At 41.5% G+C, this 115343-nt stretch carries 93 protein-coding genes, 1 tRNA gene and 1 pseudogene (1 of these 95 only partly in view); 22 read left to right on the forward strand and 73 right to left on the reverse strand.

What is annotated here, in order from left to right; genetic code table 11:
* Nucleotides 1-1715, reverse strand: the 5' portion of a protein-coding gene (locus BM386_RS12475; protein ID WP_091694663.1) for a GH92 family glycosyl hydrolase. Its footprint begins 436 nt before the window's first position; 1715 of the gene's 2151 nt are visible here — the first part of the coding sequence; the start codon lies at nucleotides 1713-1715; its stop codon lies beyond the left edge, outside the window.
* Between the two features lie 247 nt (nucleotides 1716-1962).
* Here BM386_RS12475 and typA point away from each other — a divergent pair, with 247 nt between their 5' ends.
* Together typA and BM386_RS12485 are read left to right on the forward strand one after the other, a co-directional pair.
* On the forward strand, nucleotides 1963-3768 hold the full coding sequence (typA, locus tag BM386_RS12480; RefSeq protein ID WP_091694665.1) for a translational GTPase TypA: 1806 nt from the start codon (nucleotides 1963-1965) through the stop codon (nucleotides 3766-3768).
* 151 nt (nucleotides 3769-3919) lie between these two features.
* Nucleotides 3920-4816, forward strand: coding sequence for a hypothetical protein (locus BM386_RS12485; protein WP_091694668.1), 897 nt, complete (start codon nucleotides 3920-3922; stop codon nucleotides 4814-4816).
* A gap of 29 nt (nucleotides 4817-4845) precedes the next feature.
* Here BM386_RS12485 and BM386_RS12490 read toward each other — a convergent pair whose 3' ends face one another.
* Entirely contained in the window at nucleotides 4846-5832 is a 987-nt protein-coding gene (locus tag BM386_RS12490) for an aldo/keto reductase (protein ID WP_091694671.1), read from the reverse strand.
* A gap of 167 nt (nucleotides 5833-5999) precedes the next feature.
* Between BM386_RS12490 and BM386_RS12495 the strand changes: the two genes are divergently transcribed.
* Together BM386_RS12495 and BM386_RS12500 are read left to right on the forward strand one after the other, a co-directional pair.
* Entirely contained in the window at nucleotides 6000-6392 is a 393-nt protein-coding gene (locus BM386_RS12495) for a Dabb family protein (RefSeq protein WP_091694674.1), read from the forward strand.
* 54 nt (nucleotides 6393-6446) lie between these two features.
* Entirely contained in the window at nucleotides 6447-7766 is a 1320-nt protein-coding gene (locus BM386_RS12500) for a S41 family peptidase (RefSeq protein WP_091694677.1), read from the forward strand.
* A gap of 27 nt (nucleotides 7767-7793) precedes the next feature.
* Here the strand turns inward: BM386_RS12500 and hisIE are convergent, their stop codons facing one another.
* From hisIE to BM386_RS12525, 5 genes are all read right to left on the reverse strand, one after another.
* Nucleotides 7794-8399 carry a bifunctional phosphoribosyl-AMP cyclohydrolase/phosphoribosyl-ATP diphosphatase HisIE gene (hisIE, locus tag BM386_RS12505; RefSeq protein WP_091694679.1) on the reverse strand — a complete coding sequence of 202 codons (606 nt, stop codon included), beginning with the start codon at nucleotides 8397-8399 and terminating at the stop codon, nucleotides 7794-7796.
* A 181-nt stretch (nucleotides 8400-8580) separates the two neighbouring features.
* Entirely contained in the window at nucleotides 8581-9336 is a 756-nt protein-coding gene (gene hisF, locus BM386_RS12510) for an imidazole glycerol phosphate synthase subunit HisF (RefSeq protein WP_091694682.1), read from the reverse strand.
* Nucleotides 9337-9551: 215 nt separating this feature from the next.
* A complete protein-coding gene (gene hisA, locus BM386_RS12515; protein WP_091694684.1) occupies nucleotides 9552-10268 on the reverse strand; it encodes a 1-(5-phosphoribosyl)-5-[(5-phosphoribosylamino)methylideneamino]imidazole-4-carboxamide isomerase in 717 nt (238 codons plus the stop codon).
* 213 nt (nucleotides 10269-10481) lie between these two features.
* Nucleotides 10482-11078: an imidazole glycerol phosphate synthase subunit HisH gene (hisH, locus tag BM386_RS12520; protein WP_091694687.1), complete on the reverse strand. Its 597-nt coding sequence runs from the start codon at nucleotides 11076-11078 to the stop codon at nucleotides 10482-10484.
* Nucleotides 11079-11197: 119 nt separating this feature from the next.
* Nucleotides 11198-11983: a phenylalanine 4-monooxygenase gene (locus BM386_RS12525; protein ID WP_091694690.1), complete on the reverse strand. Its 786-nt coding sequence runs from the start codon at nucleotides 11981-11983 to the stop codon at nucleotides 11198-11200.
* Between the two features lie 457 nt (nucleotides 11984-12440).
* Here BM386_RS12525 and BM386_RS24045 point away from each other — a divergent pair.
* Nucleotides 12441-13168: pseudogene (locus BM386_RS24045) on the forward strand (lysophospholipid acyltransferase family protein).
* Here BM386_RS24045 and BM386_RS12535 read toward each other — a convergent pair.
* Nucleotides 13155-13811, reverse strand: coding sequence for a hypothetical protein (locus BM386_RS12535; protein ID WP_091694694.1), 657 nt, complete (start codon nucleotides 13809-13811; stop codon nucleotides 13155-13157). The pseudogene BM386_RS24045 and the gene BM386_RS12535 sit on opposite strands and share 14 nt — an antisense overlap.
* Nucleotides 13812-13820: 9 nt before the next feature.
* A complete protein-coding gene (locus BM386_RS12540; RefSeq protein ID WP_091694697.1) occupies nucleotides 13821-15188 on the reverse strand; it encodes a pyridoxal-phosphate dependent enzyme in 1368 nt (455 codons plus the stop codon).
* 239 nt (nucleotides 15189-15427) lie between these two features.
* Between BM386_RS12540 and BM386_RS12545 the strand changes: the two genes are divergently transcribed.
* Nucleotides 15428-16468: a BF3164 family lipoprotein gene (locus tag BM386_RS12545; protein WP_091694700.1), complete on the forward strand. Its 1041-nt coding sequence runs from the start codon at nucleotides 15428-15430 to the stop codon at nucleotides 16466-16468.
* A gap of 67 nt (nucleotides 16469-16535) precedes the next feature.
* Here BM386_RS12545 and BM386_RS12550 read toward each other — a convergent pair whose 3' ends face one another.
* The 6 genes from BM386_RS12550 to BM386_RS12575 form a co-directional block, all read right to left on the reverse strand.
* Complete coding sequence (locus BM386_RS12550) at nucleotides 16536-18176, reverse strand: putative ABC exporter domain-containing protein (protein ID WP_091694704.1); 1641 nt, start codon at nucleotides 18174-18176, stop codon at nucleotides 16536-16538.
* Nucleotides 18169-18885, reverse strand: a complete 717-nt coding sequence (locus tag BM386_RS12555) for an ABC transporter ATP-binding protein (RefSeq protein ID WP_091694707.1) — start codon at nucleotides 18883-18885, stop codon at nucleotides 18169-18171. Before BM386_RS12555 ends, BM386_RS12550 begins: the two co-directional genes overlap by 8 nt.
* Nucleotides 18886-18950: 65 nt before the next feature.
* Nucleotides 18951-19877 carry an aspartate carbamoyltransferase catalytic subunit gene (locus BM386_RS12560; protein WP_091694710.1) on the reverse strand — a complete coding sequence of 309 codons (927 nt, stop codon included), beginning with the start codon at nucleotides 19875-19877 and terminating at the stop codon, nucleotides 18951-18953.
* A gap of 2 nt (nucleotides 19878-19879) precedes the next feature.
* Complete coding sequence (pyrR, locus tag BM386_RS12565) at nucleotides 19880-20428, reverse strand: bifunctional pyr operon transcriptional regulator/uracil phosphoribosyltransferase PyrR (protein ID WP_091694712.1); 549 nt, start codon at nucleotides 20426-20428, stop codon at nucleotides 19880-19882.
* 34 nt (nucleotides 20429-20462) lie between these two features.
* On the reverse strand, nucleotides 20463-22085 hold the full coding sequence (locus BM386_RS12570) for a hypothetical protein (RefSeq protein ID WP_091694715.1): 1623 nt from the start codon (nucleotides 22083-22085) through the stop codon (nucleotides 20463-20465).
* Between the two features lie 2 nt (nucleotides 22086-22087).
* Entirely contained in the window at nucleotides 22088-22486 is a 399-nt protein-coding gene (locus BM386_RS12575) for an EVE domain-containing protein (protein WP_091694718.1), read from the reverse strand.
* A gap of 276 nt (nucleotides 22487-22762) precedes the next feature.
* Here BM386_RS12575 and BM386_RS12580 point away from each other — a divergent pair, with 276 nt between their 5' ends.
* From BM386_RS12580 to BM386_RS12590, 3 genes are all read left to right on the forward strand, one after another.
* Entirely contained in the window at nucleotides 22763-24427 is a 1665-nt protein-coding gene (locus tag BM386_RS12580) for a helix-hairpin-helix domain-containing protein (RefSeq protein ID WP_091695474.1), read from the forward strand.
* 62 nt (nucleotides 24428-24489) lie between these two features.
* Nucleotides 24490-24774, forward strand: a complete 285-nt coding sequence (locus tag BM386_RS12585) for a hypothetical protein (RefSeq protein ID WP_091694721.1) — start codon at nucleotides 24490-24492, stop codon at nucleotides 24772-24774.
* Nucleotides 24775-24838: 64 nt separating this feature from the next.
* Nucleotides 24839-25303: a hypothetical protein gene (locus BM386_RS12590; RefSeq protein ID WP_091694724.1), complete on the forward strand. Its 465-nt coding sequence runs from the start codon at nucleotides 24839-24841 to the stop codon at nucleotides 25301-25303.
* Nucleotides 25304-25318: 15 nt separating this feature from the next.
* Here the strand turns inward: BM386_RS12590 and BM386_RS12595 are convergent, their stop codons facing one another.
* The 6 genes from BM386_RS12595 to BM386_RS12620 form a co-directional block, all read right to left on the reverse strand.
* Entirely contained in the window at nucleotides 25319-25969 is a 651-nt protein-coding gene (locus BM386_RS12595; RefSeq protein ID WP_091694726.1) for a hypothetical protein, read from the reverse strand.
* Between the two features lie 7 nt (nucleotides 25970-25976).
* Complete coding sequence (locus tag BM386_RS12600) at nucleotides 25977-26468, reverse strand: RNA polymerase sigma factor (RefSeq protein ID WP_091694729.1); 492 nt, start codon at nucleotides 26466-26468, stop codon at nucleotides 25977-25979.
* A gap of 272 nt (nucleotides 26469-26740) precedes the next feature.
* Nucleotides 26741-29266 (reverse strand): ATP-dependent Clp protease ATP-binding subunit, encoded by a 2526-nt coding sequence (locus BM386_RS12605; protein ID WP_091694731.1) that lies wholly within the window; start codon nucleotides 29264-29266, stop codon nucleotides 26741-26743.
* A gap of 81 nt (nucleotides 29267-29347) precedes the next feature.
* Nucleotides 29348-29974 (reverse strand): WbqC family protein, encoded by a 627-nt coding sequence (locus tag BM386_RS12610; RefSeq protein WP_091694734.1) that lies wholly within the window; start codon nucleotides 29972-29974, stop codon nucleotides 29348-29350.
* Nucleotide 29975: 1 nt separating this feature from the next.
* Nucleotides 29976-30605, reverse strand: coding sequence for an L-threonylcarbamoyladenylate synthase (locus BM386_RS12615; RefSeq protein WP_091694737.1), 630 nt, complete (start codon nucleotides 30603-30605; stop codon nucleotides 29976-29978).
* Between the two features lie 3 nt (nucleotides 30606-30608).
* Nucleotides 30609-31052, reverse strand: a complete 444-nt coding sequence (locus tag BM386_RS12620; protein WP_342029144.1) for a (deoxy)nucleoside triphosphate pyrophosphohydrolase — start codon at nucleotides 31050-31052, stop codon at nucleotides 30609-30611.
* Between the two features lie 77 nt (nucleotides 31053-31129).
* Here BM386_RS12620 and mltG point away from each other — a divergent pair, with 77 nt between their 5' ends.
* The 6 genes from mltG (at nucleotide 31130) to BM386_RS12650 (ending at nucleotide 36553) form a co-directional block, all read left to right on the forward strand.
* Nucleotides 31130-32173, forward strand: a complete 1044-nt coding sequence (mltG, locus tag BM386_RS12625; protein ID WP_091694743.1) for an endolytic transglycosylase MltG — start codon at nucleotides 31130-31132, stop codon at nucleotides 32171-32173.
* 2 nt (nucleotides 32174-32175) lie between these two features.
* Nucleotides 32176-32592, forward strand: coding sequence for an acyl-CoA thioesterase (locus BM386_RS12630; RefSeq protein WP_091694746.1), 417 nt, complete (start codon nucleotides 32176-32178; stop codon nucleotides 32590-32592).
* Between the two features lie 4 nt (nucleotides 32593-32596).
* Nucleotides 32597-33580 carry a YihY/virulence factor BrkB family protein gene (locus BM386_RS12635; RefSeq protein ID WP_244545532.1) on the forward strand — a complete coding sequence of 328 codons (984 nt, stop codon included), beginning with the start codon at nucleotides 32597-32599 and terminating at the stop codon, nucleotides 33578-33580.
* 266 nt (nucleotides 33581-33846) lie between these two features.
* Nucleotides 33847-33931 (forward strand) — tRNA-Ser (locus tag BM386_RS12640).
* A 367-nt stretch (nucleotides 33932-34298) separates the two neighbouring features.
* Nucleotides 34299-35513, forward strand: a complete 1215-nt coding sequence (locus tag BM386_RS12645) for a site-specific integrase (RefSeq protein WP_091694749.1) — start codon at nucleotides 34299-34301, stop codon at nucleotides 35511-35513.
* A gap of 68 nt (nucleotides 35514-35581) precedes the next feature.
* Entirely contained in the window at nucleotides 35582-36553 is a 972-nt protein-coding gene (locus tag BM386_RS12650) for a virulence RhuM family protein/type II toxin-antitoxin system death-on-curing family toxin (RefSeq protein ID WP_091694751.1), read from the forward strand.
* 34 nt (nucleotides 36554-36587) lie between these two features.
* Here BM386_RS12650 and mobC read toward each other — a convergent pair whose 3' ends face one another.
* From mobC to BM386_RS12665, 3 genes are read right to left on the reverse strand one after another with little or no spacing between them, the layout of a single operon-like run.
* Nucleotides 36588-38579 carry a conjugal transfer protein MobC gene (mobC, locus tag BM386_RS12655; protein ID WP_342029145.1) on the reverse strand — a complete coding sequence of 664 codons (1992 nt, stop codon included), beginning with the start codon at nucleotides 38577-38579 and terminating at the stop codon, nucleotides 36588-36590.
* An 18-nt stretch (nucleotides 38580-38597) separates the two neighbouring features.
* Nucleotides 38598-39881, reverse strand: a complete 1284-nt coding sequence (locus tag BM386_RS12660; RefSeq protein ID WP_091694753.1) for a relaxase/mobilization nuclease domain-containing protein — start codon at nucleotides 39879-39881, stop codon at nucleotides 38598-38600.
* On the reverse strand, nucleotides 39866-40249 hold the full coding sequence (locus BM386_RS12665) for a plasmid mobilization protein (protein ID WP_091694756.1): 384 nt from the start codon (nucleotides 40247-40249) through the stop codon (nucleotides 39866-39868). Before BM386_RS12665 ends, BM386_RS12660 begins: the two co-directional genes overlap by 16 nt.
* 321 nt (nucleotides 40250-40570) lie before the next feature.
* On the opposite strand from BM386_RS12665, the gene BM386_RS12670 reads away from it, so the two are divergent.
* Together BM386_RS12670 and BM386_RS23655 are read left to right on the forward strand one after the other, a co-directional pair.
* Nucleotides 40571-40852, forward strand: a complete 282-nt coding sequence (locus BM386_RS12670; RefSeq protein WP_091694757.1) for a hypothetical protein — start codon at nucleotides 40571-40573, stop codon at nucleotides 40850-40852.
* Nucleotides 40853-40877: 25 nt separating this feature from the next.
* Complete coding sequence (locus BM386_RS23655) at nucleotides 40878-41018, forward strand: hypothetical protein (protein WP_170857092.1); 141 nt, start codon at nucleotides 40878-40880, stop codon at nucleotides 41016-41018.
* Between the two features lie 525 nt (nucleotides 41019-41543).
* On the opposite strand, the gene BM386_RS12675 is transcribed toward BM386_RS23655, so the two are convergent.
* The 9 genes from BM386_RS12675 to BM386_RS12715 all read right to left on the reverse strand — a co-directional run bounded on the left by BM386_RS12675 (nucleotide 41544) and on the right by BM386_RS12715 (nucleotide 53870).
* The gene (locus BM386_RS12675) at nucleotides 41544-42386 is read right to left on the reverse strand and encodes an endonuclease/exonuclease/phosphatase family protein (RefSeq protein WP_091694760.1); all 843 of its coding nucleotides are present in this window, start codon (nucleotides 42384-42386) and stop codon (nucleotides 41544-41546) included.
* Between the two features lie 75 nt (nucleotides 42387-42461).
* Nucleotides 42462-44228 (reverse strand): RagB/SusD family nutrient uptake outer membrane protein, encoded by a 1767-nt coding sequence (locus BM386_RS12680; RefSeq protein ID WP_091694762.1) that lies wholly within the window; start codon nucleotides 44226-44228, stop codon nucleotides 42462-42464.
* Nucleotides 44229-44238: 10 nt separating this feature from the next.
* Nucleotides 44239-47781, reverse strand: a complete 3543-nt coding sequence (locus tag BM386_RS12685; protein WP_244545520.1) for a SusC/RagA family TonB-linked outer membrane protein — start codon at nucleotides 47779-47781, stop codon at nucleotides 44239-44241.
* Nucleotides 47782-47928: 147 nt separating this feature from the next.
* Nucleotides 47929-48942, reverse strand: coding sequence for a FecR family protein (locus BM386_RS12690; RefSeq protein ID WP_091694765.1), 1014 nt, complete (start codon nucleotides 48940-48942; stop codon nucleotides 47929-47931).
* 107 nt (nucleotides 48943-49049) lie between these two features.
* A complete protein-coding gene (locus tag BM386_RS12695; protein ID WP_091694768.1) occupies nucleotides 49050-49667 on the reverse strand; it encodes an RNA polymerase sigma factor in 618 nt (205 codons plus the stop codon).
* Nucleotides 49668-50026: 359 nt separating this feature from the next.
* A complete protein-coding gene (locus tag BM386_RS12700) occupies nucleotides 50027-50431 on the reverse strand; it encodes a hypothetical protein (RefSeq protein WP_091694770.1) in 405 nt (134 codons plus the stop codon).
* Between the two features lie 8 nt (nucleotides 50432-50439).
* Nucleotides 50440-51279 carry an RteC domain-containing protein gene (locus BM386_RS12705; RefSeq protein ID WP_091694773.1) on the reverse strand — a complete coding sequence of 280 codons (840 nt, stop codon included), beginning with the start codon at nucleotides 51277-51279 and terminating at the stop codon, nucleotides 50440-50442.
* Between the two features lie 169 nt (nucleotides 51280-51448).
* Entirely contained in the window at nucleotides 51449-52300 is an 852-nt protein-coding gene (locus BM386_RS12710; RefSeq protein ID WP_091694775.1) for an RteC domain-containing protein, read from the reverse strand.
* Nucleotides 52301-52304: 4 nt separating this feature from the next.
* Nucleotides 52305-53870: a terpene synthase family protein gene (locus tag BM386_RS12715; RefSeq protein ID WP_091694778.1), complete on the reverse strand. Its 1566-nt coding sequence runs from the start codon at nucleotides 53868-53870 to the stop codon at nucleotides 52305-52307.
* Between the two features lie 286 nt (nucleotides 53871-54156).
* On the opposite strand from BM386_RS12715, the gene BM386_RS12720 reads away from it, so the two are divergent.
* Both BM386_RS12720 and BM386_RS12725 read left to right on the forward strand, forming a co-directional pair.
* Complete coding sequence (locus BM386_RS12720; protein WP_091694780.1) at nucleotides 54157-54600, forward strand: MauE/DoxX family redox-associated membrane protein; 444 nt, start codon at nucleotides 54157-54159, stop codon at nucleotides 54598-54600.
* A 533-nt stretch (nucleotides 54601-55133) separates the two neighbouring features.
* The gene (locus BM386_RS12725; protein WP_091694783.1) at nucleotides 55134-55415 is read left to right on the forward strand and encodes a hypothetical protein; all 282 of its coding nucleotides are present in this window, start codon (nucleotides 55134-55136) and stop codon (nucleotides 55413-55415) included.
* A gap of 65 nt (nucleotides 55416-55480) precedes the next feature.
* Here BM386_RS12725 and BM386_RS12730 read toward each other — a convergent pair whose 3' ends face one another.
* The 4 genes from BM386_RS12730 to BM386_RS23475 form a co-directional block, all read right to left on the reverse strand.
* Nucleotides 55481-56860 carry a RagB/SusD family nutrient uptake outer membrane protein gene (locus BM386_RS12730; protein WP_170857093.1) on the reverse strand — a complete coding sequence of 460 codons (1380 nt, stop codon included), beginning with the start codon at nucleotides 56858-56860 and terminating at the stop codon, nucleotides 55481-55483.
* 146 nt (nucleotides 56861-57006) lie between these two features.
* On the reverse strand, nucleotides 57007-60225 hold the full coding sequence (locus BM386_RS12735; protein ID WP_091694788.1) for a SusC/RagA family TonB-linked outer membrane protein: 3219 nt from the start codon (nucleotides 60223-60225) through the stop codon (nucleotides 57007-57009).
* Complete coding sequence (locus BM386_RS12740) at nucleotides 60222-61982, reverse strand: TlpA family protein disulfide reductase (RefSeq protein WP_091694791.1); 1761 nt, start codon at nucleotides 61980-61982, stop codon at nucleotides 60222-60224. Before BM386_RS12740 ends, BM386_RS12735 begins: the two co-directional genes overlap by 4 nt.
* Before the next feature lie 683 nt (nucleotides 61983-62665).
* Nucleotides 62666-62878 (reverse strand): hypothetical protein, encoded by a 213-nt coding sequence (locus BM386_RS23475; RefSeq protein WP_139235905.1) that lies wholly within the window; start codon nucleotides 62876-62878, stop codon nucleotides 62666-62668.
* Between the two features lie 379 nt (nucleotides 62879-63257).
* On the opposite strand from BM386_RS23475, the gene BM386_RS12745 reads away from it, so the two are divergent.
* From BM386_RS12745 to istB, 3 genes are all read left to right on the forward strand, one after another.
* On the forward strand, nucleotides 63258-63599 hold the full coding sequence (locus tag BM386_RS12745; protein WP_091694794.1) for a hypothetical protein: 342 nt from the start codon (nucleotides 63258-63260) through the stop codon (nucleotides 63597-63599).
* 261 nt (nucleotides 63600-63860) lie between these two features.
* Nucleotides 63861-65450, forward strand: a complete 1590-nt coding sequence (istA, locus tag BM386_RS12750; protein ID WP_091694797.1) for an IS21 family transposase — start codon at nucleotides 63861-63863, stop codon at nucleotides 65448-65450.
* Between the two features lie 5 nt (nucleotides 65451-65455).
* Complete coding sequence (gene istB / locus BM386_RS12755) at nucleotides 65456-66178, forward strand: IS21-like element helper ATPase IstB (RefSeq protein WP_091694799.1); 723 nt, start codon at nucleotides 65456-65458, stop codon at nucleotides 66176-66178.
* Between the two features lie 345 nt (nucleotides 66179-66523).
* On the opposite strand, the gene BM386_RS12760 is transcribed toward istB, so the two are convergent.
* From BM386_RS12760 to dinB, 36 genes are all read right to left on the reverse strand, one after another.
* Nucleotides 66524-67684, reverse strand: a complete 1161-nt coding sequence (locus BM386_RS12760) for a hypothetical protein (RefSeq protein WP_139235906.1) — start codon at nucleotides 67682-67684, stop codon at nucleotides 66524-66526.
* 22 nt (nucleotides 67685-67706) lie between these two features.
* Nucleotides 67707-68654, reverse strand: a complete 948-nt coding sequence (locus BM386_RS12765) for a DNA/RNA non-specific endonuclease (RefSeq protein ID WP_091694805.1) — start codon at nucleotides 68652-68654, stop codon at nucleotides 67707-67709.
* On the reverse strand, nucleotides 68647-69678 hold the full coding sequence (locus tag BM386_RS12770) for a trypsin-like peptidase domain-containing protein (RefSeq protein ID WP_091694808.1): 1032 nt from the start codon (nucleotides 69676-69678) through the stop codon (nucleotides 68647-68649). Before BM386_RS12770 ends, BM386_RS12765 begins: the two co-directional genes overlap by 8 nt.
* 29 nt (nucleotides 69679-69707) lie before the next feature.
* Nucleotides 69708-72242 carry a GAP1-N1 domain-containing protein gene (locus BM386_RS12775; RefSeq protein ID WP_091694811.1) on the reverse strand — a complete coding sequence of 845 codons (2535 nt, stop codon included), beginning with the start codon at nucleotides 72240-72242 and terminating at the stop codon, nucleotides 69708-69710.
* 21 nt (nucleotides 72243-72263) lie between these two features.
* On the reverse strand, nucleotides 72264-73091 hold the full coding sequence (locus BM386_RS12780) for a TRAFAC clade GTPase domain-containing protein (RefSeq protein ID WP_091694814.1): 828 nt from the start codon (nucleotides 73089-73091) through the stop codon (nucleotides 72264-72266).
* Nucleotides 73084-74049: a TRAFAC clade GTPase domain-containing protein gene (locus BM386_RS12785; protein WP_091694817.1), complete on the reverse strand. Its 966-nt coding sequence runs from the start codon at nucleotides 74047-74049 to the stop codon at nucleotides 73084-73086. The genes BM386_RS12780 and BM386_RS12785 overlap by 8 nt, the downstream gene beginning before the upstream one ends.
* Nucleotides 74050-74054: 5 nt before the next feature.
* Nucleotides 74055-75263, reverse strand: coding sequence for a GTPase-associated system all-helical protein GASH (locus BM386_RS12790; protein ID WP_091694819.1), 1209 nt, complete (start codon nucleotides 75261-75263; stop codon nucleotides 74055-74057).
* A 1322-nt stretch (nucleotides 75264-76585) separates the two neighbouring features.
* A complete protein-coding gene (locus BM386_RS12800) occupies nucleotides 76586-77305 on the reverse strand; it encodes a M48 family metallopeptidase (RefSeq protein WP_244545521.1) in 720 nt (239 codons plus the stop codon).
* Nucleotides 77292-80324 carry a type I restriction endonuclease subunit R gene (locus BM386_RS12805; protein ID WP_091694825.1) on the reverse strand — a complete coding sequence of 1011 codons (3033 nt, stop codon included), beginning with the start codon at nucleotides 80322-80324 and terminating at the stop codon, nucleotides 77292-77294. Before BM386_RS12805 ends, BM386_RS12800 begins: the two co-directional genes overlap by 14 nt.
* A 174-nt stretch (nucleotides 80325-80498) precedes the next feature.
* Nucleotides 80499-81077 (reverse strand): RloB family protein, encoded by a 579-nt coding sequence (locus BM386_RS12810; RefSeq protein ID WP_091694828.1) that lies wholly within the window; start codon nucleotides 81075-81077, stop codon nucleotides 80499-80501.
* The gene (locus tag BM386_RS12815; protein WP_091694830.1) at nucleotides 81055-82365 is read right to left on the reverse strand and encodes an AAA family ATPase; all 1311 of its coding nucleotides are present in this window, start codon (nucleotides 82363-82365) and stop codon (nucleotides 81055-81057) included. Before BM386_RS12815 ends, BM386_RS12810 begins: the two co-directional genes overlap by 23 nt.
* 105 nt (nucleotides 82366-82470) lie before the next feature.
* Complete coding sequence (locus BM386_RS12820; protein ID WP_091694833.1) at nucleotides 82471-83103, reverse strand: hypothetical protein; 633 nt, start codon at nucleotides 83101-83103, stop codon at nucleotides 82471-82473.
* 4 nt (nucleotides 83104-83107) lie between these two features.
* Entirely contained in the window at nucleotides 83108-83563 is a 456-nt protein-coding gene (locus BM386_RS12825; RefSeq protein ID WP_091694835.1) for a hypothetical protein, read from the reverse strand.
* A gap of 2 nt (nucleotides 83564-83565) precedes the next feature.
* A complete protein-coding gene (locus BM386_RS12830) occupies nucleotides 83566-84855 on the reverse strand; it encodes a restriction endonuclease subunit S (RefSeq protein ID WP_091694838.1) in 1290 nt (429 codons plus the stop codon).
* A 131-nt stretch (nucleotides 84856-84986) separates the two neighbouring features.
* A complete protein-coding gene (locus BM386_RS12835) occupies nucleotides 84987-87410 on the reverse strand; it encodes a type I restriction-modification system subunit M (RefSeq protein WP_091694840.1) in 2424 nt (807 codons plus the stop codon).
* A 1086-nt stretch (nucleotides 87411-88496) separates the two neighbouring features.
* On the reverse strand, nucleotides 88497-89288 hold the full coding sequence (locus BM386_RS12840; protein WP_091694843.1) for an SDR family NAD(P)-dependent oxidoreductase: 792 nt from the start codon (nucleotides 89286-89288) through the stop codon (nucleotides 88497-88499).
* A gap of 60 nt (nucleotides 89289-89348) precedes the next feature.
* Nucleotides 89349-89930, reverse strand: coding sequence for a TetR/AcrR family transcriptional regulator (locus BM386_RS12845; protein ID WP_091694846.1), 582 nt, complete (start codon nucleotides 89928-89930; stop codon nucleotides 89349-89351).
* A 300-nt stretch (nucleotides 89931-90230) separates the two neighbouring features.
* Entirely contained in the window at nucleotides 90231-90470 is a 240-nt protein-coding gene (locus BM386_RS12850; protein WP_091694849.1) for a hypothetical protein, read from the reverse strand.
* Nucleotides 90471-91070: 600 nt separating this feature from the next.
* Nucleotides 91071-91439, reverse strand: a complete 369-nt coding sequence (locus BM386_RS12855) for a hypothetical protein (protein WP_091694852.1) — start codon at nucleotides 91437-91439, stop codon at nucleotides 91071-91073.
* Nucleotides 91440-91932: 493 nt separating this feature from the next.
* On the reverse strand, nucleotides 91933-92772 hold the full coding sequence (locus tag BM386_RS12860) for a pyocin knob domain-containing protein (protein WP_091694854.1): 840 nt from the start codon (nucleotides 92770-92772) through the stop codon (nucleotides 91933-91935).
* A 7-nt stretch (nucleotides 92773-92779) separates the two neighbouring features.
* On the reverse strand, nucleotides 92780-93424 hold the full coding sequence (locus BM386_RS12865) for a hypothetical protein (RefSeq protein ID WP_091694857.1): 645 nt from the start codon (nucleotides 93422-93424) through the stop codon (nucleotides 92780-92782).
* 660 nt (nucleotides 93425-94084) lie between these two features.
* Nucleotides 94085-94681 carry a hypothetical protein gene (locus BM386_RS12870; RefSeq protein WP_091694860.1) on the reverse strand — a complete coding sequence of 199 codons (597 nt, stop codon included), beginning with the start codon at nucleotides 94679-94681 and terminating at the stop codon, nucleotides 94085-94087.
* A 161-nt stretch (nucleotides 94682-94842) separates the two neighbouring features.
* On the reverse strand, nucleotides 94843-96228 hold the full coding sequence (locus BM386_RS12875) for a hypothetical protein (protein ID WP_091694864.1): 1386 nt from the start codon (nucleotides 96226-96228) through the stop codon (nucleotides 94843-94845).
* A complete protein-coding gene (locus BM386_RS12880; protein ID WP_091694867.1) occupies nucleotides 96225-96683 on the reverse strand; it encodes a hypothetical protein in 459 nt (152 codons plus the stop codon). Before BM386_RS12880 ends, BM386_RS12875 begins: the two co-directional genes overlap by 4 nt.
* The gene (locus tag BM386_RS12885) at nucleotides 96673-97635 is read right to left on the reverse strand and encodes a hypothetical protein (protein ID WP_091694869.1); all 963 of its coding nucleotides are present in this window, start codon (nucleotides 97633-97635) and stop codon (nucleotides 96673-96675) included. The genes BM386_RS12880 and BM386_RS12885 overlap by 11 nt, the downstream gene beginning before the upstream one ends.
* A 177-nt stretch (nucleotides 97636-97812) precedes the next feature.
* Nucleotides 97813-98271, reverse strand: a complete 459-nt coding sequence (locus tag BM386_RS12890; protein WP_091694872.1) for a hypothetical protein — start codon at nucleotides 98269-98271, stop codon at nucleotides 97813-97815.
* Nucleotides 98261-99100, reverse strand: a complete 840-nt coding sequence (locus BM386_RS12895; RefSeq protein ID WP_091694875.1) for an RHS repeat-associated core domain-containing protein — start codon at nucleotides 99098-99100, stop codon at nucleotides 98261-98263. The genes BM386_RS12890 and BM386_RS12895 overlap by 11 nt, the downstream gene beginning before the upstream one ends.
* A gap of 17 nt (nucleotides 99101-99117) precedes the next feature.
* Nucleotides 99118-99759 carry an early set domain-containing protein gene (locus BM386_RS12900; protein ID WP_091694877.1) on the reverse strand — a complete coding sequence of 214 codons (642 nt, stop codon included), beginning with the start codon at nucleotides 99757-99759 and terminating at the stop codon, nucleotides 99118-99120.
* A complete protein-coding gene (locus tag BM386_RS12905; protein ID WP_091694879.1) occupies nucleotides 99756-103910 on the reverse strand; it encodes a DUF6443 domain-containing protein in 4155 nt (1384 codons plus the stop codon). Before BM386_RS12905 ends, BM386_RS12900 begins: the two co-directional genes overlap by 4 nt.
* Nucleotides 103911-103918: 8 nt before the next feature.
* Complete coding sequence (locus BM386_RS12910; protein ID WP_091694882.1) at nucleotides 103919-107251, reverse strand: RHS repeat protein; 3333 nt, start codon at nucleotides 107249-107251, stop codon at nucleotides 103919-103921.
* Between the two features lie 390 nt (nucleotides 107252-107641).
* Nucleotides 107642-108508: a hypothetical protein gene (locus BM386_RS12915; RefSeq protein WP_139235908.1), complete on the reverse strand. Its 867-nt coding sequence runs from the start codon at nucleotides 108506-108508 to the stop codon at nucleotides 107642-107644.
* Between the two features lie 1121 nt (nucleotides 108509-109629).
* Nucleotides 109630-109956 carry a hypothetical protein gene (locus tag BM386_RS12925; RefSeq protein ID WP_139235909.1) on the reverse strand — a complete coding sequence of 109 codons (327 nt, stop codon included), beginning with the start codon at nucleotides 109954-109956 and terminating at the stop codon, nucleotides 109630-109632.
* Nucleotides 109957-110295: 339 nt separating this feature from the next.
* The gene (locus BM386_RS12930; protein WP_091694892.1) at nucleotides 110296-110571 is read right to left on the reverse strand and encodes a hypothetical protein; all 276 of its coding nucleotides are present in this window, start codon (nucleotides 110569-110571) and stop codon (nucleotides 110296-110298) included.
* Nucleotides 110572-110678: 107 nt separating this feature from the next.
* Nucleotides 110679-111023 carry a hypothetical protein gene (locus BM386_RS12935; protein WP_091694895.1) on the reverse strand — a complete coding sequence of 115 codons (345 nt, stop codon included), beginning with the start codon at nucleotides 111021-111023 and terminating at the stop codon, nucleotides 110679-110681.
* 196 nt (nucleotides 111024-111219) lie between these two features.
* Nucleotides 111220-114156, reverse strand: a complete 2937-nt coding sequence (locus BM386_RS12940; protein WP_091694898.1) for a DNA polymerase III subunit alpha — start codon at nucleotides 114154-114156, stop codon at nucleotides 111220-111222.
* A 1-nt stretch (nucleotide 114157) separates the two neighbouring features.
* On the reverse strand, nucleotides 114158-115306 hold the full coding sequence (gene dinB, locus BM386_RS12945) for a DNA polymerase IV (RefSeq protein WP_091694901.1): 1149 nt from the start codon (nucleotides 115304-115306) through the stop codon (nucleotides 114158-114160).
* Nucleotides 115307-115343: the final 37 nt, after the last annotated feature.

A 115343-nucleotide genomic window follows, 5' to 3' on the forward strand; every position in this document is an offset into this window, starting at 1 on the left:
TTCCTGGCGATATGATTGGGATTCCAGGGTTTGGTGAAAAATTCATCCAGTTTTGCCTCAAATTGATCTGCTCCTCCATATAGCTGCACCAATCCTGGCATATCGTGGGGAGCATAAAAGGAAACCTGCCAGGCATTTGCCTCCCGGAACATATATTCGTAATAAGGATATTCTGTATCAAAAGGTGAGATCCAATCTCCGTTGGCCAGTCTTCCCCGCATAAAATTGATGGAAGGGTCAAAGACATTTTTATAATTCTGCGACCGCTTCATGAGATCCTCATAGTTCTTCTGATCCCCTAGGGTATCGGCTAAAATCGCCAATGAATAATCATCATAGGCATATTCCAAGGTTTTGGACACCCCTGCTCTTGCTTTCGTCTCTACATGGGGATTGGCCACTTCAGGATCAGAGATAAATCCCTTTTCCATGTATTCATCCAGAAAAGCCCTCGGCCCTTCGCTATTATAAGCATTGTTTAAAAGATAGGTGTATGCTTTCTGCACATTGAAATTACTGACTCCTCTCTTGTACGATCCGGCGATAAATGGCGCTCCGTGATCCCCATGGAAGAAAGTCGGCACAAAACCCGTTATCTCTGCTCTACTGATCAGGGAAGAAATCACATCTCCGGTCACTTCGGGTGATAAAATACTCAAGAGCACCAGCTTGTTTCTATACGTATCCCAAAGCGAGGGAATGGTATAATAGTTGAAATCCTGTTTCTGGACATTTCCAGACTCATCCGAGAATTGTCCATTCACATCACTTCGCAACGCTGGCCAAAGAAAGGTACGGTAGAGTGAGGTATAAAACATTTCCTTGTCCCGCCGGGATTCGCTTTTCACAGAGATCTTCGAAAGCAAAGCCTCCCATTCACTAACCGCAGCTTCTTGCACTTCCTCAAAGGTAGATGCTATGGACTCGGTCTCCAGATTCTCCCGTGCATTGGAGATACTTACATAGGAAACCCCGACTTTCATCGTCACCGTTCCTGCATTTTGATCAGAGATAGAAAGTATTGCATAGCCGTCCTTTTCTCCACTTGCTTCCAACTTCAAGTCCGAAACCTCATGGTTCAAAACGGCATAAAAATGGACTTTATCTCCTCCAACTCTTTGAAATCCCTCAACCGCTTTCGCTCCTGCGATCTTTATTTCCCAATCGGACACTTCATTATTCGCCTTTCCAAGACCGAAGAGAATCCTTCGCCCTTGAGGGTTGTCAAAGCTATACTCATGTATTCCAGTTCGAAGCGTGGAAGTCAACTTCACACCTACCTTGTAATCATCTAGGTAAACATCGTAATACCCTGGACTGGCATTTTCTTTTTCATGGGAAAAACCTGACTTGAAGGGAGCTTTGGCTTCGGAAGAAATAGGAAGCACAGGGAGATTGCAGAGGTTCCAGTGACCTTTATTTGTGTGGGCAAAGCCGAGAATCTCCCTATCTTCGTATTCATAGCCTGCTCCGGATCCCCATTTCGTAATCGGACTGAGCTGCACCATGGCATTGGGTAGGGCACTTCCGGGAAAAGTCAATCCAGCCCAAACTCTCCAGTCTCTAGGCGGGGTATAACCGATGACAGCTGGATCAGTAAGCGGAGCGGTACCTATAAAAGGATTGACCAGATCGCTTGGTTTCTCCTGAGAAAAAGCAAACTGAAACGACAAAGTAAAAATGCACAGGCAAATAAGGTTAGTAGTGATCTTCATAGGTAATGACAAGAGGCTTATTTTAAGTAATTACTGTTCAGAGAATTAGATTTTGGAGGCAATACTTCAGCAAGTGTACCAAATCTACAACGAGGATCAAACCCGAATTTTACATACGGAAATGACTTCAACTGGAAAAAAAGCGTAATTTCTTCCTTCTTCTTACCAGAAAAGAGTCAAACTTCACGAAGTCATAACCTTACTGCAAAATATTATTTGTACTTTTGCGCCTTCAATCAGGCAAACCATGCAGAATATTCGGAATATCGCGATTATCGCACACGTTGACCACGGCAAGACTACACTCGTGGACAAAATCATTCACGCTTCTCAGATTTTTAGAGAAAACCAGCAGTTTCAGGATCTAATCCTGGACAACAATGATCTGGAACGTGAAAGAGGAATTACCATTCTTTCAAAGAACGTATCCGTTCGCTACAAAGACGCTAAAATCAACATTATTGACACCCCTGGTCACGCCGATTTCGGTGGTGAAGTAGAGCGTGTTTTGAAAATGGCTGATGGTGTGATCCTTTTGGTGGATGCTTTCGAAGGCCCTATGCCTCAGACCCGATTCGTATTGGGTAAGGCTCTTGACCTTGGACTGACTCCTATCGTAGTAGTAAACAAAGTAGATAAAGAAAACTGTCGTCCAGACGAAGTACACGAGTCAGTTTTTGAATTGATGTTCAATTTGGACGCTACCGAAGAGCAATTGGAGTTCCAGACGCTTTACGGTTCAGCAAAGCAAAACTGGATGGGTCCTGATTGGAAAAACCCTACAGATACTATTTTCCCTTTGTTGGACGCTATTCTGGAACACATCCCAGCTCCAAAAATCGACGAAGGAACCCTTCAGATGCAAATCACCTCTTTGGATTACTCCAGCTTCGTAGGAAGAATTGCTATTGGCCGTGTGAAAAGAGGCACGATCAAGGAAGGTCAGCAGATCGCTTTGATGAAAGCTGATGGTTCTGTCAAAAAAATGAAAGTAAAAGAGCTTCATACTTTTGAAGGCCTAGGTAAGCTAAGAGTAGAAGAAGTAGGTGCTGGTGATATCTGTGCTGTTACAGGCATAGAAGATTTCGAAATTGGAGACACCATCTCTGATGTGGACAATCAAGAAGCACTTCCTAGAATCTCTATTGATGAGCCTACTATGAATATGCTCTTCACCATCAACAACTCTCCATTCTTCGGTAAAGAAGGAAAATTTGTGACTTCCCGTCACTTGAGAGATCGTTTGATGAAAGAAACTGAGAAAAATTTGGCACTACGAGTAGAGTCAACTGATTCGGAAGACAAATTCTTGGTTTACGGCCGTGGTATCCTTCACTTGTCAGTGTTGATCGAAACGATGAGAAGAGAAGGTTACGAACTTCAGGTCGGTCAGCCTCAGGTAATTTTCAAAGAAATCGACGGTGTGAAATGTGAGCCTATCGAGACTTTGGTGGTAGATGTGCCTCAGGAAACTTCCGGTAAAGTGATCGAACTGGCGACTCAGCGTAAAGGTGAATTGCTTATCATGGAGCCAAAAGGAGACATTCAGCACTTGGAATTCAAGATCCCTTCAAGAGGTTTGATAGGTTTGAGAAACAACATGCTTACCGCCACCCAAGGTGAAGCCATCATGAACCACAGGTTCACATCCTACGAGCCTTTCAAAGGAAATATGCCAGGCCGTACCAACGGTTCCTTGATCTCTATGGAAGGCGGTCAGTGTACTGCTTACGCGATTGATAAACTTCAGGACAGAGGTACTTTCTTCGTAGATCCAGGAGATGAGCTTTACACAGGTCAGGTGATCGGAGAAAACAGCCGTGATAATGATATCGTGGTGAACGTGCAGAAAGGCAAAAAATTGACCAACATGCGTGCTTCAGGCTCTGATGACAACGTAAGAATTGTGCCTGCTAAGAAGTTCTCTTTGGAAGAATCAATGGAATACATCCAAAAGGATGAGTACCTAGAGATCACTCCTAAGTCTATCCGAATGAGAAAAATCTATTTGGACGAAGGCGAAAGAACTAGAATGGCGAAGAAAGACGCTTAATAGATTTGAGAACCAAGATTCTAGAGTTAAATAACCAAATCCCCCAAGCCAAAGTTTGGGGGATTTTTGTTGTAATACCCTTCTTTACCCAGCAAACTTTATTTACTAACTCCACGTAATAAAAACTATCTTCTCATTAATACCCAGCCTAATGAAAAACACTTTAGTAATTACATCACTTCTTATTTCCCTCGCTACTTCTGCATTTGCTCAAACAAAAAATGATGTACTGTACCTTGACGAAGGTACTAAAGAAGTTCAGGTCAAAGAAGTAGGGAGTAACCTGATTAAATACACCTACCCTGAAGAAAACACAATCTATTCGGTCAGTAAATTTCAGGTCAAAAAGATTTTATTTGCAAGCGGACGGGAGGAGATATTTGAAAGCCCCTTTAATCAAGTAAAGGGATTGGAAGATGCCGATAAGGTTTACATAACCTATGTACCTCAGGAGACAGAGGGGCTAGAGTCAAAAGGAGAATTATTCAGTAAAGCAACCGGAGTCACTGTTTTTTCTTCCATGCATAATGTGAAAAATCGATCATTAGACAAAATGAAAGCTGAAGCAGCTATGCTTGGAGCAAACGTACTATTGATTTCAGATGCCCAATCCCGGGGAAATTACTATGGCAACGAATATACACCAAGCCAATCCACCCAAACTGTACTTTTTGGTCAAGCATTCACTTCTAATCCAATCAACATACCCCAAGTCAGAGAAATGTTAGAAGGAGTGAATTATGTATTATACCAAACCTTTACCCTAAACAGAAATGACTTCAGTCCCAAAATGAAAATGTCATTGGAATATAATGAAAACAGATTGCCAAAATTCAGTAAGATTGAACAAATAAGGGAGCGTGATGGAAAACTATTTGTAACCACATCGGGTATCCGGTCTAAAAACAATGAATTGGAAGTAATAAATCTCCAAAACGGAACCATAACACTCATGGAAACACATAAAAACACTGTTTACAATTATATTCTTAAGACTGAAAAAAGTGATTTTATGAAAAGCTATGAATCAATTTTGAGCAAAAATTAACTCAGGTCCCTAGTTACCTCCCTTCGACTCTACCAAAGATGATGCACTTCTTCCCGGATGTGTTGGTCGTAAACCTTCGTTACGGCATCCATTTGGGCTTTGGTAAGAGGTGGTAGCTGTCCCGCATTTACATTTGCTTCTAGCTGGGAAGTTTTGGAAGCCCCGGGAATCACCACACTGACCTGATTATACATCAATATCCAGCGGAGTGCAATCGCGGCCAGAGCCCCATCCCCGCTAAAAATCTCTTTCAATTCCTCAATCGCCGGAAAAGCTTTTTCCAAGGGCACTCCAGAAAAAGTCTCTCCTTTGTCAAAGGCCTTTCCTTCCCGATTGAAATGCCGATGATCATCCTTAGAAAAAGTGGTTTCAGGTGTGATTTTTCCAGAAAGTAAGCCACTCGCCAAAGGTACTCGAACGATTAAGCCAATATTCTTTGCCGCAGCAAGCTGAAATAATTCTTCTGCCGGTTTTTGCCGGAACATATTAAAAATCACCTGTACTGTAGAGACCACATCATATTCCATGGCCATCTTGGCCTCTTCCACTTTCTCCACACTCACTCCCATGGCAGCTATTTTCCCTTCGGCTCTCAACTTCTCAAACAACCCAAACACCTCATCCCGATTATACACTGATGTAGGCGGGCAATGAAGCTGAATTAAATCCAAACGCTTCAATCCAGTATTCCGCAAGCTATCCTCCACATGCCTGCGCAGCTTCTCAGTAGAATAGGTTTCACTGATATGCGGCTGAATCCTTCTTCCGCATTTGGTGGCTACATATATTCGTTCTGACCGTTCTCTTACTGCCTGACCTACTGCCGATTCGCTAAGGCCCGCATCATACACATCGGCCGTATCAACGAAATTGATTCCCTTATCAAATGCAGCATGGAGAATCTCTTCGGCTATTTTAGGATCGAAAGGGCTTCCCCATCCACCTCCAACTTGCCAGGTTCCCAATCCTATTTCAGAAATTTTCCAACCGGTTTTGCCTAAAGTTCTATAATTCATGCTGCTGTCAATTAATAGTAAAAAGAGGTTTATTCTGAATTTCGCAGGGTTAACGCTTAGCTATTATCTAAAAGTAATTTAAATATTTATCTTTAGAATCACGGTTCATATGGATATTTGTCCGTTAGAAAAAACCTAGAACATCTCAAACCTAAAACTATCATAATGTGAAAACAAGACGACAATTCATGAAAACCGTCGGCGTAGCAAGTGCTGCTGCTGTCTTACCTATAACCTCAATCGCTAAAGAAATGGCAAAACAAAAAATGATTCACCAAGTTTACTTTTGGCTTCATGACGAAGCAAATACGCAAGAATTCCTTACTGAAGCAGTGCCAATGCTTGGCCGCTGCAAAACAGTCGGCAAATTCATCGCCGGCACTCCTGCTGCAACAGAAAAGCGCGACGTGGTAGATCATAGTTATCAAGTCGCTTGTACAGCTTTCTTTGACAGCTTAGAGGATCAGTTGGTATATCAGACTGACCCTACCCACTTGGAGTTTATAGAAAAGTATTCGCATATGTGGAAAAAGGTGCAAGTGTACGATATCGCCATCTAATCCTAATCTAAAAGCAGCTCTCACTCGTATCTAGGAGCACTTAAATCTAACACTATGACTAACTCAAAGTGGATGCTAGGGATCGCGGTTTTGTTTCTTTGGTCATGCAATCCAAAAGATGAGATCATTCCAGATCCCCAATCAGAGCAGGTGAGAGCTGCTATTTTAGAATCCATGGAGGAATGGTATTTCTGGAACGAAGAACTTCCTACTACAGTCAATACAGCAAACTACTCTTCCAATGAAGAATTGCTCAATGCTATTACTTTTAAGCCGCTCGACCGTTTCTCCTATTTGACTACTCAAGAGGCATTCAACAATGCCTTTGTTGGCAGGAATGCAGGTCACGGTTTTGGTTTTGCCTTTGATGCCGCCGAGAGATTATACCTGACGTTTGTGTATGAAGAATCCCCATCCGGTATTGACGGTTGGCAACGGGGATGGGAAATAATTGAAATCAATGGAAAAACCATCTCCTCCTACCGAAACGCTTCTGGAGGGTACGATTTTCAGCTAGGCCCTGCAGATCCTGGAATTACAAATTCATTCACGTTCAAGTTGCCTGATGGCACTACTACGACGAGATCGAATGTGAAAGCAGAATACCAATCCAACTCAGTGTTGCATCAGGAAATCATTGACCTTAACGGTAAAAAAGTTGGGTATTGGGTTTATCAAAGTTTCAAAGCCACAGCTGGACAATCTCCTACAAAAAGCCTGGAAGTAGATGAGTCCATGGCCTTTTTTACAGAAGCAGGAATAGACGAGTTGATCATCGACCTGAGATACAATGGCGGGGGTTCGGTAGCTGTAGCGGAGCAAATCAACAACTACTTGATCCAAGCTTCCAATTCCAGTAAATTGATGTACACCAATAAGCTCAATTCGCTGAAAACCGACCTTGAGAAATCTGTCAACTTCAAAAAAGCTGGAAGTTTGAATCTGGAAAAATTAGTTTTTATCACCTCCAGAGGATCAGCTTCAGCCTCCGAACTAGTGATAAACTCCTTGAATCCCTATCTTGACATCACCTTAGTCGGAGACAATACCTTTGGGAAACCAGTGGGTTCTTTCCCACTTTCCAATTATAACAAAACACTAAAAGACAACAATGTAGAGCTAGTTCCTATCACATTTGCTACAGCCAATGCAGATGGAAATGCTGACTATTTCGATGGGTTTCCGGTTGACTTCGCTGTCGGTGATTCTCCTCAATTCAACTGGGGAGATCAAGACGACCTGCGCTTAGCTGCAGCCTTACTTTTCTTGGAAAACGGCTCGGTCAGCGGAAGGCTTACAACTACTTTCTACAGACCTAAGTGGGAAATGATCGATGCTTTTAAAGGACTAAACCAGGAGTTTCCTGCTTACTAAGTAAAGAACCGAGCATTCATCCTTCTTTTATTTCTTATTGTGCCTAGCAATCAGCACCTCCATCACCTCATCCAGCTCATAGCCTTTGGCCTCAAGCAAAACTAAGTAGTGGTAAAGTAAATCCGCTGCTTCTCCCATGAATAATTCTTTATTATCATCTTTGGCTTCGATCACGATTTCTACAGCTTCCTCTCCTACCTTTTGAGCAACTTTATTGATGCCCTTTGCAAAAAGAGAAGCCGTGTATGAAGTATCAGAAGGGTTGTTTTTTCTATCCTTGATGATTGCTCTCAGCTGATCGATAAAGCCGGTCTTGGACGTATTTTCCTCTTCAAAACAAGTATCCGCTCCTGTGTGACAAACCGGTCCACGAGGATTAGCTTTCACTAGAATCGAATCTCCATCACAGTCTCCTGCGAGGGAAACCAACTCCATGTAATTGCCGGAAGTTTCCCCTTTGGTCCAAAGGCGGTTTTTACTTCGGCTAAAAAAAGTCACCATTTTGGTTTCATTTGTTTTCGCCAAAGCTTCCTCATTCATGTAGCCCTGCATCAGTACCTTGCCTGAAAGTGCATCCTGTACGATTGCAGGAACCAAGCCATCCATTTTCTTAAAATCTATATTCATATCCATTCTAACCTTTTGGGCTTTCCAAAACCCCGAAGGTTTTGTTTTTATTTTCTTGTATTTGCTAGACCTCGATCCCGATAGCTATACTGGTCACTCGGTCTGACACTATCTCCATTTTTTGCCTCATGCCTTTAGGGACTCGGTAATAGAGTCTAGCGTCTTGATACTTATGTCTTGTGTCTCTTTAACTTCTAATACTCACTCCTTCATCCACTAAATATCTCTTTAACTCAGGAATCCCAATTTCTTTAAAGTGAAAAATACTCGCTGCCAAAGCAGCATCTGCTTTCCCAAAGGTAAACACATCCTTGAAATGTGCCATCGTTCCCGCACCGCCTGAAGCAATTACTGGAATGGACAGCGCGGAAGATATCTCTGCAAGCAACTCATTGGAAAAGCCAGCCTTTGTACCATCGTGATCCATAGAGGTCAATAAAATCTCTCCGGCACCTCGATCACAAACTTCTTGCGCCCAAGCTTGGGTTTTAAGCAAAGTTGCTTTTCTGCCGCCATGCGTATGTACAAAGTCTATCCCATCCACATTTCTAGTGTCTATCGCCACTACTATGCATTGGGAACCAAATTCTGCTGCCATGTCGTTGATGATCTGCGGATTTTTCACCGCTGAGGAATTAATGGAAATCTTGTCCGCGCCTGCGTTCAGGAGCACTTTTACGTCTTCTATGGTAGAAATTCCTCCTCCCACGGTAAAGGGAATGTTAATGGCTTTGGCAACTTTCGTCACCAATTCAGCCAAGGTTTTACGCTTGTCCACTGTGGCTGTAATATCCAAAAACACAAGTTCATCGGCTCCCTCATCAGAGTAAATTTTCGCCAACTCTACTGGATCACCCGCATCACGAAGCTCCACAAAGTTCACTCCTTTGACTGTTCTGCCTTCTTTGATGTCCAGACAGGGGATTATTCGTTTAGTAAGCATTATATGAATTCAACTTTAGACACTTCATTATTCATTATTCAACATTCATCATTCTAAATTAAGATTTACGAAGTACGATTTACGAGATTTCTGATAGTGTTTAGCGTCATTTTATAACCTTAATCTTTGAACAGTATAAAAGTATAAAGATTGTCGATTGAGGTTCAATTCAATCTCGTAAATCCAAAATCGTAATTCGTAAATGCACTAGTAAATCAAACGAACGCGGCCAATTCCTCCAACGTCACCCTTCCCTCATAATACGCCTTCCCGACTATCGTCCCATACACTCCGATTTTCTCCAAATCTTCCAAATCTGTCACAGAGGATACGCCTCCACTTGCGATGAGCTTAATGCCCGGGATTTCTTCCAAGATTTCTTTATATAAATCTATTGAAGGCCCTTGAAGCAAACCGTCTTTTGCTACGTCTGTGCAAATCACATAGCTAATTCCCAGAGCCACATAATCCTTGATGAAAGGAATCAAATCCACAGCAGTAGTCTCTTCCCAGCCTCCAACAGCAATTTTTTTGTTCTTGGCATCAGCTCCTAGGATAATCTTTTCAGGGCCATAATTCTTAATCCACGATTTAAATAAATCCGCATTTTTCACGGCAATACTACCTCCAGTCACTTGCTTTGCTCCCAATTCAAATGCCTTTTCTATTTCTTCATCAGCTTGGATTCCTCCACCAAAGTCAACCTGCAAACTCGTTCCTGAGCTGATCCGATGAAGCACATCTGCATTAACGATTTTCTTGGCTTTGGCCCCATCAAGATCGACCAGATGCAGTCGCTGGATTCCAGCACCTTCAAATCGCTTGGCCATTTCTAAGGGGTCATCATGGTATTCCTTTTTACTGCTGTAATCGCCCTGACTTAGACGGACACATTTTCCTCCGATGAGGTCGATTGCTGGGATTATTTGCATTTTTAGAATTGGAAGATTGTAAAATTTTAAAATTGGAAAATTAAGGGTAGTTAGTGAGAAATTACGATTTACAATATGGGATTTACGAGACTTATTTTAGTGTTCACCATTCTCCCTTTTTCTAGCCTTTACAGATGTTGAGAATTAAAAAGGGGAGTTTGAAGTTCAAATCAATCTCGTAAATCGTACTTCTTAAATCGCAATTAATTGGTTTTAAATACTGAGGAAATTGCTTAACAACTTCTCCCCTACCAAGCCACTTTTCTCTGGGTGGGCCTGTATGGCATAGTAGTTATCCCGATGGAGAATTCCTGAGAAATCATGGATGTAATGTGTCTGGGCGATGGTAAACTCACTCAGCTCCGCATAAAAGCTATGCACATAATATACAAAGGGATTGGCTGGTAAATCTTTCAAAAGTGGGTTATCAGCTAGATTCTCCAGTTCATTCCAGCCTACATGCGGTACTTTGAATTCCTGAGAATTTTCGGGCACAAAGCGTTTTACTTTCACCGGAAAAATCCCCAAACACTCCGTGTCGTTTTCCTCAGAATGCTCACAAAGCAACTGCAAACCCAGACAAACTCCCAAGAAAGGTTGCTTCAAGTCTTTGATCAGCCCATCAAGCTTTCGCTCTTTTAGGTACCTCATCGCGGTACTGGCTTCACCTTGTCCGGGGAAAATCACTTTATCTGCCGTCCTGATCAGTTCCGGGTCATCTGTGAGTGTGGCATCTGCACCTAGCCTTTCCAAAGCATAGAGCACCGACTGCACATTGCCTGAGTTATATTTTATTACTGCTATTTTCATTTTGTTGTCCGATGTCTGATGCCCGATGCCCGATGAGCTCCTCACCGATCATCGGGCACCCGACTTATTACTTTTCACTTTTCACCTCTTACTACTTACATCCCTTCACCACTCACAACTTACTTCTCACCCTCCACCAACATCTCCCCCAGCACTGCCTCAATCTCCGGAAGTGACTCGTAAAGTTGCTCATAACTCTCAATCACAAAGTATTTATCTTGAAAGCGATCTTTCCAGTATTCCTGATTCAAAATCCTTCTCACATCATATTCCAGATGGGCCGGTTCATTTGAAAGGCTGAATTTAGTCTCTCCAGCCGAACTTAGGATCCCCGCACCGTATATTTTTAACTCACCATCTTCACGGATCAACCCAAACTCTATCGTAAACCAATAAATCCTGCTTAGCAATTGTATCGCCCAAGGATTATCAATATGCTTTAATGCTATTCCAGACAGTTTTTCTAAGAAGTCCACATAAGGCTGATTTGTCAGCAAGGGCATGTGGGCAAAAGCATCGTGAAACATGTCTGGTTCCTCCAAATAATCCAATTGCTCCATCTTGCGAAGCCAAGTTGAAGAAGGAAATCGTCGGTTGTTCAATAGACCAAAAAACAAATCATCATCGATCAGTCCGGGGACAACCTGAACCTCCCAGCCGGTAGTTTTGGCTAAAATCTGGTTCAGTTCTTCGAAATTAGCGATTCGGTCAGCAGAAAACTTCACCATCTCTACTCCTTCCAGATATGCTTTCGAAGCAGCCTTAGGTAGATTCGGCATCTGCCGCTCGAAGAGAATCTTCCATACATTGAAGTCTTCCTCTGTATAAGAATCGTACTCCTGCCTCAGCTTTTGCAATCGTTGGTCACTGAAGACCCATTCTTTCTGTTTTGTGTTTGTGTTCATGGTATTTGGGTATATACTGTTTTGTTTAAATATCCTGCTTTTCCCGTCACTGCGAGCCGAGGAACGAGGCGTGGCAGTCTGTTGTTAAAAACGAGATTGATTCGCTCCTTCGTCACTCTCATGACGCTGGAAACCAAAAAAGGCCCATTCCACTAGGAATAGGCCTCTATTTATTTTTACCAAAAATCCATAGTCATCCTATTCCTTCATTGAAGATGGTAGTAAGAATGATGTACGAAAGTTCTTGGTGTCGGATTCACTTGAAATTATTTGTTTTGAAATGCTTCTTTGGATTTCACCCTGCTAAGATAGGCAATGTATCATCAAAAGCAATTTCCTGAAAAATCTATCTTTATTTTGCAGAGAATCAAAAAAAGTAGAGCCCCCGAACGCTCGGAGGCTCCTGCAAGCAAAGAGTGAAGATTATATTTATACCCAAAATTACCAATTCTGACGAATGATAAAAGTCATCCAAGTAATATTTACCATTTACTCCATCGTACTTTTTTTCACCTTGCTTCTGATCTTAGGGCTTTTTATCGTCATCCCTTTGAGCATTAGTCCAGCTGGAGGCAAGTTTTCTTTTTTCTTTATTCGAGTTTGGGCAAGGGTATGGTCTTTCGGATCAGGTATCAGGTATGAATTCCATGGTCGTGACCTGATCGATCGTACGAAATCTTACATCTACATTTTTAACCATCGCTCGTTTCTTGATGCTGCTATAATCCCCCTGGCGATTCCTCAGCAAGTAAGAGCTTTAGGAAAAAAGAATTATCCAAAATCCCTTTCTTCGGATGGGTGGTGGGGAAAGTAGCCATATGGGTGGACAGAACAGATGCCGAATCAAGAAGAAAAAGTATTGATCGGTTGGTAACTTTTCTCAATCAAGGAATCTCAGCAGTCGTTGCTCCCGAGGGAACTCGAAATGCTAGTGAATCACCTCTGCTCCCATTCAAATCTGGGGCATTTCGAATTTCAATAGAAACGAAAATCCCAATCCTTCCAATAGCCGTGATCGGGGCAAATAAGATCATGAAAAAAGGGTCGCTTTTGATTCGACCGGGAAAGGTAAAGATCTACTTTTCAAAACCGATTCAACCTAGCCTCCCATCTGAATTAGCTGTGAGCGACCTTTCAAAAAAATGTAGCTCTAGATTAGAAGCAATGCTACTTACACATGAATAATGTTACCCTTCGACTCTTCATCAATTGCATCAATCGTAAGCTCCTCAAACAAAATATAAATCGCCAAATAACTTATAGGAATCGTCACAACTATCCCCACAATAAAAAACAGCAACCCTAAAATATTGACTCCCAATAGCGCCAGCAAAAACAAAAAGAATTTCAGCCAGTTGCTGTGCACTAGTTTGCGGCTTAGCTCCATGGAAGTCCAGAAATCAAAGCCTCCAAAAATCACAAATAATAGACTAAACATATAGCCTACCAAAAGGTAAACTCCCGGGACAATAAGTAGTATAATTCCAAAAACAATTAGGATGGAACTGATCAGATTAGTCACTACTAAGTCCCACCAATACTTAAAACCATCAAAGAAATTCTGGAAGTCGATGTTTTCTTTCTGGCTTTGCCTATTGGCTACCAAATAAAAGCCACAAACTAATGCGGGAGCTAAAAAGATGGTGTAGAGGAAGGTGAAATCCTCCAAATAAGCAGAGAAACCATATTGAATCAGTGCCACTATCACTATAAAACCCACATGGAACAAAGCCCGGGATTTAAACATCTCCCAGGCCTTTTCAAGTATATCTTTGATTTCAAAATCTACTCCCGAATCTATGATCCGTTGAATTTTACTTTGGTTCATTTAGTGTGTTTACTTCGTGAAAGCCTCCAAGATATCATGCTTGGTGATGATGTGAATCTGATTTTGTACATCACGAACAAGAACCGCCTTTTCTTTTTCAACCATTGAAGAGAGTACATCCAAAGTACTATCCAGCGCCACAAAGTGCATAGAGTCTTCCATTACATCTGCAACTTTGGCATCTTTCAAAGCAGGATTATCGATGATTCTAGCCAGTAACTTATTATCTGTTAAGCTACCCACCACTTCCCCATTTTCCATAACTGGAATCTGAGACACACTCGTTTTATTCATTAAGCCTATCGCCTCTTTCACAGAGTCAGTTTTCAAGGAAGAAACCAAAGTATAAGCGCCATTTCGCTGCGCAATGATATCCCGGGCAGTAGAGAAGGTTTTGTCTTCCAAGAATCCGTGGTTTCTCATCCACTCGTCGTTATAGACTTTTCCTAAATAGCGGGTGCCGTGATCAGGCAAAATAATAACCATCTGATCACCTTCCTTCAAGTTATCTTTTGCCCACTCCAAAGCTCCGTGAACAGCCGATCCACAGGACCAGCCCACAAATAAACCTTCTTCTCTAGCCAGTCTTCGTGTCATCACTGCGGAATCTTTATCCGTTACTTTGATGAAGTGATCGATCATATCAAAGTTCACATTCTTAGGCAGAATATCTTCTCCAATTCCTTCTGTCAGGTATGGATAAACTTCCTTCTCGTCAAAAATGCCCGTCTCTTTATATTTTTTGAAAACCGAACCATAGGTATCAATTCCCACAGTTACCACATTTGGATTCTGTTCCTTCAAAAACTTCGCTGCACCACACATAGATCCACCTGTCCCTACACCCGCTGCATAGTGAGTGATTTTTCCATCCGTGTCATTCCAGATTTCTGGCCCAGTAGTCTCGTAGTGAGCTGCAGTATTGGATAGGTTATCGTATTGGTTTGGGTAAAAAGAGTTAGGGATATCCTGATTCAATTTCCTCGCAATAGAATAATAGGACCTTGGATCTTCAGGTGACACGTTTGTCGGACAGACGATCACTTCAGCTCCTACAGCCTTAAGAATATCGATTTTCTCCTTAGACTGCTTATCAGCCATAGTGAAAATACACTTATAACCTTTGGCGACAGCGGCAAGAGCCAAGCCCATACCCGTATTACCGGATGTTCCTTCTATGATCGTTCCTCCCGGCTTTAACAAACCTGCTTTTTCAGCGTCTTCCACCATTTTGATAGCCATACGATCTTTCATCGAGTTGCCGGGGTTGAAGTATTCCACCTTTACCAAAACTTCTCCTTTGATATGTTTGGCAAGTTTATTCAGACGGATCATCGGGGTGTTTCCGATGGTATCGATTATTGAGTTGTAAATCATAGTCGGTTATATTTGGTGCTATTTGTAATCAAAAATAAAGGAAATTTTCGGGGGATGCGATTACCGGAAAGTTAAAACAGAATAAAATTCGGTAATTGGCAGAGAGATTATGCCAACATAGACTTTCTTTTCAATTAAAAAACCGATTCAAAATTTTTAAACTAATTAATTTGATTAGTTAGTTTTTTTTTTAAATAAATTGCCATTGTACAAAAAATCAACTATTTATTTAATAATATATGAAAAATAATGTACTGTCATTTTTTTTGACTCTGACATTTTTAACGAGTTGTGAAAATCATGCAGAAAAGAAAATAAAAATTACTGAAAACGAATTAGAGATTAACGACTATAAAATAATCGAGTCACATTCTTTTAAAAAGTACTTTGACTACATAGGCGGTACTCCGTATAATTTTATAGCTACTGACTCTGGTCTATTTATCCATGATATTGATGGTAAAAACAATAAAATTGTTCATTTTTTAAATTTTCAAAAACAAGAATTAACTCAAGGCTTTATTGGAAAAGGAAATGGTCTGTATGAATCATTTTCACCAAAATCATCAAGTCTAAAAAATGGATATTTTATGATTTTTGACTTCACTATGAGAAAAGTCATAGAAAAAAATCTTATCACTGAAGATTTCAATGAGATAAAACTTCCTAACTATTTTGATAAAATAAAGATTCTTAACGAAGAACATTTAATTGGATCTGGATCTAAAGAATCAATAAAGAAATTTCAAGTATTAAATCGGTCAAATGGTGAATTAATTGATGAAATTGGCGATTATATCAAATTCCCTGAAAATTTAAATCCTGAAGAAATTAGAAAGTATTTTCAGTTTTCGATGGATATTAATCCTAATGAATTTCTAGTGGCTTCAGCATATAGATGGCACGATTGTATTGAGATTTTTAACATCAAAACTAGAGAAAGTTTTTCTATTGTAGGGCCATCCAAAATCGATAATTATGAGGCATTAGTAGTTAATCAATCAGGAGAACATATATTTGAAAGGACGCCAGATGTGCAACATTGTTTCCTGGGAATTTCTGTATCAAAGAAATATATATACGGACTTTTTTCTGGAAAAAAAGACAAAGAAGAAAATGCTTTCTTTGGCAAGGAAGTATTCATTTACGATTGGAATGGAAAGCCAGATAGAAAAATAATTCTAGATAGAGAAGTTATGACAATATCAATCTCTCCTGATGACAAAAAACTATATGCATTCGATGTAGATACAAGTGAGGTTTTATATATTGACTTATGAATAGGTTTTCTCTCAGAAACATTTTATAGAATATTTCAAGAGCCTTTTTCAAAAAAAACCGGTAAGCTTAAACCTCCTTAAATTCTAAGCGCTTCAATATATCCAGCGTCACATGCATCAGGATAGCCGCTACAAAAAACATCCCAAAAGTCCCGCCAAATAGCGCCCAAACGAATTGCTTCGAAGCGATAAATGCAACAATACTAAAAGCGAATGCCGGCACAAAGCCGAAGAGCACAATTCCCCCGATCATAAAGGGCTTGATCAACTTCCTATCCCAGCCTTCATCCAAGGCGATTTGGGGAATAATATTAATACCAAAGCCAACTAGATAAACTTCAAGTGTGGCAAATAGGAACAACGGTATGATATACCAGTTCAGCCCGGCAATCAAAACCGATGGAATAATCATGGCTAAGCAAAACAGGGTAATCTGCAGTATATCGAGCTTGATCATATTCCAAAACTTTGAAGCCCAAGAAGCTGGCACGAGTATGAAAAATGGCTTTTTCAGATCTCCCACATTTGCCCTGCCTGTTCCTGCAAAGAAGTAGATAAACAGCAACATCACGAGATAACCATAAAGCACGTAATGAGAAAACCATTCAAAAAGTGACAAACCAGCCAGCACTAATCCTATCCCTACCATAATCAGAGAGTACAGTCCAAAAAGCGGATGAAAATCCTGCCTTGAACTGTGCACATAATTTCTCCAGTAAAATGCCTTAGCCCCGATTCCAAAATCTGGCAAGGCCAGTTTCTTTTTGGTATTTAAGCTGTAGGTACTCTCTCCTACTTCCTTTTTACCTTTTACTTTTTCCAGCTTTTCTTCGTTGGACTTCGTCGCTTCTAATACATCTTCATAATAGTATCCAGCAAAACGAATGACCAGTTTCAAAATCACGAAATAGGAAATCCCATAAAGTAAAACGAAACCAATAGAAATAACCACATTACCATGTGACAGGAAGCTCGCAATACCTCTGCTCCAGCCGACGATAGGAAAGAAATCAAACCATGGTGAGGAAATCCAGGCAAACATTCCCTGCCAGAATTTTTCAGCCATCAGTCCTGGAATGATAATCATCCCAGAAAGTAAAACTGCCAATGCAATTACTCCCGAGCGGATGTATTCCATCACATCGTACTTGGAGTTCAGCGTATAGACCAGAAACTTGATAGGGGAAACAATAAAAAAGAATAAAGCTGCGGCTAGAACCAGAAATATAAAATTCGCAACCGACATCTCGTAGGTATCTATAGCCTGGCTGGATGCGTAACCTACAAATATGATCGCGCCACCCAAAGAAGGTAAAATGGAACGCACCATATAATAGATCAGGATATTCTCAGGCTTTACAGGCGCAGTGAAGAGCAAGTTGACATCAGCCATTTTGAAGAAACTGACATTATTCTTAGTGGCTCTAAAAAGCTGATAGATCAGGATGACCAGAGCCAAAATTGTCACGCCTCCCACGATGTTCTGCAAGGCAAAATTTACTTCGGGAATGCCATTCATGTCCAGTTCGGGCAATTCTTGGCTGGAGGAATCTTTATCTCTGTTTCTCATACGCAGCCAATACATAAAGAAAATGTATCCGGCGATACCTGCGTAAGGAAGCAATCGAAGGGGATTTCTAAGAATCAGTTTGATATTATTGAGCAGAATGAGGATATCCTTTCTGAACAACAGTCGGATTTCATTCATCTTTGGTCATTTCTAAGAACAGATCTTCAAGTGTAGTGCCTTCTCCCTGTAGAGACTGTATCTTCAAGTTTGCTATGGTATCATTCCCGACTATATTTCCATCCTTTAAAATCATCACCCGGTCAGCGATGGACTCCACACTGTCGATCAGGTGAGTACTAACCAAAATAGTCTTTCCCGCTTCTTTGAGTTCTCTAAAAACCTTCTTCGTGTTTTTGATCGCCTTAGGATCCAATCCTATCATGGGTTCATCAAAGAACAGCACTTGCGGATCTGGAAGCAATGCGCAGCAAATGGATACTTTTTGGCGCATACCCTTCGATAGATCGCGACCAAGTTTATCCTTCTTGTCCGCCAACTCAAATAGCTCCAAATATTCATCAGCTTTTCCTCTCCAATCTTTCACCCCGTAGGCTTGAGCTACGAACTGCATATGTTCATGGACAGTAAGCAAATCATAGACATAAGGTGTTTCCGGAATGTAACTGAAAAGACGTTTTGCCTCCACGCTCAAATGATCGTGCCCTCCTAACGTGATTTCTCCGGATGTTTTGCGAAGTAGGCCTACGATACATTTCATGGTTGTACTTTTCCCAGCACCATTCGGCCCCAAAAGCCCAACTACCTCCCCTCCTTGTAGTTCAAAGGAAATATCGTTGACAGCATTCTGCTTGCCATAGGTCTTCACAAGATTAGTTACACTCAGCATAAAAGTAAATTTGAGATTTAAATGTTAACTGATTTCAAATTTGAAATTTCAAATCTCAAATCAACTTATCCTTTTGCTCCAGCTAGTAGGTAGAGCACAGCCATCCGCACAGCAACACCGTTTTGAACCTGCTCCAGGATGATGGAGTGTTCCGAATCGGCCACATCCGAACTCAATTCCACTCCACGGTTGATAGGTCCGGGATGCATGATGACGATCTCTTTATCCAGCTGGCTCAACAACTTTTTATTGATCCCATAATAAAGGGAATATTCACGCAAACTCGGGAAATACTTGATTTGTTGTCTTTCCAGCTGAATTCTCAGAACGTTTGCCACATCACACCATTGCAGGGCTTTTTTCACATCCAACTCTACTTTCACCCCAAGACTGGCTATATATTTTGGCAGCAAGGTAATCGGCCCGCAGACCATCACTTCGGCACCAAGCTTTTGCAAACAGAAGATATTGGAAAGTGCTACTCTAGAATGCAGAATATCTCCGATGATGGCCACTTTTTTCCCAGCTACATCTCCAAGTTTTTCTTTGATCGAAAAAGAATCAAGTAGTGCTTGGGTCGGATGTTCGTGAGTTCCATCACCAGCATTGATGATATTGGCCTTGACATTTCTGGACAGAAAGTGAGGTGCGCCTGGACTGGAATGTCTCATTACCACCATATCCACTTTCATAGAAAGTATATTGTTGACTGTATCGACCAGCGTCTCCCCTTTTTTCACTGAACTGTTTGATGAGGAAAAATTCACCACATCAGCAGAGAGCCTTTTCTCTGCCAATTCAAAAGAAAGTCTTGTCCGTGTAGAATTCTCAAAAAACACATTTGCAATGGTGATATCACGCAAAGAAGGCACTTTTTTGATCGGTCGATTGATCACTTCTTTGAAGTTCGCTGCCGTGTCTAAAATAAGTTGGAGATCATCCTCTGTGAGGTTTTTGATTCCAAGTAGGTGTTTCGTGCTTAGTTGCGACATGGTTAAGGGTTAACTTTCTCTGTGATCCAAATTGCGTCTTTTTCATTGCCCTGCGCAGCCCATTCCACGATGACATACTGGCTTTCCAGGGTATGTACACGTACGCCATAGTAATCTGGCATGATTGGGTAATCGCGGGTGAGTTTGCGATCTACCAGCACCATGAGTTCGACTTTTTGAGGTCTGCCAAATGCAATCATGGCATCCATAGCAGCCCGTACAGATCGGCCTTTGTAGAGCACATCATCTACCAGGATCACTTTTTTCCCTTCGACCAGAAAGTTGATTTTGGTTTCGTTGGCTTTGAGGGGAAAATCTCTCCTACGGAAATCGTCTCTGTGAAAAGTAGCGTCGAGATACCCCGAAGGAACTTTCACGCCCGAAATTTCTTCCAGGAGTTTTACGATCTTATCCAACAATATTGGCCCTCTGGGCTGCAAACCCAAAAGTACGGTATTGTCAAAATCGTCGTGATTTTCGATCAGTTGGTGACAGAATCGTCTGAGTATGATCTCAATCTGTCCTTCGTCTAAGACTAGCCTTTTTTGCATGGGGTAGATTTGCGGGTAAATATAAAAATAAAATCTAGTCTGGGAGTTCTTCGGGCTTATACAAATCCCCATCCACCACTATTTTGGTGATAAAATAAACCTCCCTGGTCTGATCACTTCCAGACTCACTGATGTAACGTATCCCTTGGGTACCTGTAAGTAGAAAATACCTATCGTACCAGTGAATCAGGCGCAAACTCTCCAAATTAGTATCTCGTATCCGCTCTTTTTCATTGATTAGTTTCAGTTCGAATTCCATATTCTCAAACACTTTTTCCCCATTTCTGAAGAAGCTCAACTTGATGATCTGATCTTCGACAAACATGTGGTATAAATCATCTCCCACTACGGCCACTTCACCAAATGCCTCAGGATAGGTAGTCACCATTTCTTGATAGGAAACGGCATTATCCCAAAGCACCTGGCCTGTTTTAGCTACTTTGGCAAAGTGTGCAGAGATGTAGCGATATTCCGGAATAGTCTGATAGCTAGTGGACATCGGAAATCGATTGGCTAAATACGGATCCGAGAAGGTGGTGGCTCCCATTCTGTTCCATCTGTCATACCGGTAGCCTCCTGTAGGGGAAAAAGCGCCATTTTGATAGCCCGACCTACTATTATTTACCGTGTATTGATCAAAATAAACGTAGTAAGCATCGGGAGTCTGCCGCACATCACGGATAGCATAAAGGCTATTTATAGCGGGTATTCTTTCGCGGTCCAGCTCTTTTTCCACAGATTTCACCTGCTTTTCTTTTGACTTGTCATTGAGGTAGTTATAGAAATTAGGAAAGTCTGCCAGGGTATATAGTTTAAAATCAAACTCTCCAAATTCATTGATATCCATGATGTACATGCCTTGATAAGCGTTTCTCCGCTCCAGGCCAAATGCTCCCAGCATTGCCTCCTGATAATTGCCTGTGGATACCAGCAACCCATCTAAAATCTCCTGGCCCTGTTCGCCAAAACGATCCACTTTCACTTCCTGGATCACATTGCCCTCCATGTCATATTTATTGATGAGAATCTCCCGGTCTCGGTACGCACCCTCCCTGCTCAATACCACCTCGAGTGATTTTGTCTCCGGTTTCTTACGTATTTGCAGCACTTGGGTATTATTTCCGTAGATGCCCTGCAAAGTATGGACGCTTTTAGTCTGCAAATCGTGGATCTGAAGTACCGGCCTGTCGTCAGCACGCCCCATAAATATTGCTTTTTGATCCTGAATCAGAAATTCAACCAGCTCCATATCCAACACATTGTCAGCATTGAACTCCAAGCCTTGCCTCGTAGCCAGGTCAATCTGTAAAATATATTTATCCGAAGCAGAGGTATAGCCTTTGGTGAAGAGCACAAAGAGGTGATTTTTATCCGTGTCGTAGCCCAGCATATCAAATCCTTCCTGAACAGGAAACTCTATGATGCCACGCTCAGAGTTCAGGGAAGAGTCCACCAAAAAGTACTGAAACACTTTCCGCAGATTCAGGCCTTTTTCTGGTATAGTTCTGAAAGAAACCAGACCGGATTCTGAATCTATCATCTCAAACAAGGGATCCCTCATCTCGGAAGCTACTTCAAAACGCTCAATGAATCTGACTTGAGCAAAAAGCTGCTGTCCTAGGATTGAAAGAAAAAGCAGTAGAATTATTTTTTTCATTTTTATGAACCCATTTTTAGAAGTAATTCAAACTCATCTTTTGCCACTGGCAAAACTGACAAGCGCGATCGTTTGAGCATAGGCAAATCAGAAAGTCTATCTTCTGCCTTAATTTCAGCCAGAGATATTGCATTTGTAAGGGAGCTTTTCACCTTTAGTTTAACAGCCGTCCAAGCTTTATCCTTGGGGTCAGGAAATTGTTCCTCACTCACCTCAGCAATTCCAACTATGGCCTTTTCCTTGCCGCTATGATAAAAAAACACCTGGTCTCCCAACTGCATTTCTCTAAGATAGTTCCGCGCTTGGTAATTCCTCACACCATCCCATATATCTTCATTTTTCCCTACGAAATCTTCCCAAGAATATGCATTAGGTTCTGATTTGACCATCCAATACTTCATTCTTTTTTTTCGGTTAAATGTTAAAAATCAGTTGTCTCGAATAACGTAAATACACTCATTCTGTTCAAAATCGCTCCTGAAGCAAATGAATCTTCCTACGTTCCAATGTTTTGCAGAGCTGAGCTTAACAGAATATCAATTTTCAATTTTAAGTTAAGCCATAGCCCCTTAAATTGAAACATTATTTAAAGACATTTGTCTCATCACTTTCACACAACCCGAGAAATTTTGGATCACAAGACTCTTCTGAAAAAAATCAAACTCAGCATCCAGCTGATGGAACTTCACGACGAAAACCCATTCAAAATCCGCAGCTATCAAAGTGCATTGATTTCCTTGGAGCGCGGAGATCAGGACATCATGAGTCTTAGTGAAGAAGAACTAGCCAAAATTCAAGGTGTAGGAAAAAGCATGGTGGATGCTATCCTACAGCTGAGAGAGACCGACACCTTCCCCTTTCTAGAAGAACTTTTAGCAAAAACCCCAGAAGGAATTTTGGAGGTTCTTCAGATCAAAGGCTTGGGACCGAAAAAGGTAAAAACCCTCTGGTTGGAATTAGGAATTACCTCCACGCATGAATTGATGGAAGCTTGCCAATCGGGGAAAGTGGCAAAAATCAAGGGTTTTGGAGAGAAAACACAGCATACAATCATCGAAAACCTTGAATTCAAAGCTTCAAATTCCGGCAAATGGCTCTATGCGGATATTGAGGAAATCATCGGGCAATTGAAAGAAACCTTTCAAGCATTAGCTCCAGAGGCAGATTTGGCAGTTGTAGGTGATTTTGCCAGACAAATGGAAATCATCACCGAAGCCGAATTTCTTCTTGCCTCAGATGAATTAGCTTCTGTGAAATCCAACATCAAGGCAATGGACTCCATCGAGTGGATTTTGTTGGAATCTGGGCCTAGAACCTTACGAGGGAAAATGCAAGAAATCGATCTTCGGGTGAGTATTCACTTTTGCTCCAAAGCCGATTTTCTATGGAAAAAGCTCTCTCTTGTAGCAGCTCCGCTTCATTTGGAAGGGCACGTAGATGAAAAGGAAACTATTGCCCAAAAGCTTCAGAAAAAGGACTATTCCAGCGAGGAGGAGTTTTTCAGCATCAATAGCCTTCAATTTATTCCCGCAGAAATGCGCGAAGGGTATGGAGAAATAGAACTGGCCAAGGAAAATAAAATTCCAGAACTGCTTACAGATCGCCACCTAAAAGGCATTTTGCACAACCACTCCACGTACAGCGATGGAAAGCATAGTTTGAGGCAAATGGCTGAATATTGCAGGGAGCTAGGATATGAGTACCTAGGGATCTCAGATCACAGCAAGACGGCTTTTTACGCAGGAGGATTGACTGAGGATCAAATCACAAAACAGCATCAGGAAATCGATGCCTTGAATAAGGAAATGGCGCCATTCAGGATTTTCAAAGGAATAGAGAGCGATATTCTTTCTGACGGAAAACTTGACTATGCAGACGATGTGCTGGCAAGCTTTGACTTTATCGTGGCTTCAGTTCACTCGATTCTGAATATGGACATCAAGCGCGCAACGAATCGATTAATCACGGCGATTGAAAATCCTTACACCACCATACTAGGCCATCCGACGGGAAGACTTTTGCTTCGCCGCCAAGGCTACCCTATTGATCACAAAGCGATCATAGACGCCTGTGCAGCAAACAATGTAGTCATCGAGATCAATGCCAATCCATGGAGACTGGACTTGGATTGGCGATGGGTCCGCTATGCTATGGATCAAGGAGTGATGCTTTCCATCAATCCTGATGCACATGCGATGGAAGGCTATGCTGATATGAAATATGGTGTTTTGGTAGGAAGAAAAGGCGGACTGACGAAAGAAATGACCCTAAATGCGATGAGTGCTGATCAAATAAAAGCCTATTTCTACTCCAGACTGGAAAAGATAAAGGTCAAAAAATAACCCATAAAGAGTCGGTAGAAATAAGTCTTGTATCTTGCGCCCCAATTATAGATTCAGAAAAAATGAAATGGACTGAACAACCTCCAAAAATTTTGCTTCAACGCTCATTTTTGTTTGGAATCACTGGAATAGTGCTCTGCTTTCTTGGGCTTTTGAATTCGTATTTCAGGGTATTGGAGGCACCCATGGGACCCTTAAACGGTGTAGGATTGGCGTTGCAATTGGTTGGGTTGAGTTTGGCTGTATTGGTGATGCGAAAACCGAAACTAACCCCGGAAATCAAAGAAAGAGCACAAAAGATGATTGTAATATTGGCAGTGGGCTTGTTGTTTTTTATTTTAATCTAACTCCCTTCCAAAACAAACTAATTTTATTTCCGTTAGTTTTTGGGCAACTAAGCTTCAAAGACCTATGAAATTCCTGCTTCTCATTTTCCCTTTGCTCTACTCAGCATCAGCCTACGCACAATCACCTACCACAAAGGACACCCAGGAATTCAAAATAGTAACAATAGTAGAGTCTTTAAATTATAGGGGAAATGGAGAATCAAGCATAATTGATTCACAAACAGAAGTAGATGATTCTGAGTATGCAGCTTTTAAAACAGACGGATCCAAAGCTAAAAACAGAGAACTTAAAGGAAAGCATGTCAAAGTTGATAATTTAGAAGAAATTAAACTGCAGAATATATTTGATGGATTAGAAGTCAAACCTAGAAACGTAGCATCCAATGACGCAATGATCTCATCTAAAATCAACAGCATGCTTCAAGATGGTTGGAGACTAACTTACGTAACCTCTGCAGTAGAAAGCGATGGTGGAGACGGAGACTTGAGTAATGCTATACTTATCTCTCGATTATTTTTCTCGCGTTAAAAAAAGAAAATACGGTTAGTTTGCCTCCTCATATTCTTTGATCTGTCCTAGCATTTCCTGCGCTTTCATAATCGGCGTCCATTCGTAGCTTCCAAAGAGGAATTTGAACCAGCGCTTTTCACGATTTTCATAGCGGATATTGATAAACAGCCACACAGCCAGCCCTGCAAACAGTGCAGTCAACGCTCCTTGAATGCTCCAATAGAGAATATTTCCATTAATAACCCAAGCTAAACTCATGAAACCTGTGATCCAAAAGGGAAGCTGTAGCATCAGAATACGTGTGACCCACAGTGTAGAGCTCACAAGTCCGGCTATCTTTTTCTGTGTGCTGATCACGGGAGAATTGATGTTGACCACCGATATGAGAATCAACTGATAGGCATAAATCCCAACAGCTATTTTGTTGACCAAGGAGATAAACCCAAAAGAAATCAGAAAGAAGAAGTTCCCTACAGGGAAAAGGTTAATCAACAAAACATCCAAAAAAAGCACCCAAAGAATCCCAAGTAGAAGCGTGAAAATCTTGATTGGACGCATAGCCGAAAGGGTACTCTTTACCTTCATCTTGGTAATATCTGAAGCATTTTTTCGATTAAAGACCAATTGTTCCTGAAGTCTTTCATCATACGATTTCCAAAGTTGTTGAAGTTCTATGTCTTCCATGATTTTCTTAGTGTGCTGTGAATTTCTTTTTCAATTGTTGTTTGATTCGAGAGAGTTTTGTCGCCACATTACTTTCTGACAATCCAATCATTTCACCGATCTCTGGATATGAATAGCCGTCTAGGTAAAGAAGAATCAGTGCCCTGTCCACCTCTTTGAGTTCTCTTATAAGTGCCTGCAAGAGATCCCGGTTATCCTTGGCTTCACTTTTATCCTCGTCCAAGTAAATAGCAGTTTCCGACAGCGGCCTTATCAGCTGTGTTCGTTTACTTTCTTTTCGATAGGCCGAGATGGCTACGTTCAGAGCGATTCTATACATCCAGGTGCTGAGTTTATACGCTGGATTATAGCTTGGATAAGCCCGCCAAAGCTGGAGGATGATTTCCTGAATTAGATCTTCACGATCATCTACATCATTGCAATAGGAGTTTGCCACTTTGTATATGATCCCTTGATTGGATTCAATACTGGATAGGAAAAATTCTATTTCGTTAGACAAGGACTAGATGGTTGACGGTAAAACTCTTTCAAACTATTATTCGCACATCTTTCAAAAAAATCACAGGCATGAAAACAAAAATTTCAAAAATATAATGATTATCCGCAATGATGGGATTAGACTTCGGCTGCTCCTAATAAAAATAAAATCTCCAATTTCTAAAAAAACAAGACCATCCTGCCGCTCTGAGAAACCTCTGCGCCCACTGCGGTTAAAAACAAAAAAGCCCCGAATTCATCATCCGGGGCTTTCAATATAGTTACAGCTAACTTTTAATCAGCTTTCTCCTTTTTCTTTACAACTATAGTCAATTCTGTACCTTCACCAGGATAATCTGCTGTGATGATATCTCCTTCCGAAAGATCTCCTTTCAAAATTTCTTCGGCAATCGCATCTTCCAGATATTTCTGAATTGCTCTATTCAACGGTCTTGCACCGTATTGCTGATCATATCCTTTCTCGGCCAAGAATTCTTTCGCCTTCTCAGTCAATTCGATCTTGTAGCCAAGGTCAGTAATTCTAGAGAACAACTTGCCTAAACTGATATCGATAATCTTGAAGATATGCTCTTTGCTCAATGAATTGAAGACAACCACATCATCCAATCTATTTAAGAACTCAGGACTAAAAGCCTTTTTCAATGCAGATTGAATGGTGGATTTCATCACTTCATCCATATTATCTGATCTCGCCTGACTGGCGAAGCCAATTCCTGCACCGAAATCTTTCAGGTCACGAACTCCAATATTCGAAGTCATGATGATGATCGTATTTCTAAAATCTACTTTTCTACCTAGACCATCTGTTAAGACTCCATCATCTAATACCTGTAAAAGGATATTAAATACATCAGGGTGGGCTTTTTCTATCTCATCAAGTAAAACCACAGAATATGGCTTTCTTCTGACTTTCTCAGTCAACTGTCCACCTTCTTCATAACCTACATAGCCCGGAGGCGCTCCTACTAATCGGGATACGGAGAATTTCTCCATATACTCTGACATATCAATTCTGACCAAAGAATCCTCTTTATCAAAAAGATAGGTGGCCAGCATCTTGGCCAATTCAGTCTTACCTACGCCTGTTGGTCCTAGGAAAATAAAGGAGCCAATCGGCTTTTTAGGGTCTTTCAGACCTACTCTAGTCCGCTGAATTGCTTTAGTTAATTTCTTAATCGCTTCATCCTGACCTATTACTTTGCCTGACAAATCCACATTCATATTCAAAAGCTTAGCGCCTTCTTTCTGAGCAATTCGCTTAGCCGGAATACCAGTCATCATTGCAATTACCTCAGCTACATTATCCTCTTCTACAGTAAATCGCTTAGACTTACTTTCCTCTTCCCATCTATTCTTTGCAGCTTCCAATTGCTCAAGCAATTTCTTTTCCTTATCTCTGAGCTGGGCAGCTTCCTCATATTTCTGAGATTTTACCACACGGTTTTTCTCAGTTTTGATGTCTTCTACTTCAGCTTCAAGTTTCAGGATATCTTCCGGCACATGGATATTATTGATATGGACTCTGGCTCCAGCCTCATCCAAAATATCAATAGCCTTATCCGGTAAGAATCTATCAGAAATGTATCTGTCGGAAAGTTTCACACAGGCAACTATAGCCTCATCTGTATAATTCACATTGTGATGATCCTCGTATTTATCCTTGATGTTGTTTAAGATTTGCACAGTTTCCTCAGGTGTGGTAGCATCTACCATTACCATCTGGAATCTACGGGCCAAAGCTCCATCCTTCTCAATGTACTGACGATACTCGTCTAGCGTAGTAGCTCCGATACATTGGATTTCTCCACGTGCCAAAGCTGGCTTGAACATGTTGGAAGCATCCAGGGATCCTGAAGCTCCACCTGCTCCTACGATGGTATGCAGCTCATCAATAAATAGAATGACATTTGGAGATTTTTCCAGCTCATTCATCACGGCTTTCATTCTCTCTTCAAACTGTCCTCTATATTTAGTGCCTGCTACTAATGAAGCCAGATCCAAGGTCACTACACGCTTATTGAAAAGCACACGGGACACTTTCTTCTGAATAATTCTTAGTGCTAAACCTTCTGCAATGGCTGTCTTACCTACACCCGGCTCACCGATCAATATCGGGTTATTTTTCTTTCTTCTGGAAAGAATCTGAGCGACACGTTCGATTTCTTTCTCGCGTCCGATAATCGGATCAAGCTTATCGTCCTCAGCCATTTTGGTGAGATCCCTACCGAAATTATCCAAAACAGGCGTTCTAGACTTTTCTGCGCCAGGCTTCGCTGCGCCAGATCCACTTCCGGTAGAACCGAATAATTTAGATCCGTCATCATCCCCATCTTCTGCCTCAGCTCTTGAGCGAGGTGCAGAGTCGGAAGACATTTCCAGCATCTCTTTTACCGAATCGTAATTGATTTCAAATTTGTTAAGTATCTGTGTGGCGATATTGTCCTCATCCCTCAAGATAGACAAGAGCAAATGCTCCGTGCCAATCAATTGACTCTTGAAGATTTTTGCCTCCAAATATGTTATTTTCAATACCTTCTCCGACTGCCTGGTCAGAGGGATATTTGCCATATTTTTTACGTTGTGATTTGCGGTGCCTTTTACAGCGCGTTCGATTGCATTCCGCAATTCATCCATTGGCACTCCCAATTTCTTAAGAATGGAAACAGCAACACCTTCACCTTCGCGAATCATCCCCAGTAAGAGGTGCTCTGTGCCAATGTAATCATGTCCCAGGCGAAGAGCTTCTTCGCGGCTAAGAGAGATCACCTCTTTGACTCTGTTCGAAAATTTTGCTTCCATTAAATTCCTATCTGATTGTTTAATAAACCTGTACGTATGTTACCGAATTTGTTTTAAAAACACAATCGTTTTGCAGATTGTTCAATGTTTTTTTATAGACTTTAAGATTATGCTTTTAGATGCAGGCCCCTCGCAGAACAACAAATCCATGATGCTGAGGTTAGGATCAAAGTCTAAGCCAAAAAGCTGGAAATAGGACTCGGGATGGTAGTAATCACGCTCCGAAAACGGCACTGAAGGCATTAGCTGCCCTCTTATGTCTTCTGCCCATGTTTGTTCCTGACCTTGCTCATGTACCCGCATCTTGACAGGCATCCGTAGCAACTTGAGACAGATTGTCAGCATTTGCCAGTTTAAGTCCCAAAGACTCTCCAACTTTTGCTCAAAAACCGTTTCAAAATAGGGGAAATAATATTCATAAAACGGTGCCTTTCCATAGGCACTTTGAATTCCACGAAGATGGATATTCACCCAGTTTTGATCATTGCTAATCTTAATTCTATTCAGCGCAATTTTTGGTCTTCGCCCTTGAATCGGAACACTAAGCGTTCCTACTTTATTGGCTAGGCGAATTTCCGTCCGATTGAAATAGGATTGTCTTTGATAAATGTCTTCGGGAAAAAAGATCAATTCATCAGCATCAGCAATAGCGGCGAAAAACTCAAGGTTTGGAAAATAGTGCAGATCTACTGCAATTCTCTTTGCCATTTTATTCTAACTCCTCCACTTTTCCTAAACCTTCTCTGAGCACTTCCACTTCGTATCCAGTGCAATCCAAAACTGTAGAACCCACGTTTTGCCCATATCCACCATCAATTACTACATCGACCAGGTGCTGATATTTCTCAAAAATCAGCTCTGGATCGGTACTGTATTCGATCACTTCATCCTCGTCATTGATGGATGTAGTTAGAATAGGGTGCCCCAATTCAGTCACTAACAAGCGTGGCACATTGTGATCTGGAACTCTGATCCCTATCGTCTTTTTCTTGCTGTGCAAAATCTTAGGCACCTGATTGCTTGCTTCCAAAATAAAGGTAAACGGTCCAGGAAGCCCTTTTTTCATCATTTTAAAAACCGGCTTATCAATCATTTTGGTGAATTGAGAAATGTTACTCAGATCAGCGCAAATAATCGAAAAGTTATGTTTCTTGGGATTGATTCCCTTGATTTTACAAATACGCTCCACGGCACGAATATTCATAATGTCACAGCCCATTCCATAGACGGTATCCGTTGGGTAAATCACCACTCCGCCATCGCGAAGAACTTCAACGATTTGCCTGATCTTATCCGGATCAGGATTTTCTTTATATAAACGTATTAATTCAGCGGGCATATTTTAACTTTCTGTAGTATAATCAACTAGTTGCTTCTGAATAATGTTCCAATTCTCACTGAGATCATTCACTATGGGAATATCAGCTGGAGCCCAATTAAGTGAATTTAAGTTTCCTTTCTCCACCCATTTTATCTGTTGGTGTTCGAGCAGCTTAACCTCTCCGCACTGCCAAATACAAACATAAGGCAGCAGACGAATCACTATCCCTTTGGAATAAGCATGATCATTGGGCTTCAAAGCGCCTAATACCTTAATTGTTATTGCTAATTCCTCCTTGATCTCTCTCACCAGACATTCTTCAGGACTTTCTCCTTTTTCAATCTTTCCGCCAGGGAATTCCCATAATCCAGGAAGATTCATTGTAGAAGATCTTTGCGCGCAAAGCACTTTATCATTTAAAAAAATTAGCGCACATGTGACCAAAACCACTCCCATGAAAAACATTTTTGCCTAGAAAGATATCATTACCTAGCCTCAAGCACAAACTCCTACTTATATTTTTCCCTATTTTTGGCATCAGTATGCTAAGCGAAAAAAGAAAAAACGTCTATCTCGTCCTAGTCATTGCATTTTCGGTGATGGCTATCTCCCTGAGTTTCTATTTCTACCAGATTTTTTTCAGCCCAAATGTGCTGATAGAATCTGACCAGAACTACATGTTGAAAATCGGGAGCAACGATACCTTCAAAACAGTTTCAAATAAACTTTATGACAACAATGTGGTCAATGACTTGGTGAGTTTCGGCTTTCTAGCTAAAGTTATGGACTATCAGGAAAATGTGAAGCCGGGCCTTTACACCATCGAACCAAAAATGACTAACCTGGAATTGGTCAGGTTGCTTCGGTCTGGCAAACAAACTCCCATCCGGGTCACCTTTAACAATGTAAGGACTAAGGAGGATTTGGCTGAAAAAATCACTGCCAACATGGAGATTTCCGAGGATCAATTTCTAGACTTGATCCAAGACTCCGTGTATATCCGAAAGTTTGATTTTGACGAAGAAACTATCATGTCCATGTTCATTCCAAATACCTACGAACTTTGGTGGAACACGAGTGCGGAGGCACTTTTTGATAGAATGCACCGGGAATATCAAAGTTTTTGGACGGATGAGCGAAAGCAAAAAGCAAGTTCACTTGGCCTAAGCCAAAAAGAGGTGAGTACGCTGGCAAGTATTGTACAGGCAGAAAGTCAAAAATCAGATGAGCGACCTAGAATTGCCGGAGTTTATCTAAACAGATTGAGATTAAACATGCCGCTTCAGGCTGATCCTACGCTGGTTTTCGCTTTAGGAGATTTTGAATTAAAACGCGTGCTGAACGTACATAAGGAAACTGATAGTCCTTATAATACTTATATGTATGCCGGTCTTCCTCCTGGACCAATCAACCTGCCTGACATCAACTCCCTGAATGCCGTTCTGAATGCAGAAGACCATAAGTTCTTATACTTTTGTGCAAAAGAAGATTTTTCAGGCTATCATTCTTTCGCTACCACTTTGGCGCAACATAATGCAAATGCCAGAAGGTACCAGGCGGCACTGAATGCTGCCAAGATTTATTGAGTATGTACCAAGCAGAAACCCAGCTTCGAGTTCGCTACGCTGAGACTGACCAGATGAGTTATGTCTATTATGGCAATTACGCCATGTATTTTGAAGTGGCCAGAGTGGAAGCGATGCGGAGTATTGGGTTTTCGTACAAGGAAATGGAAGATGAAGGTGTGATGATGCCTGTATTAGAGAGTCATTTCCGATACCTCAAACCGGGTAAATACGATGAACTGCTTACGATCAAAACTACAATCCCATCGCTACCAGGCGTCCGTATTAGATTTGAATATCAGGTATTTAATTCGCAGGAGGAATTAATCACTGAAGGATGGACCATTCTAACATTCCTCAAAAAAGACAGCCATCGTCCGACTAGACCTCCACATAATTTGTTAGCTTTATTGAAAGCGTATTTTCAAGAAGTAGGTTAAAGTGATCAAAACAAAAATCCTTAGGTTAGAAGTCAAGTTGCTTTGGCAAGCTCGCAAGCTTAAGAAAATCCATTTCGGAGATCCCGACAAAAACCTCTTTGATGTGGGTAGAATTTTTCTGGTTCAGATGCAGAAAGATGACATCATCGAGCGTGCAGGTTCTATGGCATTCAGCTTTACTATAGCTCTGTTCCCTTTAATTCTTTTCCTACTCAATCTAATCCCCTACCTACAGGATATTTTCCCCTACATCACTACTCAGAATATCTTGACATTTATCCAGGAAATCCTGCCCATAGAAGTCTATAACCAATCGGAAAACACCATTATGGATATTGTCTCCAAGCCGAGGCAAAGCATGCTTTCGTTGGGATTTTTCTTCGCCTTATTCGCCTCCACTCAAGGTGTCATGTCGATGATGAACTCCTTTAATTCGGTGTACCAGACAAAGGACAACCGGGGTTTTCTTCAAAGTCGTGGAATCGCAGTTAGTATTGTAATCGTACTTGCTTTTACTGTGATTACTGCTAGCATAGTCATGATTTTGGGTGGAGTATTGATTAGGAGACTTGATGAGCTACAGGTATTCAATTCGGGATTTATGATTTTCTTATTCTCAAGTTTGAAATTCCTGATTTTACTCTTGATGTTCTACATCACAACAGCCTTCATTTTCCGATTTGCCCCGGCTGTCCATGACAAGTGGAATTTCTTTTCCACAGGAGCCAAATTAGCCGGTCTCCTGATCACTTTTGGCTTTTATGGCTTTTCATTTTACCTGAATAATTTTGCCAGCTACAATAAGCTGTATGGCTCTATTGGGACATTGATTGCACTGATGCTTTGGTTGTTGATCACCTCAATCATCGTGATTGTATGTTTTGAGGTAAATGTGAGTTTGGACTTACTTGAAGAAACAAAAAAGAGGAAGAAAAGTAAAGAGACTGAAAACGCGGCAATAGAAGAGCAAAAAATAACTGCAGGATAAAGCAAAGTCCCATTAGCGATTTTAAGATATCAAATTGACTTGTTCAAATACGGTCAAAGGAAACTCTCATTTTTTCAATTGAATGATAAAAAACTCATCTGTCTACTCTAACAATAAATTCAAGAAGTAGCTAAAAAGCATAATTTTAAAAATTAATCACAAAACAATCAGAAGGTTAGAAGAAAAAGGCAAACGGGGCTTTGCAAAAGTTATCTTTTAATATACCTTTGCAGACCAAATCAGAGAAATATCTCTGAGGACGACCTAGAGGAATGGCAGAGCGGTCGAATGCGGCGGTCTTGAAAACCGTTGTACCGTGAGGTACCGGGGGTTCGAATCCCTCTTCCTCTGCTGAGCACCTTGTTGAACAAGTCAACAAGCTTCTTGAAAAAAGATTTGTGAAGTCACTTCAAGAAAGAATAAAAGTACAAAACACTGAAAATCAGTAGATTAAAAATCAGTTTTTTACTTTATTCAACTCAACAGATTCAAAAAAAGCCTGTAAAGAAATTCTTTACAGGCTTTTTTTATGGTCAAAAACCCATAAAATCTTCACAATTGCCTGTAATTCAAGTGCGTCATTCGTGTAGTCCTCTACCTGAAAAAAAAGACGCACTGGGAACATCATATTATTTTGATTATCAACATGTTCAATAAGTGAACATCTTGTGATTTTGAGCTTGTATTCCGAATTTTATTCAACCTAACTAATCAAATCATGTTAGAAAAAAGCTTCGGATTGCTCTTCTTTTTGAAACAGTCCAAAAAATCCACAAAAAAAGAGAGGTATGTATACCTCAGAATCACCGTCGATGGGATTTCTAAAGAAATTTCTACCAAGAGATTTTGGAACCCTTCAAGATGGAATGCTTCAGCCGGAAGAGCCGAAGGAAACAAAGAGGATAGCAAAACATTAAATGCATTCCTGGATACACTTTCCTATAAAGCACTTCAAGCCAAAAAGCAACTGATTGAATCAGATAGAGAAGTCACCTCAGAAGCTTTGAAGAATGTCCTTCTTGGAATCGGTGAGAAGAAAAAAATGATACTGGAGATTTTCAAAGAGCACAATGAACAGGTGGAAGCGTTGCTGGGAAAAGAATTTGCTCCTGGCACTTTGCAGCGATACAGAACCTCATTGGATCATACCCGCTCATTTATCCAATGGAAATATGGGTCAGTTGACATGGACATCCAACTTCTGGATTATGAATTTATTTCAGGATATTCTTTTTGGCTAAGGTCAGTACAGAACTGCAGTCACAATACCACAGTGAAATACCTCTCCAATTTCAAAAAGATTGTACTGATCTGTATAAAAAACGGATGGTTGATCAGAAATCCATTTGTCCAGTTCAAGATGGTCAAAAAGGAAGTCAATCGGGACTTTCTATCATGGATTGAAATCCAAAAGATATCTGAAAAACAATTCGCAACGGAACGCCTAAACCATGTCAGGGATATTTTTCTGTTCAGTTGCTATACTGGCCTTGCCTACATTGATGTGAAAAACCTTAGAAAAAATCAAATATCAACAGGTATTGACGGAGAACAATGGATCTATACTCAGAGGCAAAAAACAGATTCTACTACCCGTTTACCCTTATTGCCAAAAGCATTGCAGTTGATTGAAAAGTACAGAGACCATCCACAATGTCAGGATGGTACCCATTTGCTTCCTGTATTGAGCAACCAAAAGATGAATTCCTATCTGAAAGAGATTGCGGATGTATGTGAGATAAATAAACCACTCACCTTTCATATAGCACGGCACACCTTTGCTACAACCATAACCTTGGCCAATGGAGTCCCTATTGAAACCGTATCAAAGATGCTTGGACATAAATCCCTTAAGCAGACGCAGCATTATGCCAAAATCCTGGATACGAAGATAAGTTTTGACATGAAGGCTCTCAGGGAAAAGCTACAATGAACCAAGACTGCCTCTTTTTTAATGAAGAGCCAGAAACTTAAAAATGAATCTTAAATTGAATAGTAACAATGGAAAATAAAATCGAAATATACCAAGGTGAAAATGGACAGACTCAGATTGAGGTAAGATTTGAGAATGAAACTATCTGGTTGACAAACAGCCAGCTAGTAGAGCTTTTTAAATCCAGTAAAGCAAACATCAGTGAACATATCAAACACATTTTCGAATCTGAGGAACTGGACAAAGACTCAACTGTTCGGGATTTCCGAACAGTTCAAATGGAAGGTAAAAGAGCTGTGGAAAGAGATAGAGTGCATTATAACCTCGATGTAATAATCGCTGTCGGTTATCGGGTTAATTCCAAAAGAGGCACACAATTCCGTCAATGGGCTACCCAACGACTCAAAGATTTCCTTATTCAAGGCTATGCTATTAATGAGACGAGGCTTTCTCAGAAACAACAAGAAGTCCAGACCCTTAAAGACGGAATCCGGATCTTAAGTCGGGCAATTGAACAAAAAGCAATAGATCAAAACTTGGATTGGCTCAATCATTTTGCCAAAGGTCTTGAGTTGCTTGATGATTATGATCATGAGAACCTTGATAAAAAAGGGTTAACTAAAAGACAGGCAAATTATCCAGAGTTGGCTGATTATAAAGAAGTAATTCAGTCGATGAAATTAGATTTTGAATCCGGTGTATTTGGAAAAGAAAAAGATGGAAGCTTTGAAAGTGCAATTGCACAAATCAGTAAAGGTTTTGGTGACGAGGATTTCTACCCAACCCTTGAAGAAAAAGCCGCTACGCTTCTGTACCTGATAGTTAAAAATCACGGCTTCGTGGATGGCAACAAGCGGATAGCCGCCGCTTGCTTCCTTCTTTTTTTGCAGTCAAACGATCTATTGAATAATGCCGAAGGGAGTTCTATAATCAGCAACGATGCACTGGCAAGCCTCACCTTGTTCATTGCCTCCAGCAAACCGGAAGAAATGGATACAGTTAAGAAATTGGTGATCAGTGTGCTGAATAGGAATTATTAATTAAACAAATAATCATTTGAGGGATATCATTTTGTTATCCCTCTTTTTTTATCACCAAATGCTTCTTTCCCGGATCATTCATCAGCCTATCCATTTCAGAAAGGATAATATCCCTAATATCCTGCTTGATCTGCAGGTAGTTTCTCTGCACTATATTGCTGTTTATCTTTCGAATTTCTGGAATAGGCTTATAGTTTTCCTCCTCTTTTTTAAGGGCATTATGGTCGTTGATAATCTCCGCATGATAAGCTTTCAGAGTCATTTTACAGTCTGGGTTATCTGCTACCATCCCGACAAATTCACCGGAAGAAAGCGAAGAAATAGTTGAAGGCGGCACAGCAGATTCCAACTGTTTTGATTTACTGATGGAGGTGTCGGCACTGTTGATCGAAAGACTCTGTCTGTCCTGCATGATCTTCCCTATTCGATCCGATAATTGCTTTGCAGAGTCTCCAGTCACCTGCCCCGAAACAATGTTACCAACGATACCCATAATCACATCGGCTAGCTCCCTTCCATAGTCTTTCCGTAGCTGGCTGAGATCCTGAACACCTAATGTAGTGGCAACTTTATTACTCCGGGCGGTAGCAATCAAACTGTCCATACCATTTAAATAGATGGTCGGAAACTCATCGAATATCAGGCTGCTTTTTAGCTTTCCTTTCTGGTTCACCAGCTTCACGAGACGGTTTACATAAAGAGAAAGTACGGCTCCATAAATCTGTATTTTCTGGGGATTGTTCCCCATGCATACCAGCTTTGGTTCATCGGGATTATTGATATCCAGTGTAAAATCATTGCCGGAAAGCACATAGTACAACTGTGCTGAGGAAAGTCTTGCCATGGATATTTTCGCTGAAGCAATCTGTCCTTCCAGTTGTTCCATCACATCATTTAGGTAAGCATTCACAAAGGGATTGATCAGCACATCAATATCCTTTTCAGTCCTCAAAACCGTAAACAATTCATCGTAATCAGCCTGCATCAACTCAATTACATGAGGCAATGTGCAGAATTCTCCACAGTTATATTTTCTCAAAAACCAGATGATGGCAGTCAGAAAATTGATCGGTGATTCCACAAAAAAGTCTCCCTGTTTCTTTATCCATTCCCTATTCAAGCTCATCAAAATAGTCCTTGCCGATTCTGCTGCATCGGTAATATCCAGCATGGTTTCCGGGGCCAACGGGTTGCAACGGTGACTCCGGGTGAGGTCATCAAAATTGATCACATAGAACTCAGGCACGACTTTATACCTAGTCTTATTTTCTAACCAGGTATTATAAACGATAGCCGATAGATCATCAAATTTGAAGTCATACACAAACATAGAAAATCCTTTTTTGATGTGTTGGGTAATCACATGACGGATGACAAAATAGCTCTTTCCCGATCCCGGAGTTCCCAATACCATCAACCCTCGAAAGGGATTGATGATATTGATCCAGCTGTCCCTGAGCCTTCCTTTAAGGTTATATTTTGCTGGTAGATTCACCGAGAATTCATTTTCAATCAGCCGTTCTTCCTGAGGAAAAGTCTCATTTTCTGAATTGAATACATCGCTATTGAGGTTGGCATGGATAATTCTTGAGAGCTTTGTTCCGCCTGAAAGGATAAGCAAAAAACCCAAGGTAGTTACCGTCATATAGGCAATTGAAATCCATTCTGAACTAGCTTGAAACTGTAGTATAAAATAGCTCGCGAAGTAAATCCCGAACCCTATTCCGCCATATAAAAAAGCATGCTTAACACTCATTTTCTCACTTTTTCTACCCTTTATTCCCAATAGGGAAATCCCCAACATCGCCAATGCGATAAACTTCGAAGTATGGAAATCCCGAAACAGACCCGTCCCAAAAATGTTCCTCAGTACACCATCAGTCAGTTCCGATACCAACCCCCAATCGTTGAAGGTAGTATAGCAGAAGAAATAAAAATGCAGCCCCAAAACCCCGATCCCAATCAGTCTGGTCATATCCAAAATCCTGCGTAATCCCTGTTCATTTTCGCCTGTCTGCATTCCCATCTTCCCGTGATTTAATTATTACTTTGATACTTTCTTTTTCTTCTTCCGCTTCTTTTTCCGCCACTCAAAGGGCAGGTAGCTATAGGTTGGTTCAGGCGATACCACTGTTTCCAACAGACCCCTCGAATCGTTTAATGCTTGTTGTATTGGTCCTATCTCAACTATCGTTATTTCTGGCAGACCTTCTTGATTTTTCCCCATTTGACTGCCTGTCTTTGTCAGTGATTCTGGTCTAACACTCTCTTCTGATTGAATACCTATCCTATCCATCAACCCTTTTGCACTATAGTTTTTACCCAGTGCACTTCCGTTGAATACACATTTTGTCCGGTGATCAACAAAAGTGATCCCATACAATCTCCCCTCTTGGTTCTCCCTTTTTATGGTGGATATACCCTGCTTTTCGAGACTTCTTATCACCTCATCAAGACTCTTTCCAGACAACTTCATCAGCGTTAAATCAATGGCTGAGCGGGTGGATTTAAGTTGCTTTTTACGCTCCAATTCATTAAATACAAACTGGGATTCTATGGACTTCAGCGTCGCTTTAAAATAAAAACTACTTGCTTTGATCGGCACCCCAACCTTGTTCCCCTGATCATCCAACACCCGGTAAACCAATCCCTTGTTTTTGAAAATCCGTGACTCTTCTCTTCCACTATCGGCAACTATCCGGTATTGGTTCAATACTGCATTCAGCTCAGGGAGAGAAGTGAATTTGTAGTTTTTGAGCACATGCTGCAGCACATTTCCTATTGCCCGTTTGGTTTCAGATTTACCATAGTCCAGTCTGGAAATGGCAACTGGTTTGGGGGTAAAAAGTCCTTGTTTTTGGGATTCGGCAGGTACCAAACCAAACTCTATCTCGATGGCTTTTCGGGTCGGTTCAGACTTGAGTTTACCAATATTATGCAAAGGAATCCGCTTGCCGTCAAGCTCAATATTTGTCGTCACAATATGTAGATGGGGATGGCCTGCATCGGTATGTTTATAGACCAAGTAAGGCTGGTTTTCAAAGCCGATCCCGAGCATGTATTTATTGGCAATTTTTTGTAATTTCTCTTTTTCAAAGTCCTCTCCGGGAGCAAAATTCAATGAGATATGGACTGCATTTACCGACGTTCTGGAGTTTAGACTTGCCAATTTGAGCAAGTATTTCAACCGCAAATCAGCAGTCTTTTCCGCATTTATTATAGGGTAATTCTGGGCCAACAGCAATTCAGCCACGCCCTGTCCTACCTTATTTTCATTGTAGTGAAAAGGTCTTCTAAGGGATGTGCTGGTCTTTATGATCGCAACCATTTCTCTGCCGTCTGATCAATAAAACGATTCACCGATTCCAGTGAAATCTCAATCTCCTGCTGCAATTTTTTCCCTTGAGAAAGGTGAATACCTACTTCATTTCCAGCTGATGAATTTATCTTTTTTGCCAACTGATTGTAGTTGGTGGCTATTCCATGCAAGTCTCTTCTCAAAGCTGTCAACTGAGCCAAAAGCTCCTGCATTCCGGTATCCTTATACCTGCCGATTACAGGCTTTTTCAGCAGTAATTTCCTTGCATAATCACTCAGACTATCCTGAACTGTTTGCCCAAATGCATTTTGGATTAGTTCATATTCCTTAGAAGTCAGCCTGACATGAAGCCATTTGTTTCTCTTGTTTTCTTCCATCTTCGCAGTTCATTTTCATAGTTCAAAAGCATTACAAATCCAAACCCCACGACTTCGGAGTAAGGGGTTTCAAGATCCGGTTGTGATACAACCGTACATCTTGCCGATTTCGGAAGACACAGGAAATCCCGTTAGCTTTTAGAATGATTCTGATACATTGAGGGAATCATCTTTGGCATTACAATTCTTCCCATCGGGTGATACAAGTATATAAAGTGATGGAATCATTTACCTATCCTAATCAATTTCTAAATAGGCCCATTCCAATCGTTCAAAGTAGATTTAGCCTTGAAATATTTCTAATCTAAAACCATTGAAGCTATGGCAAACTCATCACTTGAAACCATCTATGAAACTCTACTTGCAGTTCCCGGTATGCATGATACAGTAAAGATCGATCTGAAAATTCCCCGCAAAACCGTATTGCTCTTAACTGAAGTAATTACAAGAGGTATGGAACAAAAACCTGAATCAGGAAATCCTGCAATCCGGATTTCCAAAGAGTCAGAAGAGGAACTGAATACCATTATCGCGGAGAGTCTGGAAAAAGCGGGATTGACTATCCTAAGTTCCAAACTCAAGGGATTAACAAATCACGGATGATATTAACACCGAAACCAATCCCCTAATGGAAACTGAAAAACCAAATCGGAAGGAAAGTTCTGACCCCGAAGCAAATCCATTAACCTCCTTCGGCCGGGACGATGTATTTATAGATGAGCTCATCAAAGGTATTTGTGAAAAACGAGACAGTATCTCCCGCAACTAAGAAAAGTACAAGCAATTCAAACCTCTAAAAAAACGGATGGAAAAGCAACTATCAGAAAGAAGCGGAATAACAGTAAAAAAGAGGTGTTTGGTGAAACTGTAATAGCAATTATCAGAAATTGAAACTGCCGAAATATTTGTTTATCAGAGCCATTTAACTTTTTCTAGAGATTGGAGAAGATTGAACAAGTGTTAACAAGCTAAGGGCCAGCCTTTTGATCATTGGTGGATGTATGGCTACGGTTGCCTCCAATTTGTTTTCAATTGGCTGTTTTCAGGTTGCAAGGGAAAGGTTTTGATTGAAAACATAGATGAAAGTCTAAAGAATTTCAGTGTTTTGTTTCGCTCGGTGATAAAACCAGAATAAAACCTATTTAGTGACACGAATAGCGGTGGAGTTAGAAAAAATACTAGTAGAGTTACAGAATTGTAGCTCCTTACAACGAAAAGTCAGGGCTTTCAAAACTAGAGAAAAAAGCCATCAAGGTATTCCTCAATGGCTTTAAACTTCTTCGAAATAGTTTGACTAGTTTGCGAAGTGCACGGTGGCTACTACCGGCAGATGATCTGAAGGATATCTCTGATCCCTAGCGTCTGTTAATACTGCGTATTTGGAAACAAGAAAGTCTTCACTTACAAAAACATAATCAATTCGATTTTTCATGGGTGCAGTAAATCGAAAACCATTGGAAGTTCCAACTGGTCCATAAGGAGGCATCTTAGTAACGGTATAAGAATCCTTGAGAAATGTGGACAATCCTATGATTTGCTCAGTATCAGGTGTGGAATTGAAGTCACCTGTACAGATAACCGGCTTGTTTTGGGCTATTTCCTTCATTTTCTCAATCATAAGCTTTCCTGATTCCCTTCTGGCCACTACGCCTTGATGGTCAAAATGCGCATTGAACATATAGAATTCCTTTTTGGAATTCTTATCCTTAAACAAAGCCCAGGAAGCAATCCTGTTGCAGCAAGTCGCATCCCAACCCAAACCAGGTTTATCCGGCGTCTCGCTCAACCAGAAATCCCCTGAATCCATTACTTCAAACCGGTCAGTTTTGTAAAATATCGCAGAATGCTCTCCGGCAGTCTTACCATCATCTCTTCCTGCTCCCACAAAAGCAAATCCTGGCATTTCGAGCAAGTTATTAAGTTGATGGACAAATCCTTCCTGGGTACCTATGATATCAAGATCATGGTATTGGATTAAGGCTTTCACGTTTTCTTTCCGAAGCGGCCAAGCATTCATACTATCCCGTGGAGTATCCATCCTGATATTGTAACTAGCTACCTTTATTTCACCCTCTTGCTGAGAAAAGGCCGATAGAGATACTAGTAGGGCAAAAATAAGTACTAAATAATTTTTCATTTTATCTGGGTTAAAACGTCCCAAAAGCCACCAATATAAAGGCTTAAGGGACGTATATGAATTAAAAACTTTTGTTTAATCCCAACCAGGGTTTTGTCCCAAAGCAGGATTTCGGATTAGATCAGACTCCGGGATCGGATAAAGATATTTTTTATCCATCCATTCTCTGACACCCGGATTAAATAGTACTTCGCCAGAAGTGCCGTTAGAAAGCTGAAGCCTGCCTGCTCCTGAAGAAGGACTTACATCCACAAAGGCAATGGCTGGATTAGAGGATTGGGGCTTAGTTCCTTGGTAGAAATACACATCCATTATTCCATCACTGTTAAGGTCATATTCTCCCAACCCAGGAACATACATGCCGTTCATCTGAGATTCAGCAAACAGTTCTCCGATATGCCATCTTCGCAAATCATCTGGCCTGAGGCCTTCAAAGACCATCTCTACTGCCCGTTCCCTGATTACTTCCAATAAAACGGGATCTGTAAATTTACCTTTATAATAATTAACCAAATAGGGATCTGCCTGCGTAGGCAGACTCGTCAAGGTGCTTCCAGTGATCCCAGCACGGGCACGAAGGGCTCCAATGGTTTCAGTCCATTCACCGGGAGTCATAGTGCCCAGCTCCGCGAGTGCCTCAGCTTTGTTCAATAAAACTTCAGCATATCTCATAATAATATGGGCGTTGTCATTCCGACTTTCATCATCGTAAGGAAAACGCTCATCATAACACCATTTGATCGGCTGATATCCGGTAAAAGTCTGATTGAAGTTTGGGGGAGCTACTACAGGAACACCATTCTCTGTACGATGGTAGTCTCCTAGACGCACCGTTTGTTTCAGGCGTAGATCACGGTTCTTTACTTCTTCAACAAATGGAGTAGTTTTATAATCAGGATTATCGGTAAAGGATGTTCCGTCCAAATTCAGGTATGTATTAACGAAATTACGGGTCAGACTAGGTCTGTTTCCATAAGTAGGGCTGATAAACCGTCTGTTAGCCGAACTGAAAACCTGGAGACTAGCATCCAAAGCTACTGCCAGAATAGTCTCGTCCGCAAATGGTGATTTTGTAATGAAAAGCTCTCTATAGGATCGATCCATCTGCGCTGCCTGATGAAGGCTAAAGCCAGTGATTTCATTTGCTGTAGTTACTACTTCTTGAAACCATTCATTGGCAGTACCTTGCATCCCATATTCAACATGGTATTTTCTAAAAGATGCTTCAAATAAGGCAATTCTGGTTTTATAAGCCCTAGCTACGTTTTTGGTGATCCTGGTGGATGAAGCATCGGAGGTCAATGTGATGTTTTCTATAGCAAAATCCAAATCCTCCAAGACTTTATCCATGACCATAAACCTGTCATCTCTTGGTCCATAAAGCGTCAAACTGTCTGTAATCTCAATTGTCTTGTCTATCCATGGTACATCGCCAAAGCGAGTAACCTTATCGAAATAAAACAAAGCTCTGAAGAACCTTGCAACCCCTATATAATTGTTCTTTTCGGCAACCGTGCTGTTTTGGGCATTTTCGATGAAGTAGTTGATGTTTCGCAAGGCGCCCCAAGACCAACCTGAGCTAGTGGCTGCGCTCAAAGCATTCACAGACAAGTAGGTATCCACGCCGTTTCTGGCGACAAGATCCGAAGCATCATCACCTTGAAAAACCCCTACATCGGTACCCGGCAGGATATTATAAAATGAATTGCTATAAAGTTCCAGCCCTGTGGCAGAACCGAATATGGCTTGGTTGCTGGCAGTATCCACTGGATATTCATCCAAGTTACAGGAAGTGGCCGCAGCTAGTAAAAGGAAAGGAATTATATAATTGTAAATCTTCATGATTTTTAAATTAGAAGTTAACTGTTAGTCCTGCTGAAATTGCCTTTAGCATGGGATAATTGTACCCGTCTCCACTGGTTCCTCCGCTAAGGTCACGGTCAGATCCATAGATACTGGTGACATCTGTATCTTTGGTCCGTTTGTAGAGTGAAGACCAAGTCCATAGGTTTTCAGCTGAAAGATAAACCTTCACATCATTTGCTTTGATTTTCGATGTCAAATGCTGTGGTAGCGTGTATCCTAACTGTATGTTTCGTAGACGGATGTAAGCTACATTCTGTATGAAACGATCATTTGGAGTACTTAAAGCCCTGTCGTTGCCTAGAGCTACATATCCTACCAATCGCGGCAAGTAAGCATCAAAGTTCCCAAGTTCTTCCCTGAACATATTATCTTCATGCCAGCTAGGATATTGATTGTATGGTCTGTTATACTGTCCCCAGAAACGGGATTCACCGGATGGATACCAGTCCTGCTTCAGAACACCCTGGAAAAAAGCACCAATGAAGAATCCATTCCATTCGGCATTCAAATTAACGCCATAGGAATAGCGGGGCTCGGAGTTGCCTATAATGGATTTGTCACCAGAATCCCCTACCCGATTCGATCCATGATAGATGACTTCATCCCCATCCAGGTTTTTGAATTTCAAATCCCCCACATAGTTTTTACGGGTATTGGTATTGCGGATATTTGATTGAGAAGGTGAATTGAGAATTTCCTCATCAGATCGGAACAATCCTTCCACCTGATATCCCCAGATTTCACCGATTCGTTGACCTTCATAGTAATCCGTCAAGTTCTTATCCGGATTGTTGTACTTGGTGATGTACGCCTTGTAATCCGACACAGCCACTCTGACACTGTAATTGAAGGGCTTCTCAGCTAAGGAAAAATTGTCATTCCATGTCACTGTAGCCTCCCAACCTGTAGTCTCGAGATCCGCATAGTTACCTTTTGGAACAGTAGTACCATAGATTGCAGGCAAAGTCGGCCCTACGGTAAACATATCTGTGGTCCAGCGACGATACCAGTCAGCTGTGAATTGAAGTTTGTTGTTTACGCTGGCAAAATCCAGCCCTATATCACCTGTGGTTGAGGTTTCCCAGGTAAGGCCCTCAGGTACAACCCCAGGCATACTGGTAGCTTGTGGCCGTTGCCCATTTATAATTCTACCCAATTGGGAAATAGAAAAATTCTCTGTGAAGGAATAAGGGCTAATATTACCGTTACCCAAAGAACCATAGGAAGCCCGGATCTTCAGATTGGTCAGGAGACTAGGCTTCACATTCCAAAACTTCTCTTCTGACAACGCCCAGCCTACAGATGCAGAAGGGAAGAATGCCCATTGCTGATCAGTGGGGAATTTGGAAGAACCGTCGTAGCGCCCGTTTATTTCCAGCAGATATCTACCCATGTAATCGTAATTCACACGGAAGAATGAACCTGCAATCGCCCACTTTTGGTGTCCTCCATTGGTAACTATACTTTGACCAAGAGCTAGGTTGATATCTTCAGCGTCTGGGAATACGATACCATTCCGCCTGGCAGTCAGGTTTTCATATACAGAAGTTTCATAATTGAAACCTACCAACAATCCCAGGTTATGGGCATCCTTAAATGTATTCAGGTAATTGGCATAAAGGTTAGTAGCATAATACTGTGTGGTATTTCTACGATCCTGAAGATCATTTGTATTGGTACCGGTATATCCAATCACGCCTTCATATCTGCTATAAGGCACCTGAACCCTTTTTTGAAAATAGTTATTGTCGTTGGACTGGAAGGTAAAGTTTCCGTTCAGAGTCAACTTCTTATCAAATAGCTCAGCCTTGGCTGCAAATCGGTTTTTCAGAAACCTTTGTACCTGATCCACAGCATTTCTTCCTATGTAATAATCCCCCACTGTATATGCTGCAGGAAAAGACAGGGATCCATCAGGATTCAATAAAGGAGCCAGGGGGTGGCCTTCGTCAGCCATATTTCTCCATATCCCACTTCCTTCACCCACATTTAAGGGTTGATGATAAGACATCCGGGAATAGTCTGTATTGTTTTCCACCTGTAGCCAAGGAGTGACCTGAATAGTCCCTTTGGCACGGAAGTTATACATCGCGTAGTTGTCTGTATTGTAGCGGAACAAGCCGTCTTGTCCATTGTATCTACCACTGACGTAATAACTTGCCTTTTTATCACCTCCGGTCAAAGCCAGGTTATGGTCTTGGGCAAAAAAACTCTCCTTGTATAGTTCCCTGTACCAGTCAGTGCTATAATAATATTGATACTCTCCAGTAGAGGGGTCGACTTCCACTCTTGGTAAAGAGGGATCTTCCCATCTCCTTTTTATCTCCGCAAGGTAAGCGGGAGAGAATGGTAAGGTCTTATTGACTGCTGTGGGATTATTTCCGTTGTCATTCCACTTAGACCAGGCATCGCTAAAGCCTTTTGCCCAAGGGTATGATTCAGTAATATTGTCCGGGATAGTAGTCGGGGATTTAGATGAAAAATTGGATGAATAGGTAACGGATATTTTCCCTTCAGTAGCCGATTTGGTGGTGATCAAGACTACTCCAAATGCCGCTCTGGCGCCATAAATAGAAGCTGAAGCAGCGTCTTTCAGTACTGTGACACTGGCTATATCATTAGGATTTAGCATTTTTGGATCGCCTTCTACCCCGTCTATCAACACTAATGCACTCCCCTGCTGACCGATAGAAGTAGTACCTCGTACGTTGAATGAGGGAGATTGCGTAGGTTTACCATCCAGCATTCTGATGTTAAGGTTTGGAATAGCTCCTACCAAACCCTGAGCGATATTAGAAATAGGCCTATTTTCGAATACTTCAGATTCCACTTGGTCCACAGCCCCTGTCAAGTTGGCTCTGCGTTGCTGTCCATAGCCCACTACTACAAATTCCTCCAAACTATTTTCGGCTTGGGTCATGACTACATTGAGCATTGTAGCTGAACCCACGGTCAGTTCTTGCTGCTCATAACCTATAAAGGAAAATAGTAAAGTTTGTCCTGGAGTTACATCCAGCGTATAAGATCCATCTATGTCAGTTACAGTACCTGAAGTGGTGCCTTTCACCAAAATGGATACACCTGGCATAGGTTCACCTGATTGATCCCTTACTACCCCAGAAATCTTCTCAAAGGCAAGCTCCTTCGTTATCAGTTGATCTGTTAGGTTCTTTTTAATAATAACACTGATGGTGTTATTCACCTGCTTAAACCGTAGGTCAGTCTGCTTCGCAACTTTATAAAGATGTTGCTCCACAGTGCTTTCAGACTGGAGATATTTTATATTTCCGGCATTTTTTAAGGCCTCCTCCGTGTAGAAAAATTTGAATTCAGAATTTTTCTCAATTGCTTTAAAAAACTGAAACAAATTTTTTGGCTGCGATTCCAATACAACTGACACCTCATCTATTCTCTTAATCTGGGCTGTGGAAGTATTTGCTAATATGGGGCTTACGGTGATGCATAGCATTGCAATTCCCCTTGCCAATAGTTTGATAGACATTGCTATAAACGGTAATATTTTTTGCATAATTTTGAATTGAAAGATTGAAACATAGTTTCCCCTGATTTCAGAATGCGAAACTGATTGATTCAGGGGGTATATTTTGTTTTGATTTGGCAGGAGCGTATTGGTAGTACGTTCCTGTTTTTTTTACTTTCTGGTATTACATAGGCATTAGTTAAAATTTAGAGTTATCTTCTGACCATCCATTACAAATTCAAATTCCAGTGTTTTGCCCATCACGTTCAACACATTTCTGAGAGACTCCTGATTATCAAAAACCCCGGAGGCATTTAATGCCTGTGGCTGTCCGTTTATTTTAATAGTAACCCCGTACCAGCGCTGCAGTATCTCCACCATTTCATCAAGTGTAGCTTCGTCAAAGCTTAGGATTCCCTGAGTCCATAGAATCTTATCTGCTGATTTCACTTTATATTTCTCCATCTCAGGCAAGTCAGGAGAAAGCAGGGACTCTTCACCGGGATTAAGCTCGATATAAGCTTCCTTTCCTGACTGATTTAGCTTTACTTTCCCAGTGAGTAGGGTTACTGCTACCTTTTGATCTTTTTTAAAAGTTGAAATATTAAAGGAGGTACCTAGTGCTGTGGTTACAATTCCTTTGGCATCTACCACAAAGGGGTGATCTGGGTCTTTAACTACCTCAAAAAATGCCTCTCCCTCTAGTTGAATAGATCGGTTTGCCTTAAAGTTTTTAGAATAGGTAATGCTGCTTTGGGAATTGAGGTAAACCACCGAGCCGTCTTCCAGGGTTACTTTGGTTTTCTCACCTTTTTTATTGGTATTGGTTATCATGGTATCCTCAATTGCAAGCTCAAGGCTGTGGTTTTTTACTTGCCTGTCTTGGATATAAAAGAGTGTAGCCAGCCCAAGTACAACAAAAACCACTGCCGCCCTTAGCCAAGTGAGATTGGAAGCTTTCTTTAACTTTGGCTCTTTCTGCTGAGAAGGCAGGGTGTAGACATTCCTTTTTTGATTGATCTTTTTCCAGAGTTCATTGGTGTCTATGGACAAATCCCCAGCTTTGATCGTATCAGACCAAAGCTGGATAATCTCTGCGGAAAGGAGGACTTCAGCTTCCTTGCTTTCCAGAAATTCTAAAAATTCCTTTGCTTCTGATTGGGAGAGTTTTCCTTCACTAAATTCCCTATACTTATTTTTAAAATCCATTCTTGGCTAGTTACAATGATAAATAGCCACAAGGCGAAAAAACTACTCATCTGAACTAGTAAAAAATTTGGAAAATAATTGTTAAGGGAATAGATAATTCTTAACAATCAGTTAATAATAGTGTCGAAAAGAATTTTAACCTGTATAAGCCAACTACTCACAGATACTATTTCAAGTATGGAAAGCCGTTTCTTGACCCATTTTGTGGCCCGGAAAGCCTGATTTTCAACAGTTCGCTGGGAGACATTTAATTTCTCTGCTATCTCTTCAAAGGAATTATCCTCCAAATGCCTCATTTTAAAAACCTGTTTCTGTGCAGGAGGCAATTTTTCTATGATTTCCATGGATATACCGTGGAATTCAAAATAAATCAAATCATCCTGAGGAGTATCTGCAGAGTTCTGGGTGATCAATGGAATCTGGTATTGCTGAAAGGCAAAAAAACGCGCGTCTTTTCTTTTTTTCTTGATCACAAGAGACCTAATAATGGCGATCATATAGGCATTGATGGAAAGTTCAGGATCAAGACTTGCCCTGTTTTTCCAGATACTTAAAAAGACATCCTGCACAACTTCCTCTGCCTCTTCATGGCTCAGTCGCATTTTCCTTGAGACATTGTAAATCTTTTTGGAAAATAGTCTGAATAATTCCTCGTAGGAAGTCTCATCCCCTTGAGAAATTTTTCTTACGATATGTTGTAAAGAAATAGGATTTGATTTTTCCAAGGTTGCAGCGTATTAAAGCGAATCAAAGTAAACCGATTGGATACCCGCTTCAAAGCTGCACAGCGAACTGTAATGAAATGATAATATGAATTTAAAGATAAATTTCTCAGAGTGGACTTGGATTTTATCGGAAAAATACTTTCAATAGTTTTAGACAGGAAGAATTGAAGGTGGCTAGGCTATATAAATCTCCTTATTACCCATCTGTAAGCAGAAAACTGTCTTCGGTATTCCTAGAGGAGTACCGCCTTAGCGAAAGTAGCCGTTGATAATCGTTTTCAGCAAGGGAAAACTTTTAGGCAATTAGACATCTATATCTATCAACCAGCTTAACTATCATTCCTCTCATTAAATCTGCCTTATCCCACGCAACTCATGGACGCAAGGGAATGATTGCTTGGGATGGGGTAGATCTTCTTTGTGCCAAAGCCCTGTTCCGCAGGAACAAGGAAGTGGGCTGAAGGTTCTGACTCAATTCTTTCAGTCTGTTTATCCCTGTTATTCTTCTCTTTACCAATATCCTTGACCAACACATACCAAAAAATTAAAATCAACATTCCCAGTATCATCATTGGAATACTCAAAAGCATAAGGAATCCCTCAAAAGTAGATATCAAGACTGCTTTGCTATACTTGGAAAAATGCTGCAACCCACCGGGACCGCGCCTGTAAAATCTCCTACGCTTAACCCATACCCGCAGCGCAAAAACTCCTCCCAACAGACAAATACCTACCGCTACTATAAATACATCTTCCCAAAACATAATTTTTCCTATTGATAACCCATATCCGTATCATCCATGCGCTTTACCAGGCTTTCTTTCAGACTGTCCAGAAAAATAGTCCTGTTCTTCTTTCTACCCCGCATGCTCTGAAAGGTCCGGTAGAAGTTTCCTACCTGCACGTTGAACAGTGATTCCATCAGAGTAATTATTGCCTTCACATCACTCTTCCCATGATTTACTGCTCCCCTGGAATGTAAAGCATAAGCCAACTCGATCAAGCTGGATTTTGAATCCGTCCATTCATGCACGGAAACCTCACCCCCTACAGCATCACTACCCATTTCCAGCCTATGGATAATTTTGCGGATATGATCGGTCAGGCTTTCATAGGCCATAATCTTAGCCAGCTTGCTGCTGTTGACAGTGGAAAATGAAGGGTCAAAATCAAAGGAATAGTCACGGATCAGTGACACAGGCATGGAATTCCTCATAAACAGTTTCTCATCCTGATCACTCTTCCCCAGTTGATAATAAATGTATAGCTGGTGATTCCTGACAAAGAACTCCTGGATCTGATCCAACACATGGGGGAAATAGCTTTTGATCTGCTCTTTTTTGCCAATTGGCTTTTTCGCCTCTATGTAGGTAAGCTCGGAATAGAAAATCAGTTCCTTAAAGAGCAGGGGCTTATATTCCTTAAAAAACAGGATCTCTTCTTCCCCATCACGGAATGTATAGCCTGCCATAAATTCCTTCAACCGGATCAATATCGCATTGATCACCTGACAACATCGCTCAGCTTTTTGTATCTCGTTTGAAGTCTCCTTCGCCACCTCTTTCAGCGATAACTCCATCTCCCCAAAAAGCCTTTCTACAAATGCTTTCATCTGTTTATAATTTATTTTTAGAGGTCAGATGGAATCTCGCACTTGGAATAATTATGCCATTGTGTGTTGCCTGCAATATGCTCGATTTCATATCCTCCTTGGTTTAGTTTTCGGGACACCTCCTGCTCTCAATCAAGAAGCGTCCTAATCATTGGTTCATATCATTCGCTCATTCATTATCTTCATATTCTGCTATAAAAGAATCCAGGCTACGCTTACACCTGTCCAAAAAGAAAGTTTTACTGTTCCGTCTGCCCCGGATTTCCTCAAATGTTTTGTAATATCCCTTCAACTCTTTTCCTAAAAAACCTCCTAAACCTGCCGCAAGGTCAGCTACAGTTACACTTCCATGATTGACAACGGCAGTGGTTTTCAGCGCATATATCAGTTCTACCAAGTCCACTTTTGAGCCTGTCCAAAGAAGGCTTGTTTCCTGATCATAACCCACCGATTTTTCAAACTCGGTTTTGCCTTCTCTAACTTTAGCAGATAAAAAATTCATCAATTTTCCCATTGCTTTTAACCGTGCAAAATGCAGCGTATACACAGTACAAAAAGTGGAATCAATCGTATGGCGGAATAAGTCAGGATATATCAGAGGCGCTTCCGATCCGCGAAGAAAATAAACTCTATCCAGATAGGATTTCCCCATCATCAGGTAATTATTCAGGGCGGCATAGCGCTGAAAATACTTTTTAACCTCGGCCATCTTGTCTGAGTAAAAAAAGTCATCCGATTGGTTCACCATCCCTGACCTTTCTGATTCGATATGGAAAAGCTCAGAGAAAAAATGGGACCTGGACAAAAACTCTGTCATGTAAACCTTGAAGAACTCGATTTCCTCTTCCTCATCCAAAAATTCCAGTTCTTTTATGTCTTCCTTAAGTTCCTGGATAGTTTTGTCCACCAGATAAAAAGAAGACTCTATCATCACCAGCGGATTTGTATCTGAGATGGGGAATTTTGCCAACTCAATATCCAGCTTATTCAAATACCGCCTTGCAAGTTCAATACTCTCCATCCTTTTACTCTTCTTCGTTAAACAATTTGTGATAGCGTGAAGTATCGTATAATGACCAGCTCGCCGCACCGGAAATTTTATATTCTATCTGCTTCAGTAATTCCTGCTCAGTAGGACTTTTACTTTTTCTAAAGACCTCCGCTTGGGTAGTGAATTCCAAAAGCGTTTGTCGGTGATATTTCATAATTTCCTCCCGGGCTCTATCTTCCTTTATCTGTTCATGATGGATTTTCAAAATCATCAGATTATGAAAATCCCCAACTCCTTTTTCTTTTTCATAAGAGAAGAGGTCATTTGTAATGAAAATCAATTTGGCAGCCAAGCTCCTGATCGCTTTTGATTTGGTAAAAGCATCCTTGATCTCACTATACTCACAATCCATTGCCAAAGGTGTCAAGGATATGGAGAGCTGCCCTCCTGAGAAAAATGGCCGTTGGACAAGATAATCTTCCATTGTGGGAATAACTTTACGATCTCTGTTTTCTGCTTCCCAGGTATTTGATTTTAGATACAATTGGATCTCATCCCTCAGGTAGTCCAAATAGCTTGGGTCATGATTGACCAGCCTGGGCAGTTTCATCCAAAGTTCATAAAAAGCATTCCGGTAGGCCATGATGGATTTTGGTAAAATCATGCAGTTATCTCCCTCAAGTACTCCATAGAACCCACAGGAAATTTCTCCCCATACTTCGGCCTTGATCCCTTCCGGCAACTGATCAGTAAAATCATCCATGGCAAACAGCAGCGCATATAAGCGGGCTATCCAAGTCAACTTCTCCCAACTGGCATCCGGATATAGCCTGGCTGACAGCCAAGTCAACCTTAATTTCTTATACTTACTCTCATCTCTTGTTCCTGAGAAAAGCCTGTGGATAATGCCACCCCAAACCAATGTCTGGGCATCCAGTTTATCCACCTCATTATGAACCCTTGACTCAAAGGGATACTTCAGATTGCTTTTATAGTACCGGATAATTCTTTTCAGCTTGGCTTCTGCGTATTCTTTGTGATTGTGTCGTGTTATCGTCTTGCGGTCAACCCCCAGTAGATCAGCCAGCTGTTTCTGGGTGAGTATAGATTCAAATCCCGGATAATGTTTGTTCAATGCTGTTCTGGCCTGCTCAAAAGGAAACATGGATACTGCCTTCCATTCTTCCTCCCTATAACGAAAAAGGCGGTACAATTCTTCAGACAAATCCTCAAACTGATGGTATTTTTCCAGTATTAAATTAGCATTCTTATAGGGTAAGCGGGTAAATCTTGCCTGTTGCAACACTTTGAGTTCAAATCTGCTGGGAAGCTGGTTGGAGTACGACTCCATTTCTACACAAACATCCCCTTGCACATACAACCTTTCCAGTTTTCCCAAATAAAATTTACCTACCATTCCTTGGAGGATAAATCTTGATTCGATTTCAGTGGCTCCTGATTTGAGCAAAACCTCCCCTGGCTTAGAAGTTTCTATCTCAATATAGGGAGACAGCAATGCGTACTCCTCCTCCGATACCTTCTTTATGTAATCCAAAAGAGGTTTGAGATGAACAGGAGACCAATCCATATCAATTTTCATTACCAAATTCAGTTTAGTTAAAAAAAATGGCGGCTAACTAGCTACTGGATGTACAGCATGAAGCCACGCCATAAATGCTTCCCCGTAAGCACTCCCTGCAAAAGAGAAACTTACCAAGGACTATAAGATAAGTTTCTGTTTTCCATAAAACCTAAAAAATCAACGAATTATTCAACTCCCAGACTAAAATTGGGACAATGTCCCATAAAATATTTATTTCTCACAGCTGTGAAATCCCTTCCGGATGAAGTGACGAATTTTATAAAACCCAAGAAAGAAACCGATTATGAATGGGAAACTGAGTGGTACTTTATCTATTCTGCTGATCCTAGTATGGACCTATACAGGCCTGGACAAATTGATCCGCTGGGAGGCGAGTCGGAAGGCGTTTCATAACCAGACCTTTCCTTCAGAGCTGGCAGAAATATTGGCCTACGCAGTACCAATCACTGAGTTGCTGATTGCCTCGCTCCTGCTCTTTTCGGTCAGCAGATGGTGGGGATACCTCTCAAGTATCCTCCTCCTCACCGTCTTTACCACCTATGTGGGACTGATCTGGGTAGGAGCTTTTCCCCGAGTCCCCTGCAACTGTGCAGGGATTTTGGAAAGCATGGGATGGGAATCACATTTCTGGATGAATCTGGGATTTATTGGAGTGGCGGTGTGGGGATTGGTGGTAAATGATCACAGAGGAGCACAGAGAAATGGGAGGAGCACGGAGATCGTATAGGTTAAAAAGGTTAAGGGTTAAAAGGTTAAACGTTAGATGTTTCGTGGTCACCACAGTCCTACGGCTTAACGGTTAACAGAATAACTTTTAACAAAATAAAAAAGTGGAAAGGTTATCTGCTTGATAGTTTGACTGAAGTCGAGCCCCCTAATGAAAAAGCCTAAGACGGATGCCTCAGGCTTTCAGGGTGTTAAGTTTTAATTACTATAGCTGCGTATCGCTTCTACGCTACAAATTTAGATTATTAACCTAATAAACACTACATAAAAACCCAAAACATAAACTAAAAAAAGAGGGCAGGGACTTTGGTAAGATCCCCACCCAAAAAAATAGCATAAAACAACCGGGACACTCATTTCTCTTAATGGCTTGGGCAAAGAGACAAGCCAATGCCGATGAACGTCCCAAGGGAGATGCCGAAAACCCTTGAACAGAGTAGGCATTTTAACCACTTCCGGTAAACAGCATGTAGCTCAATCCGGAAACCCTAAACGTTTTCCCTGTTTTTGATCTGTTAAAAAACAGGACATTATATGAAGAAGCTCGAGGGCAAGTTGCCCCTATTAGCGTTTGTTGTAGCTGCCTTCGCGGCAGTTGCGTTTACCAGTCCCAAAGACTTGGATCCCGAATATGCCCAGGACCCAACAAATCCTGCAATTTGGTATGATCTGAGTAATGAGACTCCAGGTGATGATACATACAGATGTAACCTTCAGGTCACTGATGTATGTACCCGCTCCTTACCGGATGACATGGCTCCGGCTAAGAAAAACGGAGAATTCGTTATCAATGGTGAACTGGAGGAAGTGGAATAGTTAGACTTCCAACTATAAGGGGCATTCCTAAAGGGATGCCCCTTTTTCATTTTTATACAGATCTGTTACCTTGGATTCTGAACCATAGGATTGTATTGGATTTCCAAAGGTGGGATAGGCAGAGCATACTTCGGAGAATCCGGTGGCAACATTACGGTCTCTTCCTTTTCTGGATTAAACTTACGGCTCAGTGTCACCGCCAATTCAGGATAAGAGTTGTAGCGTCTAAGATCCGACCACCTCACGCCTCTGCAAAACAGTTCCTTTCTCCGCTCCTCAACAACTTTTTCCATCAATTCACTTTCCTCCATTTCTTCCAATGGAATGAAACTGCCCGTTTTATACCTGTTTTCATTCAACCTGTTCAGCAGCTCTACTGCCTCCCCTGTGTTTCCCAATCTCGCCGCAGCTTCTGCCATATCCAACATCACCTCATCCACGGCCAGTCCTGAGAAATAATAAAAGTCCCCCGTGTACCTTCCGCGAACAGTAAACATTCCCTCCGTCCTAGCTGGTTTGAAAAAGTACTCCAATCGGAGATCAGCACTGTCATAAAGCGTAAGCAGATCAGGATTTACAAAGGTGTTCGCATTGCTTTCCACCCTACTGCTGGATATCTGCCGGTAAAAGATAACTTCAGGGTTAAACAATTCAAAAGAGTAGTTTAAAGAAGGATCCAAGGAGTTATAATCCATTAGTGTATCATCAATCATCAACGCATTTTTGGCATGCAGATACGTATTCTCGTAATCCTTCATCGTCAGATATACCTTGCTTAACAGCGCCTCACTTGCCCAGACCGAAGGCCTGACCGGCCTGTCTTCCTTCACCGGAAGGATCTCCAGTCCGGATTTTAAATCTTCGATGATTTGTTCATAGACTTCTCTTTGGGTCGCCCTTCCTGTTTTCACATTGATATCCGAGGTCAACCTAATAGGGATACCTAGCTGATCCGGGTTTCCCTCTTCATATGGCTGGGAATACATTCCAAGCACCTCGAAATGCCCCATTGCCCGAAAGAATTTTGCCGATGCTTCCAACACTTCCATTCGGCTTTCTTCCTCTGCCGAGGCAGGTGTGTAGCCTGCCAGTCCATCCAGTACCACATTGGCATAAAAGATCTTGGTGTAGGGAGCAGACCAACTTACATGTGAGGTACCGTCCAAGAATACCTCATCTTCCCAGAAATAGGCAGCCCGTTGGGCGAAGGATACCTGCTGAAGAAGCGCATCCCCCAATACCAGGTCATCGGCACTCAATAATCCCAAAGCCTGCGATCTGTACATCCCACTGGGCTCCGCATCCAATAGCGCCTGGAAATCATCCAGGGTTTGGGGAATTGCCAAACTAATGGATGGCTTTTCATCCAGAAAGCCATCGCAGCCCCAAAGGCAAACCAGGCAAATGAATCCGAGAATGCTGTTTATATTTTTTTTCTTAATCATTGTTTTTATCGTTGGACAATCCATCCGGTGGCAGTAACCAGCTGCCGTCCCCTCCTCCACGTCAGTCACCTGACCCTTATGAAGAAAGTTATAAAATTCTGCAGAAGAGGTTTCTTTTACCGGATGGACTGTGGTTAGTACTAATGTTAAAGGCCCATTCTCAATCCTATGGAGAATGAAGTCAAGGCTGGGTTGAAAATATAATCCGGGTCTTCTATCCGGTCACTGGCTTTCCAGAGTATGCCCAGATTATTGGCATAGCCATAGACTTCCAGGGATTTACCCGCTGCGGAAAAAAGGGTTGGAAAACTATAGGCCAGCCTGACATCCTGAAGACGGACATGATCCCCCTTTTCTATAACTGAGGCGCTGCTTAAGTGGAACCGGGTCCGAAGATTGTTTACACTCTCAGGATCTGAAGGAATAGCTGTTGTCAATTCATCACCGGGGTTTTGCCATCTCAACCCATAATCCGAATGGCTGATATCCCCCCTGTTCAGGTCATCATAGTTGACAGTAGGCCTGACAATGCTATACCCCAGGCGGTAACTGATGTTTAGTGAGAGCGACCATCCCTTATAGTTTAGCGTATTTCTTAATGCCCCAAATACAGTAGGCCTGGAACTTCCGTGGTAAACCAGATCATCTATTTCCGCCTCATTGATGATACTGGCATACTCCGTACTCGGCTCACCGTCCACAAATCCCATGGGATCCCCTGTAGCCGGATCCAGACCTGCCCAGGCATAGCTGAATACATGATAGAGTGGCTTGCCCAGTACAGGCACAGGTACAACAGAACGCGAAGTCACGATCTGCACCGGAGTAGGCTGGGACTCAAAATCCACCACTTTCTCGTTTACCGTGCTTAAGAAGAAATTGGTCAGCCAGACAAGTTTACCCTGGGTATTCCTTGAATTCAGTACCAGATCCAATCCCCTTGTTTCTGTGGAAGCGTAATTTCGAGTTGCTGACAACACCCCCGAGGAGGGAAACATGGCCTGTTCGCCCAACAGGTCAAGACCTGCCTTGGTGTAATACTCAAATGACCCGTTAAGTCTGCCGTTAAAGAGATCAAACTCAGTACCCACATTGATAATCTTTATCCGCTCCCAGCGAAGTTCAGGATTTGGCGGACTGATGATGTTCAGGTAGGGATGGCCTATAAGGGTATTCGAACCTGCACCAAAGTAATTAGCGGTGGTAAAAGCAGTGGCATTCGGATTGGTATTCCCGTTGTAACCGAACGAGGCTTTTAGCTTCAGGTAGTCCACCGCATCAACATTCCAGAAATTCTCTTCCGAAAGTATCCATCCTGCTCCTGCGGACCAGAGTGGAACGCCCCGCTGATTGGTATTCACCCCAAAAATATTCGAGGCATCTTTTCGGGCACTGCCCGTGATCAGGTACCTGTCCCGGAAAGAGTATCCCATATTCACAAATCCGGAAAGGTAGCGGTTGGTATTTCCGGAAAAAGACTCCGAAAACGGAATAGAAGCCGGGAAGCCGATGGAATACCGGGTATAAAATTCGTTATAGTTTACAGGAGCAGAGGTTCCGTTACCAGGGTTATACCCATAAGCCCGATTTGCACTTCCCGAGGAATTGAAATCCTTGGCTTCAAATCCTGCCAATACATTCAGTTCATGCTCTTGGCCAAACTGCTTTGTATAGGTCAGCTGGGTTCTGAAATTATGGCTTTGGGAACGGGTTCTATCCTGGTCTAATATACCTCCCATAGGTACCTGATACGTAAGCCCTCCCTCTTCATCCACCTGCGTAAAATCATTGATCAGATCCCTGGCCAGGTAGGATTCCACAGGATTCAGTGTTTCTCCAAATCTGACATTGTGCCAGTATTGGTAATAGGCCATAGCTTTCAGCCCCGGAAGAATTTCATAATCTACCTGTGCATTCAGCCGAAGTTCATTGGTACGGATCAGGGTAGGACTCATTCCCAGCTCCTCCAGCGGATAATACTCCCAGTCCAGCAGTCCAGCCCCTTCGAGGCCTTGTTTGAACCTGTTATTATAGTCTCTGTAAACAGGCAGTGGATTTCCCGCATCATCGGCCAATACATCGTAGGGATAGAGGTTGGCAATGGAAGGTACTGCGCTTGAGCGGTTTCCTATAATGGCATTTGCCCCCACGCTGACCTGTAACCTGTCCTTTGCCAGCTTCCAGTTCTGACGGGTGAGCAGGGTAAATCTTGAATCCGACACTGTCCGGCTGGATCCCCTGTTATCATCCCAGCCTGTACTGATCAGGTAATTGTGTTTTTTTGACCCTCCGGAAACATTCACGGCATACTGCTGCTGAACCGCAGGCTGGTAAATAAAGCGCTCCAGTTCATTCCTCACATCCCGGGAACGGTAGGCATCCAACGATTCGGAAAGTTCACTGTCCGAGATCATCCCTTCCCGGTGTGAAAGCAACGTCTCCACCACCGGGGAAAGCCGGGTCTTCCGAAAGGAATTTACCTGACCGTCATAATAGCCACGGTCAAAAAGAACCTGCTCCTTGTCCACAAAATCAGAAATGGACATCTGGGGCTGATAGAAAGGATCAGGCTTCTCTATCACCGTGGTATTTGCTGTAAAGTCCACCCGGAGCGGAGATTCAAAGGAACCTTTTTTGGTAGTGATCACAATCACGCCATTTCCTGCCCTGGCTCCCCAGATCGACGCAGCGGCTGCATCTTTCAATACTGTTATACTTTCCACATCATTGGGATTGATTGAAGAGAGGTTCCCGTCATAGGCCAGATTGTCTATCACGATCAGAGGCTGATTTTCTCCCCGGATCGTGCTGACTCCCCGTATGGAGATACTTTCTCCATAGCCTAAGTCTGTTCTGTCCCGGTTGAAAATCAGACCGGGTGTCACATCTTCCAGTCTGTCCACCAGATTGGTGCTCACTCTTCTGGTTACCAGCTCTCTGTCCAAAAAGGCAAAGGAACCTGTGGAACGCTCTGCAGGAAGCTCTTCAAAACCGGTAGATAAAACCTCCACTCCTTCCAGCTCATATTCGTCCTCCAGCACGATCAGCAGTTCCTCCGACAGGGGTACTTCCACCTGGATTTCCTTGGTCACGAAACCTATGAAACTCACTGTCAGGGTAGTATTTCCAGCAGGAAGACTCAGCATAAATCCCCCTTGCCCATCAGTGGCAGTTCCTTGTGAGGTACCCGATACGACTACATTGGCTCCGGGAAGGGCAAGGCTATCGGTGCGCTGCAGCACCTTTCCCCTGACTTCGTATCTGGTTGTCGGTTGTTGCGCCTGAATGCAGGCAATCAGCACAAACAACCCTATGCATGTTAGCACTACCGTTTTTAAATAAGATAAGTTGATTTTCAAGTTCATCTGGATGCAGTTTTAGGTGAAGGAAAAGAAACAGTGCCCAGCAGCTCTAAAAAATTCTCTTTCAGCTGTGGGTAATCAGAACCACCGATCTTAAAAGCCCTGATGGTTCCATCGCTATCAAGCAAAAAGGCACGGGGAAAGCCGACTATCTCATAGGTAGCTATCCAAGAGTCAAGGGCATCTTCGGTCATCCTGAGATTGGTCAGCTCCGGACTGGAATAATCCGCCAGCGCAGCCTGCCAAAGTTCCCGGTCGGAATCCGCAGATATGCCGATCAGCTGAAAATCTTCCTTATCCGCCAACTCCTGATAAAGCGGCCACAGGTAGCGTTTGAAATAATTGGCGCTGTGCGTACAGGTAGAGAAATAGAAGTAAAGCAGGGTCGGCTGATCCACCACATCGGCTAGCATTACCGTGTCCCCAGCTAAGGTTTCCAATTCCATCGGAATCAACGGAGCACCGGGAACCATGGATTCCTTCAGCTGAACCAGCCGGTCTCTCCAGGGTTGAGATGCTACTTCAGACAGGTAGGGCTCCAGCACTTTTGCAGGATCTCCGTATCTTCTCAGATTCTGCGTAAGAAATCCCGCTCCAATACGGTCCCGCAGTTCACCTGTATACTGTCGGTTCAGCACCTTATGAAATTGCTCTCCATTGATCAATGCTTCTACCAACACCCGTTCAAGCTGTAGCTCCAGAAAGGCAGCTGAGATTAGGCGGGATTCATCCGAATAATCCCCGGACTGCAACGCTGCAAGGTATCCGCTCCATCTTTTCAGTTCTTCCCTCCTACCTTCTTCCCCCAGTATCGTAGTGAGTTTTCCATAATAAGACTTATGGAATACACTGAGGAGGCGATAATAATACCTACTGTAGATCTCCAACTCCAGCAATTCACGCTGCCCATCTGAGAGTCTGGAAGCATAAAACTGAAGGACATCCAATTGTCCTTGTAAGTTGTTTTCACTCCCTTCCCATTGCTGATGCAATTGTTCCAGTCCAGCTCTTCCGAAGTTCCTAATTTCCAGCTGGCTTCCGAATTGCTTTTGGAAAGCCATCCATTCCTCCCTTCTTCCTTCTTCTTCCAGCATGGGATTGTTGTCTGCCAGATACAGTCTGCGGGGCTGATCAAATTCTTCTGATGCCTGCTGTGATTGAAGAGCAGCCTGTGCCTGATAGAAAGAGGCTGCCGGTCCTCCGAACACCACAGAAAGGTCCAATAAGTCCAGCTCAATTTTCAGGCTGTCCCCTGGACTCAGCAGGTATTGGGATAGTATTTTCCTGTTTCCCAGACTTAGATCCAAATACCCCGCACGGTCCAAATCTGGGATAGCCACCCTAAACTTTTCCTTTCGTGCGTCTAGTACGCCGTCAAAGAAAGCTCCCGGCTCTACTTCGGGAGCATAAACCTGCTGCCTGAAAGTTGACTTTCCTCCCAGGTAATACGGTGTAAATGTGATCTGCAAGGGACTCAAAGAATCCGGATTGATGAGTTCACCATAGATAAGAGCCCCCACCGAGGCAGAAGAGCTTTCGCCCTCCTGCCCTTGACCAGCCTGAGAAACCAAATCTATTCCCTCCGGCATAGTATCGGAGCGGGTCTCCCCGCCCCGATGGGTGTCCCGCAATTCATGCGGGACGATGGGACTAGACCTATGAAGAAAATCCGCCCCGGGTGAATCAGCAACTTGTGCTGTGGATGTACTTCCGTATAGGCATAGCGATGCCAGGAAGCATGTGAATAGATGTTTTTTCATGCTTTTAATGTTTGTATTGCTGGTTGTCGGTTGTCGGTTGTCGGTTGTCCGATGTCCGATGTCCGGTGTGAGTACCGTCACTGCGAGGCGAGGTACGAGCCGCGGCAGTCTCAGTCGTAGTTGACAGTCGTCAATGTTACCGTCATTACGATCCCGAGAATCGGGAGAAGCAATCTCAGTCGCACTTTCGGTTCATTTCGACGACGAGGAACGAGGAGGAGAAATCTCTAACTTCTTGTCTCTAGCTTCTTGACTCTCGACTCTAGCTTCTTGACTCTTGGCTCTAGCTTCTTGACTCTTGCTTCTAGTTTCTTGGCTCTAAACCAGACATAGTAATCCCACCTCGCCCCAACCGAGCAACCACTTGTGGTGAGCCCGTCGAACCAGCAATAATGAATACTAAGAAATGTGTCAGCTCTACCGGCTACTGTGAGCTTGCTGACGTGCGTGTGTGGTAACCGATCTGCTCAGGGATGTGCACCTCCCCTTAATCGGTCAGAACCTGAAATATGCATTAGCTTATCTACTGCGGGCTAAAGTTGCTTTATAATCAGTCGCTTCGCTGCTGTTTTCGAATTCACCATAGCGGTGCTATGCCTCATTCTCCAAACAGCCTGATTCTTTTGCAACTTGACCCCTCGCTACGAAACCTAATGCAGAATCCAGGTTAAAAAACGAACCCTTTATATAGGATTCTTGGGCTTCAGGGGATATAGGCGATCTACCGCGGCGATGCCGTGAACCACTGGAAGTAAATAATAGGTATTCTCTCCAATACTGAGCTGGGGAGAACTAACTGACCCGCATACCAACTGAGCATACTCTCCCAGCCTGTGGATCCTACAGGCTACTCTCTGCAACAGAAAAGGAAGTAAATCAATTATGCTCGTTTTCATAAGAAATGAAAAATGGTAAAACGAGTCTTATAGAAAAGGAGAGCAACACTTACTAAAAGTAAGGGTGAGCTAAACTCCAAATCCTAATGTAACAAGGCTCTGACAAAGCCACCCTTGCTTTCGCAAAGGCCTGAACAATAGAAATAAGGAGAGAGCCCACCCTATGTACAAATATAAGGCTGAGGCTCGTCTCACTTACCCCCGTTCAGAAAATTGTCAGATTTTGTTACGAGGCTCGTGAAACGCTATAATAGAACGTTAGGGATAATTTATTCTAAGGAACTCCTTATCATGTTCTAACGCATCAGAAATATAAGTAAAATATTCCAATTACGATATATCGTAACTGGAAAAAAATCTGATTTTATTCCTTGCCGTCATGAAAAATCACGACGAAAAAATTATCAAGGGAAAATTATCACTCTTTCTTACTAAGATAATCGAGAAAGATGCCACCGTTAAAACGGAGCTTGAAAGTCAAAAAAAAGCAGTCCCTCCTGGATTAAATTTTCAAGACCAAGAACTTGCCTTTAATTCTCATTTAAGAAAAGCCACGATCTCAGAAATTATTCAATGCAAAAGATTAGCAAAGTTGACAACGATTATAAAATTCCTGAAGGCAATAAAAATGACCTTTCCTGAATTTGCAGAAGAATTTGAAAAAATTACAATTGAAGAAGCACAAGAGCAATATCAGAAGAAAAGGGGGAAAGTGGACTAACAGTCAACTACTACTGTAGAGGTGGATATTCCGGAGCATGCTGACCCCTCCAATCCGGAATGTTTTTGAGTAGTGAAAGTGCCTTTACAGGCTGGATTCGACTGACATTCCGGCACATGTTGACCCCTTTAAGATAGATTTACGGTGATATTCCGGAGCATGTTGACCCCCTAAGGTTGAGATTCCGGAGGATGTTGACCCCTCTGATCGATGGTTTTGGTTTTTTAGCGGACATTTTCGATAACCGCTAACTATAATCCAATGGCTGGAAAACCTAAACCTATGAGTCAGATAAAACAGATGATCATACTTAACAGGCAGGGAACGGGAGTCAAGACAATCGCCCGTATGCTGGATATCAGTAAGAATACCGTCAAGACATATCTCTTTAAGCTCGACAAACTGCTGACAGCCAACGGACAGGAGAAGCTTACCGTTGAGACACTCCTTGGCCTTGACGAGCCTGAGTTATATACGCTTTTTCATCCCGGCAACCCTTCTTATAAAGATTCCAGGTATGAGTACTTTAAAGCCAACCTTGGGTACTATCTAAAAGAGCTGGATAAGACTGGAGTGACCAGAGCAGTGCTCTGGGAAGAATACAGACAGGCCATCCCGCACGGATACAGCTACTCCCAATTCTGTTTCCATCTTGACCAGCAGCAGGCTGCAAAAGGGAAGCCGTCGATGGTTCTCGCCCACAAACCCGCAGAAAAGCTCTACATAGATTTTGCGGGAAAGACCATTTCCTATGTGGACAGGGAGACAGGAGAAGTCATCGCCTGCCAGCTTTTTGTTGCCTGCCTACCCTTCTCGGATTATGCGTTTGCCTTGGCTGTGCCATCCCAAAGCACAGCTGACTTCCTTTATGCGCTCAGTAGATGCATGGAAGACCTGGGCGGTGTTCCACAGCTTCTGGTTCCCGACAACCTGAAGTCAGCTGTGGTTAAAGCCGACCGGTACGAGCCTGATATCAACCAAGCCCTTGAGGATTTTGCCAACCACTACGGAACAGCCGTACTCCCAGCACGGGTAAGAAAGCCACAGGATAAAGCGTTGGTGGAAAACCAGGTTAAGATCCTGTATTCACGGGTATATGCCAAGCTCAGGAACATGCAGTTCTTTGATCTTGCCTCTCTCAACGGAGCCATCAGGGTGAGGGTAAAGTCCCACAACCAGACACGGATGCAGAAGAAGCCATACTGCCGGGAAGAGAAGTTTCTTGCAGATGAAAAGGCCCTATTGGGAGATCTTCCTACTGAGCGTTTTGAGCTCAGGAGCTATTCAGTGCTTACAGTCGCCAAAAACAACCACGTCTATCTGTCTGCGGACAAACACTACTACAGCGTCCCCCACACCCTGATGGGCAGCAAAGTAAAAGTGGCCTATACCAGATCCATGGTTTTCATATACCATGAGGGTAAAAAAGTGGCAATCCATTCCAGAAGCTTCAAGATTGGTGCTTACTCCACGGTCAAAGAACACCTCTGTTCCCATCACCAACACTACCGGGACAGGAGCCCGGAGTATTACAGAAACCTGTCAGCGAAGATCTCAAAGATCCTGTATGAGTATGTATGCCTGCTTTTTGAGCAGAACAGATATCCCGAGCAACTCTACCGGTCCTGTGACGGACTGCTTGCCCTGGCAAAAAAATCCGATACCGGGGCTTTGGAGAAAGCTTGTAAAACGGCCATGGAAAACGGGATATTCTCCTACAGATTCATCAAAAACATCATCGAAAACCATATGGAAGACGAATCTGTCCACAATAACAATACAGCCCTGCCTAAACACCAGAACTTAAGGGGAAAAGCATATTACAGTAACCAACAGACAATTAAATTTTAACAACTATGACAAACCAGATTCAAACGCAGCTTGCCAGACTAAAGCTGCACGGCATGTCCAAAACATGGACGGCCATCATGGAAACCAGAAAAAACCAAAGCCTCTCACTCACTGAGGGTCTTGAACTATTGCTGCAGGCCGAAGAGCTTGAAAGGGACAACAGAAGATTCAAAAGACTTGAAACCAATGCTGCGTTCAGGTATAAAGCTTCCATAGAGGAGCTCAAGCTGGACAAAGTAAGAGGTCTTGATGATGTGCTTCTCACCACCCTTGCAACCGGAGAGTACATCAGCAAGGGAGAAGCTGTTCTGATTACCGGGGCAACAGGGTGCGGGAAAAGCTATATGGCTTCTGCGCTGGGCCACCAGGCATGTATCCTGGGATTTAAAGCCGCCTACTTCAATACACAGAAACTGATGCTCAAAACCAAAATGGCCAGACTGGAAGGGACAGTGATGAAGTTCTTTGACAAACTTGCAAAGACAGACTTACTGATCATCGACGACTTTGGACTGACACACCTGGAACAACAGCAGAGAATAGATTTTATGGAAATGATAGAGGACAGGCACGGAAAGAAATCAACGATAATCGTCAGTCAGCTGCCCGTTTCGAGTTGGTACGATATCATCGGGGAAGAGACCATTGCCGATGCTATTCTGGACAGGTTGGTCCACTCATCTTACAGGATCGAGCTAAAGGGGGAAAGTCTCAGAAAAAAAATGTAAAATTGTCAGCCTAACAGATTATAGTACCAAACCCATTTTTAGAGGGGTCAATATGACCGGAACAGGGGTCAGTATTGTCCGGAATATCCAAGAGGTACATGATTACTGAGAAGGGAAAGAGGTGGTTTAATAATTAACCGTTCTCAGCGACACTATCCCGATGCAAGAATTTTAACAACTGAATTTCCTAATGAGCATATGACAAACAAAATTACACCCCCATGTTTAACAAAATGTCTTTCAATTATTTATAACCACTGGAAAAAATTAGTGATTTATTGTAACTGTTTTTTATTAATTACGAAATAACGGCTATTTAGAATATTTTTCTAAATTTCATGCATGTCACTTAAGATTCAGGTTAAAAATTCTTGGATAGTCTACAACAAGCCGATCAATAAGCTCTTCGATCTTGTTTCGCTTAATACATAAACTGATTAGCTGATTTCCCATGACTGTCCCACTATCTTCCATTAACAGCGATGGACTTATCCCAATATTATCCGCCAATTTTTTCAGAGCAATTGCACTATTGTAATACTTTGGCAAAATCTCCAAAAGCTCATCGATTGTGACATTATTGAACTGGATACCCCTTATCCGTTCGTAAATTAGGTTGACATTAGCCTGCTCACTTGGTGAAACCATATCTATCGGATGACTGTATTTAGCATCTAAACATGGATTTACCAGATCTGGGTTTATTAAATAAGTTCCAAACCGATTGTTTTTAGTCCTATAGTACTCAAAAAAATCTTCGATCTGATTTCTTTCATCCTGATCATTAATTACGGTCATAAAGACAAAATCATAAAGTAGGGAATCATTAGATTCGTATTGCAAAATTGAATAGGGGTGATAATAAATTTGAAACCGTGATTTACCCAACTTAACAATTTTGCTGTCAGAGTCTACAACCAAATATCCTCTAGGAACCTCTTTGACAGTAGCAAAACGCTTGGCCCAATCAGCACTCATCCCTCTCCATTTAGCATTAGAAACACTCAATTCGTCTCCCTGCTCTAATTTTAGCTTTTCAAATATTTCGGCATTAATTAATACCGGTATGCCGCTTGAAGTGTTGCCCTGTGTACTAATTGTAATAATTCTATTTCCTACTTCATCTGGGGGTATCTTTATACATCCAACCCCTCCCAATACTTTTTTGGATTTATCGTTTGGATTTAGTTCATTAAAAAATTTGCTATCGAGAATAAAGTTGCTATCGGCATTTTCCCTCAATATGTGTGCGGCTGGTGTCCAATATAGACCGGGGATACGGGCTACCCAATTTGAAACTCCGACCAAACCAAATGAAAATGTTCTAGTAAAAATCTCATCTCCAAGGGAAAAAACCATAGACCAGAATTCACTATCTGTTCGACAAAATTCTTCGGTTTCAACTGGTTCTTCTTCTGTAACTAATTCTCTCTTGTCAGCCAAAACCCTATAATTCTCTATGGCTTCAATTATTTTTGCACCTTTAAATGCACCTGTTAGTTGCATAGTTTTTTGCTTTTGAAATTTATCAGAGTACAATATTTTCAATTTGGTAACCCATCTCTTGATCAATTGAAAAACTTTCCAGATCGGGATCGATATCAACTACTTGCAGAACCAATTCTCTTGGTCTGTTATCAACATAACTGTCAGCGGCGTGCGGGATCGAGATGCCAGTGATTTCTTCTATTAGCGAAATATTCACCTGATAGGTTGCCGCCTTTGAAAACGCCTGAAATAACCTATCTTCCTCAGTAAAATGCTCAAGCTCTTCAACAGTGCCATCTTCTACAAGCAATTTCTTTTGGCACATTAAAAAACCAGCGCGATAGAGCTTCCCATCATCTTTCAGGAAAACAACAACCTTCCAAAAATAAAGCGGGATCTGGATATCCACGTTTTTTACCTGGGTAACAAAAAAGGGATCGCTTTTCATCAAAACCGGCCCTGTGAAAACGTTGATTTTCAAACCCTTTTTCGCAGTTTCCTTATGCAAAATATAATCTTCCAAACTTCTCCAAACATCTCTATTCAAATCTTTGTGCTGAGGGACAGCATTCGGAAAATAAAACGTGGAATTTGCAGCATTATATGCTATTGCCGAACTTTCTCCCCACTGAACATCTTCTCTCTTTGTAAGGTGTCCTCGATCAAAATATCCCTTTGGAGCCGAGTATAGTTCCCTACCTAGTTGAAATTCTCCAACACGTGAATCTTTCTTCCAAGAATCTCTCCTCGGCACTTTTTTAAATAAACTTCCATCAATATTGCAGGCTGAAAAAAAAGCTAACTTTCTTGAAGTTGAAATCTGAACAGAATAGTTCAAATAATGAAAAATTCCTGTTTGCGTATTAGTGTTTTTCAAAATATCTTCTTGATCATCATTTCCAACGATTGGTAGATGAACTATATTTTGGGCTGCCTCGGTAGATAAAAACGCTGAATTATACCCCTCAAAAAGGTTAATGTTATCCATAGTAAGGAAATTGAGCCTTGAAAAATTCTATTATCTTATTGATTCTAATTCCTTCATTCCTAGATTTAAACCCTACTGGAAGTAGATTTTCATTTCCTTTCTTGTTGCCTCCACTGTGATGAATGGCTACAACCTCCCAAGAAGAATTGAATACAGGTGCACCAGAAGATCCCTTAAGCGTATCGGTAAGGTATTGAACAACCCGATCGGTAGAAGTTGTTACGACATTATGGTAAAGAGAAATCTGTTTCCACATACCTCCAGGATGTTGGATAATATTAACAAATTCAAATTCTGGAATATCAACAGGGATCAAATCTAAATATCCGTATTTTTCTATCCTGGCAGATTTATCCAATTGGAAAACTGTCACATCCAGTTCATTGGTTGGAGATGTGAACCAAACGCCTTCTACATCAACGCTGAACGACTCTGATGCCTTTGTATTTCCGTTTTCATCCAGTTCAAAATTGAAAATAACCTTAGTGTTTTTTATCTCGTTTTTATCCGAAATAACATGATGGTTTGTCATAAAAAAAGTTCCATCTATTTCCTGAACTTGGAACAAAAACCCTGTGCCAGAGGACACGAAATCTCTGGTTGTTATTTCTACTTTAGCTACGGCTGAACTTCTTCTTATACCCGTCTCGAGAAAACTTATAGGTAGAAGCGTGCTTTTTCCAGTTGTCAGAACCTCTAAATTGGCTTCATCAAATTCCTTCCAGCCATTTTTATCGTTTAGGTCGGGCTGAGTGGTATAATCTACATCCGCATTTAGTTTTGCTGCCAGTAGGTATGGGTCATCAGGAAACTGCCTGAGAGCTGCTTCAATAAGATCAGTCAGCTTACCTCGCCTTAAGGCTTGGATGATTGTGTCGTGCCAAATTTCATCAGCGTTACCAGAAAAATTGATCTTTGATGGAGAAATCCCAGATTGTTGAGCAATCATTGCGATACCTTCCTGTCGGTAAACTAGAGTTGCAAGCACATCGTTTAGCTGAGTTTCCCTTTTAGTCCAAATCATGGTTAGTCTACTGTCTTGAATTAATTTATTTAAATATGGCTCTTTCTAATATTGAAGAGCAATTTAAACCCATCGACTTCCCCATATTCCTTGTTGATCTCTTTCAGCAGGCTATTCATTGTAATGGATTTAAACTCGCCCCTTTTAAGTTGAGCAAGTGCTTTTTCCCATGTTTCTTTTGCCGAAACAGTTAATACAAGGTCGCTTTCATGGCCACCTGCTCGTGTCCATATCCTTACCAAAGAGACGGGGTTAGAATAATAGTTGCTTATAATATCATGTGCATTATCCCACCATTGATTTGTTGAAATTTTTACGTTCGGAATCAAATTTAACAAGAAAATTTTTGCCTTATCTCCAAATGATAAAAGTGAGTAGCACTCTTTTAGTGCAATGCTCCAGGAATTATTTTTCTCTGATAGGTGATATATTATGGATGCTGAATTGAAAGCATTTCTTTCATTAACAAGCTTACCTAGTGACTTCGCCTCGGCACCATCTATTCGTTCACGAAAGTTTCGCAAATAGGTATCCAAATAATCATTGGGAATATTCCTATATTTTCTTAAGATAGGTATGATCGATTTTAGGTTCTTGCTATTGAAATAGAAGAAGTCATTTATAGCGTTTTCAAAAATATACTTTGAAAGCACAGGATCTTCAGGTAAGCTCACGGTCTTACCTTTGCTGAGTTCTTCCAACAATGCCGCGGAAGTTGATTTTAAAAAACGTGTACGAGATGCCGAAGGAAGCTTATCCCATAACTGCGCCCGATTTTTATAGGAACTTATGTTTGCGTATTTCGAATTACCGATCTTCTCAATGATATCTGGTAGTACTGCATTTCCAGTAATTAACATATCAAATAATTTATGCGTAACCGCTTTAAATTTAAGAAATCCGGTATCCAACCCATTGCCTAGCCAAATAGCCTCCATCCATACTTGTTGAGAAAATGGCAGGGCCAGGTCGATTGAATTAAGAATAGCTGGATCGCTTTTGCAATGAGTTGCTGCTAAACTTAGCAACCTAGTGTCCTTGTTTAATAATGCCAATCGAACAATCTCTTTTCCTGAGCAATCTTTCAATATTTCTGTAATTCCTTTAAGCGAAGACGTATTTTTATCGATCTTTAACTGTTCCACTAAAGCTTCGGACACAGAAAATTCTAACAATAGAATTTTTGCATATAAAACATACCAATTGTTTTCTTTCGCATAGGTTTTCAATAGCTGGATAGTGCTAGGCTTTAGTTTGTTATGCAATACATTTCCAAATGCTGATTCATTTTCCTTTTTTATAAATTGCTTAATCAAAGTAAAAATTTTAGGCTCTGCTTCAATCCAGTCATAAACTATTGAAGCATCAAAATCATCTAATGAAAAAAAACCTTCCACCTTATTTTGGAGTGTTTCATGCCACCAACCTTTTGCGTTTGGTTTTTCCAAAGCTGAAAGTATTCTTATATTTTCATTTGACACTTTGCCAGTGATAAAAATATTCACCTCCAGCCAGGTGCTGAAACTTTCCTTCCAGCTTGCTTTGGCGCTTGAAAATGGCTTAGTGTCAATTTGGTTAAATAAAGCAACTTCATCAGCTGGCGCATCCTTGAGCACCAAGGCCAGCCGATCAACTATTTGCCTCTTAAAAGAGGCTCCATTTTTTGGGGATGGAGAAAATTTAGAAACAATGTGAGCGAAAGTTTTCAGTTTCTTAAAATCAAACACATTCTGAAAATTTTCAAATGTCTTTAACCCAATGCTCATTGTATTCCAGTCTTGTCGCTCGAAATCCCTAACTCCAATTGCTTTGGCAAATTCTTCAACTCCAGCATTAAGGTTTTTCTCACCCATCAGAAGTCGTTCCGCTATCCCTGTGAGTTCGATTTTATCACCTACATCTACGAGTAAAAAGCCACTGTTTAAAAACCTGGATGTGTTTTTTGATGCGATTGTAATAAGATTCAGTTTGTTCTTTGGTATCGCTACTGGATTGAAATAGATACCAAATTCAAATTTTGAACGCTCCTCATCAGTAAGGCGTTTCCAAAGTTCAGCAACAGCTAACTCGTAATCTGTATCACCTACCCATAACAAGGTGTTTTTGTATTCTAAAAGCTGGATATATCCATAGATTAGCTTGCTAAATCTATTTCTGAACGGCTCGGTATAGGATTCACTGTCAATCTCTGCAAGCAAAAACGATTCATCCAAAACTATCGGTTGCAAATCAGCATCTTTGGAAATTTGGTTTGGGATAAGGTCGAATAAACCTAATAGATTAGAAATTTTAAGCATGTCCTTAAACGCCAGAATCAAAACATGGGAAAAGGCTCGGCCAGGTCGTACATCCCCTACATCTAAAAAAGATCTCATCACTAAAAAATACTCACCGTAACCGAAGCCACGAATTGTCGGTAACCATTTTTGGCCACCGGCTGTATCTTGGATGTCGGTTTTTAAAGCAATGTTTTTACTCTGGTTTGAATCTTCAAGAGTTGTTTTTAATAAATCCCAAGACTTATTTTTCTCGCCACATATTGCTTGATGAATTGTAATTCTCACGGTAAGACTTATTTGGCGACACTAAACTGCTTCGGAAATTAATTCTGTAATATCTTTAGAATCCGTCCCGTCGGGATTGATGATAAATCCGTAACTCTCTGGTCCGTTTATCTGAAACCCCTCCTGGTCTTTTAACTCTTTAAGAGAACATTCTAAAGCGGCCAGTCCGAAAACAGACCACATTGCGGACGACCAGTTTGATTCGACAAATTCTGTGAATAAAGGCATGTGCTTTTTAAGATGTTCAACCGGTATATCTTTGGTTTCGAGTTCATCCCAGCATGTTAAAGCTATTGTTAATCTGATTTTCTTCTGTGAATCGTGATAATTATGTTGGCGATGGAATAGAAGAATCTGAAGCAATTCGATAAAGGAAACTTGATCCGAGACTTCATATTCTGGATGTTCGTGATCTATACTGTGAGAGCTAGTTTGTTCGCTAACAGTAAGATCGCTAAGATCTTTAGCCTTACTAACTCCATTAAGGCGGATAAACATTAGCCAGTTATCGCAATTTTTAACTGCATCTAACCATTCTTTGTCAAGCGAGCGCGTACGAATAATTGTGTTAACCTGTTCGCCTCCATATTCTGGGCATAGCAAATCGAACCTCTCTTCTCTTTTTTTTACAGGTAACAAAAATTTTTTATTAGCCTCCGTATTGGTCGGTTCTGGAGTCTGGCCGTTAGCAAGAGCTTCCAATGCAGGAGATAAAACCGTTATATTTTTTACAACATCTGCAAGTGCAAGTTTGCTTTTTCTTTTCTGAAGTCTAAGATAGAATTGGGCAAGGTAAACAGTTTTTGAGGAACCTGGCTTCCCTATCAAGAGAATCGATCTATTAGTCATGGTACCTAAAATTTAAGAAAATATCATTTTGCGTAGGATTTAGATCCTTAATTTGGAATCCTGCGGGAGAATTTAATTTTTCCAGCAGCCAATCGACTACATAAATATTATTTTTGTGAACCAAATCATCGGGGTCACTTGAAGACAAATTACTTATTTGTATTTCTTCCATGCCTGGAAACATTGTCTCCAATTCACCTGACAATGAAGAAACAATATTTGTATGGATTTCACTTTTCCTGTCTGCTTTAGACCATACGACGATCAATGGTCTATTCCGTAGGTCGTGCCTAAGCATTTCAGCGATAGCAATGATTTCGGCCTTCGCTAAGCCCTTTCGATGAACGAGGTCATCACAATCTATAAACAATGCAAATGCATTCGCTCGTTTATAGATTAGCCTAGCATTTTTGGCATTTTCATCATCAAAATTTTTTGACCAGTGATAAAATGTTTCTCCAGATGCCTCATAGATCAGTAAATCGTGGAGATGGTTCCTAGTATCCTTAAGTGATAAATGGTAAAGTCTTAATAGTTCTGTTGGAGTTGGATCTGGAAATTGTATATTTCCTTGGTGGACTTTAAAGTGATGATACAATAAATCCCACCCCAATAAAGTCCTTGAGCCAGCAAAATTGTAATCCTTAAACTTTTTACCTTTTTGAAGTAATGTAAAGAGCATTGCAAGGAAAGTTGTTTTTCCAGAGTTAGCTTTTCCAACAATACCTACTGAAAAAGGAGAATTTCGTATCGTGATCTGACCGAGATCATCAGTTGTCAAAGAACTTCCGCCCCAATCGACAACGCCCTTCTTCCCTGTTTTAGTCGCCTTGGTGTCAGCAATTGCTTTAATTTTCTCTCCAACCGCTTTCCAATGTGGACATTTCTTTAGTTCGCCGTAATTTTCATGGCATGGGGCGTCCGGAGCTGCGCATTCCTCGTTGGTACAGTTCGCCATGGCTATTATTTATTAATGATCAATTCACATTGCATGTCTTCAAAAAGCCAAACACAAAGATCGCCATAGCTCATTGTATCATTACTCGACATTCCTACTATTGATTCAAAATCATCAAGGCTTAATGATCCATTCACTACCCGCCTAATGAAATCATAAAAAGTTGTACGTCCCGGAGATTCTTCACAATCTCCAATTTTATCAGAAATATCTGACTTATAAGATACCAAAAGCTTGGCAAAATCTAAAACACTTATTTGATCCTCAGGATTGGAGCATAATTCGCGATGTGTATCTAAGAGGAAATATCTCACCGCTATTGGGAAAATCGAAGGAATATTGCTGCCATAATCTAATGCCAAAGCAAATTCTAAAATCCCTTTTGGCATCTCTCTATATCTTTTTTCGAACGACGTTGAATATCCAGCAAATTTCCACCATAATAATTCGGTCTTTAGCTGAATTACATCAATATTTATAAAAGGATTAGAAGTCTGTTTCAAGCCTTGGATAGTCTGCTCAAAATCCCCCACCTGAGCTTCAATTAATTTGTTTACGGCATCGCCAATAGCCTTTGCTGCTTTGGGTGCAAATCCTTGCGACCATCCTTCTTCATCTGGAGTTTTCGGGTTCGCGTTTGGAATAGCAGTCCCAGCCGAATCTTTTGGACCAGAAGCAGCCTCAAGAGACTTTCCTAGCGGTTTTTCTTCAATTTTAAAGCGCTTTAACGGTGCGACCACAGCTGATGGAGGCAACTGATGGCCTACATAGTTCGCAGCAAAATTCATATTGGCAAGACCATTGACCTGATCTGACAATTTCTGAATAAAACCCCCAACTACTTTTTCGTCTCCAGAAGTCAACTTAAGATGCGAGATGATGTTCTTCGAAGCCAAAACACAAAGATTGGCTATTTCTTGATCACTTGCTAATGAGTCAATTGCATGGATTATTGCAGCCCTGATGTAGGTAACCGGAGAATCTTTTGCTACACCCGAAAATGTAGTCCATTTTTTTGCTATAATTTCCTTCGCTTCGGTTATCTCTGGATTATCAATTGGAACTTGCGGATCCATGCCTGCCAGTAGAAAAGGTACAATCTTACGCTTATCTCTTGCTAGCTTTTTCTCAATTTCGGCTGCGGCCTTTTTAAGTTTATCTAAATGATCAGTCTCTGTAAGGTTTAGAATCTCATCCTGAAATTTCTGAAGCATATTTCCACGATTATGGGTTTTTATAAAATATTACAGTAACCCAACCAACGTGATGAAACCATATATTTAAAAGTATTCATATATGATGGGGCAATATTGCTAAATTCGCTATTTGTCTGGACAATCCCTAACTATTAATTAAAATAAAAACTTCAATCATGTCGTCTTTAAATTTTTAACAACATCCTTTAAAATAGATGTAATAATTTGAATTGATTTAAAATTCGTGCCGCAATGAAAACATCTTTGGCACTTGTTCGAAAATCTTAGTCAACTTATACTGTGAAGCATAAGATGCGAATTTTTCATTATCGAGAGCTGGATCGGCACTGGCGGATTATCCCCCGCTCAGCGTAGTCAAATCGCTCGTGTCGACTAGGTGGGATTTGTAATTCCACCCTGATATTCTTGCCAATTTGCAATTGGCTTTTACTACCTCCTCCCATCCTCCTCCCTTCCTCCTCCTTAAAGAGGAGGCGATTGTCTCTGTTATCATCAGGATATCAGTACCAAAGGTATTTGATGGTTTCCGGATTTAAGCCCGGATGGGTGTTTTACCTCACCCCGCCCCTCTCCTGAAGAGAGAGGGAGCATGGCTCTGCTCCAGATGGGCTAAAGTATAGGAAGTTGGTTGGTCGTTTTCAATAACTAAAAGGCTATACGCAAGAAAAGGAATAAAATGATACCAGCACATACCCTGTACAGGGTATTTTTTGGAGAAATAGGAGGAAATGTGAAGTAAATGCGGCATTTTTTGGTCGATCAGCAAAATTATCTGAATTCCACGGCATCCTTTTTCAGACAAAAATAGAAGGTGAGGTTCATGATCTGTTGTGGGGTGATTGGATTAACTCCTCTAGGTGTAGTCAAAATGCTCGTTCTGACTTGGTGGGATTTGTAAATCCACCTAGCTAAAATTCTTTCATCTCTACTCTAAGACGATACTATTGACGTAAAAAGGTGACTTCTCTGCCAATTAATGTCAAAATGAATCAAACCACATCACGTAAACCACACACTTTAAGCAATTTACCCTAAGTTTATACTTCACTAACACCAAAATAAAATGCCAAATTTTGTAGTAAACAATGTCGCCCAAGCCAATGGCGACCATGAAGTTCATCAAACAGGATGCAACTATTTCCCAAGTAATTACCGGGATCTTGGATGGCATCCAATATGCAGAACAGCAGTCGCCGAAGCAAAAAAAATCTATAGCAAAAGCAATGGATGCTACCATTGCAGTAATGAGTGTCACACCACCTAAAAGAAAGGACTGGCTAATCGTAGTTATCAGTCAGCCAGTTTTTTTTTCAAAACTCTCAAATCTCCCCCACTGGAAGCCGATTCAGTTCCTCTCGGATTTGTTTCCAGTTCGGGATATACTTATCTAAGTGAGCTCTGAAGTTTTGGTTATGGGTGCGCTCAATCAAGTGAACGAGCTCATGGGCGACTACATACTCTATGCAATCCAATGGCTTTTTTGCCATCTCCAGATTGATCAGAATATTGCCGGAATCAGGATTGCAGGATCCCCACTTCGTCCGCATGCTTTTTACGGTTACTTCATTGGATTTTACATCCAATAGCTTCTCCCACTTGGGTACGAGCTCGGCTAAGACCTTTTTCAGTTCGGTTCTATACCATGCTTTCACCACTTCACCTTTGGTATAGACAGATGCTCCTCTGCGAACGTATAGCTCCATATAGGTCTTGGTCTTAATCACCAGTGTGGCCGCTCTGTATTTGGGATTATCTTCATGAACCCTAAGCAGGTATTTCTTTCCTAAGAAATAATGCGTTTCCCGGTTGATGTATTGTCTGGGAGATTGTCTGTTTTGAGCTGCAAACTTTCGCTGCTGTTTTCGGATCCAGTGAATCTTCGCTATCACAAAAAGCTCCAGTGTCTGCTCATTTACATCCCTGGGAGCAGCAAGGCGTACCCTTCCATCCGGTGGATACACTGCGAGATGCAGATTTGCTATATCCTTTCTCACCAACTCCACCGGGATATCTGCAATAATCAGTTTACTTGTACTCACGTTGCTTTTTGACTATATCTAAGATCTGCTCTACCTTTTCTTTTCCCGACACATACCGCTTGATAATATTTTTTACCTCACGCTCTTTGATTACATCCCCTATCCAGTCCACTTTCTTACCATAGATAATGTCGTGATCCATCACCATGGCCAACTCTTCATTTGCCTCCAGATTGTCATACAATGCTTGCTTGGCAGGGGTATTGATTTTTGCAGGATAGCTTGATTTAATCGAATCCGGATTGATATTCGCTGCAAGTTTAGCCATTCTTTTCAGGAACTCTTCATAGCGGATAGCAGCACTTTTCCGCTGCTGGATCAACTCGTGAAGTAGCACGCTCATCTTCTCATAATAGGCAGGATTAACGGGCATTTCCTGAATGATCACCTTTCGCATATTCGCTTCCAATGTTTCGGCAACAGCAGTTTCACTTTTGCGGATTGCTTTTGGAAGTTGATTGGTGGCTTCCTGAATTCCTTTCTCTACGATCAACTGCAGTAAGGTAGCATCTCCAAAGTCGGAGATCACCCGACTGGGCTCTGCACTCAGGTACATATCCAAGAGCTGCCGCATATCAGGCTCAAAGCGCTTCAAATCTATGTAGTCTCCACTGGCATGCTTAATAGAATCCCTAAGTTTGGTATAGTCGATCACATGGCCCTGGATACGATCTGCTTCTATCTGAGTATATCCTATATCCAGCATTTCCGGAGCAGCATTGTTATAAGCCCTGATAAGGGAGACCACCGCTTTGTAAAAAGTAAGCCGCTTCTCTTCCGTTTCTTTCAGTGCATTATCATCTTCTGTATTTCCGCAGAAAAACCGTATCCACTGTTCGATCTCTCTGGGAGGTACTACGCCAATGCATAATTTATCCAGGGTTTCCAGCGCATCATCCAGTCGCTCCTTTGACTTCTGCAAGCGATCTGTCAGCAAACCTTTCACATCCTCCGCCTCAAAATCATCAAATGCATCTGAGGTATAATCTGCTATTGCCCTATCCAGACTTTTGAACAAATCCTTGTAATCGACGATGTAGCCAAATTCCTTATCTTCTTTCTCAGTCCTGTTGACCCGGCAGATTGCCTGAAACAAACCATGGTCACGCATTTCCTTGTCTATGTACAAATAGGTGCATGCAGGTGCATCGAAGCCTGTCAGTAGCTTATCCACCACGATCAACAGCTGCATATTTGCAGGCTCCTCGATAAATTGCTTTTTTACCCGCTTTTCGAATTTCTCCCTATCCTCCTTGCCAAGCATGGAGACGTATGTTTCAAATTGCTCCAGTTTCTCTGTGTTACCGTCACCCGTGGACTCTCCTTTGATGCTGGATACTGTGGGTTCGAAGGAAGTAATGATGGCGCATTTCTTAAAATCAAAATCCTGAAAGATCTTGTAATACCTGCATGCTTCATAAATACTCCCCGTCACCAAAATGGCATTTCCATGTCCATCCCGCAGCCTGGGTTTCATCTTGAAGTCCTTCACGATATCCATGGCTATCTTCTGCAATCTATCCTTGGTACTGAGTATCTTCTGCATACTTCCCCACATCACCTTCAGCTCCGCCTTAGGCAGATCTTTCATTCCCTTGGTGACCATCTCAAACCATTCATCCACGCCTTTCTGATCAGTGACTTTCTGATCCACATCCCGGGCTTCGTACAACAAATCCAGCACAACACCGTCTGCGACAGCTTCATCAAACTTGTAGGTATGGATGTAGCTTCCAAAAATCTCTATGCTCTTTTTCTTATCCTTTTTCAATAAGGGAGTTCCGGTAAATCCGATGAACAACGCATCGGGAAGCAACTCTTTCATCGCATCATGCAAATCACCACTCTGGGTCCGGTGACACTCATCTATGAAAATGAATAAATTGCCTTTGGGGATAAAGTCATCCGAGGTGGTCAGGCTTGCGATCAAGTCTTCCATTCCTTCCTCCTTTTCCCCTCTTCCAAACTTATGGATCAGGGAACAGATCAGCCAAGGTTCTGCTTCATTCAATTTTTCAATCAGATCCTTACCGCTTTTGGTACGGTAGATCTGCTCATCCACCCCTTTAAATACGGTTTCAATCTGTTGATCCAATTCAGTGCGATCAGTGATGATCAGCAGGCGGGCATCATTCTGATGTTCACGGATCCACTTGGCCAGCCATACCATGGTCAAGCTTTTACCTGATCCTTGGGTATGCCATATAATTCCTCCTTCCCTACGGTCTATGTATTTGCGGGCTTCCCGTACCCCAAAAAACTGATTGGGCCTACAGAGCTTCTTGGTACCCGCATCAAATACTACAAAGTCATGGATAAACTCCAGAAACCTTCCCTTTTCACAAAACTGAAGCAAGTGCTGGTCAAGCAGATTCTTATCAGGGTCATAGGTATAGTTTTCCTCTTTCCACTTTAGATAATACTTCTCCGCAGTCTTGGTGGTACCGTAGTACAATCCCTGGGAGTCATTTCCTGCCATGATCAACTGAATGGTACCAAAAAAAGGCCTGATAAAGCGATGGTGCTGGTTGTCCAGGTTTTGCCGAATCCCTTCCGAAACTCCCACGGATGCACTTTTCAGTTCTAAAACTCCCAAGGCAATCCCATTGACGTAAATTACTATATCCGGCCGTTTGGCATTGGTTCCCCTGACGCTGACTTCCTCAGCTATCGCAAAGTCATTGGCTTCAGGAGTTGCCCAATCAATCAGCCAAACCGTCTGCACGGGACTACCCACTTCCTCCGCTACCTTCACACCATAGCGTAACTTACTGTATCCTTGTTTGTTAATGGGATAAAGATCATCTGTAGGACTTACATTGATCGCTTTACGGAATTCGAAAAGTGCTTTGTTGATCACCTGCTCAGAATAGAGTCCCCGCCTTTCAAACCAGGATCTGAGATCCTGCTCGCGGATAGGTGAATTCTCTTCATCTTCCAGGCTTCCTAAGTCCCGATAGCCCAGTGTCATGGCAAACAGTTGCATGACCCTGTTTTGGGTGATCCGCTCTTTTCTCATTTCAATTCAAAAAATAGGTGATTATTCAATTTCTATTAGGTTTAATTAACTATGCCCGTGATTTTTTCAAAATGGCAATTCCTATCACTTTTTCCCAAAATCTCACAGAATTACCTTCGACTTTAAATTAATCAATTAAGTGAGATAATGGACAATTTTGCCCAGGTATCCGGCCTATAGTGATTGAAAAAAGGAAATCAAATCCGGAATAGTACAATAAGGATTCCTCTCTGTGACGGTATTTTCCTCTTGCCTGCCATTCATCCGAGAGGCACGCTCCATGGCCAACGGCAGCTTGGTTTTCAATTCAGCAAAGTGGTTCAGTTTGGTTTTATGGTATTGAGGCCATACCCTTCTAAGATGACTAAGCGCATCTTCACCCCGCTGAAACGCCCTTCCGCACTCTTCAAAATGAAGGATAAACCAATGCTCTAAGCAAAGCGCGGTAAAAGAAAATTTGAACCCCTCCGTCTCTATCAACCGGAACGCATCTCTCAACTGCGGCCAGTTGTCATGGTCAAAAAATATCCAGATGTCATCGTATGGATTCTTTTCCTTTCTGGCTTTTTTCTTTTTTGTGATAGCCTCCCTCACCAGGTCTAAAGGATTCTGTTGATCTCCCTGGGTTACCTCCACAGCTATACTTCTCTGTAGGTTTCTACCCAGCTCTGCCCGAAGTGAGGTAGCATACAGTTTCTCTGTCACTCCCTCACATAAAATCAAAATCCGCTTATTCGGTCTCCTCAAGGACATCTTCCTGCATTTTAATCAAAAAATCCACGTCATTGATAATAGGAGTCGCACCCAATTTCCCTGAAGCATACCATTTATCCAAGGGATTTTCAGTCCGAATCCCCTTAATATCAGAACATGCGTATAATTCTGTAGCTCCAAATTGATTCTTTTCCGTAAACCAAATCTGATCCCGTCTAAAAGCCCCATTTGCAAGTTGGGTAATGTCATGTGTCGCAAAGATCAATTGCGCATTCTTTGGATTAGTCAGGGGATTATGGAAAAGACTGATGAGGTAACTGGTAATAGAAGGATGCAGGTTTTTCTCAAACTCATCCACAACCAACACTCTGCCGGTCTCCAATGAATCCAAAATAATCCCACCGATCACCAAAAGGCTTTTAGTCCCCGTAGATTCCTCATCTACATCAAAAAGCTCCTGTCCTACCAGCTTCCCTCCATCGTACAAGGGGTGGGAAGTCTTGATATCGTATTTATAGTCCTCTTGTATTTTCCGTTTGATGTCCTCTGGTAAATTGTCAGGAAACTTATAGTTATTCCATTCTACTTCCTTGGCAGAAACAGATGAAATACCAGTATCCAAGGCACAGATCAAAGCATTTAGCCTATTTGTAAAATGCGAATATTTCTCCTCTGCGAGACGACTGGCATAAAGTCGCTTCAAATCGGATTCGTGATTTTCATTCAAGAAAGGAAAAATCATCATTCCTTTCCCGAAAAATTGAAAAGGAATTAAAAGCGACTCCACATTATTTTCTGCAGCTTTGGAAAGAAAGAGCTGATTTGGTAAAAGAAGTTTTTCAATTGCTTTTTTTGCGCCTTTGTATGCATCTCCAAATTTAATTTCCTTCTCGGCTCTTCGCTGATAGAGTAAGGATTGCACTCCATTTGGATAAAAATACAGTTCCTCGGTTTCGACCATTTTTTTTCCGAAGGAAACTACGAACTCATATTTTATCCGGTCACTGCCAAAGAACACAATGTGAAATTTCACTGCCTTATTCTTTGTAGCCAGATCAAGTAAATGAGGCTCATAAGGCGAAATAGGCTGATCTGGCTTGAATCCAGTTGAATTAACTACCAAAAACTCTAAGGCATGAAATGCCTGGAGTACGGTACTTTTCCCTGATGCATTTGGCCCGTAAAGAACCGCAGTCTTTAACAGCTGGGTTTTGGCAGGTGCCGCAAAATAGTTTGAAGGCAGTCCTTTTAACCCTGTCTTCTCAAAACTGATATCTACCCGATTCTTGATAGACCGGAAATTCTGAACTGAAAAATGAACGATCATGGCTTTACGATTTGAATACAATGCTACGTGAAAAAAGTTTATTTACACGATTTTAGAGTATAAATTTACGTTTTTTATGCAAATTTTGTTTAAAATACACATTTTTTATGTACCCCAAGTATTCTTCCACTGCTGATAAATGAAATTTCTGAGCGGGGTTTTATCCAGAGGGTTGTCTGACTTATAGGTTCCCATTTGAAATCTGGCACTGGCAGATGGTGTAAGTAACCGCTTTACAGTAAGTCCGTTTTCCTGACCATAATTTTCTATTTCGATCCATTGTTGATTGAACACTTCGATGGTAGCCTGGGTAGTGAGATAGACCTGTTTGATAGTGGGAAAACGATGAAGAATTCCCAGGATATCCGTAAAAGTAATTGCCGAAAAGTACCTGCAAATGGAGGCATCGCTGTAGGATTTTAACGCTTCCCGATGAGCAGGATTCTGGCTATCTGCATCCTCTATGCAGTAAATCAAATCTGTCAGGGCAAACTTGTTTTGCTTGCAAAAAAGTTTCCACTCTTTGGTATGAATTCCTTTCCGTCTTAAACTCAGTTCAGGATCAATCATTCTGGGCAATACATCCCAGAAATAGTTATTCCTGATTCTCCCATAAAACCATTCCGCATAATTCCCTTCAGGCCAAGCGGGATTAAAAGTGCCCACAATTACTATTTCCGGGAGGAAATCGAGTTTCTCCAGATTAAGGTATTCTTGGAATTTGTGTGGGCAGGGCATAAGACTACTTTCTACTAAAAAAATCTTTTTCTTCTCTGTCCAAATAATAGGACAGTCTACCATTTCCTTTTATTTCCTCCTCCCAAACTACTCTTAGAATTGGTAAATTCTCATACCAGTAATCCATTCCTGCCTTCCAGCTTTTCCAGACTTTCTTCCTAATTCGCTCTTCTCTGAACCAATAGTACTCTTCAGCACAGAGATTAAAATAATCGATTAAATCATTGTATAGCTTGGTTTTCTTCCTGAAGTCATCAACACTGATTCTAGGATCAAGCATACTTATCTTGATTAAAGAATTGTTCAGCTTGTCATATCTTGCATTGAAATCCTGAAAGAGTTCTTTCATAAACCGGTCTTCCTCCATTTTTTTTCCTTTAAGGGAAAAATGAATTGCTATCCCAGAAGCAACTATTCCTAGAATCACCGACGATATTAACTCTGCAGTTGAACTTTCCATAGCTAAATCAGCCTCGTCCTCCCAGTCAATAACTCCTGCATCATGCCTTGTTTTAAAAGAAGAGCTTTTGACAACTTATTATTAATATTATGGATTTCATTGTCCATTGAACTTAATATTTTCCCAATTTCTATTTGCTCTTCCATTTTGGGAAAATAGAGATCGATTTGCTTTACGCTTGATTTACTGACTCCGCTCACTTTAGTACCAACGGCAAAATACTGGAACTGCTCTTTTATATACTTTGCCTGAAAGCAGTATTTCTTGTAGTTTAAGTCAAGAAATTCCGTTTTAGATTTAGCCACTATTGTATGCAATCCTGAAATGAAGGGTATTTCAGGATGGTTTTCTACAACTATAAACTTACTCACACCATCCATATCTTCTGAAGCGTCTACAAAAACTATATCCCCATTTTTCAAAAGTGATTTAGATGAGATTTTTGCTAAACCAATATTCAATTTAGGAATGTTCCCATATTCATTTTCAACATTCACATAGGATTTATTTGAACCGTGAATATCTCCATAATGAAGATAACAATAACCTTCATTAGATAGCTGATCCCTAGAAGCTGAATAGCCGCCACTTATATTAAATACCTCCCCAAACTTCCTCATTTCCCAATCCTCTTTAGGAGTCAGTAACTCTTGCATGGCCCCCTGCTTGATCAGGCGCTTCTTTGCGATCAGTGCTTCCAGACTGCTGATATATCTGTCCATATCGCTGAGAGCTGTGGCGATGGCGGTTTGTTCGTGGAGAGGGGGAAGTGGGATAAATACTTTTTTAAGATTGTTTTTCGAAACCCCAAAGACTTTCATTCCAGTTGCTAATTCATAAAACTGTTTTTTAACAAATGGATTTGCATGCAAATATCCCTTAAATCCACTAGCAGTTCTCTTATGATAATCCCGCAACAAAAAGGTATGGAGACCAGAAATCACCTTTCTATTCCCAACATTATTAATTTCAATGCTTTTTCCTACTCCATCATAGTCTTCTGAAGCATCAGCCATAACTAAGTCTCCTTCTTGCAAAAGGCTATAAGCTTTTAATTTATTATTTGAGATGGAAGGAAGATTGGAATTTAAAATATCTAAATGAAAATCGTATTTAGTATGAATATCTCCATAATGTATATATCTAATTTCTTGATCATCCTGCAAATCTGCCCTTGAGTAAGTTGCCGTGCTTAAAAAAGAAAACAAATCACAATATGACCTTAAATCCCAATCCTCAGGAATCCATCCCAATTCAGTGTGTTTGTAGCCGGGTTTAGTTACTGTTTCCATTATAGCTTGGCGATTGGTTCTCAAAATTATTTTAGATAACTGACGCTCTTATTATTAGGAGCTTTTTTAGAGGGATTTAGGAGTCCATTTTGTCGCAAATTCAGTAGATAATTACGACAAAATAAACTAGATCAAATGCCCGAATACCCCATCTTCGCCAGGTGCTCACTGACCTTAGCTTCCCAGTTAGTCACTTGCTTGGATAGTTCCGGCAAGGGTGTATCGTAGCGCTCTCCCAATTCCTTGATCCGCTGAGTCAACCGTTGAGAGATCCGCTGCATTTCGTTATGAATGGTTGATTCCAGATGAGCCATCCATTTATGCTCTACAATCAGTGTTTGGATCTCTTCCTCGGTCAGCTTCGCATATTGTCCAAGTAGCTTTTTATCCAGCTCCCCCTGTTTTTCTTTGATTTTCTTGTTCAGCGCAGTCTGTTCTTCACTGAGCTCCAGGTAGCGTTCCAGTACTCCGATTTCCCCATATCCAGGGGACGGCTCGGCAGCCATCAATTCCTTTTCGGAAAGTTTAATTGTAGGTTTCAGTTCCTTTAGTCTTGCAGTCACTGCCGCTTTGTTGACTTTATCAAAATCAGCAAAATAACCATCTTCCCCACTGTGCTCTTCCTCCAGTTCTTCCTGCTGAGCGGCCAGAGACTCCCTGTCTGCTTCCAGATGATTGAGTTTATCCTGCTCTTCCTGAAAATACTGCGCTACAAGTAAGGCTTTTGGAATCAACCGGCCCTCAAATACTTTTTTCGTATATTCAATCTGCTTTCCTGCCTTCCATCCTTCTGCCACCAGCAAATACACGTCATCCTGCATGGTCTCCATCCAGTAATCCATCAGCTGCTGATACACATCGTACTGATCGATCAGGTTTAGGTTGGTAAAAGCCAATAATAGCTTCTCGCTGAGCTGATGAATAAATTCTTTGGGCTTTACTTCCGAATCTATACACAGGCAAACAGGTTTGTTTTCCCCTTTCCATTTCCCAAATACCTGATTGACTTTTTCAGCATAAGCTGTGAATGAGCTATGCCCAAAAATCTCCTGCTTCACTTCTTCCTTAGCCACTTTTAGCCTGCTAAACCCTTCCCGATCAATAGCCTCAAAAAGATGGGTTTTTAATCCCTTATATACATCCCAGTAGTTTTGCAAAGCATTAATATCTGCATCAGGAATTCCTCCAAGTAAATGAGCTTCTATGTTTTGAATGTCTTCGGACTCGGTACCGTCTATGTAGCGTGGAATATTGAGGTTGTACTCCTTCTCCGCAATTTCTGTGATAGACACCTTCCTACTGTATTTGGGTATCTCTATCTCCTTGGTGAAGACATCCACAATCTTATGCAGATCCTGGTCGCGAAGCCGGTTCTTGTTTCCGTCCTTTATATATCCCTTGCTTGCATCCACAAAGAAAACCCCTTGTCGGGAAGCTGCATTTTCTTTGTCTATCACTATGATACAGGCAGGAATACCCGTCCCGTAAAACAAGTTAGACGGCAAACCGATAATCCCTTTGATCAGACCGCGTTTGATCAGATTTTGACGGATTTCCGATTCTGCATTTCCCCTGAACAGTACGCCATGAGGCAAAATCACAGCTCCCTTTCCATTGCTCTTGAGTGAATGGATGATATGAAGCAGGAATGCATAATCTCCGTTTTTCTCCGGAGGAACCCCAAAACCCGTGAAGCGATTGAATTCATCTTCCCATGGATTAAAGCCCTGCATCCAGTTTTTAAGCGAAAAGGGTGGATTAGCAACTGCGTAATCGAAGGTCTTCAGCTCTCCCCTGTCATCCAGAAAAAGTGGGTTGGACAAGGTGGATTGCCCCTTCTCAATTCTGGCTGTAGGATTGTCATGGAGGATCATATTCATCTTCGCTAAGGCAGCTGTCGATACATCCTTCTCCTGACCAAACAGTGAGGTAGAAGCATTGCATTCATCGGCAATTTTCAGAAGCAAAGATCCGGATCCACAGGTAGGATCATAGAATGACTGGCTCACCTGATCCTTTCGAATCCCCAAGACTTTTGCCATGATCCGGCTTACTTCCGAAGGGGTATAAAATTGGCCTTTTGCTTTGCCGGATTCCGTAGCAAAATGTCGCATCAGGTATTCATAGGCATCACCCAGAATGTCATCACCCCCGGCATTGTTTTTACTGAAATTCAGCTCCGGCTTTTCAAAAATAGCAACCAACTTACTCACGGTATCAATCAGCTCCTTGCCTTTCCCCAGCTTCTCCTCATCGTTGAAGCTGATCATATCGATCACATTTTGCAGTGCATTTTCCTCGGCAAGTTTACCGATGGCAATGTCTATCTTTTCACCGATATCCTTTTGCCCTTTCAATGCAGCAATATCCCTGAAGTTGCAACCTTCCGGCACTTCAATCAAGGCATTTGGATCAGCATCAGCCTTGTCTGATACATACTTCAGGAAAAGCATCACCAATACGTAATCCTTGTATTGTGAGGCATCCATTCCGCCTCTTAACGCATCGCAACTTGCCCATAGGGAGCTATATAATTCTGATTTTTTGAGAGCCATTTTCTGTTAACCTACGCATCGCACTGCTGACTTCGGGAAAGAAAAATCCGTTTAATCAAAAATTCCAGTGCTGAGATAATTTCCAGATAAGGATAGCCCAAAAATGCATGGGAAACAAGGTGGATTTTGTGAGCATCTGAAAGTGAGAAGTATAAAATACTTAACCTGCAATTTGCCAACTTATAAGTTCCCCATGACTAAAATCTATCCGCTGGAAGATTTCTAATGTTCTGTCTTACCCTGATATTCTTGGTGTTGGGCCTTTGGCTGCATTTTCTAACTCACTCTTCTATGAGGAGGATAATTCAATAGGGTGATTTTCTAATTGGTTCGTCAATGACGAACTAGTTTCATTTAAACCTTCGTCATCATCTAGTCTAGCTCGGTTTGGTCTGCTTTTCTTCGCCAGGGCAGTGATGAAAATTAGAACCATGGTCGACCCAACGTCGACGCAAAGTCGAAGGACTAGAACCTTTGGTTATGCATCCTTTGCAGGTAAGTAATGGAGAGATAGCTATCTGTCCTATTGCCCTCCTTTTTCAATTGACATGCATCCCACCCTAACTTCCTTTTTTAACCTTTCCTCCCTTGCACATAATCCGTGATTTATCCATTACAAGCCTAATGAATCAACGATGCTCCTACGATGCCTGATCGTACCAGCATCGAAGCAGCATCGTAGAAGCATCGTATCAACCTCTAGGCGAAGTGCATAGAACTCCCGAGTAAACCCCTTCCTGTTCCCTTGTATCTCCCTTACGCACACGGACAATCAAGGGAACGGCAAGGGAGAAGTAAGGGAGCATCAAGGGAAAAACCGAAAGTAGAAATCAGTATATCTGTTAAAGGAATCCTCGCCGGTCTACCCTAGCATCCAAGTAGTCACATGAGCGACATTAGCAAGGGAGCTTAATTGTGTGGTATACAAAGTAAGCAGTATTTAAACAAAGCCTGGCCTCTCGCTATTTACGGTAAGTTAGGCTTTTCAATCTTCCATGATGCCGCTGATGGGATTTTTCACAACAAGTCTATAGTATACTAATGAACAGGTAATTGCTTGCAGCATGTTATTATCGCTTACTTATTTTAAATCTGCCTTAGAACCCCTCCATCAGCACGCAAGGAAGCCCCATTTGTGGCTATGGAAAGCGGACTTGCCAAATACGCTGCTAAAGATGCGATTTCAGACGGATCAATAAAGCGCTGCAACAGTGAATCCGGGTTGGTTTGTTGAATGATCCCCGCTTTCATCTGCTCCACCGACAAATTCTGTGTGCCTGCAATCTGTTCCACCGCAGCGGCTACACCATCAGAATAGGTAGGTCCGCCCAAAATGCTGTTAACCGTGATGTTTTTTCCTTTTGTCAATTTAGACAACCCATTACTGATTGCCAGCATAGCTGCCTTGCTCATACCATAATGGATCATATTGGCAGGGACATTCACTCCTGATTCACTTGCTATAAAAACAATCCGTCCAAAATTTCGCTCAAGCATGCCTGGCAAAAGATGCCTGCATAAACGGACACTGCTCATCACGTTGATATTGAACATGTTCATCCAGTCGGAATCAGCTATTTCACCAAAGGCTTTCAATTCAAAAACACCGACATTATTGACAAGAATATCAATGTCTCCCAATTCACTCAGAAGCGCATTTACCTCTTCCCCATCAGAAAAATCAGCTGCAATTCCGGTAACTGTGCTTTGGGGATATTCCTGCGTCAATTTTTCTACTGCTCTTTTGAGTTTCTTTTCTTCCCGGCCGTTGAGAACCACCTCTGCCCCCTCATCCAAAAGTTGTCGGGCAATTGCGAAACCTATCCCCTGTGTGGAGCCACTGATAAACGCTTTTTTTGATTCTACTTTTAAGTCCATAAATCTTTTCTTTTAGGTTTTAATTTTTGTATTGATCATTCCATAAATAGTTAAAAAAAATCAGCTGATGGCAGCTAATTGCATTTCTATTTGTTGCTGAAGTATATCAGGATCCGGGTACATTCTTCGAAGTGTATTCAAGCCACACCAGAATGTGATCAAATACCTTCCTAGAATCTTCGCATCTGTTCGGTTTTGGATCTTACCTGAGTCTTGGGCTTTTTGAATGGTATCTGAAAACATTTGCTCCACCTCTTTGAGAATAGTTATAGCCTCCATTTCCAGATCTTGGTCCACGAAGGTCATTTCTACTACTGAATTGGCTATGATGCAACCTTTTAAATGGGTCTCATTTTCGGCATCTGCTATGTTTCTAAAGAAATCCTTAATCAAATCCAGCGGAGCTTCACTTTCATTAAGGCCCTTCTGAAATAGATGAAAGGCTTCCCTGCGTTGGAGAATTGCTTTTCGAAACACTTCTTTTTTCCCTCCTTTAAAAGTATTGTAAAAGCTCCCGCTTCCTGTACCGGTAGCTTCAAGCAAATCCCCCATGGAAGTAGCGGTATAACCTTTCTTCCAAAAGATATCCTGTGCTTTTTCAATCAGGTGTTTGTTGTTATGCTGTGTTGGTCTTCCCCTCATTTTATTTTTGTATTGATCGTTACAAAAATACAAAAGCTTATAACATTATCAACTCCATCCTTCCATTTTATGATAAGGTTTGCCTTAAACGATTTTCCAAAAACTCCCCCAGACTAGGCGTAGTCACATCGCCATGTTGACTGGGTGGGATTTGTATACCCTACTACTCGGCCCAAGACCAAAATGATTTATGAATTATATCCTGACTCCTTGCCCTACTCTATTATCCATACCAAGCCCTTCCAGTAGCCGGTAGAAAATGATTCCACAACCTCACCCTTTCCCCTCATCCTTGTTTATTCATTTCCGTCTAGGGCGCATCACTACTTTCTTGACAGGGTCTGGCTCAATTGGTTTATCATGGGTCAGCGTGAATTCCTTCACTCGGGCTGAATTATGATAAACCACCATCCCATTTTCCATCACTTCTTTTTTGATATTGCCTTTTTCGAGATGGTAGGTCAGCACAGCATATGCCCGATCCCAGTCATGGCCGTTTAATTTGATGATTTCTTCAAACGTGATAATGGGTACATCCATAAGTGATAAGTAAGCGGGTTGGACAATATCGTAATTATCAGGAAAAAACCAGTGGATAGTTAGTTTAAGAATCAATATGAATCAAAACCATAAAAACCTAAAAGTAACATGCGCTCCTGTTCTCACATATCCTGTCTTTTAGTAAAGGTTGCTTGGTAAATGAGTCATAGCTAAGCAAATTTCAAGAGGAAACTATATCACTAAGTTGCTTCAGACACTACAGTATTCCTACTTACTTTCCCCATTGCATGTCCGATGCATCTTCGATGGCTGATCGTACCAGCATCGTAGGAGCATCGTAGGAGCATCATAAAAACATAATATTTACTTGGCAGAAAAGTAGTTTTAACACTCATATTTCCCTCGCCTAGCTCCCTCGCTGCTCTATTGAATCCTGATTATGTATCGGGAAGGTCATGGGAATAAAAAGTGGCAATTAAGGGAAGCCCATTGAGGCTAAGGACAATTTATTCCCCATTCCCCAAGCACTTAACCTAAGTTCAAATCAGGATCTTGAATCAATACCCGGAATAAGGAATTCTTTCCAAGGGTTTTCAGCAATTAAGTAGGCTTCTAACAGGTAAAATCACCTGTCCTGACTTATGCCCATTCTAAAACCCCTGAGGATTGGACTATTTTCTTTGCCCACTTTACAATCATGGCAATCGAAAAAACAAGGTTCAACCCTAACCATACAGCTCCGAGACTCAAAAGTAACTTAGCATCAAAATCGATAACCAAAAATTGATAAAACTCAGAAAGTAATGCCAAAACCATGTATAGGCTAAGAATTAAAAAACAACTAGCCATTACCATTCCGGAAATGATATTCTTCCAAAAAATCGTGATTGCCAAACCAGTAACTAAAGCCAATGCGAAGGGATTAAGAAGAGTCCCCGTAAAAATCCAATAAAATATAGTAGAAGTTACTAAGTATAGTTCAGGTATCCATTGACGTATTTCTTTCATTTCCCCCAGGTAAATAGTGTGACAATTTTTATTTCAATAATTAGTTAGACTTTCATAGCAGCGTTATTCTCACCACATGAGTGATATAAACAATTACTACACACTGTAATATCAAAACTTAGATAATCTATTCCAACTAATAGCCATGTATATAAATCCCAAATCCGTTGAAATCCGAGCGATGTCGAAAGAGTTAAGTACCTTGGTTTTAGAATCCTTCTAGTTAACATTAACTTTATACCCCTTGTGAGTAAGCATTGTATAGAGCTAATTCCAGACATAGCCGTTTAATTTGATTATTTTTCCAAATGTGATAATAGTAAAATCCATAGGAGATTAATCTGTGAGTTTGATTATACATAAGGGATTATCAGTAAAAAACGAGTGGATGCCAGGCATTCATGACAAATGATAAATACTTATAAACACCTACAACCCTACCATAAAATTTAGGACTTAGGTTTATTATTTTATTAAAAAGGATTCATAAAATTTAATTTTTAAGAGTTTGATCCTTCTTGATCTGATCGATCTCCTTTTTTAATTCAATTATATAAAGGGTAAGTTCTTCGACTTTTTCGAGAAGTTTATTATTCATTTCTCCTACTTTCCACCCGTCGTCCAACAGCGTTTGAGCAGAAGGAACATTAGGCAGATGTTTATTTGATTTAATATAATTCTCGACCTCCCGTAGAGACATCAGTTGATAACCTTCCTCAAAAACATAATCAGCAGGGACGCTAACCTGAACCTTGATTTCTTTTGCAATTACTTCTCCATCAACAGATAGACGGGAAGAATACGCGGAACCATTCCAAAATCTTCTTAGAGACATGGCTTGCTGGTAGGTTTGACCAGTCTGAGAATACCCGACTGCAGTCAAAAAATTCATTCCCAACAGGTTTGCTTGCTCAGGAGCAGAAAAGCCAACAATTTTCCCTGCGTCATTCCCTGAGAAATAAATTTCGCTTGAAGTCGATTTTACTCTGCCCGTACTGGTAATATTGTTGGCTGCAAAATCAATATCCAGCTTATTTAAATTTCCTGAATGGTAAATCTTAAACCAAGGACTCCATCCAAACGTATGCCTACGCAAATAAAAATTATCTGTCTGGTGCGCATTAACCATTTGCCAACGATAGTTCAAATCAAATTCAGACTGGAATCCCAACGTAACTGTATTCGACTCTGGGATATTAACAGCCCCAGGCCCAACTACAATATTGAAACCACTCCCCGATATAGAATTAAGGTTTTGCGCATTTACAAAACTTGTAAAAACAGACAAATAAATAGTTAAAACACACAACAAACCCCTGATATTTTTTTTCATAATTATATTACAATTTTGAATGCATTTGATTTTTATAAATGTTTAGCGAATCTATATTTTTCCTTAATTTTTGATAATCTAAATTCATTCTATCCATGTCCTTTCTCAAATCAATAATATATAGCGTCAACTCTTCTATTTTCCGCAATAATTTTGAGTCCATTTCTCCAAGATAAATTCCATTTTCAGCAACCTCCTTAGCACTAGGAATATCTTTCAAGTGCCCTTTTTCTTTGATATGATTCTCAACCTCATTCAGGGTCGGTAATTTATAATCATCATAAAAAACAAAATCAGACCAACTTGTTTCAACTTTTATTTCTTTAGCTCTTATCTGCCCATTGACAGCCAATTTCCAAGAACCTGGATTTGTTGTTCCTATTCCAATATTGCCAATATCGGAAATTGTCATTCTAGGGGTCGAATTTGTAAAAAATTTAATTCCTCCAAATCCTGACAACCTAGTTTCTGCACTACTTTGATATGAAAACCAGCCTAAAGAATAGTTACCTAAAAAAGCTCCGTCATAAATAAATTTATCGATATCCGTATAAACTCCAAAATAACTGTTTAGCGCAATACTCTGATTTTGTCCTTTAGAGTAAACGGACAAAAATATAAGAAATAGAAATGGTAGAATTGATTTTTTCATAAGATTTTCTTAAGCAATTTATTAGATATTTATATCGGCCAATCGGCCAGAAAACTTTCATTCTTAAATTTATATATGCTTTTAAAATATTTAAATATAAAACTTTAATTCTATAACGTAGTAATACCTTGTGTTTTGATACAAAAAAAATGCCTAGTTCAGACGATCTGTTTTATAACTATATCTGCTTTCACACAATTTTGTAATTTAGCAAACAATCTAGCGTTATAAAAATCATTAGTATTAACAACCCACATGAATCAAATTAGAAAAGGAATAATATTTTTTTTTAAGTTAACGATTCAGGCTTAAGAATATTTCAAGACAAAATTCATAGACCCATAGATCCCACTAGTTTATTTACTTTTCCTTAATAAAAATGTAGAAGGTCTGCTCTTATATTTTCGGAAAGAGTTTTAACTATTTTTTCCAACTAAATCCCAGTTGCTAATTCTCTGACTTCGTTTGGAATTTCAAAAAACTCTTATATTAAAATCCAATTCATCCACAATCCGTAATATATATATATATATATATATATATATAAGATTTTCTTTTCAAATACATATCTTGTTTGGAATGTCTATTAATTTATATTGAAAGTTAAGTTGAATTTCCATAGGAAAAAGTTTAAAGTTAATATTTTGAAGGTTATTTATTTCACTTATCCTGGCTGGATTTTATTTGCTCAATTTCCTTCTTAAGCTCAATCACATATAAAGTTAGTTCCTCAATTTTTTGAAGAAGCTTTGAATTAAGAGCACCTAGTTCCACTCCTTCAGCCTCCATATCTGAAGCTTTTTCTATTTGTGGTAAGTGTTTGTTCATTTTCACGAAAGCTTCCAATTCGGAAAGAGGCATCAATCCGTAATTTTCAGCAAACACAAAGTCTGCTCCTTGCATTTCTACTTTTATTTCTCGAGAACGGATTGTCCCTATCACATCAAGTTTATATCCTGGATTAAGAGTACCAACACCAATGTTACCATTTGAGCCTTTTACAGTTAGAAAATTATGCCCTCCACCCCTGCTATCTATCTTAAAATCAATTGGGATTCCAGAAATATTATCTATACTCTTCGCTAAGTCGATTATAAATCCATTTGTAGAATTATAAATAGCGGTCTTATTGAATGTACCCGAACCGGTGTAAGTAAGTTGCAAAGGAATTTCACCTGACAGTGTAATTGTTTGTTGTGAGAACGAAGTACTAGTTATAAGCCAGCACCATAGAATAAATAATAACCTGTAGTTCATATTTTGAATTTAATTATTCTTACATTATTGTTTTTCTGATTCAATTAGAGCAACATATACGTACTTACAAAGTACACTTTTTAATCTTCTTTGTAAGCATGTTCTACATTCTTATTATAATCTAATAACATACTTAACACACTATTATATCAATTAAAATCTTACAATTCAAAATTCCCAATATCCTTCAAATAATACTCCACCTGCTCATCGCCTTTTTCCTTCAACTCATCCATTGGAATCATCTCCTTGAACTCCTGCTTGATTTTCTTGAAGGAACCGATCTCAAAGCCGATCTTCAGCTGGACTCTGCTCTTGTATAAGCTGGATTTCTTGTCAAAAAACGGATCAACGGAGCCTATCACCACTGATCGGATGGTACTGCCTATAGGAATGGTCCTTCCCAACGCAAAACTGGAGGCCCAGGCTTTTCCATCAAAATCCATTGACTCGTATCCTGGTGGGTTGGTGATGGTAACCTGATTCCGGTTTAATGTGCCCTGTGCAAACCAGTTCCCCTTACTGAAACGTACTCCCGTAAACATTCCCAGACCTTCTCTCCTCAATTGCTCTTTGTCGTCAAACTGCTTTTTCCAGGTCACACCTCCCATCAAGGCAAACTGCTGTGAAAAGGAATAAGTCAATCCATAATCCAGCAGCAACCCATCCCCAAAGGAAGTCAATGGATCATACCAGAGCATCGTGCCGATCCGGTGGACAACGGGGACTTCTTTTAACCGGTTTGGCTCAAAAAATTCTTTATTTTTGTTTTTCAACTCGGATGGAATGGTCTTAATATTCCCAAGTGAATCAATTTTCAGTTTAGAAAAATCCTTTCCTGCTTTTTGAATATATTCTTCGCTGATATGCCCCGCTTTCTCGGTTGCAAGTGCTTTTGCCTGATCAAAAGGCACTTCTGAAGGCAATCCATTTTTTGTCAATTCTGCCAGCGCATCCTTCCCATAGAAATCCGGGAGTTCGGCGCTTCTTGGATCAAACCCATCCTTCACTACTCCTGTGAGCTGTTCCTCCAATTTGGGCATGATCCATTCATTGGTAAGTGCCTTAAGATTTTCATTGTTTTGATCCACCAGTGATTCCAGATCATCCACTTGCCTGATATCCTTTAACCTAGCCTTGGAATCATTAACCCTCTCCAGTATGTTTTTTGAGGCATTTTTAATTTCCTGCCCTGGAATATCATCGCTTTGGATCAGACTTTCCAGTGTTTTGCTTTCCTCTTCCAGCACTTCGCTGCTCCGCTCTTTGGCCAGCGTAAATAGACTGTCCCTTTGTGTACTGTCAGCTGTTATTTCCCTGAGATCTTTGAGTTCTCTACGCAGGGAATCGTAGGACTTCTTCAGTGACTGGATCTGTTTGAGCTCTTCCAGATAAGGGATTTCTGGTTTGGTGGGAAGTTTGGGGATACCGGTACTCAGTCCGTTTTTGGGAAGCCGGAGGGGAATAGTTGCAGGCATTTTTTGTGCTTGAACTTCACCCAAGAATAGGCCTATGAACAATACCAAAACAAAACCTTTACCTTTCATGGGGTGCCCTTTTTAGGTCCGGCACCTACATACCTGCCATCCTGGATAACAATTCTTTTTTGCTGAACAGTATCTGCCTCAGGGCTGGGAGCCAGTTTTTTCTTAGCTACTGTAGCTTGGGTTTTTCGCTGTTCAAAACTCTTTGCCCTTTCAGACCTATAGCCTGCCCCCACTCCAATATCCGACCCATCATCCAAAACAAACCGCTTTGTTTTTGCCGAATCCAATGCCGGGTTATTGGTTTTCATGTTCCTGATTACCTTTTGGGCAGATGGTTGTTTTTTATTTTTGTCTATATGGACACCGACGTACAGTCCGTCTTCGATTTTAAACCGGTGGGTACTGTCAAATTTATGTTCAGTATCCTTGGATGGCCTGTTATCCACTTGTGCCGTAGCAGCAGAGCCAGCTACTATAAACAGCATCAAAAAGAGAATTCTTAGGCTATTTCCCATCTTTCATTCTTTTAAGTTCCTGTCTCAGCTGCTGGTTTTCCATTTCAAGGATTTCCAGTTTTTTCCCTTGCTCAATCAGATACAGTGTGATTTCTTCAACTTTCTTCAGCAGTGTAGCATCCATCTGACCCAGGTTGATCCCTTTATGGGCAACCTTTTCTGCAGACGGGACTTCAGGCAAAGTACCGTTCTCCTGTATATACTGATCCAGTTCCTGTAAGGAAAGCCTTTTATATCCTTCTTCAAAAACATAATCAGGCCATTCTGTCTGCAGTTTTACTTCCACCGATTCTGCCATTACCCCTCCGGCTACTGCTAGTTGATGTCCGGTGGCCTCAGTACCAATGCCTACCTTCCCATGGAACACGGCTGTAGTATCAGGGGCCAAGGACATCACCTTATAGAGTTCATCCCCGTCGCTGTATTCAAAATGGAACTTCTTGTAATTTCCCGTACCTCTTTTTTGTAGGCGTATGCCAAAGCTGCTGTTGCTGGGGTAGTTCATGTTGTAGAGGTCGAGAAACTCCTCCTCATTGTCCCCATTGACCAGGGCAAGTGTGGATTCGTAGGCCTGTCTGGAAGCAGTCGGGCTCCAGATCTTGAATATCGTGAAGTCGGATCCATATCTCCTGATGTAAGGGATTCCTGAAGGGGGATAAACCATGATCAGAGAAGAGCCGTCCTCCTCGAAGATATCATAGGAGCGGTCAAAGCGGATGGCTCCGTCGGAAAGCACAGCGGCAGAGCCATCCAGGTTGCCGAATACTCGCAAAGGATCCCGATAGCCCATAGATTCTCCGTAAATGGAAAAATCCCAGTTTTCCACATAGGCACCATCCTCTAGGCCCAGCCTGTTGGTAGTAATCCTTCCGTTATCGGTCACCGTCTGAAGGGTCTCCTGAGCATAGGCACCTCCAGATAGCAATAACAGAAAGTAAATAAGTTTTTTCATGTTGATCAATTAAATAATCTATAGAATAATTTTATTTAGTTATAGGCAATTTGACTCCCGTGGTTTGGCTTTATCACTCATTTCAAAATCATATTGAATTGAAAATCAACTATATAGTAAGATTTAGCTTGAAACTACACCTGATATAACGTACGTCCTACTCCCAGAAGGGAGCTTTTAATAGTTCTCACTTATTTGTATATCAAAGCTGGCTGGAAAATCTAGATGTGAGCGATCATAAAAATTTATTCGCACAAAGAATTTACTTGCAGCTTCAAGGAAGAAAAACGTATGATTATAATCTTCTCGTGCAATTCTAAATGATTTTTCAATAGCTTCTTTAGTTTTGACCAAATAGACACCACAGTATTCAAAATCATCGGTAAAAGCATAAGAGATCGACCCTTCATCAACTTGTTTATAGAGCTTTCGAAGCAATTCGGACTCAATAAAATTGTTCTCCGAATCAATAATTTCCTCTGAGGAATGAGAGAAGTTAAGTGACTGCAACAAGTTTTCACTACTCTCTAGGTCAATATGTTTAGAACTACTAAAGTCTCTAAAATGATTCTGATAAGCATTAAATTTAGACTTGCCAATTGCTTTTTTCTTAAGTATCTCCAATCTATTGTTCATAATAAACTTTTGATTTAGGTTTACCCAATTGAGGCTTATTATTTTTTCCACTTCTATTCAAACCATCAGGGCGACTTGGATCTTGTTTTGTTGGTCCCGCTTCCCAATGTGGCTGTCCTGGATGACTTACATCATTAGTTGAATTTTGGACAGTACTTTTGCCGTCTCTGGTTAGAAAAACGTCATCTTCAGATTTAGTAGCCCTATCTTTCATAAGAGGTTGACTCGTAGGAATTCCTGAATCTCTCATAACTTGTCGTCTGGCCGCTCGGGAAGTGCCTGCTATTTTGTCTCCAGCATCAAACCCTGCCATTATTTTATCGATTCCTTTAGAGATTTTCGGTATTTTGGCGGCATCTCCTGCCAAGGGTAAAAACCCTGCAATACTGGCTGCTCCGCCCCAGTAATCTCCCTGTTGAAAGGATAAAGTTGCGGCTAGACCATCAGCAACGCCAGTGGGATCAAAAACACCAACAATATCAAGGCCAGTAATCACTGCATCAGTTCCGCTAGCCGAATAATTTCCGCCAAAATCAATCCCCAAAAAGCTTGCATCGACTTCTACGTCAATCCGGTCAGTTTCAATATTGATACTGGATCCATTGTCACCGTGTACCAAAATATCAAAAGCCCCATACGGGTCAATTCTCGATAATGGGTTGTTCTGCACAAAGTTGTATGGCGAAACCCATTCCCGTTTGCTTGCCAAGGGATCCGCAACTCCCCATCTCCCTATCGTAGCATCATACATTTTGGCCCCATAGTCATAGTAATGAAGACCGTTGTCCTCAATCAGCTCCTTGCCGTTGTAGAGGTATTTATTAGACATGGCTTAAACGAATGAGTCTATTTCTTAACTGAATATATGGGAACTTCAATCAAATAACCTACTGTAACAGTATCTCCATTTTTCAAGGGTGGAGTGAATTTGGGTAACCCATTAATGACTGACTTTAGATATTCGATTTCAACTTCTTCATCTGTATACGCACTTTCAAACTGGATATCACCTTTACCATTTATCAAAGTATTGACCCCTACTAATTTAACTTCATTTTGACTATGTCCCCCCTCCCTTAGCAACTTTTCTATCAAAGAATCATTTTCATACTCATCTGATGCCCCTAATATTACTGGCTTTTTATCCACCGAGTAATAATCATAAACCTTCCCTCTCTTTCGTTGCTTTAATGGGATAGACGACATCTCCCTATCCCATTTGGCTTTTATAACAGAGAGGATTTCAACTTTTTCGGGATTGTCCTTTTTAACTTTGATTCTTAACCTATCTGACGAATTAAAATCTTCGGTAACAGAGTCCAAAGGGATTTTTTTAAAGTATGTCTCCTCTAAGTATTCAAACGAGATATATACTCCGCTTGTATCAATTTTATTTATGTCAGCATCTTTAATTTCATAACTATCTCTACAGCTAGCAGCCATGATCATAAACAATGCCGCACAGATCTGTTTTACATATCTTTTCATTTCTTATAATAATTTGATTTATAATAATCCGCTGCAGCTCTTCTCTGCCATCCTTTGCCCGAATAATTCCCGGTATTCGCCTTTAAAAATTGATTCCAAGATGTTTGATTTGTCAGGGAAGCAACTCCTTTATTTCCCTTGAGCCCTGTACTAATGTACCCAGCCTCTCGGATCGTTGTTCCAAATTTTGTAGCCTTAGGTAATGAATGAAATGAAGGCATCGCATCGAAGCTTTGATCAATAGATGAGATCATCATCTTCAGTCTCATTGATGTATAGCCATAGCGTGATTCTTCAGCTGAATATGTTAGGGGACCCGCCTTACCTCCTTTTTCAGATGATGTTAAATAACGACTGATTACATCATCGGATTTTAATAAATCACTTCTTAAACTAAATTCATCAAAGCTATACTCATAATTACTGTTGGCGTTATATGTCTGGTCGTCAAAAGCAGCATCAAAATTAGTTAACACAACACTTTCTTTTAGCCTATAGGCATATACTTCGGATCCTGAGACGCTTCCTTGTCCCAGTTTACCCCCTTCACTATTTACAATATTAACATACTGGGTTTCATCCCCTCCTTTATCACTAATCCATTCAAACTCCCCATTATCAACATTAAAGTTGTATTCATCCAGCATCCCATCCGGATCCACTCTCAACATCGGATTGTTCTGTACATAATTATAGGGAGAGAGCCATTCCCTTTCACTGGCCATCGGATCTGGGCCGGTCCAGCGTCCTATGGCAGGGTCGTAATAACGTGCCCCGTAGTCGTATAGATTGAGGTTCTGGTCGTCCAGGAGCTCCTTGCTGTTGTAGAGATATTTATTTGCCTTAATTAACCCATGCTGAAAGCCCAGCCCTTTCAGCTCCAATCCCCAAGGATCATAATGGGTTTCCTGCACTATGGCCGAACTCACACTCATCACCATCATATTGTCAAACCAGACATCCTCTGAAGTTTCGTTTACCACAAAGGTTTCCATATATCCGTCTCTAGAAATATACATATTCTCCTCCAACACCTCATGCTGGTTTGCCGCATTTTTGGAAAGGACTTTCTTGCCTACTTCGTATCTGTTGCTATCCTGATCGTAGAGGGCATACATCATGTAGGCCTCCGGAGCTTCTTTCTTCTGCAGATCCTTAGCCAGGATATCCGCCAGATTCAGTAAGGCTATAGGATTTGCCCCGCCTGCACGCTGGGTGCTCAGTGCCAGTTCGTTCAGGTCAGCTACCAGTCTTTCCTTGCCTCCCGCTGCCATAAAGCTCGCAGCATTCGCCTTCTGCTTTTTGTCTTCCAGGTATTTGCCGTACACCTGCAGTTTAAGACTGTCTCCCGCATAGATCTCCTGGGTACGTCCCGGACCTACCATTCTGCCCCTATTGGCGTTCAGCCAAGCCACTTTGTTTCCTCCTTGGGTGACGTTATGCTCCGGTTCGGTCTGTCTGGATTCAGATACCATGGAAAACTCCATCTCCTCTGATGCAGCACGGCCGGATTCCATTGTAGCTATATAAACCTGGCTAGTGGGGCTACGCAGCACCTGACGCACATTCCCCAAGTGGTCCTTTACATAGAATTCGCTCCAAAGTTTATCGTCTTCGGCAACTATCCTTCCCTCCTCATGTACCAGGTAATCCAGCCCTCCGTTCAAAAGCACTACTTCACCGATGTAATCCTGGGTCTTGGTCAGGGTCCCACTGCCGTTGTAAACCTTTTGGGTAAGTTTGTTCCCTTCCGCATCATAAACGAACCTCAGCTTACCCCCAGTGGAGAAGCTGATCTCCTCCGGCAGGTTTAGGTGGTTGAATTTGGTCTCCGAAATTCTCTTGTCTTTGTTGACCCGCTGGTTCCCGTTGGCATCGTAGAGGTAATTCCCCGTTGCCCCTCCATTTGGCTTGAAGTCTTTGGAGGTATAGGTATTGGAAGCCTCTCTGTCTTTTACATTTAGTAATCTATTGGAATAGACATCTCCAAAGGTCGTTGTGCTGTCGTATTTATAGGTTAGGGCATCGACGAGGTTATAGTTCCCGGCAGCCCTCTCCCCCCGGCGGGTCATAGTCTTGATATTACCGTTGGCATCATAGGAAATCCCGCTCAGGTTGTAGCGGCTGTTTTCCCCGCTGCCTGTTGAAGTGAATGTGGCTCCAGTGATCCTGTTTGCATTGTCATAGGCGTAATTGTAGGTACGCGTTACCGGGGTGGTCTCCTGCCCCCCTGTCCAGGAAACCCTGGCGATGTTCCCGTTGAACCTGTTGGCAGTCGCCCCTGTATTATAATACAGGGTCTGCTTGAAGATTCCCGTAAACCCTGACCCCTGTCCTGTCAGCCAGCCCCGGATATTATATGTACTGGTCTGGTTGGCATTGGAGGCAACCGTCGGGAAGGTCTTGCCTGTCTGGCGTCCCAGGTCATCGTAGGTGTATTGTGCAAGGATCTTAGGTGATCCACTTCCTACTTTATGGGTAACGGTAGCCAGCTGGCCGATCACATTATAGAGATAAGTACGGAGAACCGTATAATTGGAGGACAGGGAATTGGTTGTCAGACTGTGGGTAGGCTGGTCTTCGAAGTTATAGGCCGTGGAAGCACGGACCGTTCCGCCAACCTGATGCTGTCCCAGCGTCTGGATCACTCTGCCCTTGTTGTCATAATAGAACGCAGTGGTATAAAATTCACCGGTCTCAAGATTCTTTACCTTCTTGCCTGTCTGCAGGCCATGAACCCTTGTACTGGCGGCAGACAGAAAGGGTGTACCCGGATTGGCATACGAAAAGCCGGTCAGGTACTGGTAGGAGTCGTAATAATTTACCGTCAGGATCTCCCCCTCATTTGTAGGCCATGCACCGGCTGCTCCCGAAGCGGGTGGTGTACCAATCCTGGCCGTGAAGCTCTGGTTTCCGGTTGCCTTCATGGCAAATCCGTTCTGAAGGGTGATCGAGCTGGAAGCAACATACTCCTGATAGCCGTCGTACTTGGCAGAAGTAATGGTTGTCCCTGTTTTTATCTTTGCCGTGTTCGCTTTCACTGTGGCGTTGTTGGCACCGGACGTATTCAATGTGGTCTGCAGGGACTCCCTCAAGGTGTTGGTGGTGACGATCCCTGTCATGACCACTCTTCCCAACGCATCATATTTGGTATAAAGCCATTCTTTAGGGGAAGCTGCAAACATATTCGCATCCTGAAACCCCACCATGCGGTCCTGATTGTCGTACAGCATCGATTCCAGTCCTTTGCCCGGTACCCTCTTCTCAATCATCCGTCCCCTTCCGTCATAGGTATACCGGAAATACTGGGCATCGGCCAACGTTGCATTCGTTGAAAGGTTCCACCCCTTTGTCAACATGATCTGTGTTGCCTGCGGGGGAATGACCACACGCAATTGGCCCAGGTCATCGTACACATAATACGTACAAAGCCAGCCTGAATGTCCGTTTCCCGTGGGGGTGGCTGTATTCTGCACCTTTTTCAGGATTACCCTGCCCAGTTTATCAGTGTACTGAACGGTTGTTTTATCATCCTCATCCTGGGTGATTTCCACCCAAAGCAGGTTGTTCCCATAGGCAGCTGAAGTGACGGGAAGTCCGGTGCTGTTTACAGTAAAGATCCTTACACCCTCCCCCGAAGTGTTGGTTCTCCTGCTGAACTTCACTTCTTTGGTCGATCCCATTCTCCAGGCATTGCCCGGAGCAGCCTGCTTATCCACCCGGTTTAGAGGGGAAGCTTCAAAAAGGGTTTGGGAATAGCCATAGGTATCCCCGTAAATAGGAGCGGTTCTGCTGGCATGCGCATCCAGTGCATCAGATCGGAAACTACCGTCCTGACCAACCGTTGTATTTTCAAAATATGGCAGGTATTCTTTTTCCTGACGGCCAAAATCATCGTAGTCTATGGGTATGATCAGGTCCTTCCCGTTAATGGTGGACTGCTTGCCTATGGTCTGTTTGGGCCTACCAAGACCGTCCAAATAAGTAAAGCTTTTATAGGACTGGTTGGGTGTACCTGTAGTGACCGTAGTGACCGAGCTGGTCCCCGTACGGGCTTTATAAGTCTTGACAAAGTTTTCTGTCGTCTGGCCAATTGAGGCCGACACGGTAACCAGAAAAAGAGAAAGAGTAGTAAACAGATAGTGTCTCATCTTAAAAATCAGTTACCGGTGGCGTAGTTGTATTCGTAGTGCTCCAATATATTTCCGTCTTCGTCCTTGACGGTCTGAAGACGGTTCGCAGTATCGTAAACATAGGTAACCGTATAGCCCCGGGGGTCGGTCCGGCTGGTCATCCCCACCAACGGCTTGTACGTATAGCTGGTCATCATGGCATCTTCGGGGTGAAGCCTCAGCTCATCTATAATAATATTGCTTCCCGATATGGTCAGGCTGGTAGTGGTAATGTTTTTTTCCACCCATTTCCAGACTGTTGTAAGGGATTCGCTCTGGCCCCCCACATTCACCGAACCGGTGCCTGACACTGTCTTTGCCCAAAAGCCAACACGGTAGGGGCTGGAGGAGGAGGCGGAAATCCCCGTCTTGGTAACCGACCCCGAACTTAAATTATACCCCTTCTTGCCGGTCTTATAGGTTGTAATTGGCGCACCACTATACGACCAACCTCCTTTGTCGGTAGTCTCGAAACTGCTATAGGAAACTTGATTTATTTCCGCATTTGATATTTCAGCAATTGGATATTGCCCAACATAGCCCCAAATAATTGATTTCAAAATTCCTTCTGTTCCAATTATCTGCTCAGGATTAATATTTTCGTCATAGGAAATAAACACTTTTTGTTCCTGAAAATTGGAATTGCGTTCTACCTGCCCTGTGTTGTTTACAAAGGGTATCGCCACATTCCCCACCGAAGGCACCTCCAAACTAAAAACAGTATCAGCAACTACGATACCATTTGGCAAAAGCTTATAAGAGCTATAATTGCCTCCTGTAAGAATAGTCCCTTTTTTAAAAGATGTTTGCAATGGAGTCCCTATCATATTAAGCTCCTTCATTGCTTTTATTGACAGCGCCTGATCAGACAAACCTGATTGAGTCTCAAAAAGGACATCATTTACATAATTATAATGAGTTGAAAAAGGGACACCTTCGCTACCACTTATTGAACTCGATTTTAGCAAATTAAGTGGATTATAGGTAAAAGCATTTTCTTTTATCAGTGTACCTGTCGGGTGGTAGTCGGTAATAGTTTTCTTAAGCAGTCGCACAGTACCAAAACTAACCTTCGTTTTACTTATCAGATACCTGTTTACCTCGAAAGAAGGATTAGGATTGGCACTGTAATCGTTGTCATCAAATTTCTTAACGAGCAATCCGTAAATGGTTGACTCTAAACCATCAGCAGGCGTATACTCGTTCAATATTTCCCTGACAACATTACCATTTGAGTTCAGAGTTACTTCTTTCAATATCCTACCTGCTCTAAGTTCCGATAAATAAAATCTCCCTAAAGGATATGCTAAATAAGTGAAATATTGATCGGAAAGGCCTGCAACTAATGGATCCAAATACTGGTATCCATCTTCTTTTCCATACTTCGTATTAGGCAAACTTATCAGACGATTATCTTTAGTAAAGTAACTTCCGTCCCTTGAATAATTCAGGTAAACGTAATTCTCAGCAGGTATAGAATACATTTTTTCAAAGAAATAAATATTTTTACCGTTTGTTAATCCAAGTCCTGTCCTATAAACCTCTTCAACTTCTGAATAATAAACAGCTGATCCCATTTGACCATTTTGGGGCTCATTCGTGGCGTGTCTCGAAGCATGTAATCTAGCAGTGCTTAATTCGGATGTAGGTTTGTACATGGTGGTGGAAAGTACAGCTGGATTGACCAGCACACCGCTTGAAATTGCTTTGGTCCCCTCACGGACTAATCCATAATTGTTATCATGAAGAAAATATTGATACTCTACAATTTGGACATTACCAGTATTATCAACTATTATTTTATTCTGTAACCTTTTTCCACGAATTGAGCTATTTTGAGAAAAATATTCATTAGGACTAATGGTGTCTGTAGAATTGGGATAAAAACTATAGTCATGTCTGCTATATGAATAAGTCTCATATCCTCCAGTAGGAAAAACAACTTTAGTTAAACATAGAAAGTCAGAAAGTGTAGAGCCAGCACTAGGATCCTGAAAGGTCTCAAAACCAATTATACTTGGTATACATACTTGAGGATAACCTGGAGGACTAATGCAAGTTATTTGAATTCTAGGACTAACATTACCATTTAAATCCCTGTCGACAACAGCCAAACTACCAGGGTTAGTGGCCCAAGAGGTCTTTGGCAAAGGAAAATTATTGATTTGGGCAGTAGAGGTCTTTGCAAGTCCAAAATAACTATCGTAAGTAAACACATATGGCGGCTTAAAAAACCCGTTTGGTCCATATTCCTTTACACTATCCAACTTTAGCCTTAGGTTATGGAAATTGGAGCCAGTTGGATCAGCATTTGAAAAATAACTAGTATTTCCAAATTCAAAACCCTTGATCAATAACCCTTCGTTATTGAACATTTCTACATTAACAATCCTTTTTGCATCTGAACTTCCTCCATTAAAATACATATCATTTCTAATCGAAGAACTCAAGACCACATATCCGTAATCATAATCAATCCTGCTTAATCTCTTAGATATATAATGAGAATAACTGGAGGCGGAAATTTTATCTGATAAATTATAGGAGTATTCATCTACATAATGAAATATGACGTTACCGCCCTGTAAAGTTCTTATTTCCTTTAAAAACCAACTGGTAGAAATCTGTCCAGAACCGGAGACCAAAACTTCTTTAGCTGTAAACAGATATTCTACTGCATCATTTGTTACTATTTTGAAACCCTCTTGCAGTTTTTCGATTTTAAATGATTTATCAGGATATAAAGTACCTGAAACATCGCCGCTACTATTCTTCAAATACTTGATGTTTCCTGAATACCCCTGAAATGAATATTTAAAAATATCAGGCTCACCATCGAATCCTATTACTTGTGACATTGCTTGATCAAATAAATTATTTGTATAAATATTCATTTCTTGCTCTTGCCACTTCGCTTGCAGATAATTTTGTTGATTTTGCCAAGGTATGTTATTAGAAGTAGTAGTGTTTTCGTCGTTCTTATCCCTTATTACTTGTGTTATCACCCCACCAGCCATAAGAGACCAACCTAATCCAATATGGGAAGCCTCAGATTCATTAGACACACTACCGCCGTTAAACGATAATAAAACAGGCACATCAACCCCTTGGCTTTCAAGATTAAAAAGCGGAATATTGAAAGAAAATTGACCTGTTTGAAGACTGTTTTCACTAGAATGTGGGGACAGAAATTGCTGGGCATTGACACTTGGTTCAACCTCAACAAAGGAAGTTTGCCCCACCACGATCTCCGTCTCAAATAATAAAAAAAGCAGCAAAGAAAGACTGAATTTTAAAAACAAAATACTATTCAATTTCATAACATATTATTTTCTGATACACAAATTTTACTTTCAATCAACTTTAAATATTTAAAAATAATACTAAAAAATTCATAACACATATTAATTAAAATAAATTTACCTAAACAACACAATAACCAACTCCTTATTAATTCTATAATTTAAATACAATATATTAAGATTAACAATTTAGGCACAACAATTAATTACATCCTCTGTTAATAAAACAAAAGTAGCAGTATCTAGATAAGGAGTGGTCACATTTAGAAAATGTACTTGATCAAACATAGACTTGGCTATCATACCACCTAAAATAATTAACATAATTTTTAATTCCATAATCCTAAAGACACAACCATAAGCAGTATTTATAATACTATATAAAACTTTGATATAGAACCAAAAAAACTATTCTAATTTCCTCTTCAACACTGAGATATCCTGCTTCTGTGATTTGAGGCTCTTCTCCAGTCGGATAATATACAGCGTCAACTCTTCCACCTTCTCCAATAGCTTCACATTCATTTCAGCCAGATTGACTCCATTTTCTATTACTTCCCTCTCAGTTGGAACATTAGGCAGGTGTCCATTCTTCTCAATAAAAGATTCCAGTTCTGAAAGAGGCATCAAGTGATACTCAGGCTTGAATACATAGTCTGCCCAGCCTGTGGTAGTGACATTTACTTCCTGTGCCCCAATTATCCCGTTAACAGATAAAGTATAAGCTGGATTTTTTGTATTGATCCCAACGTTTCCATTTGGAAGAATTCGCATTCGCTCCAAATAACTGCCATTATTTGTTATAAATCGTAGGTTATTTCCCTGCCCAGTCATTATCAGACCGTCTTGTCCCGACATAAAAACCCCAGCAGAGTTGCCATAATCATTGGTGCTTGGTGCATAGCTCACCAAATCAATTGTATTGGTTATAAATTCAAACCTAGCTCTATTTGCGGATGCAAATTTAAAGTGAAATGGATAGGTAGAAGGATTTAAACCGAATCCCACATAGCCTTGTGAATTTATTACTATAGCATCTTTCCAAGTTGCTGAATTATGCCTTGCCTGTAAGTTTAAAGTTGTAGCCCCCCCAGGATCAATACTTATCAATCTATGTCCAAATCCAGATCCATATATTGAGGTATTCCAAGAAATAGTTTTCTGTGACCCAACATTGGAATTCATATAATCAAAGGTGGTTGTCTGACCCATCAAATGGAATGAGAGTGCACTAAAATTGAAGGCGATTGCTAAGAGAGTAATTCTTTTCTTCATATATATTAATTGAGAATATGAGATCTAGTTTTATTTCTTCCTTGAAACTTGCAATTGAGCTTCTAAGGCCATTATTCGTTTATTTTGTTCAACCAAATAAATAGTCAATTCCTCAATTTTATCCAGAAGTTTGACAGTCAGTTCAGAAAATTTCACCCCACTTTCCAACACACCCTTTTCGATAGGGATATTTTTCAGATGGCTATTAACTTTTGCAAAAAGCTTACAATTCAAATTAAAATACTTGAAATAAAAAAATACCCTATATAGGGTATTGTAAGTAAACTATTTCTTACAATAAACTATGTAATAAGAATACATGCATTTGTAATACAAATAACAGACTACATCAGTTAAATTTCGGAATACAAACCAAATACACAAACCACTGATAATCAACCCAATTATTTTTGATATTGTTTCATCTAAAAATATATTTCACATTAAATTTCTCTAATCATAAAAGATTTAACTTCTAAATCTCGATCTATTAAAAACTTAGAGTGATCTAAACAACCTAGGCAAACGCTCCAAATACTCAAAAGAGTTCGACTTCTGTATCGCCAGTTCCAGCTGATGAGACATCAAATAAAACCGAAACCGCAAGCTTAATAAGGAAACGAAATACAACTGAATGAGAGGAATGGAAAGCTATTTAACTGAAATCTGTTCTTTTATAGAATTTGCATAGCAAAGTCAGATTTCAACTGTTTTAATGCTTTTCCTTAAAAACACACAAAATACAGTCAACTTACTGAAAATTAAACAATTAAACCATGTAATAAAAATACCTCATTTGGTGACTGAAGAAAAAATCACCATTTAAAGTATTGTATATCAGAATTTTACAAGTAAAGATTCGAATCCTGCCACATCTACTGTTCTGTCGTCTCACTACAGTTACAAAAAGTCCGTTACTTCTACATGGTAATCCCAATCAATCTCCGAATCTTCTTCGATATCAGATCAGAGGTGCGTCGTAAAAGCATCGAAGGAGTATCGTATTTAACGCCCCATAACAGCCTAATAGCAAATGGTATAGATTTCCCCAACTCCAATCCTGTCCCCTTGAATCTCCGGTAAGACTACTTCGAATAAAGGAAGTGTCAAAGGAGATCCACTTAAACGATCTTCCCAAAACTCTCCATTTCATACCCCTCCAGCACTGCATCAAGTTTTCTCTTTCTGTTCTTGTTGGCCTCCGTTTCTTCCAGGATCAGGATCAGCTTCAGCAGCTGCATCCGCAGCTCCTTATCCCGTAGATCCAAGCCATTCTGGCTCAGGGATTCTTCAATAAATGCCTTGGCGTTGTAAGGATGGACGGCCTCCCCTCTGAAGGCTGCATCAGCAGGATGCACTACCTCATTATACATATTCAGCAATACGATTCCATTGTCAGCTTTCTCCAGCATATCAAGCGCATTTTCTATTACTTTCTTTAGTTTCATCTGTTTATAATTGTTTTTTTTTGGGACCATATTACCTGTTCCGAACCTGCCTGACTGTCAAGCAGACCTGATTCGGGAGAATCTAGTACAGTGGGTCTCTACTGAAACAAGTTGTGTGTCGTTTTTAGTCATGCCTTTCTGCTCAGACAGACTGGATTTCATAAAATCAGGGTGATTAATTATAAGGGCGATTATCCAAGGATAACTGGTACTAAAAAATTATGAAAAGGCTCAAATTCTAATTCAAACATGCAACTGTATTACCCCATAAGTTCAATACTTATATTCTGCCAGAATGAAAGAAGCAGTGGTGAGAATTCTATTTATTCAAATGCTATTTTATTTTTCTGGATTCCCTTCCCTTAGATAGACATCATTACCTTCAATTCTGTCGATTACCATCACATCATTCTCCAAAGTGCTAAGAGCTATCTCCCATTCATCCGGGTCCGTGATAAAATTTTCATATATCAGATCCAGTACCTGCCCTACTTCAGGCAGTTTGAACATTAAGGGACATTCAAAAGACACCTCTGGCTCTGTAGGCATATGGATAATTACTTTTGCAACTACATCATCTTCCATGGAAGTCATTTTATCAGAGTCTTCATTCATAATCTGGGGGATTTAACCGGTATTGAACTATACTTTTTTGCTTTGTTGAATTAGGAGCTATCCGTAAGATTGAAATTAAGCTAATCTAGCCAGTAATTACAGTTCAATCAAACAGGATCTGTTTTCGGGAATTCTTCCTCTTCAATGGGAGGAAGGTCATCCCCTTTACCAGGAAAAGAAGGATCTTCAATTTCTTTTTGTGGTTCTTCAACAGGCACTTCTTCTTCATCGGGTAGATACTCTTCCTCTTGAGGAATCTCCGGGTTAGGGTTTACTTCCTCCTTATCCGGCAAGGGAAAATCTTTGGAAGGAAATCCTGCCCCATCTTCTTCGGCGAGAACAGAACCCATCATACTTTTGTATCTGGTATTCAGAAAGCCTGACGGACCGGTAATTAATCGCACAAATTTTCCAAGAGACTGGATTCCAAGAATTGAATTGGCATAGGTCATAATTTCGATGGATTAGTTTCTGCCTATCAGGATACAATACCCGTGCAAATACCGACAAGAGTCCTCTAGCCACCTAGAATCAATTTCTTGGATGAAAAGTTGTGAGACGCTTTTCTGCAAACTGTTTCCTAGAGGGAATTTAATGCCACAGATCGAGAAAGTCAGCATTAACTAATTCTATACTTCTTTCCTTCTTTCAAAGCAGCGCCTTCTTATCCTTCAGCCCTATCTTTTTCATGAAATTCACTTCCAAAGCATACACCCCGAATTCCTGCACCACTCTACCTTTTAGCCTGTAAAATCCCTTCCCCTGAAAAGGAAAACGCTTCATCGTAGTTGGAAAATGCACCGTGTCCAGCCAATCCCCCTTGGGATCCAGAAATGTCCCAAAGGCCATGTGTTCCCTGTTTACTGTCCTGACATCTTTGGTTGTTACCAATTGCCCCAGGATCTCTACTGTCTTGCCGAGAAGACCGCCGATCTCACCTGCCATCACCGTACCCCTGCCATCATCTGCACACAGCCTGAACATATCCGTCAAGGCAAACCCCAGCACGTTGATCTCATCTATGGCATCTTCCAGAGGATAATCCGGGAAATCCGGAAGTACAAATTCCATTGGCGCTTCCCTAAACAGGGCGGGAGCATCCATTGGCTCAGTCTGTCTTTTCTGCAGAAAATTGGCCTGCCACAGCAGTTTCTTTTTACCCAGTCCAGTAAACCCAAATGCACCCACACTGATCAGGATATTAAGCATTTCAGGACCGGCATGCGTACGCTCGATAAAATCATGCAACCCCAGATACGGACCTGATCGTTCCCTTTCCATCAATATCCGCTCACAGAGTGATTTCTCCAGCTGCTCTATGTGGATCATTCCTACATATACCTCATCGCCTGAAATATTGGTCAGGTAATCACTGCTGTTCACACAGGGCGGATGGACCTTCGCACCAGTCCGTTTCAGCTCATGGAAATAAAACTCCGTGCTGTAAAAGCCCCCGAAATTATTGATGACCGCAACCATAAACTCCTGTGGATAATAAGTTTTCAGATACAGGCTCTGATAGCTTTCCACCGCGAAAGAAGCGGAATGCGCCTTGGAAAATGAGTAGCCACCAAAGGATTCGATCTGCCTCCACACCTCAGCCGTTACCGCTTCCTCATAACCCAGTTCCCTGCAGTTGGCAAAGAACTTTTCCCTGATCTGTATAAACTTATCATGTCCCCGGTATTTCCCGGACATGGCGCGCCGGAGTATATCCGCCTCTCCCATATCCATTCCCCCAAAATGGTGGGCTACCTTGATCACATCCTCCTGATACACCATCACCCCGTAGGTTTCCTCCAGCAGCTCCTTCATCTTGGGATGCAGGTAAACAATCTTATTGGGATCATGGAAGCGCTCGATGTATTGCTTCATCATACCCGACTGAGCCACACCGGGACGGATAATAGAACTGGCAGCCACCAGGGTAAGGTAATCCTCACACTTAAGCTTGGTAAGAAGCTGGCGCATAGCCGGACTTTCTATGTAAAAGCATCCGATGGTATCTGCCTGTTTGATCTGATTGGCCACCTTGGGATCTACCATAAACTGTTCCACCCGGTGGATATCGATATCAATCCCCCTGTTTTTCTTCACCAGCCTGATTGCTTCCTTGATATGTCCCAATCCGCGCTGGCTGAGGATATCCAGTTTGAACAGTCCGATCTTTTCTGCCAGGAACATATCCACCTGTGCGGTACAAAACCCTTTGGGAGGCATTTCATTGACTGTGTATTGATAGATCGGTTTTTCAGAAATCAGCATGCCCCCAGGGTGGATGCTGTGGTGGTTGGGAAAATTCTCCAACAGCTTTCCGTATTTGAGAATAGTCCGCTGGATTTTATCCTCATTCATAGGCTGGTCCTTGCCCCTGACCAATTGGTCAATTTCTTCCTTGGGCAGACCAAACACCTTTCCCAGTTCCCGGATCACGGCTCTGCGCTGGAAGGTGCTGTACATCCCCAACAGCGAAACATGGTCTTTGCCGTAGCGCTTGAATATATAGTCGATGACCTCATCCCGGTCTTTCCATGAAAAATCAATGTCAAAGTCCGGTGGGGAAGTCCGGTGCGGGTTCAAAAAGCGCTCAAAATAGAGATCCAGTTTGATCGGGTCCACATCAGTGATTTTCAGGCAATACGCCACAATGGAATTGGCACCGCTTCCCCTGCCCACATGATAAAAACCCCTGTTCTGGGCATAGCGGATCACATCCCATACGATAAGGAAATAGGCATTGAAGTTCAGCTCGTTGATGATTTTCAGTTCCTTGACCACCCGTTGCCGAGCAACCGGATTGTTTCCATACCGATAGTCCAGCCCTTCCATGGCCAGCTTTTCCAACAAAATCCTGTCATCCTCAGGAGAGGCTGAAAAACACCGTTTGTTCTTGTCTGTATGCAACTCCGTTTGGATGCTACAGGCATCAATCAACTGAAGGGTATTGGTAATTATGACCGGAAAATTCCGAAATGCAGCCATCAGCTCTGCCTCAGGAACAAACATTTCATCCGGGGATGCAAAGTCAGTTGCATCCAGCTTGGTGATCAGGGTGTTTTTGCCGATTGCCCTTAACAGGCGGTGTACATTGAAGTAGGTTTTATCCTGAACCGTCACCGGGTGGCGGATCAGCCATTTTTTGGGAAATGCCTGCAGCTCCTGCTTTTTAAGACGGTTCAGCTCTCCTGCTAGCACCCCGATAAATTCATGGGCCTTCAGTTCTTCCGCTGCGTATTTTCCCACAGGATAAATGACAAATACCTCTGAAAAGCAGTCCGGTCTTTCGGGAAATGGAAGTTCCTCCTGCAGGTGTGCAGAAAGAAAGCGGTTGATTTCAAGCAGTCCTCCATCGTTTTTTGCCAGGAGCAGGTAACAGAATTCATCCCCGTTTCTGATCTCCGCACCCGCAATGGGCTTAATGTTCTTATTCCTGCAGAAATCCACGAAATCCCAGAGATCCGCTGTGCTGTTGATATTGGTCAATGCCAGAGCGGACAGTCCGGTATCCGCAGCTGTATCCACCAACTCTTGGGTGGAAAATGTACCGTAACGGTAACTGAACCAGGTTTTGCAATTCAGGAACATATCAGATACTGCTTAAAGTGATGGCGCGGGTAATACTGTCAGAACCGTAACGGTTTTTGATCCAGTCAATGGCCTGGTATAGGCTTACTTCCTCCTCGGTATGCTCAAAAAGATCGATCTGCTGATTTCCCTGCACCAGATGGCTGAGTTTCACCCCTACCAAACGCACCAGCATTCTACGGTCGTAAAGCTTGGTAAATAGTTCCTTTGCCCGCTGCAGCAGTACTTCATCCGAACTGTTGTAGGAAATCATACACTGCCTGCTTACCGTATCGAAATTAGAATACCGCAGCTTGACGGTGATACACCCACAGAGTTTCTGCTTCTGTCTCATTTCAAAAGCGACTTTCTCAGTCATGCGTACCAGTTGGGCATGCAGGAAATGTATATCTATCGTATCAGATTCAAAGGTGGTCTCCGTCCCTATGCTTTTCTGTTCGGTATAAGGAATCACCGGGGATTCATCAATCCCGTTGGCCTTTCTGGAAAGGTCAATGCCTGATTTCCCCAACAGGTTCTGCATCATGCGAAGCGGAATTTCAGAAAGTAGTTTAATATTCTCCACTCCCATGCGCTCCAGCAGCACCGAGGTTTTCTCCCCTACGCCAGGCATCCTGCGGATAGGGAGCGGAGCCAAATAAGGCTTTTCCTTACCAAAGGGAACGGTCATCTGCCCGTTGGGCTTGGCATCATGGGTGGCGACTTTTGAAACCAGTTTGTTCACTGCCAATGCATAGGAAATAGGCAGCCCGGATTCATTGTATATTTTGTTTTTAAGCTCAGCTGTAAACTTGCCACAACCAAAAAAGCGGTCCATCCCGGTCAGGTCCAGGTAAAACTCATCGATGGAGGCTTTCTCCATCAGTGGCACCTGATCCTGGATCACCTCAGTGACCAGACGGGAATAGTGGGTGTAGCCGTCGTAATCCCCTTTGATGTAAAACGCATTGGGGCAGAGTCTTTTTGCTAGACGCATGGGCATGGCTGAATGTACCCCGAAAGTACGTGCCTCATAGCTGCAGGAGGAGACCACTCCCCTGTCTGAGCTTCCTCCGATGATGACGGGTTTATTCTTCAGGGCACTGTTTTTCAACCGCTCCACAGATACAAAGAAGGTATCCAGATCCATATGCACAATATGCCTTTCCATTTCTCAGAAATTATAGTATTTTTGATACAATTAGTAA

Source organism: Algoriphagus locisalis (genome assembly GCF_900116615.1).
Lineage (GTDB): Bacteria > Bacteroidota > Bacteroidia > Cytophagales > Cyclobacteriaceae > Algoriphagus > Algoriphagus locisalis.

Excerpts from the sequence above, each read along its gene's own strand:
- BM386_RS12825 (WP_091694835.1), bottom strand. The coding sequence starts at position 83,563 with ATGGAAAGTTCAACTGCAGAGTTAATATCGTCGGTGATTCTAGGAATA.
- BM386_RS12930 (WP_091694892.1), bottom strand. The coding sequence starts at position 110,571 with ATGAATGAAGACTCTGATAAAATGACTTCCATGGAAGATGATGTAGTT.
- BM386_RS12810 (WP_091694828.1), bottom strand. The coding sequence starts at position 81,077 with ATGTCCTTGAGGAGACCGAATAAGCGGATTTTGATTTTATGTGAGGGA.
- BM386_RS12740 (WP_091694791.1), bottom strand. The coding sequence starts at position 61,982 with ATGAAAAAACATCTATTCACATGCTTCCTGGCATCGCTATGCCTATAC.
- BM386_RS12630 (WP_091694746.1), top strand. The coding sequence starts at position 32,176 with ATGTACCAAGCAGAAACCCAGCTTCGAGTTCGCTACGCTGAGACTGAC.
- BM386_RS12910 (WP_091694882.1), bottom strand. The coding sequence starts at position 107,251 with ATGAAATTGAATAGTATTTTGTTTTTAAAATTCAGTCTTTCTTTGCTG.
- BM386_RS12840 (WP_091694843.1), bottom strand. The coding sequence starts at position 89,288 with ATGGACTTAAAAGTAGAATCAAAAAAAGCGTTTATCAGTGGCTCCACA.
- BM386_RS12845 (WP_091694846.1), bottom strand. The coding sequence starts at position 89,930 with ATGAGGGGAAGACCAACACAGCATAACAACAAACACCTGATTGAAAAA.
- BM386_RS12560 (WP_091694710.1), bottom strand. The coding sequence starts at position 19,877 with ATGTCGCAACTAAGCACGAAACACCTACTTGGAATCAAAAACCTCACA.
- BM386_RS12865 (WP_091694857.1), bottom strand. The coding sequence starts at position 93,424 with ATGAAAAAATCAATTCTACCATTTCTATTTCTTATATTTTTGTCCGTT.
- BM386_RS12785 (WP_091694817.1), bottom strand. The coding sequence starts at position 74,049 with ATGGCGAACTGTACCAACGAGGAATGCGCAGCTCCGGACGCCCCATGC.
- BM386_RS12890 (WP_091694872.1), bottom strand. The coding sequence starts at position 98,271 with ATGAACAATAGATTGGAGATACTTAAGAAAAAAGCAATTGGCAAGTCT.
- BM386_RS12570 (WP_091694715.1), bottom strand. The coding sequence starts at position 22,085 with ATGAAAAAAATAATTCTACTGCTTTTTCTTTCAATCCTAGGACAGCAG.
- BM386_RS23655 (WP_170857092.1), top strand. The coding sequence starts at position 40,878 with ATGGAAACTGAAAAACCAAATCGGAAGGAAAGTTCTGACCCCGAAGCA.
- BM386_RS12830 (WP_091694838.1), bottom strand. The coding sequence starts at position 84,855 with ATGGAAACAGTAACTAAACCCGGCTACAAACACACTGAATTGGGATGG.
- BM386_RS12745 (WP_091694794.1), top strand. The coding sequence starts at position 63,258 with ATGAAAAATCACGACGAAAAAATTATCAAGGGAAAATTATCACTCTTT.
- BM386_RS12850 (WP_091694849.1), bottom strand. The coding sequence starts at position 90,470 with ATGGATGTACCCATTATCACGTTTGAAGAAATCATCAAATTAAACGGC.
- BM386_RS12650 (WP_091694751.1), top strand. The coding sequence starts at position 35,582 with ATGGAAAATAAAATCGAAATATACCAAGGTGAAAATGGACAGACTCAG.
- BM386_RS12645 (WP_091694749.1), top strand. The coding sequence starts at position 34,299 with ATGTTAGAAAAAAGCTTCGGATTGCTCTTCTTTTTGAAACAGTCCAAA.
- istB (WP_091694799.1), top strand. The coding sequence starts at position 65,456 with ATGACAAACCAGATTCAAACGCAGCTTGCCAGACTAAAGCTGCACGGC.
- BM386_RS12665 (WP_091694756.1), bottom strand. The coding sequence starts at position 40,249 with ATGGAAGAAAACAAGAGAAACAAATGGCTTCATGTCAGGCTGACTTCT.
- BM386_RS12940 (WP_091694898.1), bottom strand. The coding sequence starts at position 114,156 with ATGTTCCTGAATTGCAAAACCTGGTTCAGTTACCGTTACGGTACATTT.
- BM386_RS12895 (WP_091694875.1), bottom strand. The coding sequence starts at position 99,100 with ATGTCTAATAAATACCTCTACAACGGCAAGGAGCTGATTGAGGACAAC.
- BM386_RS12550 (WP_091694704.1), bottom strand. The coding sequence starts at position 18,176 with ATGAATGAAATCCGACTGTTGTTCAGAAAGGATATCCTCATTCTGCTC.
- BM386_RS12680 (WP_091694762.1), bottom strand. The coding sequence starts at position 44,228 with ATGAAGATTTACAATTATATAATTCCTTTCCTTTTACTAGCTGCGGCC.
- BM386_RS12690 (WP_091694765.1), bottom strand. The coding sequence starts at position 48,942 with ATGGATTTTAAAAATAAGTATAGGGAATTTAGTGAAGGAAAACTCTCC.
- BM386_RS12715 (WP_091694778.1), bottom strand. The coding sequence starts at position 53,870 with ATGAAAATTGATATGGATTGGTCTCCTGTTCATCTCAAACCTCTTTTG.
- BM386_RS23475 (WP_139235905.1), bottom strand. The coding sequence starts at position 62,878 with ATGAAAACGAGCATAATTGATTTACTTCCTTTTCTGTTGCAGAGAGTA.
- BM386_RS12605 (WP_091694731.1), bottom strand. The coding sequence starts at position 29,266 with ATGGAAGCAAAATTTTCGAACAGAGTCAAAGAGGTGATCTCTCTTAGC.
- BM386_RS12555 (WP_091694707.1), bottom strand. The coding sequence starts at position 18,885 with ATGCTGAGTGTAACTAATCTTGTGAAGACCTATGGCAAGCAGAATGCT.
- BM386_RS12620 (WP_342029144.1), bottom strand. The coding sequence starts at position 31,052 with ATGTTTTTCATGGGAGTGGTTTTGGTCACATGTGCGCTAATTTTTTTA.
- mobC (WP_342029145.1), bottom strand. The coding sequence starts at position 38,579 with ATGGGAATGCAGACAGGCGAAAATGAACAGGGATTACGCAGGATTTTG.
- BM386_RS12585 (WP_091694721.1), top strand. The coding sequence starts at position 24,490 with ATGAAATGGACTGAACAACCTCCAAAAATTTTGCTTCAACGCTCATTT.
- BM386_RS12720 (WP_091694780.1), top strand. The coding sequence starts at position 54,157 with ATGAATGGGAAACTGAGTGGTACTTTATCTATTCTGCTGATCCTAGTA.
- BM386_RS12675 (WP_091694760.1), bottom strand. The coding sequence starts at position 42,386 with ATGAAAAATTATTTAGTACTTATTTTTGCCCTACTAGTATCTCTATCG.
- hisIE (WP_091694679.1), bottom strand. The coding sequence starts at position 8,399 with ATGGATATGAATATAGATTTTAAGAAAATGGATGGCTTGGTTCCTGCA.
- BM386_RS12780 (WP_091694814.1), bottom strand. The coding sequence starts at position 73,091 with ATGACTAATAGATCGATTCTCTTGATAGGGAAGCCAGGTTCCTCAAAA.
- hisA (WP_091694684.1), bottom strand. The coding sequence starts at position 10,268 with ATGCAAATAATCCCAGCAATCGACCTCATCGGAGGAAAATGTGTCCGT.
- hisH (WP_091694687.1), bottom strand. The coding sequence starts at position 11,078 with ATGAAAATAGCAGTAATAAAATATAACTCAGGCAATGTGCAGTCGGTG.
- BM386_RS12705 (WP_091694773.1), bottom strand. The coding sequence starts at position 51,279 with ATGAAAGCATTTGTAGAAAGGCTTTTTGGGGAGATGGAGTTATCGCTG.
- BM386_RS12790 (WP_091694819.1), bottom strand. The coding sequence starts at position 75,263 with ATGCTTCAGAAATTTCAGGATGAGATTCTAAACCTTACAGAGACTGAT.
- BM386_RS12540 (WP_091694697.1), bottom strand. The coding sequence starts at position 15,188 with ATGATTTACAACTCAATAATCGATACCATCGGAAACACCCCGATGATC.
- BM386_RS12805 (WP_091694825.1), bottom strand. The coding sequence starts at position 80,324 with ATGAGAAAAGAGCGGATCACCCAAAACAGGGTCATGCAACTGTTTGCC.
- BM386_RS12590 (WP_091694724.1), top strand. The coding sequence starts at position 24,839 with ATGAAATTCCTGCTTCTCATTTTCCCTTTGCTCTACTCAGCATCAGCC.
- pyrR (WP_091694712.1), bottom strand. The coding sequence starts at position 20,428 with ATGCAAAAAAGGCTAGTCTTAGACGAAGGACAGATTGAGATCATACTC.
- BM386_RS12770 (WP_091694808.1), bottom strand. The coding sequence starts at position 69,678 with ATGATTTGGACTAAAAGGGAAACTCAGCTAAACGATGTGCTTGCAACT.
- BM386_RS12860 (WP_091694854.1), bottom strand. The coding sequence starts at position 92,772 with ATGAAAAAAAATATCAGGGGTTTGTTGTGTGTTTTAACTATTTATTTG.
- BM386_RS12660 (WP_091694753.1), bottom strand. The coding sequence starts at position 39,881 with ATGGTTGCGATCATAAAGACCAGCACATCCCTTAGAAGACCTTTTCAC.
- BM386_RS12525 (WP_091694690.1), bottom strand. The coding sequence starts at position 11,983 with ATGAACACAAACACAAAACAGAAAGAATGGGTCTTCAGTGACCAACGA.
- typA (WP_091694665.1), top strand. The coding sequence starts at position 1,963 with ATGCAGAATATTCGGAATATCGCGATTATCGCACACGTTGACCACGGC.
- BM386_RS12915 (WP_139235908.1), bottom strand. The coding sequence starts at position 108,508 with ATGAAGAAAAGAATTACTCTCTTAGCAATCGCCTTCAATTTTAGTGCA.
- BM386_RS12765 (WP_091694805.1), bottom strand. The coding sequence starts at position 68,654 with ATGGATAACATTAACCTTTTTGAGGGGTATAATTCAGCGTTTTTATCT.
- BM386_RS12595 (WP_091694726.1), bottom strand. The coding sequence starts at position 25,969 with ATGGAAGACATAGAACTTCAACAACTTTGGAAATCGTATGATGAAAGA.
- mltG (WP_091694743.1), top strand. The coding sequence starts at position 31,130 with ATGCTAAGCGAAAAAAGAAAAAACGTCTATCTCGTCCTAGTCATTGCA.
- BM386_RS12885 (WP_091694869.1), bottom strand. The coding sequence starts at position 97,635 with ATGAAAAAACTTATTTACTTTCTGTTATTGCTATCTGGAGGTGCCTAT.
- BM386_RS12545 (WP_091694700.1), top strand. The coding sequence starts at position 15,428 with ATGAAAAATAATGTACTGTCATTTTTTTTGACTCTGACATTTTTAACG.
- BM386_RS12535 (WP_091694694.1), bottom strand. The coding sequence starts at position 13,811 with ATGAACCAAAGTAAAATTCAACGGATCATAGATTCGGGAGTAGATTTT.
- BM386_RS12905 (WP_091694879.1), bottom strand. The coding sequence starts at position 103,910 with ATGAGACACTATCTGTTTACTACTCTTTCTCTTTTTCTGGTTACCGTG.
- BM386_RS12730 (WP_170857093.1), bottom strand. The coding sequence starts at position 56,860 with ATGATTAAGAAAAAAAATATAAACAGCATTCTCGGATTCATTTGCCTG.
- dinB (WP_091694901.1), bottom strand. The coding sequence starts at position 115,306 with ATGGAAAGGCATATTGTGCATATGGATCTGGATACCTTCTTTGTATCT.
- BM386_RS12685 (WP_244545520.1), bottom strand. The coding sequence starts at position 47,781 with ATGCAAAAAATATTACCGTTTATAGCAATGTCTATCAAACTATTGGCA.
- BM386_RS12815 (WP_091694830.1), bottom strand. The coding sequence starts at position 82,365 with ATGATCGTTCATTTTTCAGTTCAGAATTTCCGGTCTATCAAGAATCGG.
- BM386_RS12875 (WP_091694864.1), bottom strand. The coding sequence starts at position 96,228 with ATGAAAGGTAAAGGTTTTGTTTTGGTATTGTTCATAGGCCTATTCTTG.
- BM386_RS12925 (WP_139235909.1), bottom strand. The coding sequence starts at position 109,956 with ATGAAACTAAAGAAAGTAATAGAAAATGCGCTTGATATGCTGGAGAAA.
- BM386_RS12880 (WP_091694867.1), bottom strand. The coding sequence starts at position 96,683 with ATGGGAAATAGCCTAAGAATTCTCTTTTTGATGCTGTTTATAGTAGCT.
- BM386_RS12870 (WP_091694860.1), bottom strand. The coding sequence starts at position 94,681 with ATGAACTACAGGTTATTATTTATTCTATGGTGCTGGCTTATAACTAGT.
- BM386_RS12670 (WP_091694757.1), top strand. The coding sequence starts at position 40,571 with ATGGCAAACTCATCACTTGAAACCATCTATGAAACTCTACTTGCAGTT.
- BM386_RS12490 (WP_091694671.1), bottom strand. The coding sequence starts at position 5,832 with ATGAATTATAGAACTTTAGGCAAAACCGGTTGGAAAATTTCTGAAATA.
- BM386_RS12725 (WP_091694783.1), top strand. The coding sequence starts at position 55,134 with ATGAAGAAGCTCGAGGGCAAGTTGCCCCTATTAGCGTTTGTTGTAGCT.
- BM386_RS12615 (WP_091694737.1), bottom strand. The coding sequence starts at position 30,605 with ATGCCCGCTGAATTAATACGTTTATATAAAGAAAATCCTGATCCGGAT.
- BM386_RS12485 (WP_091694668.1), top strand. The coding sequence starts at position 3,920 with ATGAAAAACACTTTAGTAATTACATCACTTCTTATTTCCCTCGCTACT.
- BM386_RS12700 (WP_091694770.1), bottom strand. The coding sequence starts at position 50,431 with ATGTTTTGGGAAGATGTATTTATAGTAGCGGTAGGTATTTGTCTGTTG.
- BM386_RS12580 (WP_091695474.1), top strand. The coding sequence starts at position 22,763 with ATGGAACTTCACGACGAAAACCCATTCAAAATCCGCAGCTATCAAAGT.
- BM386_RS12710 (WP_091694775.1), bottom strand. The coding sequence starts at position 52,300 with ATGGAGAGTATTGAACTTGCAAGGCGGTATTTGAATAAGCTGGATATT.
- BM386_RS12500 (WP_091694677.1), top strand. The coding sequence starts at position 6,447 with ATGACTAACTCAAAGTGGATGCTAGGGATCGCGGTTTTGTTTCTTTGG.
- BM386_RS12735 (WP_091694788.1), bottom strand. The coding sequence starts at position 60,225 with ATGAACTTGAAAATCAACTTATCTTATTTAAAAACGGTAGTGCTAACA.
- BM386_RS12935 (WP_091694895.1), bottom strand. The coding sequence starts at position 111,023 with ATGACCTATGCCAATTCAATTCTTGGAATCCAGTCTCTTGGAAAATTT.
- istA (WP_091694797.1), top strand. The coding sequence starts at position 63,861 with ATGGCTGGAAAACCTAAACCTATGAGTCAGATAAAACAGATGATCATA.
- BM386_RS12610 (WP_091694734.1), bottom strand. The coding sequence starts at position 29,974 with ATGGCAAAGAGAATTGCAGTAGATCTGCACTATTTTCCAAACCTTGAG.
- BM386_RS12835 (WP_091694840.1), bottom strand. The coding sequence starts at position 87,410 with ATGGCTCTCAAAAAATCAGAATTATATAGCTCCCTATGGGCAAGTTGC.
- BM386_RS12900 (WP_091694877.1), bottom strand. The coding sequence starts at position 99,759 with ATGAAAAGATATGTAAAACAGATCTGTGCGGCATTGTTTATGATCATG.
- BM386_RS12575 (WP_091694718.1), bottom strand. The coding sequence starts at position 22,486 with ATGAAGTATTGGATGGTCAAATCAGAACCTAATGCATATTCTTGGGAA.
- BM386_RS12760 (WP_139235906.1), bottom strand. The coding sequence starts at position 67,684 with ATGCAACTAACAGGTGCATTTAAAGGTGCAAAAATAATTGAAGCCATA.
- hisF (WP_091694682.1), bottom strand. The coding sequence starts at position 9,336 with ATGCTTACTAAACGAATAATCCCCTGTCTGGACATCAAAGAAGGCAGA.
- BM386_RS12820 (WP_091694833.1), bottom strand. The coding sequence starts at position 83,103 with ATGCCCTGCCCACACAAATTCCAAGAATACCTTAATCTGGAGAAACTC.
- BM386_RS12855 (WP_091694852.1), bottom strand. The coding sequence starts at position 91,439 with ATGAAAGAAATACGTCAATGGATACCTGAACTATACTTAGTAACTTCT.